Annotated in this window: 112 protein-coding genes, 2 pseudogenes and 1 riboswitch (1 of these 115 running past the window's edge); of the genes and pseudogenes, 75 read left to right on the top strand and 39 right to left on the bottom strand. The window is 32.2% G+C overall.

Going from position 1 to position 115,343, the window contains the following annotated elements; translation table 11 throughout:
- The 5 genes in view from C3729_RS08260 to arsB are tightly spaced (at most 21 nt apart) and all read left to right on the top strand, a layout consistent with a single transcriptional unit that may run on beyond the window.
- Positions 1-143 carry the final stretch of an arsenite methyltransferase gene (locus C3729_RS08260; RefSeq protein ID WP_104793731.1) on the top strand. It extends 697 nt beyond the left edge of the window, so only the last 143 of its 840 coding nucleotides appear in the window; its start codon lies off the left edge, out of view; its stop codon occupies positions 141-143.
- 11 nt (positions 144-154) lie between these two features.
- Positions 155-775: a class I SAM-dependent methyltransferase gene (locus C3729_RS13290; protein ID WP_185117736.1), complete on the top strand. Its 621-nt coding sequence runs from the start codon at positions 155-157 to the stop codon at positions 773-775.
- A 9-nt stretch (positions 776-784) separates the two neighbouring features.
- Entirely contained in the window at positions 785-1,573 is a 789-nt protein-coding gene (locus C3729_RS13285; RefSeq protein ID WP_185117737.1) for a cation transporter, read from the top strand.
- 4 nt (positions 1,574-1,577) lie between these two features.
- Positions 1,578-2,192: a low molecular weight phosphatase family protein gene (locus tag C3729_RS08250; protein WP_104793730.1), complete on the top strand. Its 615-nt coding sequence runs from the start codon at positions 1,578-1,580 to the stop codon at positions 2,190-2,192.
- A gap of 21 nt (positions 2,193-2,213) precedes the next feature.
- On the top strand, positions 2,214-3,245 hold the full coding sequence (gene arsB / locus C3729_RS08245) for an ACR3 family arsenite efflux transporter (protein WP_104793729.1): 1,032 nt from the start codon (positions 2,214-2,216) through the stop codon (positions 3,243-3,245).
- Between the two features lie 112 nt (positions 3,246-3,357).
- Here the strand turns inward: arsB and C3729_RS08240 are convergent, their stop codons facing one another.
- From C3729_RS08240 to C3729_RS08220, 5 genes are all read right to left on the bottom strand, one after another.
- Positions 3,358-4,047, bottom strand: a complete 690-nt coding sequence (locus C3729_RS08240; RefSeq protein WP_104793728.1) for an SIR2 family NAD-dependent protein deacylase — start codon at positions 4,045-4,047, stop codon at positions 3,358-3,360.
- Positions 4,047-4,370, bottom strand: a complete 324-nt coding sequence (locus C3729_RS08235) for a hypothetical protein (protein ID WP_104793727.1) — start codon at positions 4,368-4,370, stop codon at positions 4,047-4,049. Before C3729_RS08235 ends, C3729_RS08240 begins: the two co-directional genes overlap by 1 nt.
- A gap of 4 nt (positions 4,371-4,374) precedes the next feature.
- Positions 4,375-5,934 (bottom strand): amidase, encoded by a 1,560-nt coding sequence (locus tag C3729_RS08230; protein ID WP_104793726.1) that lies wholly within the window; start codon positions 5,932-5,934, stop codon positions 4,375-4,377.
- Between the two features lie 49 nt (positions 5,935-5,983).
- Positions 5,984-8,590, bottom strand: coding sequence for a heavy metal translocating P-type ATPase (locus C3729_RS08225; RefSeq protein ID WP_104793725.1), 2,607 nt, complete (start codon positions 8,588-8,590; stop codon positions 5,984-5,986).
- 107 nt (positions 8,591-8,697) lie between these two features.
- Positions 8,698-9,261, bottom strand: a complete 564-nt coding sequence (locus tag C3729_RS08220) for an AraC family transcriptional regulator (protein ID WP_260204503.1) — start codon at positions 9,259-9,261, stop codon at positions 8,698-8,700.
- 63 nt (positions 9,262-9,324) lie between these two features.
- Here C3729_RS08220 and C3729_RS08215 point away from each other — a divergent pair, with 63 nt between their 5' ends.
- Together C3729_RS08215 and C3729_RS08210 are read left to right on the top strand one after the other, a co-directional pair.
- Complete coding sequence (locus tag C3729_RS08215) at positions 9,325-10,191, top strand: aldo/keto reductase family oxidoreductase (protein WP_104793723.1); 867 nt, start codon at positions 9,325-9,327, stop codon at positions 10,189-10,191.
- A 340-nt stretch (positions 10,192-10,531) separates the two neighbouring features.
- On the top strand, positions 10,532-10,879 hold the full coding sequence (locus C3729_RS08210; protein WP_104793722.1) for an RNA recognition motif domain-containing protein: 348 nt from the start codon (positions 10,532-10,534) through the stop codon (positions 10,877-10,879).
- Between the two features lie 72 nt (positions 10,880-10,951).
- On the opposite strand, the gene C3729_RS08205 is transcribed toward C3729_RS08210, so the two are convergent.
- The 3 genes from C3729_RS08205 to C3729_RS08195 form a co-directional block, all read right to left on the bottom strand.
- The gene (locus C3729_RS08205; RefSeq protein ID WP_104793721.1) at positions 10,952-12,751 is read right to left on the bottom strand and encodes a DUF4153 domain-containing protein; all 1,800 of its coding nucleotides are present in this window, start codon (positions 12,749-12,751) and stop codon (positions 10,952-10,954) included.
- Between the two features lie 77 nt (positions 12,752-12,828).
- The gene (locus C3729_RS08200; protein ID WP_104793720.1) at positions 12,829-13,212 is read right to left on the bottom strand and encodes a BlaI/MecI/CopY family transcriptional regulator; all 384 of its coding nucleotides are present in this window, start codon (positions 13,210-13,212) and stop codon (positions 12,829-12,831) included.
- A gap of 41 nt (positions 13,213-13,253) precedes the next feature.
- A complete protein-coding gene (locus tag C3729_RS08195; RefSeq protein ID WP_104793719.1) occupies positions 13,254-13,862 on the bottom strand; it encodes a phosphatase PAP2 family protein in 609 nt (202 codons plus the stop codon).
- Positions 13,863-14,036: 174 nt separating this feature from the next.
- On the opposite strand from C3729_RS08195, the gene pdhA reads away from it, so the two are divergent.
- From pdhA to C3729_RS08110, 17 genes are all read left to right on the top strand, one after another.
- Positions 14,037-15,038, top strand: coding sequence for a pyruvate dehydrogenase (acetyl-transferring) E1 component subunit alpha (gene pdhA, locus C3729_RS08190; RefSeq protein ID WP_104793718.1), 1,002 nt, complete (start codon positions 14,037-14,039; stop codon positions 15,036-15,038).
- Between the two features lie 95 nt (positions 15,039-15,133).
- The gene (locus tag C3729_RS08185; protein WP_104793717.1) at positions 15,134-16,747 is read left to right on the top strand and encodes a pyruvate dehydrogenase complex dihydrolipoamide acetyltransferase; all 1,614 of its coding nucleotides are present in this window, start codon (positions 15,134-15,136) and stop codon (positions 16,745-16,747) included.
- A 386-nt stretch (positions 16,748-17,133) separates the two neighbouring features.
- The gene (locus C3729_RS08180; RefSeq protein WP_104793716.1) at positions 17,134-17,799 is read left to right on the top strand and encodes an ABC transporter ATP-binding protein; all 666 of its coding nucleotides are present in this window, start codon (positions 17,134-17,136) and stop codon (positions 17,797-17,799) included.
- Positions 17,800-17,849: 50 nt separating this feature from the next.
- Entirely contained in the window at positions 17,850-18,527 is a 678-nt protein-coding gene (gene radC / locus C3729_RS08175) for a RadC family protein (RefSeq protein ID WP_104793715.1), read from the top strand.
- Positions 18,524-19,420 carry a hypothetical protein gene (locus C3729_RS08170; protein WP_104793714.1) on the top strand — a complete coding sequence of 299 codons (897 nt, stop codon included), beginning with the start codon at positions 18,524-18,526 and terminating at the stop codon, positions 19,418-19,420. The genes radC and C3729_RS08170 overlap by 4 nt, the downstream gene beginning before the upstream one ends.
- Positions 19,421-19,455: 35 nt before the next feature.
- The gene (locus C3729_RS08165) at positions 19,456-19,965 is read left to right on the top strand and encodes a hypothetical protein (RefSeq protein ID WP_104793713.1); all 510 of its coding nucleotides are present in this window, start codon (positions 19,456-19,458) and stop codon (positions 19,963-19,965) included.
- A 29-nt stretch (positions 19,966-19,994) separates the two neighbouring features.
- Positions 19,995-20,612 carry an inorganic pyrophosphatase gene (locus C3729_RS08160; RefSeq protein ID WP_069798390.1) on the top strand — a complete coding sequence of 206 codons (618 nt, stop codon included), beginning with the start codon at positions 19,995-19,997 and terminating at the stop codon, positions 20,610-20,612.
- A 178-nt stretch (positions 20,613-20,790) separates the two neighbouring features.
- Positions 20,791-23,064 (top strand): sodium-translocating pyrophosphatase, encoded by a 2,274-nt coding sequence (locus tag C3729_RS08155; protein ID WP_104793712.1) that lies wholly within the window; start codon positions 20,791-20,793, stop codon positions 23,062-23,064.
- Between the two features lie 94 nt (positions 23,065-23,158).
- The gene (gene dnaX / locus C3729_RS08150) at positions 23,159-24,244 is read left to right on the top strand and encodes a DNA polymerase III subunit gamma/tau (RefSeq protein WP_069798392.1); all 1,086 of its coding nucleotides are present in this window, start codon (positions 23,159-23,161) and stop codon (positions 24,242-24,244) included.
- A gap of 371 nt (positions 24,245-24,615) precedes the next feature.
- Complete coding sequence (locus C3729_RS08145; RefSeq protein WP_104793711.1) at positions 24,616-24,849, top strand: hypothetical protein; 234 nt, start codon at positions 24,616-24,618, stop codon at positions 24,847-24,849.
- A gap of 12 nt (positions 24,850-24,861) precedes the next feature.
- Positions 24,862-26,136: a TIGR00341 family protein gene (locus tag C3729_RS08140; RefSeq protein ID WP_104793710.1), complete on the top strand. Its 1,275-nt coding sequence runs from the start codon at positions 24,862-24,864 to the stop codon at positions 26,134-26,136.
- A gap of 34 nt (positions 26,137-26,170) precedes the next feature.
- On the top strand, positions 26,171-27,580 hold the full coding sequence (locus tag C3729_RS08135) for a chloride channel protein (RefSeq protein ID WP_260204502.1): 1,410 nt from the start codon (positions 26,171-26,173) through the stop codon (positions 27,578-27,580).
- 110 nt (positions 27,581-27,690) lie between these two features.
- A complete protein-coding gene (locus tag C3729_RS08130) occupies positions 27,691-28,770 on the top strand; it encodes a chorismate mutase (protein ID WP_104793709.1) in 1,080 nt (359 codons plus the stop codon).
- A gap of 227 nt (positions 28,771-28,997) precedes the next feature.
- Positions 28,998-29,471: a hypothetical protein gene (locus C3729_RS08125; RefSeq protein WP_133159962.1), complete on the top strand. Its 474-nt coding sequence runs from the start codon at positions 28,998-29,000 to the stop codon at positions 29,469-29,471.
- Positions 29,472-29,546: 75 nt separating this feature from the next.
- Complete coding sequence (gene rsgA, locus C3729_RS08120; RefSeq protein ID WP_104793707.1) at positions 29,547-30,473, top strand: ribosome small subunit-dependent GTPase A; 927 nt, start codon at positions 29,547-29,549, stop codon at positions 30,471-30,473.
- A gap of 87 nt (positions 30,474-30,560) precedes the next feature.
- Entirely contained in the window at positions 30,561-31,487 is a 927-nt protein-coding gene (locus C3729_RS08115) for a mevalonate kinase (protein ID WP_104793706.1), read from the top strand.
- Between the two features lie 70 nt (positions 31,488-31,557).
- Positions 31,558-32,451: a UbiA family prenyltransferase gene (locus C3729_RS08110; protein ID WP_104793705.1), complete on the top strand. Its 894-nt coding sequence runs from the start codon at positions 31,558-31,560 to the stop codon at positions 32,449-32,451.
- Here the strand turns inward: C3729_RS08110 and C3729_RS08105 are convergent.
- A complete protein-coding gene (locus C3729_RS08105; protein ID WP_104793704.1) occupies positions 32,448-33,530 on the bottom strand; it encodes an arabinogalactan endo-beta-1,4-galactanase in 1,083 nt (360 codons plus the stop codon). The two genes, C3729_RS08110 and C3729_RS08105, sit on opposite strands and share 4 nt — an antisense overlap.
- A 3-nt stretch (positions 33,531-33,533) precedes the next feature.
- Positions 33,534-34,544 carry an aldose epimerase family protein gene (locus C3729_RS08100; protein ID WP_104793703.1) on the bottom strand — a complete coding sequence of 337 codons (1,011 nt, stop codon included), beginning with the start codon at positions 34,542-34,544 and terminating at the stop codon, positions 33,534-33,536.
- Positions 34,545-34,671: 127 nt separating this feature from the next.
- Between C3729_RS08100 and C3729_RS08095 the strand changes: the two genes are divergently transcribed.
- The 5 genes from C3729_RS08095 (at position 34,672) to C3729_RS08075 (ending at position 37,450) form a co-directional block, all read left to right on the top strand.
- Positions 34,672-35,664, top strand: a complete 993-nt coding sequence (locus tag C3729_RS08095; RefSeq protein ID WP_104793702.1) for a pseudouridine synthase — start codon at positions 34,672-34,674, stop codon at positions 35,662-35,664.
- 63 nt (positions 35,665-35,727) lie between these two features.
- Positions 35,728-36,186, top strand: a complete 459-nt coding sequence (locus C3729_RS08090; protein ID WP_104793701.1) for a DUF1569 domain-containing protein — start codon at positions 35,728-35,730, stop codon at positions 36,184-36,186.
- Positions 36,183-36,569: a bacillithiol system redox-active protein YtxJ gene (gene ytxJ, locus C3729_RS08085; RefSeq protein ID WP_104793700.1), complete on the top strand. Its 387-nt coding sequence runs from the start codon at positions 36,183-36,185 to the stop codon at positions 36,567-36,569. The genes C3729_RS08090 and ytxJ overlap by 4 nt, the downstream gene beginning before the upstream one ends.
- Before the next feature lie 11 nt (positions 36,570-36,580).
- The gene (locus C3729_RS08080; protein ID WP_104793699.1) at positions 36,581-37,159 is read left to right on the top strand and encodes a Crp/Fnr family transcriptional regulator; all 579 of its coding nucleotides are present in this window, start codon (positions 36,581-36,583) and stop codon (positions 37,157-37,159) included.
- Positions 37,160-37,186: 27 nt separating this feature from the next.
- Positions 37,187-37,450: a GNAT family N-acetyltransferase gene (locus tag C3729_RS08075; protein ID WP_104793698.1), complete on the top strand. Its 264-nt coding sequence runs from the start codon at positions 37,187-37,189 to the stop codon at positions 37,448-37,450.
- A 25-nt stretch (positions 37,451-37,475) separates the two neighbouring features.
- On the opposite strand, the gene C3729_RS08070 is transcribed toward C3729_RS08075, so the two are convergent.
- The 5 genes from C3729_RS08070 to C3729_RS08050 all read right to left on the bottom strand — a co-directional run bounded on the left by C3729_RS08070 (position 37,476) and on the right by C3729_RS08050 (position 41,418).
- Positions 37,476-38,075: a hypothetical protein gene (locus C3729_RS08070; protein ID WP_104793697.1), complete on the bottom strand. Its 600-nt coding sequence runs from the start codon at positions 38,073-38,075 to the stop codon at positions 37,476-37,478.
- A 2-nt stretch (positions 38,076-38,077) separates the two neighbouring features.
- Complete coding sequence (locus tag C3729_RS08065; RefSeq protein WP_104793696.1) at positions 38,078-38,734, bottom strand: 3-oxoacid CoA-transferase subunit B; 657 nt, start codon at positions 38,732-38,734, stop codon at positions 38,078-38,080.
- 154 nt (positions 38,735-38,888) lie between these two features.
- A complete protein-coding gene (locus C3729_RS08060; RefSeq protein ID WP_104793695.1) occupies positions 38,889-39,590 on the bottom strand; it encodes a CoA transferase subunit A in 702 nt (233 codons plus the stop codon).
- 8 nt (positions 39,591-39,598) lie between these two features.
- Positions 39,599-40,240, bottom strand: coding sequence for a hypothetical protein (locus tag C3729_RS08055; protein WP_104793694.1), 642 nt, complete (start codon positions 40,238-40,240; stop codon positions 39,599-39,601).
- 101 nt (positions 40,241-40,341) lie between these two features.
- Positions 40,342-41,418, bottom strand: coding sequence for a M42 family metallopeptidase (locus tag C3729_RS08050; RefSeq protein WP_104793693.1), 1,077 nt, complete (start codon positions 41,416-41,418; stop codon positions 40,342-40,344).
- 55 nt (positions 41,419-41,473) lie between these two features.
- Here C3729_RS08050 and C3729_RS08045 point away from each other — a divergent pair, with 55 nt between their 5' ends.
- Both C3729_RS08045 and C3729_RS08040 read left to right on the top strand, forming a co-directional pair.
- The gene (locus C3729_RS08045) at positions 41,474-42,184 is read left to right on the top strand and encodes a DUF4294 domain-containing protein (protein ID WP_104793692.1); all 711 of its coding nucleotides are present in this window, start codon (positions 41,474-41,476) and stop codon (positions 42,182-42,184) included.
- Between the two features lies 1 nt (position 42,185).
- Complete coding sequence (locus C3729_RS08040; RefSeq protein WP_104793826.1) at positions 42,186-42,977, top strand: S1/P1 nuclease; 792 nt, start codon at positions 42,186-42,188, stop codon at positions 42,975-42,977.
- Here the strand turns inward: C3729_RS08040 and C3729_RS08035 are convergent.
- Both C3729_RS08035 and mnmD read right to left on the bottom strand, forming a co-directional pair.
- Complete coding sequence (locus tag C3729_RS08035) at positions 42,969-43,385, bottom strand: NUDIX hydrolase (RefSeq protein ID WP_104793691.1); 417 nt, start codon at positions 43,383-43,385, stop codon at positions 42,969-42,971. The genes C3729_RS08040 and C3729_RS08035 overlap by 9 nt on opposite strands.
- A 35-nt stretch (positions 43,386-43,420) precedes the next feature.
- Positions 43,421-44,104 (bottom strand): tRNA (5-methylaminomethyl-2-thiouridine)(34)-methyltransferase MnmD, encoded by a 684-nt coding sequence (gene mnmD, locus C3729_RS08030; protein WP_104793825.1) that lies wholly within the window; start codon positions 44,102-44,104, stop codon positions 43,421-43,423.
- A gap of 84 nt (positions 44,105-44,188) precedes the next feature.
- Between mnmD and C3729_RS08025 the strand changes: the two genes are divergently transcribed.
- From C3729_RS08025 to C3729_RS08005, 5 genes are all read left to right on the top strand, one after another.
- Positions 44,189-45,262 carry a branched-chain amino acid aminotransferase gene (locus C3729_RS08025; RefSeq protein WP_104793690.1) on the top strand — a complete coding sequence of 358 codons (1,074 nt, stop codon included), beginning with the start codon at positions 44,189-44,191 and terminating at the stop codon, positions 45,260-45,262.
- Positions 45,263-45,352: 90 nt separating this feature from the next.
- Positions 45,353-45,862 carry an FKBP-type peptidyl-prolyl cis-trans isomerase gene (locus tag C3729_RS08020; RefSeq protein WP_104793689.1) on the top strand — a complete coding sequence of 170 codons (510 nt, stop codon included), beginning with the start codon at positions 45,353-45,355 and terminating at the stop codon, positions 45,860-45,862.
- A 78-nt stretch (positions 45,863-45,940) separates the two neighbouring features.
- Positions 45,941-46,948, top strand: a complete 1,008-nt coding sequence (locus C3729_RS08015; RefSeq protein ID WP_411266656.1) for a peptidylprolyl isomerase — start codon at positions 45,941-45,943, stop codon at positions 46,946-46,948.
- Between the two features lie 138 nt (positions 46,949-47,086).
- Complete coding sequence (locus C3729_RS08010) at positions 47,087-47,566, top strand: antitoxin Xre/MbcA/ParS toxin-binding domain-containing protein (protein ID WP_104793687.1); 480 nt, start codon at positions 47,087-47,089, stop codon at positions 47,564-47,566.
- Between the two features lie 13 nt (positions 47,567-47,579).
- Positions 47,580-48,032 (top strand): RES family NAD+ phosphorylase, encoded by a 453-nt coding sequence (locus tag C3729_RS08005; protein ID WP_104793686.1) that lies wholly within the window; start codon positions 47,580-47,582, stop codon positions 48,030-48,032.
- A 5-nt stretch (positions 48,033-48,037) separates the two neighbouring features.
- Here C3729_RS08005 and C3729_RS08000 read toward each other — a convergent pair whose 3' ends face one another.
- Positions 48,038-48,874, bottom strand: coding sequence for an ion transporter (locus C3729_RS08000; protein ID WP_104793685.1), 837 nt, complete (start codon positions 48,872-48,874; stop codon positions 48,038-48,040).
- A 151-nt stretch (positions 48,875-49,025) separates the two neighbouring features.
- Between C3729_RS08000 and C3729_RS07995 the strand changes: the two genes are divergently transcribed.
- The 5 genes from C3729_RS07995 (at position 49,026) to C3729_RS07975 (ending at position 54,810) form a co-directional block, all read left to right on the top strand.
- Positions 49,026-50,123 (top strand): Nif3-like dinuclear metal center hexameric protein, encoded by a 1,098-nt coding sequence (locus C3729_RS07995; protein WP_104793684.1) that lies wholly within the window; start codon positions 49,026-49,028, stop codon positions 50,121-50,123.
- Positions 50,124-50,126: 3 nt separating this feature from the next.
- Positions 50,127-50,906 (top strand): zinc ribbon domain-containing protein, encoded by a 780-nt coding sequence (locus C3729_RS07990; RefSeq protein ID WP_104793683.1) that lies wholly within the window; start codon positions 50,127-50,129, stop codon positions 50,904-50,906.
- Between the two features lie 69 nt (positions 50,907-50,975).
- Positions 50,976-51,455 (top strand): PH domain-containing protein, encoded by a 480-nt coding sequence (locus C3729_RS07985; RefSeq protein ID WP_104793682.1) that lies wholly within the window; start codon positions 50,976-50,978, stop codon positions 51,453-51,455.
- Positions 51,456-51,462: 7 nt separating this feature from the next.
- Positions 51,463-52,275, top strand: coding sequence for a 3-deoxy-8-phosphooctulonate synthase (kdsA, locus tag C3729_RS07980; RefSeq protein ID WP_104793681.1), 813 nt, complete (start codon positions 51,463-51,465; stop codon positions 52,273-52,275).
- 396 nt (positions 52,276-52,671) lie between these two features.
- The gene (locus tag C3729_RS07975; protein WP_104793824.1) at positions 52,672-54,810 is read left to right on the top strand and encodes a TonB-dependent receptor plug domain-containing protein; all 2,139 of its coding nucleotides are present in this window, start codon (positions 52,672-52,674) and stop codon (positions 54,808-54,810) included.
- A 43-nt stretch (positions 54,811-54,853) separates the two neighbouring features.
- On the opposite strand, the gene C3729_RS07970 is transcribed toward C3729_RS07975, so the two are convergent.
- The 3 genes from C3729_RS07970 to C3729_RS07960 all read right to left on the bottom strand — a co-directional run bounded on the left by C3729_RS07970 (position 54,854) and on the right by C3729_RS07960 (position 58,142).
- Entirely contained in the window at positions 54,854-56,206 is a 1,353-nt protein-coding gene (locus tag C3729_RS07970) for an MATE family efflux transporter (RefSeq protein ID WP_104793680.1), read from the bottom strand.
- Positions 56,207-56,222: 16 nt separating this feature from the next.
- Positions 56,223-57,053, bottom strand: a complete 831-nt coding sequence (gene tatC / locus C3729_RS07965) for a twin-arginine translocase subunit TatC (RefSeq protein WP_104793679.1) — start codon at positions 57,051-57,053, stop codon at positions 56,223-56,225.
- Positions 57,054-57,182: 129 nt separating this feature from the next.
- Positions 57,183-58,142, bottom strand: coding sequence for an SIS domain-containing protein (locus C3729_RS07960; protein ID WP_104793678.1), 960 nt, complete (start codon positions 58,140-58,142; stop codon positions 57,183-57,185).
- A 134-nt stretch (positions 58,143-58,276) separates the two neighbouring features.
- Between C3729_RS07960 and recQ the strand changes: the two genes are divergently transcribed.
- From recQ to C3729_RS07930, 6 genes are all read left to right on the top strand, one after another.
- A complete protein-coding gene (recQ, locus tag C3729_RS07955; RefSeq protein ID WP_104793677.1) occupies positions 58,277-60,478 on the top strand; it encodes a DNA helicase RecQ in 2,202 nt (733 codons plus the stop codon).
- A gap of 102 nt (positions 60,479-60,580) precedes the next feature.
- A complete protein-coding gene (locus tag C3729_RS13280; protein WP_104793676.1) occupies positions 60,581-60,784 on the top strand; it encodes a hypothetical protein in 204 nt (67 codons plus the stop codon).
- Between the two features lie 3 nt (positions 60,785-60,787).
- Positions 60,788-61,189: a DUF2251 domain-containing protein gene (locus tag C3729_RS07945; protein WP_104793675.1), complete on the top strand. Its 402-nt coding sequence runs from the start codon at positions 60,788-60,790 to the stop codon at positions 61,187-61,189.
- A gap of 107 nt (positions 61,190-61,296) precedes the next feature.
- Complete coding sequence (gene lpdA, locus C3729_RS07940) at positions 61,297-62,700, top strand: dihydrolipoyl dehydrogenase (RefSeq protein WP_104793674.1); 1,404 nt, start codon at positions 61,297-61,299, stop codon at positions 62,698-62,700.
- A 323-nt stretch (positions 62,701-63,023) separates the two neighbouring features.
- Entirely contained in the window at positions 63,024-63,458 is a 435-nt protein-coding gene (locus tag C3729_RS07935; protein ID WP_221404907.1) for a VOC family protein, read from the top strand.
- A 41-nt stretch (positions 63,459-63,499) separates the two neighbouring features.
- Positions 63,500-64,336 (top strand): S1 RNA-binding domain-containing protein, encoded by an 837-nt coding sequence (locus tag C3729_RS07930; RefSeq protein ID WP_104793673.1) that lies wholly within the window; start codon positions 63,500-63,502, stop codon positions 64,334-64,336.
- Positions 64,337-64,366: 30 nt separating this feature from the next.
- On the opposite strand, the gene C3729_RS07925 is transcribed toward C3729_RS07930, so the two are convergent.
- The 6 genes from C3729_RS07925 to C3729_RS07895 form a co-directional block, all read right to left on the bottom strand.
- On the bottom strand, positions 64,367-68,407 hold the full coding sequence (locus C3729_RS07925) for a T9SS type B sorting domain-containing protein (protein ID WP_104793672.1): 4,041 nt from the start codon (positions 68,405-68,407) through the stop codon (positions 64,367-64,369).
- 136 nt (positions 68,408-68,543) lie between these two features.
- Positions 68,544-70,079: a flotillin family protein gene (locus tag C3729_RS07920; RefSeq protein WP_104793671.1), complete on the bottom strand. Its 1,536-nt coding sequence runs from the start codon at positions 70,077-70,079 to the stop codon at positions 68,544-68,546.
- A 24-nt stretch (positions 70,080-70,103) separates the two neighbouring features.
- Entirely contained in the window at positions 70,104-70,664 is a 561-nt protein-coding gene (locus C3729_RS07915) for an NfeD family protein (protein ID WP_104793670.1), read from the bottom strand.
- 64 nt (positions 70,665-70,728) lie between these two features.
- The gene (locus tag C3729_RS07910; RefSeq protein ID WP_104793669.1) at positions 70,729-71,079 is read right to left on the bottom strand and encodes a DUF2116 family Zn-ribbon domain-containing protein; all 351 of its coding nucleotides are present in this window, start codon (positions 71,077-71,079) and stop codon (positions 70,729-70,731) included.
- A 504-nt stretch (positions 71,080-71,583) separates the two neighbouring features.
- Positions 71,584-72,081: a hypothetical protein gene (locus C3729_RS07900; RefSeq protein ID WP_104793667.1), complete on the bottom strand. Its 498-nt coding sequence runs from the start codon at positions 72,079-72,081 to the stop codon at positions 71,584-71,586.
- Between the two features lie 140 nt (positions 72,082-72,221).
- Positions 72,222-72,854 carry a hypothetical protein gene (locus tag C3729_RS07895; RefSeq protein WP_104793666.1) on the bottom strand — a complete coding sequence of 211 codons (633 nt, stop codon included), beginning with the start codon at positions 72,852-72,854 and terminating at the stop codon, positions 72,222-72,224.
- 217 nt (positions 72,855-73,071) lie between these two features.
- Here C3729_RS07895 and C3729_RS07890 point away from each other — a divergent pair, with 217 nt between their 5' ends.
- The 3 genes from C3729_RS07890 (at position 73,072) to hisS (ending at position 75,634) form a co-directional block, all read left to right on the top strand.
- A complete protein-coding gene (locus tag C3729_RS07890) occupies positions 73,072-73,401 on the top strand; it encodes a single-stranded DNA-binding protein (protein WP_104793665.1) in 330 nt (109 codons plus the stop codon).
- 294 nt (positions 73,402-73,695) lie between these two features.
- Positions 73,696-74,181: a GNAT family N-acetyltransferase gene (locus C3729_RS07885; RefSeq protein ID WP_104793664.1), complete on the top strand. Its 486-nt coding sequence runs from the start codon at positions 73,696-73,698 to the stop codon at positions 74,179-74,181.
- A 109-nt stretch (positions 74,182-74,290) separates the two neighbouring features.
- Entirely contained in the window at positions 74,291-75,634 is a 1,344-nt protein-coding gene (hisS, locus tag C3729_RS07880) for a histidine--tRNA ligase (protein WP_104793663.1), read from the top strand.
- Positions 75,635-75,664: 30 nt separating this feature from the next.
- On the opposite strand, the gene C3729_RS07875 is transcribed toward hisS, so the two are convergent.
- Positions 75,665-75,946 (bottom strand): YtxH domain-containing protein, encoded by a 282-nt coding sequence (locus tag C3729_RS07875; RefSeq protein WP_185117735.1) that lies wholly within the window; start codon positions 75,944-75,946, stop codon positions 75,665-75,667.
- Between the two features lie 144 nt (positions 75,947-76,090).
- Here C3729_RS07875 and C3729_RS07870 point away from each other — a divergent pair, with 144 nt between their 5' ends.
- Both C3729_RS07870 and C3729_RS07865 read left to right on the top strand, forming a co-directional pair.
- Positions 76,091-76,891, top strand: coding sequence for a class I SAM-dependent methyltransferase (locus C3729_RS07870; RefSeq protein ID WP_104793662.1), 801 nt, complete (start codon positions 76,091-76,093; stop codon positions 76,889-76,891).
- A 249-nt stretch (positions 76,892-77,140) separates the two neighbouring features.
- Positions 77,141-78,409 carry an OmpP1/FadL family transporter gene (locus C3729_RS07865; RefSeq protein ID WP_104793661.1) on the top strand — a complete coding sequence of 423 codons (1,269 nt, stop codon included), beginning with the start codon at positions 77,141-77,143 and terminating at the stop codon, positions 78,407-78,409.
- Between the two features lie 245 nt (positions 78,410-78,654).
- Here C3729_RS07865 and pruA read toward each other — a convergent pair whose 3' ends face one another.
- Positions 78,655-80,280: an L-glutamate gamma-semialdehyde dehydrogenase gene (gene pruA / locus C3729_RS07860; protein WP_104793660.1), complete on the bottom strand. Its 1,626-nt coding sequence runs from the start codon at positions 80,278-80,280 to the stop codon at positions 78,655-78,657.
- 225 nt (positions 80,281-80,505) lie between these two features.
- Here pruA and C3729_RS07855 point away from each other — a divergent pair, with 225 nt between their 5' ends.
- Positions 80,506-81,036, top strand: coding sequence for a lipocalin family protein (locus C3729_RS07855; RefSeq protein ID WP_185117734.1), 531 nt, complete (start codon positions 80,506-80,508; stop codon positions 81,034-81,036).
- Between the two features lie 29 nt (positions 81,037-81,065).
- On the opposite strand, the gene C3729_RS13220 is transcribed toward C3729_RS07855, so the two are convergent.
- Genes C3729_RS13220 through C3729_RS07840 form a run of 4 tightly spaced genes read right to left on the bottom strand, consistent with a single transcriptional unit; the run spans position 81,066 to position 83,142 of the window.
- A complete protein-coding gene (locus tag C3729_RS13220; protein ID WP_165785746.1) occupies positions 81,066-81,212 on the bottom strand; it encodes a hypothetical protein in 147 nt (48 codons plus the stop codon).
- A 40-nt stretch (positions 81,213-81,252) separates the two neighbouring features.
- Positions 81,253-82,455: an NAD(P)/FAD-dependent oxidoreductase gene (locus tag C3729_RS07850; protein ID WP_104793659.1), complete on the bottom strand. Its 1,203-nt coding sequence runs from the start codon at positions 82,453-82,455 to the stop codon at positions 81,253-81,255.
- A gap of 32 nt (positions 82,456-82,487) precedes the next feature.
- Positions 82,488-82,652, bottom strand: a complete 165-nt coding sequence (locus C3729_RS07845; protein WP_104793821.1) for a phosphatidate cytidylyltransferase — start codon at positions 82,650-82,652, stop codon at positions 82,488-82,490.
- 16 nt (positions 82,653-82,668) lie between these two features.
- Positions 82,669-83,142, bottom strand: coding sequence for a Dps family protein (locus C3729_RS07840; protein WP_104793658.1), 474 nt, complete (start codon positions 83,140-83,142; stop codon positions 82,669-82,671).
- 901 nt (positions 83,143-84,043) lie between these two features.
- A riboswitch (SAM-I-IV-variant riboswitch) is annotated at positions 84,044-84,140 on the top strand.
- Between the two features lie 36 nt (positions 84,141-84,176).
- On the opposite strand from C3729_RS07840, the gene C3729_RS07835 reads away from it, so the two are divergent.
- Complete coding sequence (locus C3729_RS07835) at positions 84,177-85,496, top strand: Na+/H+ antiporter NhaC family protein (RefSeq protein WP_104793657.1); 1,320 nt, start codon at positions 84,177-84,179, stop codon at positions 85,494-85,496.
- Between the two features lie 277 nt (positions 85,497-85,773).
- On the opposite strand, the pseudogene C3729_RS07830 reads toward C3729_RS07835, so the two are convergent.
- Positions 85,774-85,887: pseudogene (locus tag C3729_RS07830) on the bottom strand (hydroxyisourate hydrolase); the annotation flags it as partial.
- 303 nt (positions 85,888-86,190) lie between these two features.
- Here C3729_RS07830 and C3729_RS13455 point away from each other — a divergent pair.
- The 18 genes and pseudogenes from C3729_RS13455 (at position 86,191) to C3729_RS07750 (ending at position 104,508) form a co-directional block, all read left to right on the top strand.
- On the top strand, positions 86,191-86,397 hold the full coding sequence (locus C3729_RS13455; protein WP_411266654.1) for a helix-turn-helix domain-containing protein: 207 nt from the start codon (positions 86,191-86,193) through the stop codon (positions 86,395-86,397).
- A 782-nt stretch (positions 86,398-87,179) separates the two neighbouring features.
- Positions 87,180-87,821 (top strand): DUF6266 family protein, encoded by a 642-nt coding sequence (locus C3729_RS07820; RefSeq protein ID WP_104793656.1) that lies wholly within the window; start codon positions 87,180-87,182, stop codon positions 87,819-87,821.
- A gap of 100 nt (positions 87,822-87,921) precedes the next feature.
- A complete protein-coding gene (locus tag C3729_RS07815; RefSeq protein WP_104793655.1) occupies positions 87,922-88,701 on the top strand; it encodes a DpnI domain-containing protein in 780 nt (259 codons plus the stop codon).
- Entirely contained in the window at positions 88,688-88,888 is a 201-nt protein-coding gene (locus C3729_RS07810) for a DpnD/PcfM family protein (protein WP_104793654.1), read from the top strand. Before C3729_RS07815 ends, C3729_RS07810 begins: the two co-directional genes overlap by 14 nt.
- 208 nt (positions 88,889-89,096) lie before the next feature.
- A pseudogene (locus C3729_RS13385) lies at positions 89,097-89,171 on the top strand (hypothetical protein); the annotation flags it as partial.
- A gap of 21 nt (positions 89,172-89,192) precedes the next feature.
- Entirely contained in the window at positions 89,193-89,720 is a 528-nt protein-coding gene (locus tag C3729_RS07805) for a hypothetical protein (protein WP_260204501.1), read from the top strand.
- Positions 89,721-89,790: 70 nt separating this feature from the next.
- Complete coding sequence (locus C3729_RS07800; protein ID WP_104793652.1) at positions 89,791-90,690, top strand: Mrr restriction system protein; 900 nt, start codon at positions 89,791-89,793, stop codon at positions 90,688-90,690.
- Positions 90,691-90,884: 194 nt separating this feature from the next.
- A complete protein-coding gene (locus C3729_RS07795) occupies positions 90,885-91,793 on the top strand; it encodes a L,D-transpeptidase (RefSeq protein WP_104793651.1) in 909 nt (302 codons plus the stop codon).
- Positions 91,794-91,946: 153 nt separating this feature from the next.
- Positions 91,947-94,133 carry an alpha-N-acetylglucosaminidase gene (locus C3729_RS07790; RefSeq protein WP_104793650.1) on the top strand — a complete coding sequence of 729 codons (2,187 nt, stop codon included), beginning with the start codon at positions 91,947-91,949 and terminating at the stop codon, positions 94,131-94,133.
- 141 nt (positions 94,134-94,274) lie between these two features.
- Positions 94,275-95,384 (top strand): acyltransferase family protein, encoded by a 1,110-nt coding sequence (locus tag C3729_RS07785; RefSeq protein WP_104793649.1) that lies wholly within the window; start codon positions 94,275-94,277, stop codon positions 95,382-95,384.
- Between the two features lie 76 nt (positions 95,385-95,460).
- A complete protein-coding gene (gene mnmE / locus C3729_RS07780) occupies positions 95,461-96,846 on the top strand; it encodes a tRNA uridine-5-carboxymethylaminomethyl(34) synthesis GTPase MnmE (protein ID WP_104793648.1) in 1,386 nt (461 codons plus the stop codon).
- A gap of 200 nt (positions 96,847-97,046) precedes the next feature.
- Positions 97,047-98,186 (top strand): site-specific integrase, encoded by a 1,140-nt coding sequence (locus C3729_RS07775; RefSeq protein WP_104793647.1) that lies wholly within the window; start codon positions 97,047-97,049, stop codon positions 98,184-98,186.
- Positions 98,187-98,249: 63 nt separating this feature from the next.
- A complete protein-coding gene (locus C3729_RS07770; RefSeq protein WP_133159960.1) occupies positions 98,250-99,050 on the top strand; it encodes a hypothetical protein in 801 nt (266 codons plus the stop codon).
- A gap of 103 nt (positions 99,051-99,153) precedes the next feature.
- Positions 99,154-99,435 (top strand): helix-turn-helix transcriptional regulator, encoded by a 282-nt coding sequence (locus tag C3729_RS07765; protein ID WP_104793645.1) that lies wholly within the window; start codon positions 99,154-99,156, stop codon positions 99,433-99,435.
- A gap of 17 nt (positions 99,436-99,452) precedes the next feature.
- The gene (locus C3729_RS07760; RefSeq protein ID WP_260204500.1) at positions 99,453-100,193 is read left to right on the top strand and encodes a hypothetical protein; all 741 of its coding nucleotides are present in this window, start codon (positions 99,453-99,455) and stop codon (positions 100,191-100,193) included.
- Between the two features lie 93 nt (positions 100,194-100,286).
- Positions 100,287-100,538 (top strand): hypothetical protein, encoded by a 252-nt coding sequence (locus C3729_RS13380; RefSeq protein WP_260204499.1) that lies wholly within the window; start codon positions 100,287-100,289, stop codon positions 100,536-100,538.
- A gap of 802 nt (positions 100,539-101,340) precedes the next feature.
- Positions 101,341-102,447: a site-specific integrase gene (locus C3729_RS07755; protein WP_260204498.1), complete on the top strand. Its 1,107-nt coding sequence runs from the start codon at positions 101,341-101,343 to the stop codon at positions 102,445-102,447.
- Positions 102,448-103,503: 1,056 nt separating this feature from the next.
- The gene (locus C3729_RS07750; RefSeq protein ID WP_104793644.1) at positions 103,504-104,508 is read left to right on the top strand and encodes an IS110 family transposase; all 1,005 of its coding nucleotides are present in this window, start codon (positions 103,504-103,506) and stop codon (positions 104,506-104,508) included.
- A gap of 65 nt (positions 104,509-104,573) precedes the next feature.
- Here C3729_RS07750 and C3729_RS07745 read toward each other — a convergent pair whose 3' ends face one another.
- The 4 genes from C3729_RS07745 to C3729_RS07730 form a co-directional block, all read right to left on the bottom strand.
- Complete coding sequence (locus C3729_RS07745) at positions 104,574-106,391, bottom strand: ATP-dependent helicase (RefSeq protein ID WP_104793643.1); 1,818 nt, start codon at positions 106,389-106,391, stop codon at positions 104,574-104,576.
- Positions 106,391-108,322 carry an ATP-dependent nuclease gene (locus C3729_RS07740; protein WP_104793642.1) on the bottom strand — a complete coding sequence of 644 codons (1,932 nt, stop codon included), beginning with the start codon at positions 108,320-108,322 and terminating at the stop codon, positions 106,391-106,393. The genes C3729_RS07745 and C3729_RS07740 overlap by 1 nt, the downstream gene beginning before the upstream one ends.
- 278 nt (positions 108,323-108,600) lie before the next feature.
- Positions 108,601-108,813, bottom strand: a complete 213-nt coding sequence (locus tag C3729_RS07735) for a hypothetical protein (protein ID WP_104793641.1) — start codon at positions 108,811-108,813, stop codon at positions 108,601-108,603.
- 18 nt (positions 108,814-108,831) lie between these two features.
- Complete coding sequence (locus tag C3729_RS07730) at positions 108,832-110,472, bottom strand: phospholipase D-like domain-containing protein (RefSeq protein WP_104793640.1); 1,641 nt, start codon at positions 110,470-110,472, stop codon at positions 108,832-108,834.
- 90 nt (positions 110,473-110,562) lie between these two features.
- On the opposite strand from C3729_RS07730, the gene C3729_RS07725 reads away from it, so the two are divergent.
- The 3 genes from C3729_RS07725 to C3729_RS13300 all read left to right on the top strand — a co-directional run bounded on the left by C3729_RS07725 (position 110,563) and on the right by C3729_RS13300 (position 113,961).
- Positions 110,563-110,772, top strand: coding sequence for a helix-turn-helix transcriptional regulator (locus C3729_RS07725; RefSeq protein WP_104793639.1), 210 nt, complete (start codon positions 110,563-110,565; stop codon positions 110,770-110,772).
- 360 nt (positions 110,773-111,132) lie between these two features.
- Positions 111,133-112,701 (top strand): type I restriction-modification system subunit M, encoded by a 1,569-nt coding sequence (locus C3729_RS07720; RefSeq protein ID WP_104793638.1) that lies wholly within the window; start codon positions 111,133-111,135, stop codon positions 112,699-112,701.
- Positions 112,702-112,758: 57 nt separating this feature from the next.
- Positions 112,759-113,961: a restriction endonuclease subunit S gene (locus C3729_RS13300; protein ID WP_104793637.1), complete on the top strand. Its 1,203-nt coding sequence runs from the start codon at positions 112,759-112,761 to the stop codon at positions 113,959-113,961.
- 26 nt (positions 113,962-113,987) lie between these two features.
- Here C3729_RS13300 and C3729_RS07710 read toward each other — a convergent pair whose 3' ends face one another.
- Complete coding sequence (locus C3729_RS07710; protein WP_104793636.1) at positions 113,988-115,286, bottom strand: restriction endonuclease subunit S; 1,299 nt, start codon at positions 115,284-115,286, stop codon at positions 113,988-113,990.
- Positions 115,287-115,343: the final 57 nt, after the last annotated feature.

The raw sequence follows: 115,343 nt of genomic DNA, 5'->3' as shown, positions 1-115,343 counted from the left end.
TCGTTCCAGATGATATTCTAAAAAATTACCTGAACGAAGAAGAAATTCAGCAGTATAAAGATTCTACCACTAGAATTTACAGCATCACGGTTTATGCAGAAAAAGTAGTGGGTTGTTGTACTCCAAATACTGGATGTTGTTAAAAAATAAAAACATGGAGTTTGACAAAAAGCAACATTGGGAAAATGTTTTCGCCACCAAAAAAGAAACAGAAGTAAGCTGGTATCAAGAAAAACCTGAAACTTCTCTGCAATTTTTTGGAAGAAATAAAATTCCAAAAACTGCCAAGATTTTAGAAATTGGTGGTGGAGATAGTTATTTGATTGACAATCTATTAGAGCAAGATTATGAAAGTCTTACTTTACTTGATATTTCAGAAAATGCAATAGAAAGAATCAAGAAAAGACTAGGCGAAAAAGCAGAAAAAGTCAACTTTGTAGTGTCTGATATTTTAGATTTTTCTTCAATAGAAAAGTTTGACGTGATACATGATAGAGCGAGTTTTCATTTTTTGACCAAAGAAGAAGATATTCAAAAATATGCTGCTTTGATGAGCGATATTTTAGGAGAAAACGGACTGTATTTCGTGGGAACCTTTTCAGAATCAGGGCCTCTAAAATGTAGCGGTTTAGAAATTATGCAATACAGCAAAGAAAAATTCTTGAAAATTTTCGGAACTCATTTTTCGCTGCTCTCTAGTTTTGAAGAAGTACATAAAACACCTTTTGAAACTACTCAAAACTTTATTTTCTGCGAATTCCAAAAGAAAATGTAATTTTATATGATGAAAAAGTCCAAATTCAAAATCCATAAAATGGATTGCCCTTCAGAAGAGCAAATCATCAGAATGAAGCTTCAGAATTTCACATCGATTGAAGCTTTGGATTTTGATATTCCCAATCGAGAATTATTGGTTTTTCATCATGAAAATGAAGAAGAAATTTTCAAACAATTAGAAACACTAAATTTTGATACACAGCATGTTTCTACAGAATTTACGCAAGAAAAACTCCAAGAACACAAAAATCAAACACAATTGCTTTGGAGTGTTTTAGGAATCAATTTTTTCTTTTTTTTGTTAGAAATTTTCTATGGTTTTTGGTCTAATTCTATGGGATTAGTTGCCGATAGTCTAGATATGTTGGCAGATAGTTTTGTGTATTTATTGGCTTTATTTGCAGTTGGAAAAGCCATTGAAAGAAAGAAAAATGTTGCCAAAATCAGCGGATATTTTCAGTTGATTTTGGCAATTTTAGGTTTAACAGAAGTTTTGCGAAGATTTTTTGTAAAAACAGAAGTTCCAGAATTTCAAATGATGATGCTTATTTCGTTTTTAGCATTATTAGGAAACGCAGCTTGTCTTTATCTTTTGCAAAAAAGTAAAAGCAAAGAAGCACATATTCAGGCGAGTGTAATCTTTACCAATAATGATGTGATGATCAATCTAGGTGTGATAATTGCAGGGATTTTAGTCTATTTTACACATAGCAAAATGCCAGATTTAGCCATTGGTATTCTTATTTTTATCTTGGTGACAAGAGGCGCTTTTTCGATTTTAAAACTATCAAAATAAACACATGAACATAAAAATTAGAGAAATAATTGCTCAACTTTCCACAGAAAGAATTTCTGAGGAACGAAAAAGAATACTTCAACCTTTAATTCAGTTTATATCTTCTAAATTATCTAAAAATGAAGAAGTTAGATTAAATTTTATTTGTACTCACAATTCTAGGAGAAGTCATCTTTCGCAGATTTGGGCACAAACAATGGCTCACCATTTTGGAGTGAAGAATGTATTTTGTTATTCTGGTGGAACAGAAGCAACAGCCATGTTTTCGAAAGTAGCAGAAACGCTTACAAATCAAGGTTTTGAAATTTTAAAATTATCAGAAACTGAAAATCCTGTTTATGCGGTAAAATTTGCCGAAAATGAACATGCGGTGATTTGTTTTTCTAAAAAATATGACGACGATTTTAATCCGAAGTCAGCATTTGCGACCATTCTAACGTGTGATTCTGCTGATGAAAATTGCCCGATTGTTTACGGTGCAGAAGCAAGAATTCCAATAAAATACGAAGATCCTAAAAAATCTGATGGAACTGCTGAAATGAACGAAACGTATTTCAACAGAAGTTTAGAAATCGCTACAGAAATGAAATTTGTCTTTGAAAATTTAAGAAAATCATAAAACAGACTCATAAAAATTAACATGAAACCCAAACTGAAATTTCTCGACAGATATTTAACATTATGGATTTTTTCAGCAATGATTTTTGGAGTTTTGCTCGGGAAATTTATTCCATCAATTCCAGAAACCATCAATCAATTTTCTAGTGGAACCACTAATATTCCATTAGCGATTGGTTTGATTCTGATGATGTTTCCACCGCTAGCTAAAGTAGATTATAGTCTTTTGCCTATGGCTTTTAAAGACCGTAAAACGATGGGAGTTTCTTTGTTGCTCAATTGGATTATTGGTCCGATTTTGATGTTCGTTTTAGCAATTATTTTCCTAAAAGACGAACCCAATTACATGGTTGGATTGATTTTGATTGGTTTGGCAAGATGTATCGCAATGGTGATTGTGTGGAATGATTTGGCTTCTGGAAATCGTGAATATGCTGCAATGTTGGTGGCGTTGAACAGCATTTTTCAAGTGTTTACGTACAGTTTTTACGCTTGGTTGTTTATTAATTTTTTACCGCAATATTTAGGTCTTGGAAATTTTGAAATCTCAGTTCCCATGAAAGATGTAGCAATAAGTGTTGCCATTTATTTGGGAATTCCTTTTGTTGCAGGTTTTTTGACAAGATATTTCTTGATTCAGCAAAAAGGAAAAGAGTGGTACAATAGAGTTTTCGTTCCGAAAATTTCGCCCATTACTTTATATGCATTGTTATTTACAATAGTGGTAATGTTCAGTTTAAAAGGCGATAAAATTGTAGAATTGCCTTTTGATGTGCTTAAAATAGCAGTTCCATTGGTGATTTATTTTGTTTTGATGTTTTTCACCAGTTTCTTTATCAATCGTAAATTAGGAATAGATTATGATAAAAACGCTTCAGTTTCTTTCACCGCCACTGGAAATAACTTTGAACTTGCGATTGCTGTTGCCATTGCTGTTTTTGGAATTCATTCCAAAGAAGCTTTTGCAGGAGTAATTGGTCCACTCATAGAAGTTCCTGTGCTTATTTTATTGGTGAAAGCAAGTCTTTGGTTAAAGAAAAAGTGGTATAAATAACAATAAATTTTAGTCAAATTAATAATGGAAATTCAAATAAAATTTTAAAATCAAATGGAACGGGCTTTAGCCCGTTTTCAAATTTTAAAAATCAATTGGCTTTAGCCAAAATTTAAATAATTTGTTTTAACAATCTCTCCTTCAAAATTTTCATTCCTTCTGTAGCAGATGTTTTCAAGAAATTTTCGTGTTTGGTGAACTGGTTTTCTAAATGTGGATCAATCACAAAAATTTCACAATTCTTAGGGACGTAATGTATCAATCCAGCAGCTGGATACACTTGCATAGAAGTTCCTATCACGATGAAAATATCCCCTTCTGAAGCGATTTCGGTAGCATTTTCCATTTCAGGAACCATTTCGCCAAACCAAACAATATGCGGACGAAGTTGGTTTCCCAATTCATCACAATCGCCTAAATTACAATCTTTTTCCCAGTCGAAAATTTGGGTTTCATCTTTCACAGAACGTACTTTTTTTAATTCTCCGTGTAGATGTATCACTTTTTTAGAACCCGCTCTTTCGTGCAAATCATCTACATTTTGAGTAATAATATGTACGTCAAAATGTTGTTCTAAATCTGCGAGAATTTCATGAGCGAGATTGGGTTTTACATCTTTCAGTTGTTTTCGTCTCAAATTATAAAAATCTAAAACCAACTGAGGATTTCTAGCAAAACCTTCTGGCGAAGCCACATCTTCTATTCTGTGATTTTCCCAAAGTCCGTTAGAATCTCTAAACGTAGAAATTCCACTTTCCGCAGAAATTCCTGCTCCTGATAAAACGACGAGTTTCTTTTTCATCACTCAATTTTTTTCTTACTGAATTTCTTTCTAAATTCTAGTTTTTGAAGTTGTCTTTCGATAATTAATTTGGCAATGGTTTTACTAGAACTGATGGTTTTGTCTTCATTTTGAAGGGCAATTTTCAGTTTTTGTTCGCTGATATCAATTCGGTATAATAAGTTGACTAATTTATTGAAATCTTTGTCTATCAATTCATTAATATAAACGGCGAGATGATTTTCTAAATCATTTTCGGAATATTTTTCCAAAACTTCAGGAAACTCATGAGAGATGAGTTTGTTCATTAATTGCTCAGGATTATATTTTTGAATATCAGACATTTTTCTAATTTTTAAACTGTGGAACTAATCTCTGTGGATTTTTTTGTTCAAAAGTATACGCCATGTTGATGAGTTTTCCTTCGCTCCAAGCTTCTGCGTAAAACAAAATTCCAACAGGCAAACCATCAATATTTCCCATAGGAACGGTAATGCTAGGATAACCAGCAATCGCAGCAGCTCCAGAACCTTCAAAAATATAATTGTCGCCATTTACCATATCCGTTTTCCAAGCTGGACTGGTAGAAGCAGCGATGAGTGCGTCTAATTTGTACTTTTTCAGCGTGGCATCAATTCCATTTTTTCGACTTCCTTCTTGAATTTCTTTTAATAATTTGGCGTAATTTTCATCTTGCATTCCTTTTGTAGCCTGCGTCATTTCTAGAAATTCTTGTTTGAAATATTTCATTTCTTCAGGATTGTTTTTGTTGAAAACTATCAATTCTTCTACAGATTTTATTTTAGCATTTGGTCCTAAAGATTTGAAATAATTGTTCAATCCATCTTTGTATTCCAAAATCATTAAATCAAAAGATTTTCCCTGAATTTCATTTGAAACAGGCTCTTCTGAAATTTCCACTAAAATGGCACCTTCTTTCTCCAAAAATTTCAAATTTTCTTGAAAAAGTGCATCTACTTTTACATTTCCACTTGATTTTTTAGAATAACCAATTCGTTTTCCTTTTAGACCGTCTAGTTTTAAGAAAGAAGTATAATCTGTTTTTGCGATATTTTTGGAAGCTAAAGTATGCGCATCTTTTTCGTCAACACCTGTCAAAACGCCAAGAGCAATCGCTGCGTCTTTCACCGTTCTCGTCATTGGTCCTGCTGTATCTTGCGAAACAGAAATCGGGATAATTCCGCATCTGCTCACTAATCCAACCGTAGGTTTTAAACCCACAATTCCATTTACGCTACTCGGACAAATAATAGAGCCATTGGTTTCGGTTCCAATCGCGAAAATTCCCAAATTTGCAGAAATTGCAGCACCAGAACCTGCACTAGAACCACAAGTATTTCTCGTTAGATCATAAGGGTTTTTAGTTAAACCACCATTTCCACTCCAGCCAGAAACAGACATCATTCCACGGAAATTTGCCCATTCCGAAAGATTGGTTTTCCCGATGATAATAGCGCCAGATTTTCTTAATTTTTCAACCAAAAATGCATCATGCAGCGGAAAAGAATCTTTCATTGCCAAAGAACCTGCTGTATTTGGCATTTTATCTTTGGTGTCAATATTATCTTTCAGCAAAACGGGAACGCCAAAAAGTGCTCCTTTCCTTAATTGTAAAGGAACTTGATCTAAGCTGTCTGCAATTTTCATCGCATCAGGATTTACCGTAATTACAGAATTGAGTTTTGCTCCGTTTTTGTCGACTTTTTCTATTCTTTCTAAGTAAGATTTTACAACTTCTGAAATTTTATATTCTTTATTTTGATAGCCTTTTTGAAGCTTTTCGATATCGTATTCTAAGAATTTAAAATCTTTGTTATAATCTGTATTTTGAGCATTCATTAAGAAAAATGAAGCCATAGAAAGCATTGATAAAAGTTTTCTTTTCATTCGAGATATTATTTATCTCAAAGATACATTTTTCGTCTAAAAAATCAACTTAAATTTTCAATTTTACATTGTTCAATCTCAAAGAATTTGCAATTACCGAAACTGATGAAAAACTCATTGCAGCAGCAGCAAACATTGGTGATAATAAAACTCCGAAAATTGGGTAGAGTAAACCTGCTGCAATCGGAATTCCGAGCGTGTTGTAAGCAAAAGCAAAAAACAAGTTTTCTTTTACATTTTTCATCATTTTTTCACTCAAAATTTTAGATTTTGCCACGCCAGAAATATCGCCTTTCAATAAAGTAATTTCTGCAGAATTCATCGCGATGTCGGTTCCTGTTCCCATTGCAATTCCTACGTTGGCTTGTGCAAGAGCAGGAGCGTCATTGATTCCATCGCCAGTCATGGCTACAATTTTTCCGTGATTTTGGAGGTTTTTAACCTCGTTTATTTTGTCTTGAGGAAGACAATTCGCAAAATATTTTTTGATGCCAAGACTTTCTGCAACGTGTTTTGCAGTCGCTTCATTATCGCCTGTCATCATGATAACTTCAATGCCTTTATTTTGTAAAGATTTGATGGCGGATTTTGCATTTTCTTTGATTTTATCTTTAAAGCCAAAAACAGCAACTGCTTTTCCATCAATCGTTAAATATGAAACGGTATTGGCTTCGTTTTCTAAAATTTGGGCTTTTTGAAGTAAATTTTCAGAAATTTCAAAGTTATTTTCTTTGAGAAAATGAATATTTCCAAGGAACAATTTTTTACCATCAATTTCTCCTAAAATTCCTCTACCTGAAATATTTTCAAAGTTTTTCACATTGTCATTTTGAGCGAAAGAATTTAGCGAAAAATCTTTATTAACAGATTCTTCATTTCGCTTTTGAACTACGTTCGCAGACTTATAGTCTGTATTCAGAATGACAGCATTTAAAACCGCTTGTGAAAGTGGATGTTCTGAATTTTTATTAAGAGAAGCAGCCAATTGTAATGCTTCATTTTCCGGAATATTTTCTGAGAAAATTTGAGTTAAAGAAGGCTTTCCTTCGGTTAAAGTTCCGGTTTTATCGGTAATTATTACGTTTACTTTCTCCATTTCTTCCAAAGCTTCTGCATTTTTAATTAAAATTCCGTTTCTCGCACCTTTTCCAATTCCTACCATTACAGACATTGGTGTCGCTAAACCAAGAGCACAAGGACAAGCTACAATTAAAACCGCTAAAGCATTCACCAAAGCGAAAATAGCTCGATTTTCTCCACCGAAAAAGTACCAAAATACGAAAGTCAAAACTGAAATAGCAATTACAACAGGAACAAAAATTTTAGAAACTTTGTCCGTTAGTTTTTGGATTGGCGCTTTACTTCGGCTTGCAGCATTTACCATTTCTATAATTTGAGAAAGGAGCGTGTCTTTGCCAATTTTCTCTGTTTTCATGAGGAAAACTTGGTTTCCATTGATGGTTCCAGAAGTGACCTTGTCGCCTATTTTTTTCTCTGCAGGAATAGGTTCTCCAGTAATCATGCTTTCGTCTATAGTGGTGTTTCCTTCAATGATTTCTCCGTCAACTGGAATTTTTTCTCCTGGCTTTACTTTAAGAATATCTCCAATTTTCACTTCTGAAATCGGAATATTTTTTTCTGAATTATTTTGAATGAGATGTGCTTCTTTTGGAGACAAATTCATGAGTTCTTTGATGGCGTTTCCTGTTTTTTGATGGGCTTTTGCTTCGAGCATTTGTCCAAAAATCACCAAAGTTAAAATAACCGCAACTGCTTCGAAATATAGCGGAACTTCGTGATGATTTTGCATAAATTCATGCGGAATTATACTCGGAAAAGTGAGTGCAAAAATGCTGTACACAAAAGCTGCGCTTGCTCCTAAACCAATCAGTGAAAACATATTAAGATTCCAAGATTTAAAAGAAATCCAAGCTCTTTTGAACAAAAACCAGCCCGTGAAAAATACGACTGGAAGCGTGAAAATCAATTGTAAAATCCCAGAAACTCTTGAACTAAAAGGAAACTCAAAAAACATTCCTCCCATCGATAAAATAAAAACGGGAAGGGTAAAAGCAACAGAAATCCAGAACTTTTTTTTCAGATTTTTGTATGTTTCATCTTCAGATTCATCGTCATTTCCTGTGATTTTTACCAAATCCATTCCACAAACTGGGCAACCTACATTTTCGGGATAGGTTTTATCTCCTTCACAAAACATAGGGCAATAGTAGCCGCTTTCTGCACTCGGCTTTCTGCTTTCAGCTGATGGCTGATTGCCGAATGCCGATTGCTTTTCCTCTATCGGAACACAGTACATATTACAAACAGGGCAACGTTTTCCTTGCATGAAATAGACTTTATCGCCTTCACATTCCATTGGGCAATAATAAACCGAACTCGGGGAAACTCTATCTTGAGGTGGAATAAATTCTGTAGATTTTGGTTTTTCTGGGTCTTCTAAAACGTAGTTTCCTGCATTTTTGAGTTCAGAATTGAGCTTTTCGATGTCAATTTCTTGTTCAGAAGTGATTTCAACGAAATTTCCTGCGAGATTTACATCTGCTTTTATTCCTTCTAAATCATTTAAAGTAGAAGAAATTTTTTTCTGACAGCCTTCGCAAGACATTCCTAGAACATTATATTTTTTGGTATTCATCTTTCTTAATTTTGATACAAATTTCAAAATTAATCAAATAAAAACCATTATCAAATCTTGGCAGAATGTTATGAAATTTAGATTTTTAGGATTTAAGGAAATAAATTTTAAATCAAATCAATAGGAAGTCTCTTTTTTTCTTTGAGTTCCTGAAATTGTGATGGCGAAAATCCTGTGATTTTTTTGAATTGTTGAGAAAGATGTTGAACCGTTTTATAACCTAATTTATCGGCAATCTGAGAAAGGGTAAGTTCGCGATATATCAAAAGTTCCTTTACTTTTTCAATTTTTTGAAGGATAAAATATTGTTCTAAAGTGATGTTTTCTGTTTGCGAAAAAACCTTAGAAATACTGCTGTATTCTTTGTGGAGTTGCTCGGAAAGGTATTTAGAAAGCAAGAAATCTTCATTAATATCAAGATTTTGAACTTTTTCCAAAATCAGTTTTTTGATGGTTTCGATTTGTTTTTGTGATGCATCTTCTAGAATTTCAAAACCTATTTTTTTTAGATTTTCGTTGAGTTTTTCAAGCTGTTTTTTTGAAATTTCTGTAGAAATATCCACCCAACCCAAATTCACCGAAACCACATCAATTTCAGAATTTCGGAAAACGTCTTCCACTGCAGTAATGCAGCGGTTACAAACCATGTTTTTAATGTGAATAGTCATCATTTATTCACAAAAATACAACTTTTAGAACTTGTAGTTTTCTTATCTTTGATAAAAATTAAAATTATGGATTTTTCAAAAATTATTATTGGGATAATGCGATGGGGAATTTGGGGAGCCAATCATTCTGAAAGAGGTGTGCAAAAATTAATAGAAACGTCTTTAGAAGAAGGTTTGTATACTTTTGACCATGCAGATATTTATGGTGGTTATACCACAGAAGAGTTGTTTGGGAAGGCTTTTTCGGGAATGAAAATTGAACGTGAAAAAATTCAGTTGATTACCAAATGTGGAATTTGTATGCCTTCTGAAAAGAAAAATTTTCCGCTGAAATACTATAATTATTCTAAAGAATATATTCTAAATCAGGTAGATGAGAGTTTGAAAAATCTAAAAACAGATTATATCGATTTGTTATTGTTACACAGACCTTCTCCACTCATGAATCCTGAAGAAATAGCTGCTGCATTTGGGATTTTAAGAAGTTCTGGAAAAGTAAGAGATTTCGGGGTGAGCAATTTTTCGGTGACTCAGTTTGATTTAATTTCTAAATATTTTCCGCAATTAGTGACTAATCAAGTAGAAGTTTCTTTGACGGAAACCAAAGCTTTTTACGATGGAACGATTGACCAAATGATGATGAAAAAGTTGCAACCTATGGCTTGGAGTGTGATGGGAAGTTATTTCGCAGAAGATTCTGAAAGAACCGCGAGAATAAAGTCGGTTTTGGGCGATTTGTCAAAAAAATATAATGCAGACGAAGCGCAAATTTTACTTGCGTTTCTCCTAAAACATCCTGCCAAAATTTTACCCATTATAGGAACATCTAAATCCGAAAGTATAAAATCTCTGAAAAAATCTTTAGAAATAGATTTAACTGTAGAAGATTGGTTTACGCTTTTAGAAGCTAGTTTGGGACATAAAGTGCCTTAGAATTAGGTAAAGTTAAAGTTAAAGTTAAAGGTAAAGGTAGAGTAGTTTTTTTGAGGTTGAGTGGTGTTTTATAACGTAAGATTGCGTGAGTGCGAAGCCATTTGTCTGAGCTCTCCCGAAAATTTATTTTCGGGAAGCGAGTGAGCGTAGAACGACCTATTTTACAGGGATTTAGGCTTTGGGAAATAGGGCACGCCAAAATAAAAATTGTTTATGTCATTTATTGTTGTATCTTGCGAAAGATTTCTTATAAATGTTTTTCAAAATAATGTTCATTCGTTTTTTGTCATCTTTTATAATTCAATCATTTAGGACAATTTTAATTTAATTTTTTTTAACAATGAACATTTTTGTTTCAAACATCAATTACGTAACTAAAGATTATCAGTTACAAGATTTATTTTCAGAATTTGGCGAAGTATCTTCGTGCAAAATTATTACAGACAAAGAAACAGGTAGAAGTAGAGGATTCGGATTCGTAGAAATGAGTGATGAAGAAGGTCAACAAGCAGTTGAAGCTCTTAACGGTAAAGAATTTAACGGAAAAGAACTTAACGTTTCTGAAGCGAAACCAAGAGAAGAAAAACCAAGAAGAAGTTTCGATAACAACAGAGGTGGTGGTTACGGAAACAGAGGTGGTTACGGAAATAACAGAGGTGGAAACGATAGAGGTGGAAGCCGTTGGTAAACAATCTTTTTTCAAAGAAAAAAATGAAGCGACTCAGGAATGAGTCGCTTTTTTTATTGGTCTATTTCGAAATTATTTTTTCTTGACTAAAATGACCATGTCTCTCACAGAAATATTATCTTTTTTGTTGACTTTATTGTTGATGATTTCTGAAAAATATACTTTGAAATGATACTGGTGCAAATCAAATTCTGTAGAGATTTCTTCCAATGGAGTACTGAGTTGGTCTGCATTATCTTTTTCTAATTGTTTTTTGAGAAATGGAGTTAAATCATAAGATTGAGTAACTTTTGTAGGTGATTCTAAATTAATGATATATCCTGAGAAAATATAACCATCTTTAATTGGTTTTGTCTTTAGCTTATAATCGTTTAATTGTTCTTCATTTTGAATATCAATATTGCTAAAAACAAAAAGTTTTTCGTAGTTCTGAATGTCATAATTTCTTTTGCTAGAAAACACTCCTTGATAATTATATTGATAATCTTTATTTTCTTTAGATTTAAGGGTGTTTTTGAAAGAAATTCTTATTTCTGAGTTCACCATATATCTTTCTTTTTCTAATATTTTTTTGAATTTAGAAAGATGAGTTTTTGGGATAAAATTCAGTAGAAATGCTTGTTGTTTTCTTTCGTTCAGAAATTGAAATTTATTGGCAATTTCAATAGCTACTGAATCTTGAATCGCTTTTTCAAAATTAATTTTTCCTTTTTCTAAAAGTTGGTTTTTGGTTAGAATCTGTTGTAATTCTGTTTTTTGACTTCTTTTAGCGGTAGAAAAAGCATTAACATAAGGAAAAATCAATGCAAATACACCGAAGATAAACAGTGAAATAGGTACAAATTTAATGGTCGCTTTTTTGTAAAAAATAAAATAAAAAACTACTGTGGTAAGCCAAATTGCCAATAACAAAACGAAATATCTCGGTTCTGTATAACCATATTCTAAAATTCTGGTAAAAATCGCTACAAAAAGTAAAACCAATAATGGAATAAGCGTGTAATAGAAAATTTTGGAGAAAACTTTTACCCAAGATTTTGCAGATTCTTCTTTCAGTGGATGAACCAAAAGCAAGGCTAAAATTCCGACCACTGAATAAATTAAAATAAGATAAGAAACCCAACCTCGCGGTAATTCCCAGTTAATCAATATTTTACCTGCGTAAAAATATAAAATAGTTACATAAATTAATAATAGCGGAATAAGAACAAACTGTGTGAAAAATTTCAGAATTTGAGGGTAACTTCCATCTTTTTCGAGTTGGAAAATTCCTTTGTCGTTAAAAATTAGAAAAATGAAAGTGCTTCCTGAAATGGCTAAAAATAGTATGGTTTTAGGATAAAGATTGTTGTTAAAATTGAAGTCAAATAATTTATCAACCGCCAAAATCGCCAAAACAACTCCCAAAACCAAAACGCCTGTGAAAACGCCGGTTAAGAAAATATTGATGAATAAATTTTTATTAAATTGCCAAAAATTAAGTTCTGGTTTTTTATTCAAAAATCCTGAAAATGAAACGAATAAGTGAGATAAAATGACCAGCGCAAAAATCACGAAGCCATTTACTTCTGTAAATTGCTTTTCGGAGTTTGGCAAATAAAAATAAAACCAAACGAGAAATGCAGCTCCCAAAATTTCTAAAAGAAAACTTTTGCCAATTCTTTGAGAGAGCATTTTGATACCAAACATCAGCGAAATTCCCAAACATCCAGCAAAAGCTAATTTGGTTACTAAAAATTGATTGTCTTGATGGTCAATTTCTATTGCAACTACTGAAGAAATAGCTGCAATAAGCGCTGTAGTAAGAACCATAGGATATCTTAAAATAATATCATCGGTTTTTCCCCAGATTTCTTTAAATTTTGTAATCATGATGTATGCTTTGAAGTTGGAAAAAGGGTGTTCTATTTCATAAACTTTTCACCTATAACATCCATTATCCAACAGAATTATTTTTTCTTCTTCTTTTTCTTCCTTTTGTCTTTGTCCTTTTCTTTTTCAGGTACGGAAAGCTGAACCATTCCTTCATTCATTAAGTCCACTAACAAAGCATTAGGGTTATTATCGTAAAAATTCAGAATGAAGTTTTTTAACAGTGTTTTTTTATAGTTTTCCTGAGTTACAGAGATTTCATATTTATGAATTCTTCCTTCAGAAACAGGTTTTAGATAGTTTTTGATAACCAAATTTTTCAAAAAAGTAGAAACGGTGTTTTGGTGTGGTTTTGGCTCGGGAAAAGCAAGCATAATGTCTTTAAGATAAGTAGGGCCAAGTTTCCAAATGATTTTCATGACTTGTTCTTCGCCAGAAGTCAAGGATTTAAGATTTTCCATATTCTTGAAATTGAATTATAAATGTAGTAAAAATTTTAAGATTATAGAAATGTCTGAATATTAAAATATAAGTAAGCTAAAGAAACCACCGTTCCGATAAATGCTCCCATTATCACTTCTTTCGGCGTGTGCCTTTTCAGAATAATTCTAGAAATGGCAACAAATGATGTAAGAACGAACCAAATAATGCCTAAAATAGGATTCAAAGAAAAGAATAGCGCTGTTACAAAAACATTAAAAGCAGTGTGCATAGAACTTTTGATGAAAAAATTACTGATGTGCATAATCAGCATGAGAATAAACAAGAAAACTATGATGAAAAGCAAATCTGTTCTTTGGTTTGTAAAATACAAAACCCCAGTATAAATGGCAATGATGATGAAATTAAAAAGATAAAGACTGTTTCTCTGTTTTCGGTCAGAAACATCCATATTGGTGTAGTTTCCTTTCTTTACATTCCAGCCAATCCATGAAAAAATAGGAATAACCACTAACGCAATCATCAATAAAATATTGATTAAAGATTCTTCCCAATTCATTTTTACATAAGCAAAACAAATAAAGAAGATGAGTAGCGAAAAAAGTGGATTGAGTAGGTTAGAAATTACTTTAGAAAGGAATACAACAGCAGAAAAATTTTTCTTAGACATGGATTTATAAATGTTTTTTCAAAAATATAATATTTAAAGAAACAAATATCATCATTATTTGTGACATAAGTTTTCTTATAAACAAAAGAATTTTACTATTTTTGCATATTATTCAGAAAAATGTTCTTTAAAGGCATTTTAAATTTTGAAAAATCAACAAATTAAAACTTATCAATGAAAGAGTTTTCTAAAGAAGTTTATTTGCAATGGTATGCAGATATGACAATGTGGAGAAGGTTTGAAGACAAATGCCGTTCTCTTTATCTAAAACAAAAAATTAGAGGTTTTTTACACTTATACAATGGCCAAGAAGCTATTCCTGCAGGATTTGTACATGCGATGGATCTTACTAAAGATGCGATGATTACAGCATACAGATGTCACGTTCATCCTATGGCAATGGGAGTAGATCCTAAAAGAATTATGGCAGAATTGTGTGGTAAAGCTACAGGAACTTCTAACGGATTAGGTGGTTCTATGCACATTTTCTCAAAAGAGCATAGATTTTACGGAGGTCACGGAATTGTAGGTGGTCAGATTCCATTAGGAGCAGGTATTGCATTTGCAGATAAGTATTTTGAAAGAGGTGGAGTTACCATTTGTTATTTTGGTGATGGAGCTGTAAGACAAGGTGCTTTACACGAAACCTTTAACATGGCAATGAACTGGAAACTTCCAGTAGTTTTCGTGGTAGAAAATAACCAATACGCTATGGGAACATCAGTTTCTAGAACTGCAAACCACGAAGATATCTACAAATTAGGTTTAGGTTACGAAATGCCTTGTATGCCTGTAGATGCTATGGATCCAGAAAAAGTAGCAGAAGTAGCTTACGAAGCTGTGGAAAGAGCAAGAAGAGGAGACGGACCTACTTTCATAGAAGCTAGAACTTACAGATTCAGAGGTCACTCTATGTCAGATGCTGAACCATATAGAACTAAAGAAGAAGTAGCTCTTAAAAAAGAAGAAGACCCAATCGTTTTAGTTAAAAACAGAATTTTAGAAAACAAATGGGCTACTGAAGAAGAATTAGAAGCTATCGAAGAAAAATCTAAAATGTTTGTAGAAGAATGTGAAGCTTTTGCAGAAGAATCTCCATATCCAAGTGCAGAAAAAGTATACGAATATGTTTATTCTGAACCAAACTATCCATTCTTAGATAAATTAGAAAATTAATTTTAAATTCATTTGAAATTTGAAATTTGAGTTTGAAATTCTTTGAGTTTTAATCTCGAATCTCGAATCTCAAATCTCAAATCAATATAAAAATTATGGCTGAAGTAATTACAATGCCCAGACTTTCTGATACAATGACCGAGGGAAAAGTATCAAAATGGCATAAAAAAGTAGGTGATACAGTAAAAGAAGGCGATGTTTTAGCCGAAATCGAAACAGATAAAGCCGTTCAAGATTTTGAATCAGAATTTAACGGTACTCTTTTATACATTGGTACAGAAGAAGGAAGTAATTCTCCTGTAGATAGCGTTTTAGCAATTATAGGAAATGCCGGAGAAGATATTTCTGGTTTAGTTTCAGGAGGTAATTCTGCTCCTCAAACAGAAGAAAAGAAAGAAGAAGTTGCAGTTTCTGCACCAGAAGTTTCGGCTGTTTCAGCAGAGATTCCTGCAGGTGTAGAAGTAATTACTATGCCTAGACTTTCTGATACCATGACTGAAGGAAAAGTGGCTAAATGGCACAAAAATGTAGGTGATGATGTAAAAGAAGGTGATATTCTTGCAGAAATTGAAACAGATAAAGCGGTTCAAGATTTTGAATCAGAATTTAAAGGAACTCTTCTTTACCAAGGTGTTTCAGAAGGAAACGCAACAAATGTTGATGAAATTTTAGCCATTATTGGTCCTGCTGGAACAGATGTATCTGCAATTGTTGCAGGTGGTGGAAAAGTTTCTGCTCCAGTTGCTACAGAAGCTCCAAAAACTGAAACAGCACCAGCGGTAAATGCTACAGTTTCTACTACAACTTCTACTGGTGGAAGAATTAATATCTCTCCTTTAGCTAAAAAAATGGCTTCAGAAAAAGGAATTGATATTTCAACCGTTAAAGGAAGTGGCGACAACGGAAGAATCGTTAAAAAAGATATTGAAAATTATCAACCAAGTTCAGCTCCAGTTCAACAAACTGCTGCAGTTTCTACAAGTGTAGCTTCTGCTCCTGCTGCTCAAGTGGCTATGAATTTCGTAGCAGGTGAAACTACAGAAACCGTAAACTCTCAAGTAAGAAATGTTATTGCAAAAAGACTTTCTGAAAGTAAATTTACTGCACCGCACTACTATTTAATGGTAGAAATCAATATGGACAAAGCTATCGAAGCAAGAAAAGAGCTGAATAGTTTACCAGACACTAAGGTTTCTTTCAATGATATGGTGATTAAAGCTACTGCTTTAGCATTGAGAAAACACCCACAAGTAAATTCTTCTTGGGCAGGTGATAAAATTATTCACCACGGAAATATCAACGTAGGTGTAGCAGTTGCAATTCCAGATGGTTTAGTAGTTCCAGTTCTTAAAAATGCAGATTATATGAATTATAATCAAATTTCTGCATCTGTAAAAGATATGGCTTCTAGAGCGAAATCAAAAGGTCTTAAAGCTAATGAAATGGAAGGTTCTACTTTCTCTATCTCTAACCTTGGTATGTTTGGAATCGAAACCTTTACTTCGATTATTAACCAACCGAATTCTTGTATCCTTTCAGTAGGTGCAATTATTGAAAAACCAGTGGTTAAAAACGGTCAAATCGTGGTAGGAAATACTATGAAACTTTCTTTAGCTTGTGACCATAGAGTAGTAGATGGCGCTACAGGTGCACAATTCTTACAGACTCTTAAAACTTATTTAGAAAGTCCGTTGACTATGTTATTGTAAAATTTTACAATTTTATATATTAAAAATCCTTTCATTTTTTGAAAGGATTTTTTTATTTTGGTGTATCTTGTTGTAAAATCCATTGCAATTCCCAAGTTATTTTATAACTAGACCGTGCTTTTCGCTGCAAATTAAGGAACGAAATTCGCCAATTCCTTTCAAAACATTAAAAATATTATTGGCAATTCCTCATTCATTTACGCTCGCTTCGCTCGCGCCATTTCATTGCGGGATTTACGCTACAATCACTTACGCGAAAGTATTTTTTTATTAAATCTTTCATTTTCATTTCTCTTTGAAATTATAAAAGCATCCTTATTTTAAAAATTTTAAAAAATCTAAAATCTAAAATCTAAAATCTAAAATCAATTTACTATTTTTGAACTATGATTAAAGCGAAAAATATTCACAAATCTTACGGTGATTTAGAAGTTCTAAAAGGAGTAGATTTAGAAATAAAAACAGGCGAAATTGTTTCCATTGTTGGGGAATCAGGAGCTGGTAAATCTACTTTGCTACACATTCTGGGAACTTTAGATTTGCCTTCTCATATAGATAAATACGGAACAGAATTAACGATTGGTGATCAATCATTTCTAAAAATGAATGACAGAGAGATTTCTAAATTTAGAAATGAAAACATAGGATTCGTATTTCAGCATCACCAGTTATTGCCAGAATTTACAGCTTTAGAAAATGTACTGATGCCTACGAGAATTTCTGGGAAAAACGAAAAAGAATCTATGGATAAAGCATTTCTGTTGTTCGAAGAATTACATATTGCGCATAGAATTCAGCATAAACCAAAAGAACTTTCTGGTGGTGAAGCGCAACGTGTAGCCGTAGCCAGAGCTTTAATCAATTCTCCGAAAATTATTTTTGCAGACGAACCCACTGGAAATTTAGATTCCAAAAATGCAGATTCGCTACATCAACTTTTTTTTGATTTAAGAGACAGATACAATCAGACTTTTGTGATTGTAACGCACAATAAAGAACTGGCAGAAAGTACCGATAGAAAATTAGTCATGAAAGACGGACTTATTTTATAAAAGAGCCAAGTAAAAAGTAAAAAGAGTCAAGTTTATCTAAAGCTAAAAAAATGTCCATAAAATTCCTTTCAGAAGATGACAGACCAAGAGAAAAGTTTCTTTTGAAGGGTAAATCTGCGCTTTCAGATTCAGAATTACTGGCGATTATTTTAGGAAGTGGAAATACAGAAGAATCTGCTGTAGAACTCGCTCAGAAAATTTTGAAAAGTGTAGATAATAATTGGCAGAATCTGAGTTTACTTTCCATAAAAGATTTGATGAAATTCAAAGGAATTGGCGAAGCAAAAGCCATTTCTATTGCTACAGCGTTAGAAATTGGCAGAAGAAAAGCATCGCAAGAAATTCCAGAAAAATTAGTCATCAAAAGTTCTGAACAGGCTTATAAAATACTTTTGCCACATCTTTCCGACCTCAGAACTGAAGAGTTTTGGGTAATTTTCTTGAACCAGAAAAATCAACTGATTAAAAAAACTCAAATTTCAAAAGGCGGAATTTCTGCAACTCATGTAGATGTGAGAGTGCTCTTTAAAGAAGCTTTAGAAAATTTTTCCACCAATATTATCGTGGCGCATAATCATCCAACTGGTGTTCTAAAACCGAGCGAAGCAGACATTAGAATGACTAAAAATATTCAAAATGCTGGCGAAATTTTAGATATTAAATTGCTTGACCATATCATCATTGGCGAAAATTCATTTTACAGTTTCGCAGAAGCAGGTTTATTATGATAAAGCGACTGAAATATGAAGAAGTAGATTGGCAGAAATATCAAAATTGTTTAGAGCAGTCTGAACAATACATTTTCTTTGCCGAAAAAAAATATTTAGACCTTTTGCTTCATCAAAATTGGGAAATTCTTGTTGATAATGATTACGAAGCAGTAATGCCCATTCCTTTAGCGAAAAAATGGGGATTTACCTTTGTAGTAATGCCTTTGCAAACTCAACAATTAGGGGTTTTTTCAGAAAAAGATACTCAAGAATTAAATGAATCTTTTTTAAAGTTTTTTCAACAACATTATAAGGTGTTTTACTATGCTTTTAATGCCAAAAATGAGTTTACAATTCTTTTAAAAACTAGAAAAAACTATAAATTATTTGCTGAAGATTACGAAAGTATCAAAAAGAAATATTCTATTCACAGAAGAAGAAACGTGAGGATTACAAATGCTTTGCGGGATAAAATAAAATTTACGGAAGCCGAAAATCTGAATCATTGTGAATCATTTTTTACTGAAAATGTGATTGGTTTTTCAAATTTTTCTTTGAAAAAGCGAGCTTTTGAAAATATGAAAAACTTTTTGAGTCAAAATCTTTTGAAAGTATATGAACTGTATTTTGAAGGAGAATTGGCTTCACAAGCGTATCTAATAGAATCTGAAAATGAAGATTTTTTGGTTAATTTTATTAATGATAAGAAATTTTCTAAGTATAATTTGTCGTCTATTATTCTTGACCAAATTTTCAGAAAAAACATTGAGAAAAAGGATTTTAACTTTCATGGAAGTAATATTTCTGAAATTGCAGAATTTTATAGGCGTTTTGGCGCGACAGAAGAAAATTACTCTTTCGTAGAAAACTCTAAGATTCAGTTACTTAAATCGTATTTTATTAGACAATAATTATTCCTATCTTTGCACCCTCAATTTTTCGTAAAATGAATTTTGAAAACATGCTTCCTTATGCTTTTGCATTAATCATTGCGCTCCCAATAATTTTTTTATTGAGACAATTTGTTTTTACTTATATTAATCTGAAAAACAAAGAGTTAAAGCTTTTAGTGGTAAAGGCAAATGGAGATTTAAAAATGCAAGCCTACGAAAGAATGACGCTTTTTTTAGAAAGAATAAAACCATCGAATTTGGTCAATAAGTTTGATAAAGACTTAGCGATTCATGAGTTTATTTATCTTTTAGAAAAGAATATTACAGAAGAATTTGAGTATAACAGTTCTCAGCAATTGTATATTTCTAGAAATTCTTGGGAGAATGTTGTTGCATCTAAGAATAATGTAATTCAGTTGATGAGAAAAACTTACGAAAGTCTTAGTAATACTGCAAGTTTACAAGATTTCAAAACCATATTTTTAATGAATTATGTAAATGGCGAAGATTTTATAGCAAACACTATAGAAGATTTAAGAAAAGATGCCATTTTATTATCTTAACTTTGTAAAAATTAGAAACAAGTATAATTATGATTCCAAATTTTAAAGCACATCCATGGCATGGAGTTTCTGCAGGAGATGATGCTCCAAATGTGGTAACTACTTTCATAGAAATAGTTCCAGCAGATACAATTAAGTATGAAGTAGACAAAAAAAGTGGATATTTAAAAGTAGACAGACCACAGAAATTTTCGAATATTATTCCAGCATTGTACGGTTTTATTCCTAGAACGTATTGCCACGAAGAAGTTAAAAAATTAGCGATTAGAGAAGGAGCAGTAGATGTTTCAGAAGGAGACCACGATCCATTGGATATTTTAGTGTTAAGTTCACACAATATTCACTCTGGAGGTTTATTGATGGATGCGATTCCTGTAGGCGGTTTTAAAATGATTGACAAAGGTGAAGCAGATGATAAAATCGTAGCGGTAATGGTGGGAGATCAAGTGTATGGTCATATCAGAGATATTTCTGAATTGCCACAAGCTGAAGTTTTCAGACTAAAACATTACTTCTTAACTTACAAAAATCTTCCTTACGAAGAAGCAACTTGTAGAATAGAAGAAATATACGGAGCTGAACATGCAAAAGAAGTAATTGTAGCTTCACAAAAAGATTATTCTGATAAATTCGGGGGAATTATGTAAAAGCCGAAATTTGAGTAAATTTACAAAATCTAGCGAATATTCGCTAGATTTTTTTGTTTTATTTTCAGTACTTTACGATATAAATCATAACTTAAAAAATCTTAAATCTAAATTTGTTTTTTGTGTTATTGTTTTTACTATATTAGTCCCATCAATTGTTAACAAAAATTAATATTCTATGAATTTACTATTTTATTTAGTACCTCTTTTTGGTGTCATAGCCTTACTTTACACCTTCGTTCAAAGTTCTTGGGTAAGTAAGCAACCTGCAGGTAATGACAGAATGAAAACCATTAGTGGTCATATTGCAGATGGAGCGATGGCTTTTCTAAAAGCTGAATATCGTATCCTTACTTATTTTGTAATTGTGGTAGGTATATTATTGGGAATTATGGGATTTAGCAATGCTAATTCTCATTGGAGTATAGGAATAGCATTTGCTGTAGGAGCAGTTTTTTCGGCTACAGCAGGTTATATAGGAATGAAAATCGCAACTAAATCAAATGTAAGAACTGCAGAAGCTGCTAAAACTTCATTAGCTCAAGCACTTAAAGTTTCTTTTACTGGAGGTTCTGTAATGGGAATGGGAGTGGCAGGTCTAGCTGTTTTAGGTTTAGGTTCTTTATTCTTAATTATTAAACAAATTTTCGCGCCAGAAGCCAGTGTAGATTCCCACGAAATGGAAAGAGCCATCGAAATATTGACTGGTTTTTCTTTGGGAGCGGAATCTATTGCTTTATTTGCAAGAGTTGGCGGTGGTATTTATACCAAAGCAGCAGATGTAGGAGCAGATTTAGTAGGAAAAGTAGAAGCAGGTATTCCTGAAGACGATCCTAGAAATCCAGCTACGATTGCGGATAATGTAGGAGATAATGTGGGAGATGTTGCAGGAATGGGAGCAGATTTATTTGGCTCTTATGTGGCTACAGTTTTAGCAACTATGGTTTTGGGTAGAGAAACTTTATCGGTAGATAATTATGGAGGTTTTGCTCCAATCCTTTTACCAATGCTTATTGCAGGAACTGGAATTGTATTTTCAATTATAGGAACTTTCTTTGTTAAAATTTCTGACAAAACAGAAGATACCACTGCTAAAGTTCAAAAAGCATTAAATATGGGGAACTGGGGAAGTATTATTCTAACAGCGGTTGCTTCATATTTTTTAGTGAATTTCATTCTTCCTGAAAATATGACATTAAGAGGTTTTGAGTTTACCAGAATGGGTGTTTTTGGAGCGATTATGGTAGGTTTAGTAGTAGGAACATTGATGTCTATCATTACTGAATATTACACAGCAATGGGAAAAAGACCTGTGACAAGTATTGTGAAACAATCTTCTACGGGACACGCTACTAATATTATTGGTGGACTTTCTGTAGGAATGGAATCTACTTTATTACCTATGATTGTACTTTCTGCGGGAATTTGGGGTTCTTATCTTTGTGCAGGTTTATATGGAGTAGCTATTGCTGCTGCTGGAATGATGGCAACTACTGCTATGCAATTAGCGATTGATGCTTTTGGACCGATTGCAGATAATGCAGGTGGAATTGCAGAAATGAGTGAATTGCCAAAAAGTGTAAGAGAAAAAACAGATATTTTAGATGCTGTAGGAAACACTACTGCAGCTACTGGAAAAGGATTTGCAATTGCTTCAGCGGCACTTACTGCGTTAGCATTATTTGCAGCATTTGTTGGAATTGCAGGAATTGATGGTATTGATATTTATAAAGCAGATGTTTTATCTGGGCTTTTTATTGGAGCAATGATTCCATTTATTTTCTCATCATTAGCAATTAATGCAGTAGGAAAAGCGGCTATGGCAATGGTAGAAGAAGTAAGAAGACAGTTCAGAGAAATTCCAGGAATTTTAGAAGGAACTGGGCAACCAGAATATGACAAATGTGTTGCTATTTCTACGGATGCTTCTATCAAAAAAATGTTATTACCTGGTTCTATTGCTATTGTTACGCCATTATTAGTTGGTTTTATTTGGGGGCCTGAAGTTTTAGGAGGCTTTTTAGCAGGAGCTACTGCAAGTGGTGTCTTACTGGGAATGTTTCAAAATAACGCTGGTGGAGCTTGGGATAATGCGAAAAAATCTTTTGAAAAAGGAGTTGAAGTGAATGGAGAAACTTATTATAAAGGTTCTGAAATGCACAAAGCTTCGGTAACGGGTGATACAGTAGGTGATCCATTTAAAGATACTTCTGGACCTTCTATGAATATTTTGATTAAGTTAATGTCAATTGTTTCATTGGTAATCGCACCTACATTAGCTTCTATGTTTGCCGAAAAAATTGAAAAAGATAGACAGCATAAAATAGAAACCATGATTTCTGCCTCTCAAAAGAAATCTGTTTCTATGAACAATTGCACTACAGAATGTATGGAAGAATGTTCCGCTCAAGGAAAAAATTGTGAAACCGAACATTTTCAATGTTGTAAATAAAAATCTAACCGTCGTATTTTTTACGGCGGTTTTTTTTTGAAAAACTTTGTCATTATAATTTTTAAAATTTCATTTATTTCCCTATTTTTGACCAATGGAAAATTTTATCGTATCCGCAAGAAAATATCGTCCGCAAGAGTTTGATACTGTTGTAGGACAATCTCACGTTACAGATACCTTAGAACACGCCATAGAAAATAGTCAGTTGGCTCAAGCGTTGCTTTTCTGCGGACCGAGAGGTGTAGGAAAGACTACTTGTGCTAGAATTTTGGCTAGAAAAATCAACGAAAAAGATGGTTCTACCTCAGAAGACGGATTTGCGTATAATATCTTTGAATTAGATGCTGCTTCTAATAACTCAGTTGATGATATTAGAGATTTAACAGACCAAGTTCGTTTTGCTCCACAAGTTGGGAAATATAAAATTTACATTATAGACGAGGTTCATATGCTGTCTACAGCGGCATTTAATGCTTTTCTTAAAACATTAGAAGAACCTCCAGCTCACGCTATTTTTATTTTAGCAACTACCGAAAAACATAAGATTATTCCTACCATTTTGTCAAGATGTCAGATTTATGATTTCAAAAGAATCACCATCGAAGATATACAGGAACATCTTAGAAAAATTGCAGAAAAAGAAGGCGTAAATTATGAAGATGATGCATTGTTTTTAATTGCTCAAAAAGCTGATGGAGCACTGAGAGATGCACTTTCTATCTTTGATAGACTTACCACTTTTACTCAAAAAAATATTACACTTGCTAAAGCTGCAGAAGTTCTCAATATTCTAGATTACGATCAATATTTGAAAATTGTAGATTTAGCAAAAGAAAATAACATTCCGGGAATTCTTACCGCTTTCAATGATATTGTTAAAAAAGGTTTTGACCCACATTTATTTATTGGTGGATTGGGAAGTCATTTCCGTGATTTAATGATGGCACAGAATGCTTCTACACTTGCTTTAATAGAAGTAGGTGAGAACACGAAACAGAAGTTTTCTGAACAGAGCAAAAATTGGAGTGCACAGCAACTCATAGATGCTATAGAAATCTGTAATCATGCAGACATTAATTACAAAAATTCTAAAAATCCAAGATTAACGGTAGAAATCGCTTTGATGCAGTTGGCCAGTCTTACTGCTGCAAAAAGTGATGATAAAAAAAAAAGTTCTTAATTCTAGCGCCACTATTTCGTAAAAAGGAAAGCGAAAAGCAAAAAGTAGTTCCAGAAAAACCACAAGAAACTTTACCGTCAACTAAAAAAACAGAAGAATCTGTTCCAAAAACTGTTCAAAAAATTACTGAACCAATTGTTAAGAAAACCATTGTTTCAGAATTTAGTATTCTTGCTACGCTCAATAAAAAAGAGGAAGAAGAAGTAGTTGTCACTCTTCAGAAAAAAGAAGAAGATTTACCAGATCATCATTTCACCGAGAAAGATTTACAAACAGAATGGCAAATTTTTCTAAATGATTTATTTATAAAAGACCAAGTCACTTATTTTGCCGTAAATACAGCAAAACTTCATAAAAAGGAAGAAAATGTAGTGGAGATTTTATATCCTTCAGATTTGGTAAAAACTGAGTTTGAGAAAATTCAAGCGCAATTTTTTAATCATTTCAAGAGAAAAGTCAACAACTACAAAATAGAAGTTTCTTACCGAGAAGACAAAAAACTCATCAAAAAACAAGAAACGAAAAGAGATATTTTCCAAAAATTTGTAGAAATTAATCCCGTTTTAAAAGATTTAGATGAATTGATGAGATTAGATTTAAGTTAAAAATTCCATTTCATGTTTAGATTATTAGATTTACATAAAGGAGAAGAAAACAAACAAAAAGTTTTAGAAAACGTAAAAGATAATATTTCTTTTTCTGGTTCTAATTTATGGATTCTAATGGCTGCGATTCTTGTAGCATCTGTAGGTCTTAATGTAAATTCTACAGCAGTGGTGATTGGAGCCATGCTTATTTCTCCTTTGATGGGGCCTATTGTAGGCGCTGGTTTTGCACTTGGTGTTTTTGATTTTGAATTACTGAAAAAATCATTAAAAAATTTGCTTATTGCTACCATTGCGAGTTTATTAGTTTCTACCATCTATTTTTATATTAGTCCTTTCAAAGAAGCTCAATCAGAATTATTAGCCAGAACATCTCCCAATATTTATGATGTGCTTATTGCATTTTTTGGTGGTTTAGCTGGTGTTATTGCAATAACTAGAGTGGAAAAAGGAAATCCTATTCCTGGTGTTGCCATTGCTACAGCTCTTATGCCACCATTATGTACAGCAGGTTTTGGTTTGGCAACAGGTAATTTTAAGTTCTTTTTTGGAGCATTATTTCTTTATACTATTAATTGTGTTTTTATAGGGATTTCTACATTTTTGATTGTTAAATTTCTTAAATATCCATCGGTTAAATTTGTAGATTTAAAGGAGAGAAAAAGAGTGCAAAATTTGATAACTCTACTTTCTTTACTTGTTCTTTTGCCAAGTATTTATTTTGCCTATTCATTATATAAAGAACAGGAATTTAGGATTAAAGCAGACCAGTTTATTGAAAAAGAATTTATAGAAAAAGGAAATACTTTGGTTTACAAAAAAATAAATTTTTTAAGTAATCCTAGGAAAATAGAATTAGCTTTCTTAAAGAGAAATTTTACTCAAGATGAAATAAAAAAAATGAACCAAAGTCTTTCAGAAATTGGTCTAAACAATACAGAACTTATTATTAAAGCTAATAATTATCAAAATTTAGAAGTTTTAAAAGACGATATTCTCAATGAAATCAATAAAAATTCTGAAAGAGATAAAGAATTATTGGCTTTAAAAAGTCAAACTTTATCTTTAGAAGATAATATGCAGTTGCTTAAAGAAGCTCAAGTTTTGTTTCCAAATATTAATGCGATAAATGTTTCTGAACTCAGTTTTGCACAAGGTGATTCATTGGTTGAAAAACCTGTACTTATTTATCAATCATCAGAAAATCTTACAGATGAAGACCAAATAAAACTGAAAAACTGGATTGAGAAAAGACTTAATAAATCAAATGTAGAAGTGTATAAATAAATTTTAAAGCTTCAAATCATGTAAAAAATATTCAATGAATTTTCATTACAAAAGATTGCTGGTTCCCATTCGGAAAAATTTTATTGTAAGAAATCTACTTTCTTATTTTAAAAACGTATACCAAAGAACCACTTATGCCAATTCTACCCTCAAAAAGCAGTTTCTACAGTTTTTACCCTTTTTATTGGCTTCATTCATTACTGGTTTTGTGGCTTTCTTGTACAGTAAAATATTCACCTTTTCAGAAAAATGGTCTCACGAAATTTTTCATCAGAATAAATTATATATTTTCATCATCACGCCTTTGAGTTTTTTCATTTCTTGGTTTTTGGTAAGAACTTTTGCTAAATATTCTGCAGGAAGCGGAATTCCGCAAGTCATGGCTTCAGTAGAATTGTCAAAACCAAATACACATTATCTTGTTAAAAGATTTTTGAGTTTAAGAATAATCATCATCAAAATTTTAGCAAGTGCTGTAAAAGTTTTTGGTGGAGGAATTGCAGGAAGAGAAGGGCCAACGATACAAATTGCAGGTTCTATTTTTGTGGAAATTCATAAAAGATTGCCAAAATGGTGGGTTCCAATTTCCGAGAAAAATGTAATGATTGCAGGAGCTGCTTCTGGTTTAGCTGCTGCTTTTAACACACCACTTGGCGGAATTATTTTTGCGATTGAAGAATTAGCCAAAACACATATTAAGTATATTAAATCTCCACTTTTTGTAGCAGTTATCATCGCCGGTCTCACTGCGCAAGGTTTTGGTGGCAGTTACTTGTATCTAGGTTATCCTAAAACCAATTACTCTGGTTGGCTGGTTTTTGTAGGAATTTTTATTACGGCTATTGTTGCTGGATATTTTGGAAGTAAAATGTGTAGCATTATCATTGCAGTGATGAGTTTTTTTGAGAAATTCAAGAAAAACTATCAACAAGTTTTTATCGTTTTTTTCTGTGGATTTTTTGTGGCAACTTTCATCTATTTTTTCGGAACCGAAGTTATGGGCTCTGGTAAAGAATTAATGGAAAGATTGCTTTTTACCTCAGATAAATCGGTAGAATGGTATTTACCTTTTTTGAGAATGAATGGTTTAATTGCTACTTTCAGTTTTGGTGGAGCAGGAGGCGTTTTTGCCCCTTCATTAAGTTCTGGAGCAAGTTTTGGAGCGTTAATTGCTCAATTGCTACAATTAACAGGAGATAATGCTAATTTATTGATTTTAATTGGGATGACTGCTTTTCTTACAGGAGTTACCAGAGCGCCATTTACCTCTGCAATTATTATATTTGAAATGACAGACAGACATAGTATTATCTTTTTTCTATTATTGGGAGCAGTTCTCGCTTCTTTGGTTTGTAATTTTGTAACCAAGAGAGCTTTTTATGATGTTCTGAAAGAAAAATATATCGAAAAGGCTCTGAATCAAGAAAATATTGAAAAAAAATAAAAACAAATAGTCGTAATTTTCTATATTTGAAAAATATTTCAAAAAAGAACATAATTGAACACGCTTTTTGCGTGTTCTGTATTTTATAAAAGTTGTAAGAATCACGAAGTATGAATTTAAAAGATTTACAAAACGATTGGATTAATGAGTTCCCGAAACCATTAATTATAGCAGGACCTTGTAGTGCAGAATCAGAAGCACAAATGATGGAAACTGCACAAAGATTGAAAGATAGTGGTGCAGAAGTTCCCGTTTTTAGAGCAGGAATTTGGAAGCCAAGAACCAAACCAAATGGTTTCGAAGGAGTAGGAGTTATCGGTCTTAATTGGCTTAAAAAAGTAAAAGACGAGTTTGGTTTTAAAACAGCAACCGAAGTTGCCAATGCACATCACGTTTATGCAGCTCTAGAAGCAGATGTAGATATTCTTTGGATTGGAGCGCGTTCTACCGTAAATCCTTTTACCGTTCAAGAAATTGCTGTGGCATTAAAAGGAACCAATAAACCTGTTTTGGTGAAAAATCCGGTAAATCCAGATTTAGCACTTTGGATTGGTGCTTTAGAAAGACTTTTAGGTCAAGATGTGAAAAACTTAGGCGTTATTCACAGAGGATTTTCATCTTATCAAAAAACAAAATATAGAAATTTACCCAATTGGCAAATCGCATTAGATTTTAAACACCAATATCCAAATATTCCAATGTTTGTAGACCCTTCTCACATTTGTGGTAGAAGAGATTTGCTTTCAGATGTTACTCAGGAAGCATTTAACGTAGGTTACGAAGGAGCGATGATAGAATCTCACTGCAATCCTGATGCAGCTTGGAGTGATGCAGCTCAACAAATTACGCCAGAAGTTTTGGCTGAAATGTTAGGAAATCTACAAATCAGAAACTCTGATATTTCAGGATTTGATGAAGAAATGGGCAAACACAGAGCTTTAATTTCTGATATCGACTTCCAATTAATAGAATTATTATCAAACAGAATGAAAATTTCTGAAAAAATTGGAGCGTTGAAGAAAGAGAATAACATCGCGATTTTCCAGCCAGACCGTTGGAAAGTGATTGCAGAATATGCCTCTGCAAGAGCCGAAGAATCTGGAATGGGCAAAGATTTTATAGAAAAAGTTTTCAAAGCGATTCATGAAGAATCCATTGAAGTTCAAAATAATATCATGATTGATAAATAACAACAAAACACGCTGAAAAGCGTGTTTTTTTTATTGTGAGAAGATTTCGTAAATTTCCAAAAACATTTATTCCAAAAACTTCTAAAATGAAGCATAAAAAATTAAAAATTCTAATTATAGTTTGGATTTTTCTAATCTTAATAAACTATTATTACATGCCATATTTTATTCTTCCACTTGTTTGGTTATTAAATGTTTTAGTCTTACTTGTAATTGTTTTAATTCAAATGATTAAAATTTTTAAAGAGCGAAAGAATATTTCAAGACAAAGAATTGTAATTTTTATTTCAGTTTCATTAATCACATTTTTCTCTTTTTATAAATTTTATGGTATTCCAAATTTATTTATAGAAAAACTAGATTGGATTATTTTAAAAGAGAAACGTAAAGATATTGTTTCTGATGTAAAAAAGGGAATTTTAAAATCTAATGTTAGTTGGAATAATGTAGTTTGTGAACTTCCTTTTGAGTTTCCAGTTGTTTCTAACGGAGGAAATGATATATGGATTTCTAAAAATAAAACCAATCAAAAATACACTGTAAAATTTTGGGTTTTTAGAAATTTCTTTGATTCACCTTCTACATACTTAATTTATACTGAAGATGACCAAAATATAAAATATTATAATGAAAAAATAAAAAATGACCCAGAAAGAAACTGGAAAATTGATAATAATTGGTATAGGATTTTTGGAGATTAAAATTTATTGAACACGCTGAAAAGCGTGTTTTTTTATTGTAAGAAGATTTCGTAAATTGCACAAAAGAAATTAGTTTTGAAAGGACTCATCACAAAATCTACAGGAAGTTGGTATCAAGTTTTAGATTTGGAAACTAGGCAAGTTTTCGAGGCGAGAATTCGTGGGAAATTTAAATTGATCAAAACTAGACTCACCAATCCTTTGGCTGTGGGTGATTTTGTAGAATTTCAATTGGAGCAAGATGATATTGCGTGGATTACCAAAATAGAACCTCGCAAAAATTATCTTATCAGGAAATCCGTGAATTTATCTAAAGAAGCGCACATTATTGCGAGTAATCTCGATTTGGCGTGTATTATTTTCACCTTGCAATCTCCAGAAACGTCTTTAGGATTTTTAGACCGATTTTTAGCGTGTTGCGAAGCGTATAATATTCCCGTTCTCATTCTTTTTAACAAAATAGATTTATTGAATTTCGAAGAAGTAGAATTGGTTGAGGAATTGCAAGCCATGTACGAAAATTTAGGTTATCAAACGTTGCAAGTTTCTTCTGCTGAAAAACTCAATTTAGATAAACTTCAAGAAATTTTAAAAGATAAAACTTGCGTTTTCTTTGGTCATTCTGGTGCTGGAAAATCTACTTTGGCAAATGCACTTCAACCTGATTTGAAATTGAAAACCAACGAAATTTCTGAAACGCACAACAAAGGAAAGCACACCACTACTTTTGCTCAAATGCATTTTTGGCATTTTGGTGGTGCAGTAATAGACACACCTGGAGTTCGTGAATTTGCAATGATAGATGTAGAAAAAGAAGAAATTCAACATTATTTCCCGGAAATTTTTGAAAAAGGAAGAGAGTGTAAGTTTCATAATTGTAAACACATCAACGAGCCAAAATGTGCCGTTTTAGAAGCCTTAGAAACCGGCGAAATTCTAGAAAGCAGATATATTACTTATCTTAAATTGATGGAAGAAGCAGATGAGCAAAATCAGTTGTAATTTCTGATTGATTTTATTGATAATCAGTATCTTTACATAGAAAAAGATTTTTTATTATCTTTGCATTATCAAACATAGAATAGATTAATGACGAACCCGTTATTTTACGCTAAAATATTGCTTTTCGGAGAGTACGGAATCATAGAAGATTCTCAAGGTTTAACCTTACCGTACAGTTTCTACAAAGGCACGCTTAAATTTTCTGAAAATCAATCTGATTTCGAGAAAAAATCAAACGAATCTCTATCTAAATACGCTCAATATTTATCTAAATTAAGTCTTCCTGAAGCTTTTAAAATTAATGTAGAAGCCTTCAAAAAAGATATCGAAAAAGGATTGTTTTTTGATTCTAATATTCCACAAGGTTATGGCGTAGGAAGTTCTGGAGCTTTGGTAGCAGCAATTTTCGAAAAATATTCTTTCATTAAATATAATCCCGAAGAGATTTCTAAAAATCAATTAAAAGATTTGAAAAAAGTTTTCGGAGAATTAGAGTCTTATTTTCATGGTAAATCTTCTGGAATTGACCCATTGATTTGCTACATGAACCTTCCGATTTTAATTGAAAACAAAGAAAGTGTAGACAAAGTTTCTATTCCAAAAGAAGAAGCTGGAAAAGGTGCAATTTTCTTGATAGATTCTGGTTCTGTAGGCGAAACTGGACCAATGGTCCAAATTTTCTTCGAAAAATTAAAAAATGAAGGTTTCAGAAAGACGTTGAAAGAAGAATTCATTAAGTACAATAATGCTTGTATTGATACTTTCTTGAACAAAGAAATGACTCCGTTTTTCAAACACTTGAAAGACCTTTCTAAATGGGCTTATGTTCATTTTAAACCGATGATTCCTACCAATCTTTACAACGCTTGGAAAAAAGGTCTTGATACCAATGCTTATTACTTAAAACTCTGCGGAAGTGGAGGCGGCGGTTATATTCTTGGTTTCGCTAAAGATTATGAAAAAGCCGACAAAATGCTAGAAGGCTTCAACAAAGAAGTGATTTATAGATTTTAAGATTTTTGTAAAGAAGTCTGAAATTTTCAAATTTTTTCTCTGAAATCTGACATCTAAAATCTCAAATCTAATGAGTAACAATCCCATTCTTCATCGTTTATCTCAATTGGTGAGTTTGCTTTTAGGAGCAAGGATTTTTGTATTGGCATTGTTCACATTTACGCTGTATGTTTCTACTTTTTTTCTTTTTAACCAAGAAGAAAGTCTCAGAAAATTTGTTTTCGATTATAAAGTTCATGGAATCATTCTCTGTGCGATGCTGAGTATTGCAGCAGGCGGAATTATCAACCGTTTTTATGACAAGGAAAAAGACGAAGTAGAAAAGCCATTTAGAAGCAGATTACAAAGTTTCTTAAAGGAAAAATATTTCTTGTACAGTTATATAATTCTCAATATTTTTTCATTGGGAATTTCTGCAATGCTTTCTTGGAGAATTCTTATTTTTTTCTTGATTTATCAATTTATTATTTGGTTTTACAGTCATAAATTGAGCAAAATGCTCATTATTAATAATCTTACTTTTGTTAGCTTGACACTATATCCATTTTTTGGATTATTAGTTTACTATAAGCATTTTTCGTATAAATTATTTTTAATGGCAGCATTTTTATTTTTAATTATGTTGACCATTGATTTGATTAAAGATGTATTGACCAGAAATGTAGATAGAGTTTTTGGCTATAATACAATTGCCAATTTTTTCGAAAAAAAAGTGAGTTATATTGTCATCGGATTTGTGATTTTTGCAAATGTTTTGGTATCTATTCTGTTGCTTTTCTTCATCCCGAAAACCAATTATATGTTAGGTTACTTTTCATTAAGTATTCTTTTTTTCGTAATGATGAGTTTTCCTATTCTTACTTATCAAAAATCTAAATTATTTTGGGTAATCAATTTCTTTAGAATTTGGGTTTTTGTTGGCGTAATTTTCATGTTGATCAATGGCATTTTTGAAAGGTTTTAATCTTTATTAAATGCTTGAATAGCTTCTAAAGCGTTATGATTAAAATCCCAAAGTGCTTGATTTTCCCAAGTAGAGCCATTGGTTGCTTGATTTCCTTTGAAGGCAATCCATTCTCCTCCCCAATAACAGAATCCAGTACCATTCGGAACTGATTTTACCAATGATTTGATGGCGAGAATATAATTTTTTTGACCAGAAGCAGTAGCGTCATAACCTGCAACCAATTGATTGCTTTGTCCCACCACATTATTGGTCCAATCATTCCAACTTAGTGTAAAAGGATAAGAGGTTTCTGCTAAAATGATTTTTTTGTTATACGTTTGGCTTAGTGTAGTGAGCTTGGTTTTTAAATCAGTTAAAGACGTTCCATGATAAACGGGATAATAAGAAATGCCAATGTAATCATAATTTAGGTTTTTCACTTTATTAAAATACCAATCTGCTGAACTAGAATTTCCCGCAAAATGCAACATAATTTTAGTAGCACTATTGGCGGTTTTCACGCTTGAAATAGCAGTATTTGTTAATTCTAAATATTGAGTTTCATTGGTAGAAAGTTTTCCTTCTGGCCATAGAAATCCATCATTGGTTTCATTTCCTATTTGTATGATTTCGGGTTTTATTTCGGTGACTACTTGTTTAGTATAAAAGCTTACAGCAGATTTTAAATCAGAAAAATTTAAATTTTGCCAAGCTACAGGCTTCGTTTGATTGCCTGGATCTGCCCAAGTATCAGAATAATGAACGGTGAGCCAAACTTTCATTCCGTGGGTTCTAACTTTAGTTGCCAGTTGTTTTACTTCAGATAAATTAGAATGTCCGTTACTAGGATTGTTCCAAAGACGAATTCTAATGTAATTTACTCCAGCATTTTTTAAAGTAAGTAATGGGTCTTGCACAGTATTATTGTACTTAAAAGAAACTCCTGCTGCTTCTATTTCTGGTAAAAATGATAAATCTGCAGCTCTAATAAAACTATCTTCTGTAGGAATTGGAGTAGGAGTAGGTTCTGGATTATCGCCGCCAGAACTACAAGAAATGAGTGCTAATGTTAAAAAACAGAAAATTAACTTTTTCATTTTCTAAGAAATTATAAATTGGAAGGTTGTATTTTGTTGGTATGTTTCGCCTTTTCTTAAAATAGCATTCGGGAAATCTTCGTGATTAGGAGCATCTGGAAAGACTTGAGTTTCAAAACAAATTCCGCTTTCTGTGTGATATTCTACAGATTCTTTATTTTGAAGTTCATCAGAAGTTTTTCCGCCTACGTAAATCTGTACCGCAGGTTGGTCTGTGTAAACCTTCATGGTTAAACCATTTTTCACACTTTCTAAAATAGCTGCAGGTTCTTTATTGTTCTTTAAAACAAAACAATGGTCTATTCCAGCCACTACATTTTTAGAACTTCTGAAATCAAATGCGTGGTTTTCCATAGGAATAAAATTTCCTGTAGGAATGTTTTCATCGTCTAATTCTAAGAATTTTTCAGCATTGATTTGTAATTTTTGGTCAAGAGTATTTCCAGAAATTCCATCAAGGTTAAAATAAGCGTGATTGGTAAGGTTTAGAAGAGTGTCTTCTGTAGTAGTTGCTTTATATTTTATATTTAATTCGTTTTCATCTGTTAAAGTATAAACTACTTCTATGGTAACATCTCCAGGATAAAATTCGTTGGCTTTACTGAAATAAGAAAAAGTTAGTGTATTGGTTTCTTCGTTGTAGTTTTCAAAATTCCAAGCGACGTTACTTAATTGGTGTTTCCCGCCGTGTAAATGGTGTTTCCCGTGATTTTGGTCTAATTGAATGGTTTTTCCGTTCAGTTGAAATTGAGCGTTTTTAATTCTTCCAGCAAATCTTCCTACCACTGCATTAAAATAAGGAGAAGCACCTATTTCGAAAGCTTTAATATACTCATCAACCGAATGAAACCCTAAAACGACGTCTATTTTACCATTTTTGGTAGGAACATAGAGCGAAAGTAGTGTTGCACCATAATTAGTGATATTTATTTCTATACCATTTTTATTGGTAATTTTGTATAGTGATACATTATTTTTGACTGGTGTAATAATTACATTATTTTTAGAATGCATAGATATTTTTAAGATTTCAAAATTAAGTATTAGTTTGATTAAATTCTTTTTTTGGGTGAAAAATCATAATGATTTATGACAAAAATGTTAAAACTTATTTTTGTACCTTTGCAAAAATTTATTATTTATGAGCAGAGAAAGAAATTCAGGCAAAAGTAACAATAGAAATTCTGAGAGGAGACCTTCCTCACCTAAAAGCTCAAAACCTTCATTTGATAAACCAAAGAGAACAAGAGGAACTGACACTCCAAAAAGAGGGGGCGAGAAAACTTTTGATTCTAGAGAGAAATATGTAAAAGGTGATCTGAAGTTAAGCAAAAAGCCTTTCAAAAAATTCGAAAAAGACGAAGACAAAGCAAAATCTTTCGTTCAAAAAAGACGTCTAGAAAAACTAGCAAAATCTGAGAACAAAGAAACCATTCGTTTAAATAAATATATTGCCAATTCTGGAATTTGTAGCAGAAGAGAAGCAGATGAATTGATTACTCAAGGTTTGGTAGAAGTTAATGGTAAAGTAATTTCAGAATTAGGTTACCAAGTACAAAAAACTGATAGAGTAGTTTTTGACGGACAAGGAATTACACCAGAAAAACCAGTGTATGTTTTGTTAAATAAACCAAAAGGTTATATTTCTACAACTAAGGACGAAAAAATGCGCAAAACCGTAATGGATTTAGTGGCAAATGCTTCGCCATATCGTTTATTTCCTGTTGGTAGATTAGACAGAAGTACTACTGGAGTTATTCTATTGACGAATGATGGACACATGACTAAAAAATTGACGCATCCATCTTTTAACATGAAAAAAATCTATCACGTAACGCTTGATAGAAAAATCTCTAAAGAGGATATGCAAGTTATTGCAGACGGAATTAGATTAGAAGAAGGTGTAGCAGAAGTAGATGCGATTTCTTACATCGATGGAAAACCTAAAAATGAGGTGGGAATAGAAATCCACATTGGTTGGAATAGAGTAGTTCGTAGAATTTTCCAGAAAATGGGCTACGAAGTAGAAGCACTAGACAGAGTAATGTTTGCAGGACTTACCAAGAAAAATGTAAAACGAGGCTACTGGCGAATTCTTACAGATTTAGAAGTCAACAACCTGAAAATGTTGTAAGAAAATAAAGAAATTGTAGAGCGTTTTATAACGCTCTTTTTTATTGTTTTGCGTTAAAAAAAAGTGAGAAAATCTTTACACAATCTTTCAGACGTAAACGAAATCATCAATAGAATACATCTTCTACATGAGAATTCTCCTAGAAAATGGGGAAGCATGAATGTCTCACAAATGATGGTTCATTGTGCTAAAATTCTAGAAGTTCCCAATAAAAATTTACAACTAAGACATCCTCATTTTCTAATTCGGCTTATTGGAGTAGCAACCAAGTACGAGCTCAGAATTTTCAATAATGGAATTCCACATAATATGCCTACTTTCAAAGAAGTGATAGTAAACGAAACCTGCGATTTTCTAGAAAGTAAAAAATATTTATTGACAACTTTAGATGAATATGTTTGGAATGCTTCACAAAATAATTTACCCAAAACTCACCAATTATTCGGGAAAATGACGAAATTTGACTGGGGATTTTTAGAGTATAAACATCTTCATCATCATTTAAAACAATTTAATGTATGAGTATTTTTGACAATTTATTTGGCGGAAATTCTAATGGTTCTTCTCTGAAAGAGTTTTGGAACGAAATAGAGTCTTCAGAAGATTTAGAAACTGCAATAGAAGCATCAAAACTAGGAAAAGTAGTGATTTTCAAACATTCTACCAGATGCATGATTAGCAAAACAGTTCTTAGAAATTTTGAAAGACAAATAGAGTTAGAATCTGTTGACTTGCCAAAATTTTATTATTTAGATTTATTAAACCATCGCGGTATTTCTAATGAAATTGCCCAAAAATTTTCGGTGGTTCATCAGAGTCCACAAATTGTAGTGATAGAAAATGGTCAAGTTATTCATCATGCTTCACATGATAATATTGATTTAAGTCTTATCTTAGCATTATAAAAACAAAACAATTGGAAAATTTTCAATTTCAAATTTCTAGATTACTTGATGCTCCTATAGAAATCGTACAGTTTTGTAGTGAGAAAATCAAAGTTAAAAATGTGCAAAAAGGCGAGTTTTTCTTACAACCCGGCGAAGTATGTAATGATACATTTTTTGTGAATAAAGGCTTACTAAGAATGTATAGCATTGATAAAAATGGTAAAGAACACATCTTGCATTTTGCTCCAGAAAACTGGATTTTAGTAGACCGAAGTAGTCTTTATCTTAATCAACCTTCAGATTATTACATAGATGCGGTAGAACCTTCAGAAGTTTTGGTGCTTTCGCCAGAATATTTTGATTTTTTAGCGGAAAATCAACCTTCAGTTATTGCGAAACAGAATGTTCTTTTGCACAAACATGTAAGCAGTCTGCAGAGAAGGATTACCCAATTATTGGGAGCCACTGCAGAAGAAAGATATGTGGATTTTTTGAAAACTTATCCTAATATTTTTGAAAGAGTTCCACAATGGATGGTGGCGTCTTATTTAGGAATTACACCAGAAAGTTTAAGTAGAGTGAGAAAAGAATTGGTGCGGAAAAAATAATTTTCTATATTTAGCAAAAAAACATAAATGGAATTTAGTAAATTGGTCAAAGGATTCGAAGTATCTGAAGAAGGGCATAAAATCGGGCATATCGATTTTAATATTGTAAATGGAGTAATGAAAATTACTCATACTGAAGTAGATAAAAAACATTCTGGTAAGGGAATTGCCACAGAATTGGTAAAAACTGCTGTAGAATATGCAAGGCATAAAAACCTAAAAGTGAAACCACTTTGTTCGCTTGCTTCGCATGTATTGAAAAAGGATAATTACTCAGATATTTTAGAATAAAAAAGGAACTTCAATTGAAGTTCCTTTAGTTTTTTAAGGATTTTAATTGCTGAATTAATTTTTCTTGCTCATTTATAATGCTGTCGATTTTTTTATTATTTGGAATTGTTTTTTGAAAATCTTCTATTGCTGGTAAAGTTTTCCTTATTTTATAAATACTATAAAGTTCGTTTATAGAAATTGTGTTAAGGTTAGTTTGTTTCATTTTCCCCTTAAGAACAGATGTATTCTTTGTAAAATTCTTTTCACTAGATTCTATTAATTTAAGGATTTCTTTTTTTAATAAAGAATCTTTTAAAAATTTAGTTCTATATTTCGCATCTTTATAATAATCATCAGGCTTTTGCAAGATATCGTCTAAACTTCTTTTATATTCTCTGCTCTCATCATTTAATTTACTTATTTCTTCATCTAATTTGGTGAGATTTTGATCATTTTCTATTATTTTATAATAAATTTTCTCAATCAAGGAATTGTTGTCATTTGAGTATCTAGAAAAAGATTTTATATCATTATCTTTTAAAATAACTTTATCTGTTTCATTTTTTGGTATAGCTTCAGTTCTAGCTTCTTTGTTGCAAGAAATTAAACTAACTATAGAAATTATGGTGATTAGTTTTTTCATATTTAAAATTTCATTTCAGGTACATTATCATCAATGATTAATTTTCCAGCAGTTGCTTTTTTGATATCGTCTATAGAAACTCCAGGAGCTCTTTCTAAGCAATGAAATGCGCCATCTTTAACTTCGTAAACGCCTAATTCTGTTACAATTTTTTTAATACATTTCACTCCAGTTAAAGGCAAAGTACATTCTGGTAAAAGTTTGCTTTCGCCATGTTTATTGACTTGTTGCATGGCTACGATGATATTCTTCGCCGAAGCAACTAAATCCATTGCGCCGCCCATTCCTTTCACCATTTTTCCAGGAATTTTCCAATTGGCAATGTCTCCATTTTCAGAAACTTCCATTGCGCCAAGAATCGTTAAGTCTACTTTTTGAGCTCTAATCATCCCAAAACTTGTTGCGCCATCAAAAATAGATGCACCTTTTAATAAAGTAACGGTTTGTTTTCCTGCATTAATAAGATCTGCATCTTCTTCACCTTCATAAGGAAAAGGACCCATTCCTAGAATTCCGTTTTCAGATTGTAGCACTACATTAAAACCTTCTGGAATGTAATTCGCTACCAATGTAGGAATACCAATTCCTAAATTTACATACGTGTTGTTTTTTATTTCTCTTGCAATTCTCATTGCAATTTGTTCTTTTGTTAAAGCCATATTTTAATATTTTAACACATGAGTCACATTAGATTATAGATAAAATTGATGAAAACTAGAACATATAAGGTTTTGAAAATTAAAGATTTTCAACTGATGTGTTCTTTAAAAATTCTTATTTGTTTTCAACTTTTTTTAAAATCTAATGTGTTTATTATTTTTTTGGTCTTACAGTTCTCTGTTCAATACGCTTTTCATAATTTTCACCTTGGAAAATTCTATGAACATAAATTCCTGGAGTGTGAATTTGGTCTGGGTCTAGTTCTCCAGCTTCTACCAATTCTTCAACTTCTGCTATGGTAATTTTACCAGCCATTGCCATCATTGGATTAAAATTTCTAGCGGTAGAACGATAAATGAGATTTCCTGCAGTATCGCCTTTCCAAGCTTTTACAATCGCGAAATCTGCGTCAAAAGCATATTCTAACAAATAATCTTTTCCATTAAAATTTCTCACTTCTTTTCCTTCTGCAACTTCGGTTCCTACACCAGCTGGAGTGAAAATTGCGGGCATTCCGTAACCTGCAGCCATACAGCGAGTTGCTAAAGTGCCTTGAGGAATCAGTTCAACTTCTAATTCTCCAGAAAGCAATTGACGCTCAAATTCAGCGTTTTCGCCCACGTAAGAAGAAATCATTTTCTTGATTTGCTTTTTTTGCAATAATAAACCCAATCCGAAATCATCTACACCAGCATTATTAGAAATACAAATAAGGTTTTTAACTCCCTTTTTTACGAGTTCGGCGATAGAATTTTCAGGAATTCCGCATAAACCGAAACCTCCGAGCATAATGGTAGCGCCGTCTTGAATATCAGCACAAGCTTCTGTTACGTTTTTTACTGTTTTGTTTATCATAGTTTTTTTTAAGTTTCTTTTAATCCAAATTCAACTAATTTTTTTCCTAAATCAGTAATTTTTGCTTTTACTTTATCTTGATATTCTCTTTCTTCATTGGAAGTTTCTCCCCATTCTCCAATACCTAATCCTTCACATAGTCCAAAGTTATAAATCTCAATCTCTTGTTCAACAAAAAGAGAATTTCTTTCATCGTAATCAATCAATTTTATTACATCAAAATAAAAAAGTTGTTCAATTAAATAACAAAACTTTAAAAATTCAATATATGTTATTTTCTTCAATATAAAATTCTTAAAAAGTCTTCCAATAATTTTTGGTTTTTCTTCAGAATCAATTCTATTTATTATTTCCAATATTTTTTCTCCAACTTTATGTTTGTATTCATTACTATCATCAATATATTGAATTTCTCTCTGAATAATGTTTGGATTAATATCTTCAATTTTTTTCAAAAAATGAATTAATTTATTTGCAAAAATTTTATCACTTATTGTAGAACTTAAATTATATAAATTTACAATAGTTCCAAAAAAAGGTACCTTTTTTAGAGTTTCATTATCAATAAAAGAATCTAAAGGCATTTCTAAAACATCTTTGGATATTTTACCAAAATCTGAATTTATTAATTTTTTAAATTTGTCTGACATTATTTTTTTAATTTTCTAAAATACAAATTTTTTGAAATCTAAAATAAAAAACGCTTCCAAGTTCTAATCCCTTGAAAGCGTGATGTTATCATGAATTTTGGTTAAAAATATTTTAAACTCATGTTTGGTTTTATTTGAAGCAGTGTTTCATAAATGAGTTTAATAACATTGGCTACATCTTCTTTGGCAACCATTTCTACCGTAGTGTGCATGTATCTTAATGGTAGAGAAATCAGTGCAGAAGGAACGCCTCCGTTAGAAAATGCGAAAGAATCTGTATCGGTTCCTGTTGCTCTGCTCAAAGCATTTCTCTGGAATGGAATTTTCTTTTTCTTAGCGGTATCTGTGATTAAATCTCTGATGATGTGATGAACAGATGGCGCATAAGCAATTACAGGTCCGTCTCCACATTTCATGTGACCTTCTTTTTTCTTCTCGATGTGTGGAGTAGTGGTGTCATGAGTAACGTCTGTAACGATAGCGATGTTTGGTTTTATAGTTTGTGCAATCATGGTTGCTCCATATAAACCAACTTCTTCTTGTACAGAATTGGTAATATATAACCCGAAAGGTAATTTCTTTTTGTTTTCTTTTAAAAGTCTCGCTACTTCGGCAATCATAAATCCGCCCATTCTGTTGTCTAGCGCTCTACAAACGAAATAACGGTCGTTGAGTTCAAAAAATTCATCGGGATAAGTAATCATGCAACCTACATAAATTCCTAAATTTTCTACTTCTTCTTTAGATGTACAACCGCAATCGATGAAAATATTTTCAATTTTTGGAATTGGTTCATGAGGATTTGCGCTTCTGGTATGAATGGCTGGCCAACCGAAAACACCTTTTACAATGCCTTTTTCTCCGTGAATGTGTACCATTTTAGAAGGAGCAATCATTTGGTCAGAACCTCCGTTTCTGATTACGTAAATCATTCCATCATCCGAAATGTAATTTACGTACCAAGAAATTTCGTCTGCATGTGCTTCTATCACTACTTTGAATTCCGCTTCTGGATTGATGATTCCGTAACAAGTTCCATAGTGGTCTACTCTTATTTCGTCTACATAAGGCTTAATATAATCAGCCCAAATTTTCTGTCCGTTCTGCTCAAAACCAGTTGGCGAAGCAGTGTTCAAATATTTTTCTAAAAATTTTAAAGATTTATTTTCAAATTTCATATAAAGGAACGATTTTTGTGATACTTAAAATTAAATTTTAACTCAGGTAAAAATAATGAAATTTCAGAACATTTTCACCATATTTCTTTTGTTGTTTAGCTTATCATTTCAGGCTCAACAAGATACTATAAAAATAGAATTGAAGGCACTAAAAGATATTCCAAAAGAAAAACTTCAAAAAGATGATTTTGGGAATGTTTTTTATTATGATGAAAAGCAGAAAGCTAGAATTTACGAAATCAACGGAGAAAAAGTAGTAGTGATGGATGAGTTACTTCTCATGCAAAGACCACATTTTAATAATCAACTTGACCGTAATTTCTATTATTTTCTCAATAAAAAATTGAATAGAGTTTATCCTTATTTCATTACAGCTTTAGAGCAATACAGAGATATTCAAGATGAACTTTCTAAAATAGATGATGAGAAAAAAAGAGCTTACATCAGGAAAAGACAAGAAGGACTCGCCAATCAATATGAAACCCAATTAAGGGATTTAACAACTACAGAAGGTAGAATTTTTGCAAAATTAATGCACCGAGCTACTGGAAAAACAGTGTACGAAATCATTAAAGAATTGCGTGGAAACTGGAGTGCTTTTTGGTGGAATGTAAAAGGAAATATTGCAGATGTAGACATTAAAGAACCTTATGATCCGCATGCAAATAGACAAGACGCTTTTGTAGAATCTCTTTTGTACTCTAACTGGAATTTAGGATATTTGCAGCCTTATGAAGGTTACAGAGATTTTAAAACAAAAAAATAACATGAAATTTTTATTCAAACTATTATTTACGGTAAGCATTTTATATTCTGCAGAAGCTTACTCATGGGGAATTATTGGGCATAGAACCATTGCAGAAATTGCAGAAAATCACATTTCAAATAAATCTAAGCGTAAGCTTAAAAAGATTATAGGAAAACAAAATCTAGCTTATATTGCCAACTGGCCAGATTTCGTGAAATCTGATACGCTGAATACCTATAAAGAAACAGAAGTTTGGCATTATGTGAATGTAAAACCAAACCAGAATTTTATAGAATTTGAGAAGTCTTTAAAAGAACTTAGTACTCCCAACCTTTACAATCAAATTATTAAGCAAAAAGAAATTATCGCTAATAAAAATTCATCAAAAGACGAAAAAGTTGTAGCGCTTAAGTTTTTGGTTCATTTAATGGGAGATTTGCACCAACCAATGCATGTGGGAAGAGCTGAAGATTTAGGAGGAAATTTAATCCAGTTAACTTTCAATAGAGACCAAACGAATTTACACAGTTTATGGGATACTAAATTGGTAGATTATCAAAGATATTCATATAAAGAGTTTGCTAAAGTGCTAGATTATAAATCTAAAGAGGAAATCCAAAAAATACAAAGCGGAAGTCTTGAAAATTGGTTGTATGAAAGTTACACGAAAGCCAATAGAATCTACACGCAGACCAAACCAAATGGCGTTTACAGTTATGATTATAATTATAAATTTTCAGGATTGTTAGAAGAGCAATTATTAACTGGTGGATTAAGACTGGCTAAAGTTTTAGACGAAATACTACAATAATTTTTCTTTCAGTTTCTGAAATACAATTTGATCAATAGGCAATTCTAATGGGTTTTCTTCATGTAAGGAAATCCATTTTATTTTTTCTATGCTTTCATCTAAAATCTGCAATTCGTCTAGATTTAAAATATCTACCTTATAATATATAGTTAGCAATTGCTCGTTTTCTCTAAATCTAGAAACCAAGAAATCTTCTTGAGTGTAAAAATGTTCTAGAACATTTATTTTTAGGTTAAGTTCTTCTGCAAATTCTCTGTGAAGGCATTCTAAGGTTCCTTCGCCAAATTCTAAACCGCCACCAGGTAATTTGATTAGTTTTTGTCCGGCATAACCTTCATCTAGAGCCATTATTTCTTGATTTTCATTAATGTAAATGGCGTAAACTCTTATGTTAATTTTATCTATCATGTTTTGTTTTTTTTATTTATTGGCTCTTTTTACTTTTAACTTGTTTCTTTTAAAACCGCATTAATCATTTCGCGTTTTCCTTTTGGACCTTCTAATTTAGTAACTTCGAAATTAAGTTCCTTCAGAATTCTTCTTACGCTTCCTTTTGAAGAATAAGTAGTGAGTAGTCCACCATCTTTCATTTTGCTTTTTACGATTTCAAATAGCGGTTTTTCCCATAAATCTGGTTGAACTTTTGCACCAAAACAATCGTAATATACTAAGTTAATCGCAGGTAAATTTATCTCTTTTATCTTAAAAAAGTCCAAATTGTATTTAGTAAAGAAGAAGTTTGGCAAAATTTCATGTGTTTTATTCCATTCTAATTCATGAATTTTTTGATAAATTTCTTGCGCATTTTCGAATGTAAAATGCTTTGCATAGTTCAATTCTACGATTTCTTGATTATTTACGGGATATTTTTCGAATGTGAAATAGTGAAAAACATGATTTTTATCATTTTTCAAATATTCATTAATTGTGACTAAAGCATTAAGACCTGTGCCAAATCCCATCTCTAAAATGTTGATTTCGTAATCATAAACATTTTTTAATCCATTTTTTATAAATACATGTTCTGCTTCTTGGATGGCTCCATTGTGAGAATGGTAGTTTTCGTCTAAATCATTGATATACAATGTCTTGCTTCCGTCTAACGTGGTTTTTATTTCTCTTTTCAAAGTATTTTTTGTCAAAAATAAATTAAAATTTTGATATTTAAAAAATTATATTAAATTTGTAGAAACTCAATTAAAATTTTTAAAATGATAATTCAAAAAACTTCAAACTCAAGAATTGGGGAATTTGACCCAGAAAACATTGGATTTGGTACAGCATTTATAGATCATATGATTGTATGTGAGTACGAAAATGGAAAATGGGGTGAAGTCAGGCTTATGCCATATGGTCCACTTCCTTTTACACCAGCAATGATGGGCGTAAATTATGGGCAAGCTTGTTTTGAAGGAATGAAGGCTTATAAAGATAAAGATGGAGAAGTGTATCTTTTCCGTCCTGAGAAAAATTTCGAAAGAATTAATAAGTCAGCAAAGCGTCTTGCAATGCCGGAAATCACTGAAGAAATGTTTATCGGTGGTCTTAAAGCATTAGTAGATATGGATAGAAATTGGATTCCTTATGGAGAAGGTAAAGCTCTTTATATAAGACCTTTAATTTTTGCAACAGAAGAAGCTCTAAAAGCAAGAATTGCTAATAAATATATGTTTGCGATTGTTGCAACTCCCGTGCAAAGTTATTACACGGAGCCAGTTTCTGTAAAAATTTCAGATTTTTATTCTAGAGCTGCAAGTGGTGGAGTAGGTTCTGCTAAAGCTGCAGGAAATTACGCTGCTTCATTTTATCCAACAAAATTAGCTGCAGAAGAAGGTTATGAGCAAATCATCTGGACAGATGATGCTACTCATAAATATTTCGAAGAAAGTGGTACAATGAATGTTTTTGTAAGAATAAACGATACTATTTATACACCGCCAACTTCTGAAAAAATTCTAGATGGAGTTACTAGAGATAGTTTCCTTCAATTAGCAAAACACAAAGGAATTGACGTAAAAGTAGAGCCAGTAGAAGTTCCTAAAGTTCTAGAAGCACATTCAAAAGGTCAGTTAATTGAAGTTTGGGGAGTAGGAACTGCTGTAGTAACTAGCGTTTTCAAAGCGATAGGTTATAAAGACCAAAAATTAACTTTACCAGAACTTTCAGAAGAAGAAAGTTTCGCGTTAACTCTTAAAAAAGCATTGGTAGATATTCAAACCAATAAAGCTGAAGATCCTTTTGGATGGAGAGTAAAAGTAGAAAAGCATATTTTAGAAACTGCTTAGAAATAAGACTTTAAATATTTTAAACCGAGGAAATCTTTTCTCGGTTTTTTCGTTGTTATTTATTGAGTAATTAGTATTTTCGCAGTCAATATGAAAAAGGTAGTTTTCATTTCATTATTATCACTTTTGTCTTGTGTTAAAAATTCGCCAGCCCATCCTCCAGTTGGTGGTGTTTTGTCACAAGAAGACTTAAATTTATCTAAAAATAGAGCAAAAAATCTCAATTTATTAGAAAGAAAACAAATTCAAGATTGGATAGACCAGCAAGACAAAAAATTCTATTCTACAGGACTAAATTATTGGACGGATATTAGTGATTCTGAATCTAGAAGTAAGAAAAAAGATGGTGAATTGGTTTCGTATGAATATGATTTATATGATTTTAACCAAGAAAAATTATACGAGAAGCCTAATCAAAATATAGATGCTCCATTAGGAAAATTTGAAGAGTTGAAAGCAGTAGAAGATGCGGTACGTTATATGGAAAAGGGGGAACAAGCTACACTTTTAGTACCTTCAGTTTTGGCTTTTGGAACGTATGGAGATGATGAAAAAATCCCAAATGACATGCCTTTAATTATTAAAATTAAAATTTTGTAAATCCATAAAATGAAAAAAATAATTTTATTAACTATTGCAATTATTACCTTAATTAATTGTACTCCAATTTATAAAAAAATGAATATAGACAAAGATTTTTACAACGGTCTTCAAGACGGTGTTTACGCTAAAATGGAAACTTCTAAAGGTGAATTGATTATCCAATTTTTTGATCAAGATGCACCTGTTACAGTAGCTAATTTTGTAGGTCTTGCACAAGGAACTATTGAAAATAAAGCAAAAGCAAAAGGAGTTCCTTATTATGATGGAATTGTTTTTCACAGAGTGATTAAAAACTTTATGATTCAAGGAGGTGATCCTCAAGGAACAGGAATGGGAGATCCTGGTTATAAGTTTGATGATGAGAAAAACGACCTAAAACACGAAGGAAAAGGATATCTTTCTATGGCAAATTCTGGACCTAATACGAATGGTTCTCAGTTTTTCATTACAGAAGTTCCTACACCTTGGTTAGACGGAAGACACACTATTTTTGGTAAAGTAATTAAAGGAGAAGATGTAATTGACGCAATTGCTAATTCTGAAACTAGTGCTCAAGATAGACCAAAAGAAGAGATTAAAATTGTAAAAGTGACTGTTTTCACTAAAGGTGATGATTACGAAAAATATGATGCTGCTAAAATCTTCAACGAAGGGAAGGCAAAAATCCAAGAAAACAATAAAGCTTACATCGCTAAACAAGAAGCAGAAGCTGCTAAAAAATTAGAAGATTTAAAAGCTGGAATGACTGCAACAGCTTCTGGTTTAATGTATAAAATCACAAAATCTAATCCAGAAGGTAAAGCTCCAAAAGCTGGAGACATGGTTTCTGTACACTACGCTGGTAAATTAACAAACGGACAAGAGTTTGATAATTCTTTCAAAAGAGGTGAGCCTATCGAAATTCCAATCGGAGTTGGTCAAGTAATCAAAGGTTGGGATGAAGGAATCCAACTTCTCAAAGAAGGAGAAGCGGCTACTTTGTTAATTCCATCTGAATTAGGTTACGGAACAAGAGGAGCAGGAGGTGTAATTCCACCAAATGCTTGGTTAATCTTCGATGTAGAATTGGTGAAAGTAAAATAATATTACTCCCAATATATTTAAGAAAAACGCGCTAAATAGCGCGTTTTTTATTTTATTTATTAACTATTATTGAAAAAAAATAGACAAAAGTCTTTTTATTTTAGACAAAAGTCTTATATTTGTGTAAATATTTATGAGATGAAAAAGAATAAATTTTATACGCAAGAAGAAAAAGAAGTGCAACTTGTACAAGAAACTACTGCTTTCTATGGTACTTCCGTAGATTTTACTTCTATTGATGATAGAAGCGTCTTTGCTATTATAGATTCTATTAATAAAGGGATTTCTTTTACTGCTTTCGAAAATATTATAAAAAAATACAGTTTTACGCTCCAAAATTGGGCGGATTTTTTACATATTTCTAATAAAACCTTATCACGCTACCAAAAAGAATCAAAAACGTTTGATGCTTTACAGTCAGAACGTATTATGCAAATAGAAATTTTACACAGTAAAGGCGAAGAAGTTTTCGGCAGTAGAGAGAATTTTTCTACTTGGCTAGAAACAGAAAACCTTGCTCTAGGAAACATTATACCAAGGGATTTACTTAAAAATTCTTTTGGAATTAATTTATTAATGGATGAATTAGTTAGAATTGAGCACGGTGTTTTAGCATAAGATAGATTCAGAAATGATTGTTTTTAGACTTTCAAAAGCACAATTTGCCAATGATTTATCTGGAAAAGGAGCTGAATTGGTTGGTGGAAGATGGAATAGTAGAGGAAATGCTATGCTTTATACTTCACAAAGTATTGCGCTTTGCGTTACAGAAATTGCAGTTCACGTTCCGCTTGGGATTTTACCAAAAGATTATCAATTGGTACATATTGAAGTTCCTGATGAAGATTTTTTAGAATTGAAAAGATTACCAAAAGATTGGCAAACATTTCCGCACTCTAATTCTACTCAAATGTTAGGAGATAAATTTCTGAAAGAGCAGAAATTTTTGGTGCTGAAAATTCCTTCTGCTACAGTTCAAGGTGAATTTAATTATTTAGTGAATCCGAGACATAAAAATTTTAATCAAATTAAAATTTTGAAAATAGAAAGTTTTAGTTTTGATGAAAGGCTATTTAGAAGATGATAAGTTTATTTTAATTCCATAAGTTTTTCGCCACAAGTCTTGCAATATCTTGCATCTTCATCATTTTCACTATTTCCACATCTGTCGCAAAGTCTAGTTTTGGCCATTTTTTTTCTCATTTCAGAGGTTACAATTCCTGTAGGAACAGCAATGATGCTATAACCGCATAACATTAAAATGACGGATAAAAATTTTCCTAAAGGAGTAACTGGAGAAATATCACCATAACCCACTGTAGTAATCGTTACAACTGCCCAATAAATAGACGTAGGAATGTCTATAAATCCGTTATTTCCGTTTTCTATAACAAACATCAGTGAACCAATTATAGTCACTAGAATCATTATGAAAAGAAGGAAAATATAAATTTTTCTAGAGCTGTTTTTTAGTGCTTGAACAATGTATTGGCCGTCATTCATGTAATCTAATAAATTGAGAACTCTAAAAATTCTTAGCATTCTCAAGAGTCTAATCATAGAAAGAAACTTGGTGAATGGGAAAAATAAGCTCAAGAAAAACGGAAGAAGTGATAAAAAATCTATAATACCTAAAAAACTGAAAATATAATCTTTCTTGTTTTTAACCACAGAAATCCTCAGAATATATTCTATCGTAAATGCAATGGTAATGAGCCATTCTAAGCTTACCAAAAGAGAATGATAATATTCATCTACTTTTTGAACACTTTCCATCATAACAATGAAAGTACTCAGGATAATCATCAAAAGAAGCAATAAGTCGAAAATCTTTCCTGAAGGAGTGTCAGAAAAATAGATAATCCTGAAAATTTTCTTTTTCCAAGGAGTATCTTCAGCAATTAAATTATGTTCTCTTTTTTGCATTTTTAGAAAATTAAGTGTTTTTGTGCCATTTTAATCAAATGACAGCTTCTTCTTGTCAAAAATAAGAGAAATATTTAAATTTCAAGAAGATAAAACTAAGAATGAAATTGTATTTTTGTAAAACTTAATTTTTCAGAAATATTATTTGAAAATGATTTTAAAAGAATTTACTTCAGAATTAGATAAACTATTTTCGCTGAAACAAGCTGAAGATTTTGATAATGTAGGTTTGCTTTGTGGAAATCCTGCCAGAGAAGTTTCTGGAGTTTTGGTTTGTCATGATGCGCTAGAAAACGTTGTAGATGAGGCTATTGCAAAGAATTGTAATGTGATTGTAACGTTTCACCCAATTATTTTTTCTGGGTTAAAATCCATCACTGGCAAAAACTATGTAGAACGCGCAGTTCTAAAAGCCATCGAAAATAAAATTGCGATTTATGCGATTCACACAGCTTTTGATAATGATTATTTTGGAGTGAATTATAGAATCTGCAATGAATTAGGCTTGAAAAATCAAAAAATTCTGATTCCAAAGTCAGAAAATCTTCTGCAATTGGTAGTTTATGTTCCGTCTGATTATTCAGAGAAGGTGAAAAATGCTTTATTTGAAGCAGGTGCAGGAAATATTGGTTTCTATGATGAATGCAGTTTTTCGGTGAAAGGAAATGGAACTTTCAGACCGATTGAAGGTTCTAATCCATTTTTGGGAACTTATAATGTGAGAGAAAATGCTGATGAAGAAATGATTTCTGTGATTTTTGAAGGTTTCAAAAAGAATCAGATTTTATCTGCGATGAAATCTACGCATCCTTATGAAGAAGTGGCGTATCAACTTTATGCTTTAGAGAATGATAATCAATACGTTGGCTTAGGAAGATACGGAGAATTAGAACAAGAAATGGCAGAAAAAGATTTCTTAAAATTTGTGAAAGAAAAATTCAATTTAGAAGTGATTCGTCATTCTGAGTTTTTGAATAAAAAAATCAAGAAAGTAGGCGTTTTAGGTGGAAGTGGAGCCAGTGGAATTTCGGCAGCAAAAGCTTCTGGATGTGATGCTTACTTAACGGGAGATGTAAAATACCACGATTTTTTCCAAAGCGAAAACCAAATGCTCATCTGTGATATAGGACATTTCGAGTCAGAACAATTTGTTACTGAGCAATTAGTTGAGATTTTGTCGGAAAAATTTCCTACATTTGCATTCTCAAAATCCACAGAAAAAACCAACCCTGTAAATTATTTCTTTTAAGATATGGCAAAAAAAACTGTAGAAATTTCAGTAGAAGAAAAATTAAGAGCCCTTTATGATTTACAAATCATAGACTCTAGATTAGACGAAATCCGCAATACAAGAGGTGAATTACCAATTGAGGTAGAAGATTTAGAAATCGAAATCGAAGGTCTTAACAAGAGAGCACAAAAATTCGAAAACGAAATTAAAGACTTAAATGATGACATTAATAACAAAAAAGAAGTTATTAATCATTCTAAATCTTTGATGGAGAAATATAAATCTCAACAAGACAACGTAAGAAATAATAAAGAATTCGAAGCGCTTGCTAAAGAAATAGAATTTCAGGATTTAGAAGTTCAGTTGGCTGAAAAGAAAATCAAAGAATTTACTGCAAAAATCGCTCACAAAAATGAACTTTTAGATGAGTTGAAAGGTAAAATCGGAGAGTTAGAAAGTCACTTAAACTTCAAGAAAAACGAACTTGATGCTTTAATTTCTGAAACTCAAAAAGAAGAAGATTATCTTTTAGAAAAATCTAAAGAATTTGCAGAAAAAATAGACGAAAGACTATTGGCTTCTTACAAAAGAATTAGAAATAATTCTGGAAACGGATTAGCAGTAGTAGGTCTGGAAAGAGGTGCGCCAAAAGGTTCATTCTTTACCATTCCGCCACAGAAACAAATGGAAATCGCTCAGCGTAAGAAAATTATCATCGATGAGCATTCTGGTAAAATCTTGGTAGACGATGAGTTGGTAATGGAAGAGAACGAAAAAATGGCTTCTATCATTAAATTCTAAAAATGTTAAATCAATATAAATTCCGTTCTTTTTGAGCGGAATTTTTTATTTTTGCCTAAAACTAATGATATGAAAGAATTTGCGAATGCTAAAATGGATAAATGGACGTTATTTTACACCATTTTATACATTTTTTTCTCTATTGGAATGGTTATTTTCATGTTCAATACAGATGCACCTAAATTCGCATTAATTACTTTGGGCAGTATTCTTTCAGGAGCTTTTATTTTTGCTTATTTCATGATTCCCAAAATCAGTTTGAGTGAAAATGCAATCCATGTAAAAAATGCTTTTGTTAATTTTAAAATTTCAATTCAAGATATTTCTTATGTTGAAAAAGTAGAAAAGTTAGGATTAAACATCAGAACATTTGGAGCAGGAGGCGTTTTTGGATATTTTGGCTATTTTAACGGAAATGATGTTTGGTACGTTACCAATATTTATAAAAAAGTAAAAATCACCATGAAATCTGGGAAAATCTACATGCTTTCACCAGAAAATACAGAAGATTTTATTCAACAAATCACAAACCTAAAATCTAAAATTTAAAGTTATAATGATACAATTACTTGATAAAATTCATCACAAAGATTCTAAAAATTTCTTTTTAATTGCTGGTCCTTGTGCTATTGAAGGCGAAGAAATGGCATTTGAAATTGCCGAAAAAATTGTAAAACTTTCAGATAAATATAAGATTCCTTACATTTTCAAAGGAAGTTTTAAAAAAGCCAACAGAAGCAGAGTAGACAGTTTTACAGGAATTGGCGACGAAAAAGCTTTAGAAATTATCAAAAAAGTAGGAGAGCATTTTAATATTCCTACTACTACAGATATTCACGAAAACGCTCATGCAGAACTCGCAGCTTCTTACGGAGTAGATGTTTTGCAAATTCCTGCGTTTTTGGTTCGTCAGACAGATTTAGTAGTGGCTGCAGCAAAAACAGGGAAAGCTGTAACTTTAAAAAAAGGACAGTTTCTTTCGCCAGAATCTATGAAATTTGCGGTGCAAAAAGTATTAGATTCCGGAAATGACAAAGTGGCGATTATTGAGAGAGGGAATTCTTTCGGATATACAGATTTGGTGGTAGATTTTAGAGGAATTCCTACCATGCAACATTATGCACCTGTCATTTTAGACGTTACACATTCTCTTCAACAGCCTAATCAAAATTCAGGAGTAACAGGAGGAAGACCAGAATTGATAGAAACCATTGCCAAAGCTGGAATTGCAGTAGGAACAGACGGAATTTTCATTGAAACACATCCAGATCCTTCTTGTGCAAAATCAGACGGAGCGAATATGCTAAAACTTGATTTGCTCGATGATTTATTAGGAAAACTAACTCGAGTAAGAGAAGCAATCTTATAATATTGAACCAAGCATTTTTGCTTGGTTTTTTCTTTTGAAAAACACAAAAAATTACTAAAATTTACCATTGAAATAATTCTTTATCAATTTGATTAAATTTTATAAATTTATCCTTTAAAATATAACCTTTTGAAAAAGCTCATATTATTCTTAGTTCTTACATTTCCAGTCTTTATTTTTTCACAAATTAATTTGAAAATTTTAGACGATAACGGAAGTCCAGTTTCTGATGTAAAAGTCAATTATAACAATCAAAACTTTACCACAAATGCGCAAGGTTTTGCTAAAATTCCTGTAGCTGAAACAGAACAAGTATTGACGGCAGAAAAGGAATCTTATGTTTCTTTTACCAAGAAAATCAATCCTGAATTAAAATACCAAAACTTAAATGTTTTGATGGTGCTTTCCATTAAAACTAAAGATATTCAAGAAATTACCTTCCGTGGAAGAGGAAAACCAAAGAATACCGACCTTACTTCTCTTGAAATTTCTGCAAAACAAGCTCAGATTGTAGCTTCGCTTTCTGGTGGTGTAGAAGGTTTGATTAAGTCTTTGCCTTCGGTAAATTCTAATGCAGAATTGTCATCGCAATACATGGTGAGAGGTGGTAATTATGATGAAAATTTAATTTACATCAATGATATTGAGATTTACAGACCGTTTCTTGTGAGAAATTCTTTGCAAGAAGGAATGAGCATCATTAATCCAGATATGGTTTCTATGATTAACTTTTCTGCAGGTGGTTTCGAAGCGAAATATGGCGATAAAATGAGTTCTGCGCTTAATATTTATTACAGACAACCTTCAAAAACTGAAATCTCTGGCGAAGCAAGTCTTATTGGCGGAAGACTGTCTTTAGGTTTAGCTTCTAAGAATAAGAAATTATCAGCTTTATTCTCAGGAAGATACAGAAACACCAATTTGGTTCTGAATACGTTAAATGAAGATACAGATTTTAATCCTCAATATTTTGATTTTCAATCGTATATCAATTATTATATCAATGGTAAATGGTCGGTTTCATTTTTAGGATATTGGTCAAAAAATGACTATGAAATGATTCCAAATTACAAAGAAGTAGATTTTGGAACTGTACAACAGCCGATAAAATTATTGGTAGGTTATGAAGGGAAAGAAGATGATTCTTATAAAAACATGATGGGAACTGCTTCTATCATGTATAAACCAAGCAAAAAATTAAGTGTAACGCTAGATAATTTTGCCTATCAAAACAGAGAAAGAGAATATTATACCATTGCTTCAGGTTATTTATTGCAAACCTTTGATCCTGTGACTGGAGACCCGAATTCTAGTTATGATGCAGGCGGACAAATAGATCATGCAAGAAATGATTTATTAGCAAGAACTTATGGAAGTCAATTGAGAGTAAAATTTTCTCCAAATGCCAATACTGATATAGAAGTAGGTGCAAAATTCGAGAAAGAAATGCTTAAAGATCTTACGAATGAATGGCAGTTGGTAGATTCTTTGGGTTACAGCACACCGAGAACTTATTTGAATCCAGGAGTTTTAGACGCGTCTGATTTAAAATTGAAATACAATATTTCTGGAAATAATGAAATCAATCCTAGGAGAATTTCTGGTTACGCACAATTTTCTAAAAAATTATATTGGGGAGAAAACAGAGTGTTTATCAATGGTGGAGTAAGAGCGCAACAATGGAGTTTTAACAAAGAAACTTTAATTTCACCAAGAGCACAATTCGCGATAAAACCAGATTGGGATGCAGATATGCTTTTCAGAATTTCGGGAGGAGTTTATTATCAAGCGCCTTATTACAAAGAAATCAAAGATTTAGACGGAACATTTAATGAAAATATTAAAGCTCAAAAATCAATTCAACTTATTTTAGCAAATGATTATGAGTTCAAAATGGTTGACAGACCATTTAAATTGACCACAGAATTGTATTACAAAAAAATGAATGATTTAATTCCGTATTATATTGATAATGTTAGAATTAGATATTCAGGAAAAAATAATTCCGAAGGTTATGCTTATGGAGTTGATACCAGATTGTTCGGTGAATTTGTTCCCGGTGTAGATTCTTGGATTTCTGTAAGTTATGCCAGAGCAAAAGAAAATATTGATGGAAGAGGCTACATTGCAAGACCTACTGACCAAAGATTTAGATTTTCGATGTTTTATCAGGATTACATGCCGAAATTCCCAAGCATGAAAGTTAATCTTACGTTATTATTTGCAAGCGGTTTACCAAATGGAGCTTCATTATTTGCAGATCCTTATGAATACACCAAAACTTTACCTTCTTACAAACGTGTTGACATTGGTTTAGAAAAAGTTTTCATTGACCAAAAAGACAACAAAGAAACAGGTGATTTCTGGAGAAAATGTAAAGAATTATCATTAGGTGTTCAGATTTTCAATGCTTTCAATATTAATAACACCATTGCTAATCAATGGATTACCGATGTTAATTCAAGTTATATTTATCCAGTTCCTGTAAGATTAACAGGTAGATTTTTTAATGTTAGATTAAACTTTAAGTTTTAATAAAAAGAAAGTCTTGAATGTTCTCTTCAAGACTTTTTTATTTTTAGTTGGACTGAGCTTTAATTCTTTTCTCCGAAAGATTTCTAAATCTTATTACCAAAAGCACCGCAGAAATGGTAAGTCCAATTCCCAGAGCAATCCACATTCCGAAAGCGCCCATCTTCATAGGAACCGTAAGATAATAACCCAATGGAATGGTGATTACCCAATAAGCAATAAAGGTAAGAATAGAAGGAATTTTCACGTCTTGTATTCCTCTAAGACAACCAAGTGCAGTCACCTGAATTCCGTCTGATAATTGAAATAATGCTGCAATAATCATCAATTGAGATGCCAATTCTACTACAGCAATGTCTTCTTTTTTGGTGAAAAATGTTGGTAAAACATCTTTTCCAAGAATAAAAACCAATCCACACATTAACATAAAGATAAAAGCGATTTTCAGGTTGTTAAAACCTACTTTTTCTAGATTTACAAAGTCTTTTTCGCCTAATTTTCTTCCAATCATTACCGTAGAAGCTACACTGAATCCTACACAAAGATTAAACGTAAAACTCGCCATAGAAAGTGCAATTTGATGCGCTGCAATGTCTTTTGCAGAAATCAATCCGCAGATAAAAGCAGCACCAGCAAAAGCCGTTACTTCAAAAAACAATTGCAATGCAGTAGGAAAGCCTAATCTGATTAGTTTTTCGAACATTTCTTTGGTGAAATCCTTTATTTTTAATGAAAAATCTTTGATGTATCTTCTCGTTTTTTCTTCTTTAATCAACACATAATACAAGAAAACCATCATGGCAACTCTTGCAATAAATGTAGCCCAAGCTGAACCAGCAACTCCCATTTTAAAATGCTCTATAAACACATAATTGAGAATAACATTAATAACATTTGCAAAAATGGTCGCTTTGGTTACCCCAATCGTAAAAGAAAGTCCTTCTGAAACTTCTCTCATCGTTTGAAAAATCATAAATGGAATGATACTTAAGGTTACGATGGAAAGAAAGGTAATAGTATCGGGTAAAATTTCTTTTGGTTGATTCAAATATGGCATAAGTGGAATGATTCCAAATATCAAAAGCATTAAAACAAAAGCCAAAATGATATTTACCACAAATCCGTGTCGGAAAATGCTGTTAATTCTGTTGTGATCATGTTGAGAATGCGCTTCAGAAACCAATGGCGGAATCGCCAATGAAAAACCTAATCCAAAGATAAAAATAGAGAAAAACATAGCGTTTCCAAGAGAAACAGCTGCCAATGCTTTTGCGCCAAGAAGTTTTCCTACAATAATGTTATCAAACAAGTTTACAGAAACTTGCCCTACTTGTGTAAGCATTACTGGGAGCGCAAGTTTTAAGGTTTCTTGCGTAAACTGTTTATTGAGAAATTTCATTTTTTAAGTTTAAAAGTTAAGCGTTTCTTTTGGCCAATTCTTTTTGTTCTGCTTTTTGAATTTTTTTGTAAACATAAATGCTCATCAAAACACTGAATTCATACAAAACCAAAAGCGGAAATGCTGCAGCCAACATACTGAAAACATCTGCCGGAGTTACAATTGCGGCAACTACCATAATGACTACAATCGCGTGTCTTCTGTACGTTTTTAAAAATACAGGCGTCAAAATTCCTATCGTTGTCAAAAAATAAACGACTACTGGAAATAAGAAAACCAATCCCATTCCTAAAACCACTTGCAAAAATAGAGTAGTGTAATCTGATAAATCAAATAATTGCGTGATAGAATCTGAAATGGTAAATAATAATCCGAAATTAATTGCTAATGGAAGGATAAGGAAATATCCTACTAATGCACCAATAATAAAAAGAATCCACACAAAATTAATCACAAAAGATGAATTTTTTCTTTCTTTAGGATGAAGTGCTGGACTAATGAATCTCCACAATTCCCAAATAATATAAGGAAGTGCCAAAACCATTCCTCCGAAAATAGAAACAGACATCATTACATCAAACTGTTGCAATAATTTTTTCTGTTGAACTTGAAACGTATCTGGCAAAACGAAACTTTCGTGACCAAAAAATTCCTGAGAATAATGATTGATCACTCTAAAAGTAATAAAATCATTTTTAGTAGGTGCAAAAAACACATGATCCATAATCCAGTTAATATTGAAACCTACAATTAAAGCTCCAATAATAATTGCGATAATACAACGAATTAGATGCGATCTTAGTTCACCTATGTGTCCTAAAAAGGACATTTCTTTCTCTTCTGCCATATATTTTAGTTCCGAATTTTCGGGTTTAATTTTTTATTATTTAAACTTACAGTTTAATTCTTTCTTGTACGAAATGTTTTAGTTCTTGACTCTTGGCTCTTGATTCTAGATTCTAGATTCTTGTCTCTTCTAATTTATCCCTTCATCCAACAATCTATGTAAATCGATAATTCCGAAATAATTTCCATTATCTGTTACAATCAATTGACCGATATTGTTTTGCTTTAAAACAGTCATCGCTTCTTTTGCAAGCGCATTTTTGTCAACCGTTTTGGGATTTGCAGACATTAAATCTTTTGCTAAAATTCCGGTAAGATTTTCGGTTTTTAGAAGCATTCTTCTTAAGTCTCCATCGGTAATTACACCAACTATTTTGTCTTGGTCTGTTACCACCGTAATTCCATGCTTAGAGCTTGAAATAGAAAAAATTACATCTTTTATACTAGAATTTACTTCAACTAAAGGTCTCTGCTCAGAAACGAATTGTTCTACTCTTGCCGTTAAGTTTTTTCCTAAACTTCCACCTGGGTGAAACTTTGCAAAATCTTGGTCTTTGAAATTATTCAGTTCCATTAAACAAACTGCTAAAGCATCACCAATGGCCATTTGAACCGTAGTAGAACTTGTTGGCGCCAATTTATTAGGACAAGCTTCCACTTTTACCGAAGAATCTAAAACCACATCAGAAGCTTCTGCCAATTTAGATTTTAGATTTCCTGTCATACCAATTAAAGCAGCAGAATAATCTTTCAAAAAAGGCAATAAATACACTACTTCTGGCGAATTTCCAGAGTTAGAGATGCAAAGCACCACGTCATTTTTTTGTATCACGCCTAAATCTCCGTGAATTGCTTCCGCAGCGTGTAAAAACTGCGAAGGAGTTCCTGTAGAATTTAAAGTTGCTACAATTTTATTTCCTACGTGTGCAGATTTACCGATGCCTACTACAATCAGTTTTCCTGTGGAATTATTGATGATGTTTACCGCTTTTTCGAACTGTTCATCAATTCTATTTTTAAGCGATTCTAGCTCAGTAACTTCTACTGCAATAGCGTTTTTGGCAAGGCTAATAATGTCTATTTTTTCCAAAATACAATTTCTTAGATTTATTTATTTTTCAAAAGACAAAAATTAAGATTTTTTAAATTTTTAAAAATTTTCAAATCTCATTAAAAAGTTTTATCTTTGGTAAGATGCAAATTTAGTAAAACTTACTTGAACAGATGAAGACTAAACATGAAGATTTAACAAGTGCACTAAAAAAATATTTCGGATTTTCTACTTTTAAAGGAAGACAAGAAGAAATTATTTCCACCTTATTGAGTGGTAATGATGTTTTCGTATTAATGCCAACTGGTGGTGGTAAATCGTTGTGTTATCAACTTCCTGCACTTCTTTCAGAAGGAACTGCAATTGTAGTTTCTCCGCTGATTGCTTTAATGAAAAACCAAGTAGATGCCATTAATGGTATTTCTGCCGAGGAAGGAGTAGGTCATGTCCTGAATTCTTCTCTCAATAAAACCCAAACAAAACAAGTTTTTGATGACATCAAAAGCGGCAAAACCAAGTTGCTCTACGTAGCTCCAGAAAGTTTAGTAAAAGAAGAATACCTTAATTTTTTAAAAGAAATAAAAATTTCTTTCGTAGCGATAGACGAAGCGCACTGTATTTCGGAATGGGGACATGATTTCCGTCCAGAATACAGAAATCTCAAATTAATAATTGATAAAATTGCAAAAGTTCCTGTAATTGCATTAACTGCAACTGCTACACCTAAAGTTCAGGATGATATTCAGAAAACTCTAGGAATGAACAATGCATTGGTTTTTAAAGATAGTTTTAATAGACCTAATCTTTACTACGAAATTCGTCCTAAAGTAAATGTAGACAGAGAAATCGTAAAATTTATCAATCAACATAAAGGCAAATCAGGAATTGTTTATTGTCTCAGCCGAAGAAAAGTAGAGGAATTTTCTCAGTTATTGCAGGTAAATGGAATCAATGCATTGCCATATCACGCTGGTCTTGACCAAAAAACCAGAGTAGCAAATCAAGATAAATTCTTGATGGAAGAAGCAGATGTAATTGTTGCTACCATTGCTTTCGGAATGGGAATTGACAAGCCAGATGTAAGATTCGTCATTCATTATGATATTCCAAAATCGCTAGAAAGTTATTACCAAGAAACGGGTAGAGCTGGTAGAGATGGAGGAGAAGGTCATTGCCTTGCTTTTTATGACCCAAAAGACATTGAAAAATTAGAAAAATTCTTAGCTCAAAAACCAGTTTCTGAACGTGAAATCGGACTTCAACTTTTGAATGAAGTAGTAGGTTACGCCGAAACTTCTATGAGCAGAAGACAATATTTATTGTATTATTTCGGAGAAGAATTTGACCCAATCAATGGTGATGGTGCTAAAATGGATGATAATTCTGTAAACCCGCCAAAACTGAAAGATGCTTCTAAAGATTTGAAAAAAGTCTTAGAAATCGTAAAAGATTTGGAAGAAAAATTCAGAACCAAAGATTTAATTTCGATTATTTCGGGTAAAGAATCTGCAACTACCAAAGCTTACAAATTAGAGAATTCTAAACATTTCGGAATTGGGAAATCAGAAAATGATAATTATTGGAAATCCATCATCAGACAAGCTACTGTACAAGGTTATTTGACTAAAGATATAGAAACTTACGGCGTTCTGAAACTTTCAGACAAAGCTAAAAATTTCCTTTCAGGAAAAGAAACACCAGAATTTATGATTGCCGAAGATAGAGAATATGATTTGGCAGCGATTGCAGACGCAGAACAAGTTCAGGTACAAGCTGGAGGTGGTCTTGACCAAAATCTTTTCGCTCAGTTAAAAGAGTTGAGAAAAAAAGTAGCCAAAAAACATGGCATTCCACCTTACACGGTTTTCATGGATCCAAGTTTGGAAGATATGACTGTACAATATCCAATTTCGGTAGACGAAATTGCAAAAGTTTACGGAGTTGGTGAAGGAAAAGCTAAAAAATACGGAAAAGAATTTGCAGAATTCATCGCGAAATATGTAGAAGATAACAATATTGAGAGAACTCAAGACATGGTGCTGAAAACAGTTGCCAATAAGTCTTCGCACAAAGTTTTTATCATTCAAAATACCGACAAAAAAATAGATTTAGAAGACATTGCCAAAGCGAAACATCTGAGCATGGACGATTTGCTTTCTGAAATGGAATCTATTGTTTATCAAGGAACTAAACTCAATATAGATTATTACATAGAAGAAAATTTTGACGAAGATATTGTAGATGATTTTATGGATTTTATGAAAGAATCCGAAAGTGATTCTATGAAAGTTCTTTTGGCGGAATTTGGTGATGATTTAACGGATGAAGAAGTAAGAATGCTGAGAATTAAGTTTATTTCAGACGTAGCAAATTAAAAAAATATAACTCTTACATGTCATTCTGAATGAAGCGAAGCGTAATGAAGAATCTTTTTAGATTTTCGCTTCTTTTATTCAGAATGATTTTTTTGAAAATGAATGAAAAAATCTATCCTTTTTATCCTTCCATATCTTAATGCAGGTGGTGCAGATCGCATTGTGACTACCATTGCCAATCATTTATCCGGATCAGAAATTTTAGAACAAAATCACGATTCAGAAGCGATTAAAAACTCTATAAAATCTAGATTTTCTAAAGAAATGATTTTAGAGAAATATTTTGAGGTTTTTAAAGTGATTTAAAGGATGAAAAGAGAATTATACATTTATAATGAAGAAGAATTTTATGTTGGAAAAGAAACTGTAGTTGATAGTTTTTTTGATAATTTAGATTATGGTGTTGTTTTTGAAGATGATGAAAATACAGGTTATTTTTATGCTGTGAATATTGTTGATGATAATTTTGAAATTATAAATGCTGTTCATATTTATGATGTGGAAAATATTGTAGATAAAAATATCATATCTAATATCAAGATTTTATGGTCTGAAGATTTCAATAAAGCATATTTAAAGATTAATAATTATTTTCATGCGGTAATTGATTTTGAGAATAGAAAAGCATATTCTAGAAACAACTTTCCTCCTGCTAATAATGATGAATGGGAAAATCTAGAACTGACAGACAATTTATTGTTAGAATTGTAAAATTAGATGTTATTTCAATATTTTAGAACTTTCGGAAAAGCCTTTGTCTCTTTGTCTTAAAATACGTATTTTAGCAAAAATTAAATTTTAATAAAAAATAATATAAAATGTCACAATTTGATGTTACTGTAATTGGTTCTGGACCTGGTGGTTACGTAGCTGCATTAAGATGCGCACAATTAGGTTTCAAAACTGCTCTTATTGAGAAATATTCTACTTTGGGAGGAACTTGCTTAAATGTAGGTTGTATTCCGTCAAAAGCGCTTTTAGACAGCTCAGAACATTTCGAAAATGCAAAGCATAATTTTGCAAATCACGGAATTATTATCAACGAACCTCAAGCTGATTTGGCAAGAATGGTGGCTCGTAAAAACGAAGTAGTAGACCAAACTACTAAAGGAATTAATTTCTTGATGGACAAAAATAAAGTAACTGTCTTTGAAGGTTTGGGTAGTTTCGAATCTGCTACTCAAGTAAAAGTAACGAAAAATGATGGTTCTTCTGAAATTTTAGAAACCAAATATGCAATTGTTGCTACAGGTTCTAAACCATCTACTTTGCCTTTCATCACTATAGATAAAGAAAGAATTATCACTTCTACGGAAGCGTTGAATTTAAAAGAAATTCCAAAACATTTAGTAGTTATTGGTGGTGGTGTAATTGGTCTAGAATTAGGCTCTGTTTATTTGAGATTAGGTTCTCAAGTAACCGTAGTAGAATATATGGACAAAATTATCCCAACAATGGATGGCGCTTTGTCTAAAGAATTGACTAAAGTTCTTAAAAAACAAGGTATGAAATTCATGCTTTCAACAGGAGTTCAATCTGTAGAAAGAAACGGAGATTCTGTAAAAATTACTGCGAAAGACAAAAAAGGAGAAGAAGTAAGTGTAGAAGGAGATTATGTTTTAGTTTCTGTAGGCAGAAAACCATTCACAGAAGGTCTTGGCTTAGAAAAAGCAGGAGTAGAATTAGACGAAAGAGGAAGAGTAAAAGTAAACGACCATTTACAGACCAATGTTGCAAATATTTATGCAATTGGTGACGTAGTAATAGGAGCTATGTTGGCTCACAAAGCGGAAGAAGAAGGCGTTTTCGTAGCTGAAACTTTAGCAGGTCAAAAACCACATATCAATTATAACTTAATTCCAGGAGTTGTTTACACTTGGCCAGAAGTTGCAGGAGTGGGTAAAACTGAAGAGCAATTAAAAGAAGAAGGAGCAGCTTATAAAGTAGGTTCTTTCCCAATGAGAGCTTTAGGAAGAAGCCGTGCTTCTGGAGATATTGACGGATTAATTAAAATTTTGGCTGATGAAAAAACAGACGAAGTTTTAGGCGTTCACATGATTGGTGCAAGAGCTGCAGATTTAATTGCAGAAGCTGTAACTGCTATGGAATTCCGTGCAAGTGCAGAAGATATTTCTAGAATGTCTCATGCGCATCCTACTTATGCAGAAGCGATTAAAGAAGCTGCATTAGACGCTACAGGAAAACGTGCGATTCACATGTAATTTTTGATTAAAAAATTTAAAAATATTTAAAGATAAAAGAGAAGTTTCGGCTTCTCTTTTTTATTTGGGCAGCAATTTCCTCGTTCCGCTCCCGCTTTTTTGTTTCGCTTCGCTACACAAAAAGAGCTCCGCTCAACTCGGGCTGCAATTCAGTTATCATTTAGAAAATTTCTGCAACTTTTTTTTGTACATTTGGTTATATAAGTTTCTCGCAGATTGCGCAGATTTTGCCGATGATTGAAATTAAAATCTGCTTAATCAACTGAATCAGCGAGAGAAATTGAAAAATTCTAAAATATCACCATTTCAAAAAAATTAAAAATATGATTACAAAACCTATATTTCCATGTCTTTGGTACGATGGAAAAGCCAGAGAAGCTGCAGATTTTTATTGCCAAATTTTCCCTAATTCTAAAGTCCTTTCGGATAATGGAATGGTCGTAAAATTTGAACTGAACGGAAGAGAATTCATGGGATTAAATGGCGGCCCGAATTTCAAATTTGATGAAGCCGTTTCTTTTTGTATAGAATGCGAAACACAAGAAGAAATAGATTACTATTGGGAAAATCTACTGAATAATGGAGGACAGGAAAAAGTTTGCGGTTGGCTTACAGACCAGTTCGGAATGTGTTGGCAAGTCTATCCAAAGATTTTAGTTGATATGATGAATGACGCCGAAAAAGCACCAAAAGCAGTAGAAGCATTTCAGAAAATGGTGAAATTTGATATACAAGCTTTACTTGATGCTGTGAAATAAAACCTTACCTTTGCAAAACTTACCAATTATCAATTATAAAAATGCAGTTAGGAAAAACTCAAACTTTAAAAATCGCAGAAAAAAACACCTCTGGACTTTTCTTAGAATCTCAAACTGGTGAAAGAGCTTTTTTGCCTAAAATTTTTGCAGACGAAAATGCTGAAATAGGTGATGAAATATCAGTTTTCGTGTATCAAGATGATTCTACTTTGAAAGCTACTACAGAAATTCCGCTTTGCGAAGTAGGAGAGTTTGCAGTGATGACTTGCGTGCAATCTTTGCCAAGTGGCGCTTTTATGGACTGGGGAATTATCAAAGATTTATTTATTCCTTACAAGCAACAAAAAGGTAAAATCCTAGAAGGAAAACGTTATTTGGTTTACGTTTATGTAGATGATGTTTCTGACAGAATTACAGGAACCACTAAGTTTAAGAGAAATCAGTCTTACGGAAATGTTCCTTTCAAAAAAGGGGAAGAAGTAAATCTTATCATTGCAGGAGAATCAGAAATTGGTTTCAATGTAGTGGTGAATAAAAAATATTTGGGCTTAATTTATACTTCGGATGTTTTCAAAAAATTATATCCGCTGTCTGAAGAAACAGGCTACATCAAAACCATCAGAGAAGACGGTAAAATAGATGTTACGCTTCAGAAACAAGGTTATGAAAACAATCATGATGAGTTTCAACAAAAAATTCTTCAGAAATTAGAAGAAAATTACGGAATTCTTTATCTCTCAGACAAATCAGAACCCGAAGAAATAAAGCAAGAACTCCAAATGAGCAAAAAGAATTTCAAAAAGGCAATTGGCGGTTTATATAAAGACCAAGTCATAGAAATTTTGGAAGATAAAATCAGACTCATCAACGAAGAATAAAACAAAAAGAGCAGAATTTTCTGCTCTTTTTTAGTTTCTATTTTTAATTAAAACATAACCTTGTAAAATTCGTCCGTCTGAAACTTTCAGAACATACCAATACGTTCCAGTTGGTAAAATTCTACCATTAATTTGTCCGTTCCATTCAAAAGTTCCATTGATGATTTTTTTCAAAACAGCAGTGCCAAATCTGTCTAAAATGGTGATTTCTGAGTTAGGATAATTTTCCATTCCTGTAATTTTCCAAGTGTCATTTATGCCATCAGAATTAGGAGTAAAAGTATTTGGAATATCAAAAATGGTAAAGTTCATTTCACCAATAATACAGCCCAATTTTGTTTTTACATAAACGGTATAACTTCCATTGTTTAAATTCGGAAACTCTGGATTGTTTTGCCAATTTGAATTGTCTAAAGAATAAACAAAATCACCATTTGCCGAAAGTAAAACTTTCGCATCATTATTCGTGATTTCCACTTTTAAAATATTGGCTAAAATAGATTGATTGACTAGAGTAGAACTTGTATTTTTACAATCAGAACTATTGGTAACTTCTACAGTATATTTTCCTGCTTCTGAAATGGTAATTATTCTCTTATCCCAAATAACAGTAGGCGAAGAATCTTTTGTCCATTCATATTTTTTGAAACCTGCACCTGCATCTATATCTACGGATAAACCTCTACAAAATTCTGCATTAACAGGAAGATTAACCACAGGTTTTGGATTGAGTTGAAGTTTTAATTGAGCCATTTTCCAACACCCATCTGCGCTTTTTACTTTTACATTAAAAATATTAAAACCAATGATGAGATTTCTATTGGCAAAATCAGAAATAGGATTGTTATTTTGGTCATAATATTCAAAACTGTAAGCGTTAGAACCAGAAATGATATTTTCTTGATATTTTCTTAAATCTTCGGTTTTAGAATTGGCGGTAGTATCATTGCAAAAGGTGAGTTGATAATCATTTGCAGGAAGTGAATTGGCAGTTAAAGTGACTTTAATTTCTAGTTTTGGACTTTCGCAATTATTTAAAGTTTGCGTAACAAAATACGAAGTGTTGTTTTGAAGAACAGTTGTATTAGGCAAAACATTTCCTAGATTATCATAAAACTTCAAAGAAGTTCCTGTTACAGCCAAATCTTTAATTTGAGCATTTCTGGAAGTACAAAAATCTTGATTTGCATTTCCTGTAGCAAGTGGAGTAGCATTTACTTTCACTTGAATGGCAATTTTATCACTTTCGCAACCATTTATGGTTTGAGAAGCGTAATAAGTAGTTCCATCAATCAATGGAGTTGCAGTATTTAAAACATTTCCAGAGTTATCGTACCAAATAATATTTTGACCAGTAATGCTGATGTTAGAAATTTTTGGAGCATCAATCGCACAAAAAGTTTGTGGTGAAGTAGCAGTTGGTAAAGCAGGGGAAGTAATAATGACTTTTTGAGTTTGCGAGAAAGTATTTCCGTTTCCATCATCGTATTTCCAAGTGATGGTGTAAGTTCCGGGAATAGAATATTGCAAAGCATCTGTAGTAGTAGCTGTAATTTTACCAGAACAATTATCTGTTGCAGTAGGAGTCGTAGAAACTACAGTGTGACAATCGCCAGTAATATCTGGTAAATTTATAATATCTGGATCTGGTGGTGTTTTGTCTTCCACTTTTACTTCTACAGTAAATGTACCATCACAACTTCCTGCTCCAGAAATAACACAAGAATAAGTACCAGAATTTGCTGAAGTAGCGTTAGGAATGATAGGATTTTGGTCTATAGAAGTGAAACCATTCGGACCAGTCCATGAGTAAGAAGTTCCACCAGAAGCTTGAAGTTTTATATCTGTGTTTGGGCAAACTGGGGAATTGGAAAATATATTTATTGATGCGTTACAGTCATAAAATTTTGCAACATTTGTGCTTCCAAAAGTGTAAATAAAGTTTTTATTGGCAAAAATAGCATCAATTGGGTCTTCATAATAAGAGCCCCAAATCAATTTCCCTTCTGTAGAGAATTTAGAAAAGAAACCTTCGTTATATATGTCATAATAATCTAAATAAGAGTTTGGTGTACTAATGTTTTTTTTACTTCCAGTATAGCCACCGATAAAAATATTGTCATTTTCATCAACACTTAAGCAATATAAATTGTCGTCATTACTTATACCACTTTGGGAATCATCACCATAATAAGTACCCCAGATTTGTTTGCCATTAGCATTGAATTTAGTGATAAACATATCTTGGGTGTAATTTCCACTAATTTTGTTTTGATGAGTACCCAAAGTTGCTATTTTTTCAATAGCATTCGTTACTCCTGCTATTATAATTTCATTATTGGTGTTTACCTCTAATCCTCTCAAACTGGTATATCCTTCTCTTATATTATGGAAATCACCATAATAATTTAATCCTCCATAAAAAGTTCCCCATTCATATTTAAAATCTTTATTAAACTTCATTAAACAGGTATTCCCATTACCTATTATATCTATCTGATGTGTTCCTGGTGTAGCTTGCCATATATCTGTAAAGGTGTATCCTACATTTGTTCCTAAGTATAAATTATCATGTGTATCAATAGCTAAAAAAGTTCTACCATCGTAAGAATTATATAGTGACATTTTTTTTGCGCTAATAAACTTACCACTTTTCTCAAAATGAGCAATGTAAAAATTTTTAGGACCTTTTAGAACAGGAGCATTAATGATACTTTCAGAAATATAGTTAGTATTATTTACTGCTCCAGTAAATATGACTTCATTTTTACTATTAATCACCACATTTATTATTGTATCATAACTTTCATCACCAAAATATGTTCCCCATATTTTTATTCCTTGATTTGAAAGTTTCAGTATAAATCCGTCACAATTTTCCGTAGTTGCGTATTGATAGGGATATTTAGAAGAATGTTCTTTATAAGCACCGGGAGTTGTAATGGTATTATTTCCATTTTCATCATCTGCTGCTGAGCCTACTATATATATGTTATTTTCTTGATCTATTGCAAAATCATTTACATCATTAGTACCATTACTGCTATCATATTTAACATGGTTACCAATATAAATTCCATAAATTTTATTACCATTTGCATCAAATTTTGCGAAATATCCATAATTTATTGAGTACCAATCGTTTTCATTATAATCATTAGTTGCTATATTGTATTGAGCTAGTCTGATATCTAGAGTGTAAATAGAATTGTCTTTTTCTACAATTTTATTGATTCTTCTGTGATGAGAACCATTACTATTTCTTACTTTCCAAATCCTTGTAGGAACAGGGTCTATCACTACCGTTTTTTCAAAAGAATCTTGTGGAGCAGCAAACCCGAAAACTCCGTTTTCTATTTCTTTGAACTGAACAGATAAATCTGTTTTTTTAGAAGGTTCTTCTATCCAAGAATGCGGTATGTTTTCTTGCATCTCTCCAAATCTTAGATTCATAGAGAGTTTCCCATCTTTGAGTTTGGTTTTTGCTCCTTTAAATTTGAGTTTAATGTCAGAAATTTTTCCTTTTGGATGGATGATGAAGTTGTATTCTATGGTTTTAGCGGTATCTTTTGGCTTAAAGAAAACCAAATCTACATTGGGATAGATATTTTTATAAGTAATTTTTTGGTAACGATGAACTTGTGTAATTCCTTCTGGTTTATGGGGAATGTTGTAGTAGTTTTCATAATCCGTAGATTTTCCTTCTGCTATGATTTCTGGGTTTTTATTGGCATTTAGAAAGTCTATGTCAACTCTATGAAACTTAAATTTATAGTCAAACTCATCTTTTGGTTTTCTATCAAGAGCAGTTAAAGAACTTTCGACTTTAGATTTTTTCTTTTTCGTTTTTTCAACTTCGTAAACGTCGTAAGAAAAGCCTTCTTTTTTGATTTGAACATTTAAACCACCAGAATTGAATAAATATTTAACTTTAGAATTGGCATTTCCCTTTTGGTCAATGATTTGACCTTTGTTTTCATAAAAATAAAAATCAGATTGCGATTGCAATTTTTGCTGAGAAAACACAGAAATAAAAAACGAAAATATAAATAGAAAATAGAGTTTTTTCATGGTTATTTTTAGACCTTCAAATCTACTAATTCCATTAATGATGACAAAAATTTTAACTCAAAAAATAGATGAAATTTCCAGAAAGGCTAGGGTTAAGATAAACAAAAAGAGCAGAAATTTCTGCTCTTTTTTTGGGTTATGCTTTTGGAGATTTACCTTCAGGTTTAGAAGGTTTTTCTTCTATTATTTTAGCATCCTCTTCTTTAGGATTTTCGCCTTTTAAGTAAGACGGAAGATTAAGGCCTGCCATATTGAATAAATCATTCAATGGAGGAACGGTTTTCATCATTCCTGAAACAAAATTAGCAGTAGAAGTGCTTCCTTCAGGATTGTTTCCGCCATCCCAAACAGTAATTTTATCAATTTTAATATTTTTAACTGCTTCCACTTGAGTTTTTACTAATTCTGGTAATTTTTCAATCAATAATAATTGGAAAGCACTATTGGTATCACCACCTGCAGCTTTTACAATTTGGTCATAACCTTCTGCTTGTTTGGTTAAGATTTCATAAAGACCTTTTGCTTCTGCTTCCATTTTTGCAAAAATCGCGTCTGCTTCACCTTTTGCCTGAAGTCTTATTTTTTCTGCTTCTGCTTCTGCATCAATAATGGCTTTTTGTCTTGCTATTTCAGCTGGAACTACAATATTGGCATTCTGTGTAGAACGTTCTCTTTCAGCTCTTGCTGTTTCAGCTTTTTGTTCGGCCAAGTAAGATTCCTCTAAAGCTTTTGCCGATTGTACTTTTTCAGCGGCCATTGCTATTTTTAGCGCTTCTGCTTCTTTTTCACGTCTTTGTGCATCAGAATTGGCAATCGTAATTTTTGCTTCGTTTTCTCCTTTTACAGCGATAGAGTTGGCTAGAGAAGTTGCGATTCTCGCTTCTTTTTCAGCTTCAGCTTTACCGATGCTTTCATCTTTTTTAGCTGAGGCAATGCTTACTTCTCTATCTTTTTGAGTCACGGCAATTTTTACATCTCTATCTCTTTGTGTTTCCGCAATGACTACATCTTTTTCTCGGTCTGCACTTGCTTTACCTGTTTCCCCGATTTTTTCTTGCTCCGCTACAGAAATTTTAGCTTCGTTAATCGCTTTTGCAGCTGCTTCTTTACCAAGAGCTTCTATATAGCCAGATTCATCTTTAATATCGGTTACGTTTACGTTAATAAGTTTTAAACCAATTTTTTTAAGTTCTGTATCTACGTTTTTAGAAATATTATCAAGGAATTTATCTCTATCTGAGTTAATTTCTTCAATAGTCATGGTAGCAATCACCAAACGCAATTGACCAAAAAGAATATCTTTAGAAAGTTCTTGAATTTGTTCTGGAGCAAGTCCTAATAATCTTTCTGCAGCATTTCCCATAGAATCTGGTTCGGTAGAAATAGCGATGGTAAATCTACAAGGCACGTCTACTCTGATGTTTTGTCTAGAAAGGGCATTGGTAAGATTGGCTTCAATAGAAATGGGTTTAAGGTCTAGATAAGCAAAATCTTGAATAACAGGCCAAATAAAAGCACCACCTCCGTGAATACATTTAGCAGATTGACCGCCAGTTCTTCCGTAGATGACTAAGATTTTGTCAGAAGGACATCTTTTGTACCTAGAAATAAGGGCTAGAATAGTTACAAATATTACAATTGCAACAATAACGATAATAATAAAAGGTTCCATTGGTTTTAATCAGTTTATATTAATTTAAATTTTTTCTACAATTAAAATTTTGTTTTCTGTATTGATGATTTTCACGCTTTCGCCAGAAAGAATTTCTTCTCCTTCTGTTACTGCATTGAGTTCATGAAAACTACCATTAATGCTTACCTGAATTTTTCCAGTTCCCGATTTATGAGCGGGAATTTTAAGATAAACTTCAGCGGTTTTTCCGATAGTTTTTTCCATTTGAAAGGTGTTGTCTTCTTGTAATTTTAGAAATTGCTTGATGATGATAAAGAATATCGCCACAAAAATTAATCCTACTAAAGTTGCTAAAGCTACCAGAAGATAATCATTCATTTCGCCAAAAAAAGCCACACCAGTCCACCCAAAACCAAGAAGAAAATTAATAAGATTTCGGAAGGTAAACCATTCAAAAGGTGCATCTACATGATGAAAATCTCCATCTAAATCTGCATCTAAATCAGAAGACTCTACTCCTACAAAAGTGAGGATGGTTTGCAATAAAAAAATAATGCTAGATAGGAGAGCAGAATACCAAAATGCTTGCTGAAGCACGCTCATCCCAGTAAAGAAATCGGTCATAGCTAATAAAATAGTTTTTCAAATATAGCGAAAATCTGTTTCTTTATCAAGAAAAAGGAGACTTTTAAGCTTCTTTTTTTACCACCAGAATAAAATCTTCTTCTAAAAATTTATACCCAAAATCATACACAAAATAATATTGAGCTCCGTTTTTATAGGTTTTAATATTGGTGAAATATTCGAAATCAAAACCTGCAACCGAAAGTTTATTTCTAGTGGTTTTGGCTTTGTTTTCTACAAAATTTTGTTCAGAGAGAATTTTGAAATTTTTGCGCAGTTTATTATTAATATTGCGCATAAGGTTGGTTTGGTCTTTGTTCTGTTTATTGTTATAGGCGTTTCTACAAGCATCACTGCAGAATTTCTTATCTATTCTGCCCATGATTTTTTCGCCACATTCTAGACAGTTTTGCATGGTTTTAGTTTTTAGTAAAGATAAAAAAATCCGTTTGTAAACGGATTAAGATTTTATAGAATTTTATTTTTTAAATAATAGAATAATAAATGGAAGAAATAAGATGAAGAAAATTGAAAAATAGGAAATAAACTTATCTAGACTTTTTGCATTAGATTTTTTGGGGTTCAAATAATCAATTTCATCAGAATATCTAAGATATAATATAAAATCTCGATGATTAAAATATTTGCTTAATAAACTGGAAAGCGATAGATATATTGTAAAAATAAAAGGTGTAAAAAATGCCCAAATTTCAATTGTTCTTTCTGTACCATTAGAATCCGGAGCTAAAATCACATATAACAATCCTAAAAGAATGCATAAAAATGGAAAAAGCCATTTTCTATAAACTTTGAATATCTTAGATTTTCGATTAAAAAGATATATATAATTATAAATAAATGGAATTATGATAATAAAAAATTTCATTACTTATTTTAAAACAACAATTAAAAAACTAAATCACTTTTTATTCATTTCGAATAAATTTTCAAGGAATTTTATTTTTTGTTCTTCAGTCCAGTTATTGGTATAAACCAAAAGATTGAGAAAGTCTTTTTGACTAGAGCCAAATAAAAATACATTATCTGCTTTGCCGTCATTGTATTTCCAAATAATATATTCTGTTTTAGGATTTTCTTTTAATTTTTGAGTTTTAGAATTTAAAGATTCTCTATAATCAGCATCCCATTTATAAAATGCGATTACGTTTTCAAAATCAGATTTTTCTTTTGCATAAAAAGGATAAGCTCTTTTAGGATTTTTTGCAATAGCAATAATTACGTTATCACTGTTTTTAAGATATGTCTGCCCAGAATCTTCTGCTGTATTCAGTTGTTGCCATTTTCCAGGAATTTTTACTTCTCCAGAATTGGTTTGTAATGAAGTATAAGATTCTTGACTGAAAATTACTTCCGGAAGTAGTAGTAATAAAAAGAATAGAAAATTTAGCTTTTTCATAGCAATTAGTTTTATGTAAAGATAAAAAAAATCCGTTTGTAAAGGGAAAATGTTTTTTGATTTTTAATATTCGATATAAATTAGAATGTTTCAGAGTTTGTTTTTAACCCAAAATTTTTAAAAGCTTATATTATCTTAAGTTATATAACATAAGTCTGTCTTAAAGTTTCAATTAATTCTCCAGTTTCTGTAATATTTTCGAAATGAAGATTTATATTTTCTCGAACTTTTGGATATTCATCAATAAATTCAAGATTCTCAATCTCACTTAAATTAAATTGATTCATTATATTTCTGAATTTCTCTTCATTATTTCCCCAATATTTTAGATATTTACTTTCATCTACATATATTTCTGTTAAATTCTCATTATCATGATAAATTAATCCCCAAATTAACAAAGTGTCATGAATTAACTCCGTTTTATAGTCTTCTAAATATTTTAAAATTTCAAATTTATTTTCATAAAATCCGTAATTGATTTCAGAATCAATATATCCAAAAATTAAAGCACAGTTTTCTGGAAGAGTTTCTTCAGACAAAGTAATTATTAAACTCCAAAGCTGCGGATTATCAATATTTATTTCAGCATAAAATTCAAATGGTAAATCAATGTTGTCAGGATTGTCATCTTTAAGCTTAAAAACATAACCTGGAACAATATTCGCATTTTTGCTTTCTCTTAATCTTTCCAGTACAGATGAATTCATAGGAACTTCATTTTCTTCTGGGAATCTTATTGTTTTTGGTAATACTAGCGTTGGTTTTGTCATAATTACTGATGAAAATCAAATATACACAATAATCACAAAAATTTAAAATACTTATAAGTGTTTGATTTTCAATTCTAAAAACTCATACAAACGACTACAAACGGATATAAATGACTAAATACCGACTAATATTTCGCTTTCGTCACAACTTTGCCACAGAGATTCGAGGGAAATTAAGAACGACTCGTTTCTAACGTTTAATTTAAAATTTATTATTATGTCTTTAAGAAACAAAGTGACGCTTATTGGTCACACCGGAAAAGAAGTAGAAATCGTAAATTTCGAAAAAGGAATGAAAGCTACAGTTTCATTAGCAACCAACGATTATTACACCAATTCTCTTGGCGAAAAAGTAGAAGAAACTCAATGGCACAATTTGGTTGCTTTTGGTAAAACGGCAGAGATTTTTCAAAAATACGTGCAAAAAGGAAAAGAAATTGCCATCGAAGGAAAACTTACCTACAGAACGTATGACGATAAAGACGGACAAAAACGCTACATCACAGAAATTAGAGTAGAAGAACTCTTGCTTCTAGGAACTAAATAAAGGAAAAAACACAAATGATTAAAAGTCTTGCTCTTTTTTGGGCAGGGCTTTTTTTGAAAATCGAAGATTTTCCATCGGACATCAGTATCGAAGGCGTATAAAAATTAAATTTAAAATTCGTTAAAAAATTCCTGCTGTTTGAACTCATCAGAATGATGAGTGAGTTTCAGGGATTTTAGAATTTTGAATTTAATTTTAGCCGAAGAAAGTGAAGTCTTGATTTTTGGTTCTTTTTATCAAGAAAAAGAACTTTGGTTTAAATTTTATTATGTTTCTTTTCACTATTTTTGAAATATGAAAATCAATATCAGAACAATTCAACCATCAGATAACGCTATTTTAGCCAAAATCATCAGAAGTTGTTTCCATGATTTCGAAGTAAAATGTACTGCAGGAACTGTTTACACAGATCCTACAACAGATGATTTGTATTCACTTTTTCAAACGCCTAAATCTCAACTTTGGGTAGCAGAAGCAGAAGATAAAATCGTAGGTTGTTGCGGAATTTTCCCCACCGAAAATTTACCAGAAGGTTGTACAGAACTCGTAAAATTCTATATTTCTAATGAGGGAAGAGGAAAAGGAATTGGCAGATTACTGTTAGAAAAAACCATAGAAACCGCTCAAGAATTGGGATATTCACAGATTTATTTAGAAAGCATTCCAGAATTTTCTACTGCAGTTTCCATTTACGAAAAACAAGGTTTCCAATACCTGAATCAACCACTCGGAAATACAGGTCATGATGGTTGTAATCTTTGGATGCTGAAAGAAATGTGATGATTTGCTGATGTGACGAAGCGTTGATGCGATGATTATTGATAATTTCCGTATTTTTGCACAGAATTTATTAACCAATTAGCAAATCGACTAATTAACACATCAAGGAATGAAGCCAAGTTTAGCGAAAGGAACCAGAGATTTCACCGCGCAGGAAGTTTACCGTAGAAAATACATTATCAATACTTTACAGAAGAATTTTGAATTATTTGGATTCCAACCTTTGGAAACACCAAGTTTTGAAAATTTATCTACTTTGACGGGTAAATACGGAGAAGAAGGAGACCGATTGATTTTTAAAATCCTCAATTCTGGAGATTACGCTGCCAAAACAAAAGAGGAAGATTGGAATGCTAAAAATTCTCAAAAGCTCATCGCTCAGATTTCAGAGAAAGCTTTAAGATATGATTTAACCGTTCCTTTTGCACGTTTTGTTGCCATGAATCAAGGAACGCTTACATTTCCTTTTAAACGTTATCAAATTCAACCAGTTTGGAGAGCAGATAGACCTCAAAAAGGACGTTTCAGAGAGTTTTATCAGTGCGATGCAGATGTAGTTGGGAGTGAAAGTCTTTGGCAAGAAGTAGAATTGGTTCAATTGTATTTGAAGTCTTTCAAAGAATTACAAATTCCTGTAAAAATCCATATCAACAATCGTAAAATCCTTTCTGGATTAGCAGAATTTGCCAACATTTCTGAGCAGTTGATTGATTTTACCGTGGCGCTTGACAAATTAGACAAAATCGGAAAAGAAGGTGTAATAAAAGAATTGAAAGAAAAAAACATTTCTGACGAAGCGATAGAAAAACTGTCTTTCCTTTTTGATAATAAACCTCAAGCAGAAGTTTTAGAAATCCTTAAAACCAATTTTGCCAATATAGAAATCGGGAAAAATGGAGTAGAAGAACTAGAATTTGTTTTAGAAAATTGTAAAAACCTAGGCATAGAAGATGAGTTGGTGTTCAACATCACTTTAGCTCGTGGTTTAGATTATTATACAGGAGCTATTTTCGAAGTAAAAGCACAAGGTGTAGAAATGGGTTCCATTGGTGGCGGTGGTAGATACAACAATCTTACCGAAGTTTTCGGGGTGAAAAATATTCCAGGAATTGGGATTTCTTTTGGCTTGGATAGAATTTATCTCGTAATAGAAGAACTGAATCTTTTCCCACAAAATTCTGAAAGAAAAATAGAATATCTTTTTGCCAATTATGGTGAAAAAGAAGCTGCACATGCCATGAAGGTTTTAGCAAAACTTCGTGAAAAAAGAATCGCTGCAGAAATGTATCCTGAAAGTGCCAAACTGAAAAAACAATTTACCTACGCCGAAAAGAAAGGCATAGAAAACCTTATTTTCCTTGGTGAACAAGAAATTGCTGAAGGAAATATCACCATCAAAAATTTAACTTCAGGTGAACAAAAAACAATAAAAATAGAAGAGTTCTTATCATAAAAAAAGCCATCGTAAAGATGGCTTTTTTGTTTATGCTTGTTGAGCGTTTTCTACATTTTCTTCAACTACTTCTTTTGCTTCTTCCATTTTGGTTTCCGCTTGAGATTTTAAATCATTGAATTTTTCTTCCGCTTTTCCTTTTAATTCTTCGGCTTTAGATTTTAAATCATTACCGTATTTGGTAAGGTTGTCTTTTGCGTTATTCAATAGGTCGTTAACTTTTTGTTTTTCTTCAGGAGTTGCTTTTTTATATCTCCAAAAAGCTAGTGCTCCAAGACCTAAAAGTGCTAATAATTTAGAACTGTTTTTCATAATTTTTGTATTTAGTGATTAAAATTGTTTGGTTGTTCTTCTGATGACAAAATTATTGTATTATCACCCTTTAAAGTTACAAAATTTATTTAAAACATTATAGTATTTGTGTATTTAATTTATCTTTGAACAAATTAAAAAACAATGGATTATATCAATATCAATAAAAATTCTTGGAATGCCAAAGTAGATTATCACTTAAAATCTGATTTCTATTTTGTAGATGAATTTATTGCGGGAAGAACTTCTCTTAATGAGCCAGAATTAGAACTTTTGGGAAATGTTCAAGGAAAGAAAATTCTGCATTTGCAATGTCATTTTGGTCAAGATTCTATTTCTTTAGCAAGAATGGGAGCCGAAGTTACTGCAGTAGATTTATCAGACAAAGCCATTGTTGAAGCCAGAATATTGGCCGAAAAATGTGGAGTTGATGTCAACTTTATAGAATCGAATGTGTATGATTTACCAAATGTTTTAAATGAGAAATTTGACATCGTTTTTACCAGTTATGGCGTGATTGGTTGGCTTCCAGATTTAGAAAAATGGGCAAAAATAATTCAGCGTTTTCTTAAACCGAATGGAGAATTCATCATGGTAGAGTTTCACCCTGTCATTTGGATGTTTGATGATGATTTTACCAAAGTTGCTTATGATTACCAATCTACAGAACCCATTGTAGAAACCTACGAAGGAACTTATGCAGATAGAGAAGCCAATATTTCCCAAGAATATGTGATGTGGAATCATGCACTTTCTGATGTATTTCAAAGTTTAATCAACCAAAATTTAGAGATTAAATACTTTCTAGAATACGATTGGTCACCGTATGCATGTTTTAAACACACCGTAGAAGCAGAAAAAGGGAAGTATAGAATCAGTAAATTTGATAAAAAAGTGCCTTTAGTCTTCTCTATAAAGGCGATGAATAAAGAATTTTCAAATTAATGATTATTTTGTTTTGATTTTTACAAATATTTTCTATATTTGTTTCATAATCGATATGATTAATGAAAAACCTATGAAAAAATGTGCCTCTCGTGAAAGCGAGAGGTTTTTTTGTGTTTTTATGCATCCTTATAAATGGTAATAATTATTCAGCAAGTGGCAGTTTTTACTGAACATGATAAATGACAGTAAGTATTTTAAAATCAGTAATATAGCCCGTCGTAACTTTATGAGACAAAAAATAGCTTTATGAAAAGAATTATTATTACTCTTGGTGTATTATGTTCAGGAGTTATGATGGCTCAAGTAGGTCATCTCATGCAAGGTATAGGTTCAGTAAATATGAGTATGGGTGGTGCAGCAACGGGTCAACCTATTGACATTAGTGGTGCGTTACAGTGGAATCCTGCTGGAATTACAGATTTTAATGGAAATACCGTTTCTGTAAATGCTGGTTTATTTATGTCTAACCCAGAATTATCTTCTTCTTACGGACCAATGTCTGGAGTAACTAAAGACGAAAAAGCCAACTCTATCATGCCTGCTGTTGCAGTAACTTTTGGTAAAAATCCTCATCATAAATTTGGTATTTCTGTTTTCGGAGTGAGTGGTTTTGGAGTAGAATATCCAGAAAGTACCACTAATCCTATTCTCATGTCTCAACAATATGGTGGTTTTGGTAAAGTAGAATCTAATTATATGTTGATGCAAGTTGGTTTTGCTTATGCTTATAAATTCAATGAAAATTTCTCTATGGCAATACAGCCTAATGTGAATTATTCAGCTCTAAAAATTCATCCAAATCCATTGGCTAATCCTAGTATGACTGCAGGTTATCCTAATTCTGATAATGCTTCTGCAATTGGTTTTGGAGCACAAGTTGGGATGTATTTTAAAACCAACAATGGTTTTAAACTCGGTTTATCTTATAAATCACCAGTATATTTTAATGAATTTAAATTTGAGAACACATATCTAGACAATACTAAAGGAGAAAATGAATTTAGAATGGACTTTCCTGCGATTTATTCAGTAGGTGCTGGTTATTCTCATCGTTTATTTGATTTGGCTTTAGATTACAGATATGTAGACTATGCTAATACAGAAGGTTTCTTAGCCAACGGATGGAGCAATTATGGTGCTGTAAAAGGTTTCGGTTGGGAAAGTATCGATGTGATTTCTGCAGGGATCCAAATCAAAGCCATTGAAAAAATGCCAATTAGATTAGGATATACTTACAGTTCTAATCCTATTAATCCAGAATTAACGATGTTCTCTGTTCCAGCTTCTGCGATCATTAGAGATGCATACGAAATAGGAGTAGGATATAAATTAAACGACAAATTCACTATCAATGCCAATTACCATTATGGAGCGAGTGATGGCAAAACTTCTGGAGCATTATTAAACCCTATGATGGCATCACCATCTAATCCTTATGGTGCAATTCCAGGAAGCACTGTAGCGTATGAAATGACCACTTCTATGGCTCAAATAGGAGTAGATTTCAAATTTTAAAAATATATTAATTTGACTTGAACTCTCCACTATAAAAGGTGGAGAGTTTTTTGTACTTTTTATTCAATTAGTGGTAATATTTAGAGAAGTACATGTATTTCATTTTGAAATCTAATTAACAAATGATAACTTTGTCCTCAGAAAATGAACTTATTTTCTCTCCGAAAGGAGAAAACACAAATGATGAAAAGGAAACGCCTCTCAAAGTATTTTGAGAGGCGTTTTTTATGATATTGAAATAATTCTTAACCTAAGAATGGATACTTGTAATCAGTAGGAGATAAGAAATTTTCTTTGATGCTTCTTGCAGAAACCCAACGAAGAAGATTCATTTTAGAACCTGCTTTGTCATTGGTTCCAGAAGCTCTCGCTCCACCAAAAGGTTGTTGACCAACTACAGCACCAGTCGGTTTATCATTGATGTAGAAGTTTCCAGCTGCGTTTTCTAAGGCTTTAGTCGCCTCGTTAATCGCATATCTGTCTTGTGCAAATACAGCGCCTGTTAAGGCATAAGGAGAAGTTTCATCTACTAATTTTAAAGTAGCTTTCCAATCTTGGTCTTCATATACATAAATCGTAAGAATTGGACCAAAGATTTCTTCTTCCATACTTTCGTAGTGAGGATTTTTTGCTTGAATAACGGTAGGTTGTACAAACCAACCTTTGCTGTCATCACAACCACCACCAAAGATTACTTCTGCATCGTTGGCATTTTGAGCTCTTTCGATGTAGCCTTTGCATTTTTCAAATGAAGCTTTATCAATTACCGCATTTACGAAATTAGAAGGATCTTCTGGACTTCCCATTTTAATTTCAGCCAATTGTTCTCCAATAATTCTTTTTACTTCTCCCCAAAGTGATTGCGGTACGTAAGCTCTAGAAGCAGCAGAACATTTTTGACCTTGATATTCGAAAGCACCTCTTACCAAAGCAGTAGCAACCTGACTTGGTACAGCAGAAGGATGGGCAACTACAAAGTCTTTACCACCAGTTTCTCCTACAATTCTAGGGTAAGTTTTATATTTATGAATATTTTCGCCAATTTGTCTCCATAACGATTGGAAAACTTCTGTAGAACCAGTGAAGTGGATTCCAGAGAAATCTGGGTGTTCTAGAATTTGCTTAGAAGTTTCTGCACCACCAGAGAAAACCATATTGATAACACCTGCTGGTAAACCTGCTTCTATCAATACATCCATAATGACTTTAGCTGAATAAATCTGTGTTGCAGATGGTTTCCAAACCACTACATTTCCCATCATCGCCATAGAAGTTGGCAAGTTTAGAGAAATTGCGGTAAAGTTAAATGGCGTAATGGCATACGTAAAACCTTCTAATGGTCTGTATTCTGCTCTGTTCCAGATTCCTGCATCAGAAACCGGTTGTTCAGAATACAATTCCGTCATAAACTGCACGTTAAAACGTAAGAAATCTATCGCTTCACAAGCTGAATCTATTTCTGCCTGCATTGCATTTTTACTTTGACCAATCATCGTCGCAGCGTTGATTTTATCTCTGTAAGGACCAGCCAATAAATCAGCCGCTTTTAAGAAAATAGAAGCACGTTGCTCCCAAGGTAAATTAGCCCATTCTGCTCTTGCTTTCAGACAAGAATTGATGGCATCATCTACATGTTGTTTATTTCCTTTATGGTAATAACCTAACGTGTGTTGATAATCTTGAGGAGAGTGTAGTGATACTTTTTCACCAGTTTTCACTTCTTTTCCGTCAATAACCATAGGGATTTCTACTTCTTCTGACCACATTTTTTGGTAAGTAGCAATCAGGGATTTAATCTCTGCAGAACCAGGAGCATAGCTTCTTACAGGTTCGTTTTTAGGAGTAGGAACTTGCGAAATTGCGAATGACATATACTTTTAAATTTTAGATTTTAATTTGTTGATGAAGATAAGAAACTGTTCTTATTCATATCCTACAAAAATACAATATAAACCCTCTCCAACCAAAACACTTCGGTTACATTTTATGGAACTACTAGAAAATAAGTCTAATAGACAAATAAAATAAAAACATTTCCCACAATTCTATAATTTTGCTTCACTAATTTAACCGAAATTTGTAGAAAAATAAAGACAATGAAAATCATAAAAGGATTTGCCATCATGGCAGTAGTAGCCACCATTTTTACTTCATGCGTAGGAATTCCAGATGGAGTAACGGCGGTACAAAACTTTAATAAAGACAAATATCTAGGCAAATGGTATGAAATCGCAAGGTTTGACTTCCGTTTCGAAAGAAATTTAGACAATACTACAGCGCAATATTCCATCAATCCAGATGGAAGCATCAAAGTGCTGAACCAAGGCTACAACTATGTAAAAAAAGAATGGGATTCTGCTGAAGGAAAAGCTAAATTTGTAGGCTCTGAATCTGAAGCGAGACTCAAAGTTTCTTTCTTTGGGCCATTTTACGGCGGATATAACGTAGTAGACATTGACGAAAATTATCACAATGCGCTTATTTATGGGAATTCTACAGAATACATGTGGATTCTATCAAGAACGAAGACCATAGACGAAGCCACCAAAAAAAGATTCATCGAGAAAGCCAAAAAAGACGGTTTCGATGTTTCAAAACTCATTTGGGTAAATCACAACAAGGAATAAAATTCATTTCAATAACAAAAAACTCGAGACTAGAACTCGAGTTTTTTTACTTTAATATTTACCTCAACCTCAACCTCAACCTCAACCTCAACCTCAACCTCAACCTTTACCTTTACCTCAACCTTTACCTTTACCTCAACCTTTACCTTTACCTTTACCTTTACCTCATCCTTCATCCTTCATCCTTCATCCATCATCCATCATCCTTACCTATACCTATCTCCCAAATCGATAATATTGGGCTAAAGTATTTTCTTTTTTTTGTAAAAGGTCGATAATAATTTTTCTTCCTTGTGTAGAAAAGGTAATGCCGTTTCCACCAAAACCTAAGCAAAACAAACAATTTTTGTATTCTGGAGATTCCCCAATATAAGGCAAACCATCTTTGGTGGTTCCGAAAATTCCACCCCAAGAAATATCTTCGATAAAGTCTAAATCTGGCAGGGTTTTCTTGAGTTTTTTAATAAGCGTTTTGCTTTTTTCTTCTTTAATGTTTTGTTGAAGTATGGTGTCTTTATACACAGAATCTTCGCCGCCAACTAAAAATCTACCATCATCCGTAGTTCTCATATACAGATAAGGATCTTGTGTGTCCCAAATCAAAATCTTTTCTAGATTTTTATTATAGGTTTGTGTCGGTTCACTCACAGTTGCGTAAGTATAAATCAAATCGGCAACTTTTTCTTTAAGTAAATTCAAAGATTCAAAACCTGTGCAGAAAACTATTTTTTGAGCACGAATGGTATGATTTTCTTGCGTAATGACTTTCGGAGTTTTGTCTTGGTCTTGAATGCTTTTAATTTCGGTTTGGTCAAAGACTTTCATCCCTCTTTTTACATTAAAAGCGATAAGTTCATGCGCCATTTGATACGCATCTACACTAGCTGCGGTATCACTTAAAATGCCACCATGAGAAACAATGCCATAAGTTTTTTTAATCGCATCTGCTTCTAACCATTTTACGCCCAGTTGATGTTTTTTTCTAATTTCAAACTCCTGATAAAGTTCTTTTGCAGCGGTTTTATTGTGCGCAATATAAAGTGATTTCTTCTTTTGGAAGCCACAATTTAATTTTTTGGTTCTCACCAATTGCTCTGAATCTTGAATCGCAGTGATGCCTTCTTGATAACAAAGTGCTGCAGCTTCTTCACCGATTTTCTTTGCCAAATCTTTTAGCGGTTCATCTATTTCGTATTGCAACATGCTGGTAGTAGCACTCGTACTTCCTTGTCCGATGTCTCGTCTGTCGATGAGAGTTACCTCATAACCTGCATCCATTAACGCATCAGAAATCAGAGCGCCAGTAATGCCACCACCAATCACCAAAATTTCTGTTTTTATATTTTTTTGTAAACTGGGATAGGTGTAGAGTAAGCCGTTTTTGAGCAGCCAAAAAGATTCAAAGGTTCTTAGTCTCATATCATTTGTGTTTTAAAGTGTTTGCAATGAGTTTATTTCTTTCCTCGTGAGAATAGCCAAAATATCACGACTACCACTAAGGCAATTAAGAAAAATCCCCAATACATTCCTGCTTTGAAAACGGTTTCTACCGCTTCACAACTCGTCAATAAAGTCAATAAAAATAAAGTTACGGTGGATAAGATATACTTTTTCATAAGGTTAAATTTTAGGTTAAACGAAATATTGTCTGAGTTGCCAAGCCATTTTTTCATGGTCTTGCATCAACCCGGTTAAAAAATCTGCGGTTCCTTTGTCTTCATACTTCTCTTCACAGTCGTCTATTGCGGTTCTGAGGGATTTTACAATACTCTCATGGTCTTGCAAAAGTTCTTTTGCCATTTCCAGAGGAGCTGGGCATGTTCCAGGACTTTCTTTTAGCTGTGAAAGTTCTGCAAACTCTATAATGGTTCCTATTGCCATTCCGCCAAGCGTAGAGATGCGTTCGGCTACTTCATCAATGGCTTTTTCTAATGCCTCATACTGTTCTTCGAAGAGGTGGTGAAATTGCATGAAGTCTGGTCCTTTCAGATTCCAATGAAACTTTCTTAATTTGAGGTATAACACATTGCCATCTGCTAAGACAGCGTTTAGGTTATCACATACTTTCTTAAGGTTTGCGGCACTGATGCCGATGTCTACTTTCATAATGATTATATTTTGTGTGGGTATTGATACAAAAGTAAAATACAATCAAGCAGTTGGACTTATATAATCCTGATGATTTGTTATAAGATTTTGAGGAAATGTATAGGGTATTGTTCCCCGACATCAAATACCTCTCACCGACATTTTTCATACACTATCTATGCTTCATCTATGCTTTATCTTGGGAGAAGCGGGGGATAGGTGATAAGGGTATATGGTGATGTAGTGATGAGGTTACGAAGTAAAGGGATTGTCTTTTATAAATTTTTTATAACACAAAGTTCCCGGAGATTTTGTGAAATGATACCGTTTTTGAGCTCCCAAAGGAACATCAGAGATGTTCTATAAAGTGCACGAATTTTAATGCAATAGAAATAATGTGCCTTCGACTACGCTCAGGCACCGTGGGTGGAATTTTTCTGCTTATTTTTTGGAGTTATTTAACACAAAGTCCACGGAGATTTTGTGAAATGATACCGTTTTTGAGTTCTCAAAGGAACATCAGAGATGTTCTATAGAGTGTACAGATTTTAATGCAAAAAATGTTTAGAAAATTGAATGGTGGCTGAGCACAAACTGAAAGTCTGCGAACGAAGTTCACGAAGCCACAGATTCAAAGATAAACTTTGCCTTAGCCTGTCGAAGGCAACGAGCAATAAAAAATGTTGTGCCTGAGCTTGTATAAGGCAGAAAGTAGATGAATTCTATTTCCTAATTTTTGAGATATTTTTAGAGAAAGAGGAGAGGAGAAATTGCTTTAAGGACATCAAAAAGGAAATGGAAAGGAAATTTTTATTCTTTAATTTTTAGAAATCAGGGAGTTAAAAGGCTGCGTTAATGGTCTATGAGGGCGATTGATAGATTGTATTTGGTTCGTTGGGAGATAATGATTACTTTTGCCGCCTATTATCAGGAACCTCTACGGGAGGTAGCAACCTGCAACAACAAGCAAGGTGCTAAAGCGATAAGCCAAACTTTTTGGAAAAAATGTTGTCTATCTTTTGTAAAGTTCCTGTGTTAAATTTTTAAATTTTATGAACCATACAAAAGCAAATTTTCTCAGTTTACTTCCTTTTTTAATTTTCGTAGGTACATTTTTAGGTGCCGGAATCGTTTTGCAAGATTTTTATGCCTTGCCATCGCCTATTGCCGTGAGTATCGGTATTATTGCCGCCTTTGCCATGTCTAGGTTGCCTCATCAAGAAAAAATCAAAACTTTCTTACACGGTTGTGGAGAATCCAGTGTACTCACCATGTGTATTATTTATCTTTTGGCAGGGGCTTTTTCTACCGTAGCACAAGTTTCGGGGAGTGTAGATGCGGTGGTGAATATCGGTTTAACCTATATCTCTGCAGATTATTATGCTCTAGGGATTTTCCTTTTGGCCTCATTTCTTTCCTTGTCTTCTGGAACCTCGGTTGGCGCTATTGTCGCATTAGGGCCTATCGCGATACAGTTGGCTCAAAAAAGTGGAGCAGACCTTAACCTGATTGGGGCAAGTCTTTTGGGTGGTGCCATGTTTGGCGACAATCTTTCGGTGATTTCTGATACTACCATTGCAGCAGCTCAAACGTTGGGCAGCAGCATGAAAGATAAGTTCAGAACCAATTTTTATTTGGCTGCCCCTGCAGTAGTATTGACGGTGGTGATCTTACTTTTTATAGGTTTCAGCAATCCTGTGGCGCCTATTACTTACACTCCAACTCCAATTTCTTGGGAACTTATTTTCCCCTATTTGGTGGTTTTGGTTTTAGCCTTTTTAGGGTTAGATGTATTTCTTGTTTTGGTGATTGGGATATTTTTAGCGGGAGCCATTGGTTTGTGGCAAGGCAACCTTACGTGGTTGAGTTTTGCCAAAGCCAGTTATGAAGGCTTCACGTCTATGACCGAAATTTTCCTATTGTCTTTGCTTACAGGTGGTTTAGCTGCCTTAGTAGAAAAAGCAGGGGGAATTCAATATTTATTGAACAAAATAGAAGCTAAGATTAGCTCAGCCAAATCTGCGCAATTGGGAGCAGGATTAATTACAGGTTTGGTAAATCTCTGTATTGCCAATAATACGGTGTCGATTTTAATCTCTGGGAAAGTGTTGAGACCTATTTCTGAACGTTTTGAAGTCCCTGCCCGAAAGATGGCTTCTGTCATTGATATTTTTGCGTGTATCGTTCAAGGGTTGCTTCCTTATGGCGCACAGGTTTTATTGATTATCGGTTACAGTAAAAATAAAATCAATTATGTGGATATGCTCTCACATTCTTATTATTTAGGACTTCTGTTCTTAATGGTGGTGGGTTCTATGTTTTGGGGAAGGTCTAGGAATTTGGTGCCTTCTATAGGCTCAGGTATTTGTTGAGAAAAATTCTTTTCCCCGACCCTGCCTTCGACTACGCTCAGGCACCGTGGGTGAAATTTTTCTGTTTGGTTTTGGAGTTTTTATAACACAAAGTTCACGGAGATTTTGTAAAATCATGTCGTTTTTGAGTTCTCAAAGGAACATCAGAGATGCTCTATAGAGTGCACGGATTTTAATACAATAGAAATAATGTGCCTTCGACTACGCTCAGGCGCCGAGTGTAGTAATAAATAATACGGTGGCTGAGCTTGTCGAAGCCACCAATTCTTTTTTATTTTTAATTTCCTCTGTAAGTAGAGTAGCCGTAAGGCGATAGGGTGATGGGAACGTGGTAATGCTCTTGGTCTGCCAACTCAAAAACCACTTCTATAAAGGGATAAAACGATTTTTCTAGTTTTTTTTAAATACTCATTATAAAATATGAGTTTTAAATTCTTGTATTGTAATTCTGATTCTTGTTGGCAATGAGAAATTTTGAGTTGTTCTAAGGAATAGACTGGTTATTCTTTAAAAATCTAACCAAGGATAAAGTTTTACCAGTATTTTAGCCATTTTTTGCACCCTTACTTGTTAATAACTTTTATCGATGTTTTTTGCAAGTTTTTTTCATATTACCTATTATTGTACTATTAATTAATTAAAAAACTAATAATTATGCCTTATCAAATTAACATTAAATCGTTTTTATATTGTTATGTTGAACCACCAAAAACACACCAAAAGCTTAAGCGAGCCGTTATTTTATGATAATGCGGACATGAAAAGGCTTTTTAATTTTAGCGACAAAACTTTGCAACGCATGAGAAGCAATAAAAGTATTCCCTTTGTTAGAATAGGGAAGAAATACTTTTATCCTGTACAGTATTTTAAAAATCTTGCAGACCAAAGCTGCCAAGATTAGTCGCTCATTTACATTATCAGTTTTTCTATATCTGCAAAAAAGCATTTTTGCTTTAATATTTCTATTACTTATTTGCAGGAACTGGTGATTCACTCATTATTATCTTTCCCAGTTAATTTTTTTACTCTCGGTCACTCAACTGATTCTTGATCTGATGCCTAAAACTGTCGATGGTGTCTGAGCCTGTCGAAGCCACAATATTTCACTTAGACTGGCTCAATGAGCCAAAAATTTCTGAACCGATGCCTGACTAGTCGAATGCAGAAGGCAAAATTCATGGTATAAGAAAATGATTTTTTCCACTCCACTTCTTATTCCGTAGGAATCTAAATTATTTAAAAACCAACATGAAAATTTTTCACCCGCGGTGATTTCGACAGGCTCTATCACCGACTTAGAAATATAATCGATGCCTTAACTCATAACTGAACCCATGCCTGAGCACAGACTGAAGGTCTGCGAACGAAGTTCACGAAGGCAGAAGGCAGTTTTCTTTTACTCTTCTTTTGGTCTTGTTCGGAAAAAGTACCTTTTTTCCGAAGGAGTATGGGAGGATTCTCGAAGAACACTCGAAGGAGTGTAAAACTTAGGTGGTCAAAACTGGACATTTCTGGACAAAAAAAGACAAACAGAGACGAATTAGGATATACTGAGTCATTGGCAGACTTTTATAGACAAAAAAGGTCAAAAATAGTCAAATAAAGACATGTAACTATAAGTATATCAATGCTTTAAAAAATTGTTTCTACTTTTGACCTGTATAACAAATAAATAAAAATGCCATGGCAGAAATTAAAAAAGGAATCCTTGGTGGATTTTCTGGAAAAGTAGGCCCCGTAGTTGGAGCCAATTGGCGCGGTAAAGACATTATCCGCAGTACCCCAAAATCTTCTTCGAGACCGAAGACGGATAAGCAAATTTTGCAACAACTGAAGTTTAAAACTACTATCACGTTTTTGCACCCTTTGCGCAATATCCAAAATCGGTTTTTTGGAACAGATGCGGGAGCAAAATCTAAGGTAAACTTAGCTGCTTCTTATTTCATTAACAATGCAATAGAAATAGTAGATGGTTTACCCGCAGTAATCTATAATAAAGTACTCATTACTAGAGGAGACCTTACAGGTTTTCAAAATGTGGAAGCACAAGCTGCAACAGGTGGCGTGATAAATCTCACTTGGGAAGATAATGGATTACAAGGCAACGCTTTAGCCACCGACAAAGTAAGTGTTGTATGTTATTTTGAGGCGGTCTCTGCTTTTGAGATTTTTGAAGGTGTGGCGTTCCGCAGTGATGCAGAAGCCAGCATTACGCTCCACAGTTCCTATCAAGGTATGGAAGCGCAAGTCTACGCTTTTATCGCTAACGAAGCCGAAACACAAGCCTGTAACAGTGTCTATCTGGGCGCAGTAAACTTAGGGTAACAGAATCCACTCGCATGAGTGGATTTTTTAGTTGTTATATTCTTGAATAAAATGAAGTTTTGTTTATATTTGATGAAAACTAATTAGTATAAATTAAACTATGAATTTATATTTCAATATTAATTTGGCAGAAGGTTATAAAAGTAATACTCAAATAGCAAGAAGGTTAACGGAAGATTGGGTTTTGAATAATTCATATTGTCCTAGTTGCGGAGAAATTTCTTTAAATGAATTTGAAAACAATCGTCCCGTTGCGGATTTTTATTGTAAAAAATGTAATGAAGAATTTGAGTTAAAGAGTAAGGGAGGAAAGCTTTCAAGTACTATAACAGATGGTGCATATAATACTATGATTGAAAGAATTAATTCTAATAATAATCCAAATTTCTTTTTTTTAACATATACCAAAGAATTGAAAGTAAATGATTTTCTTATTATTCCAAAACAGTTTTTCACACCAGAAATTATAATAAAAAGAAAACCATTATCAGAAAATGCAAAACTTGCCGGTTGGATAGGCTGTAATATTGATATTAAAAGAATTGCGGATACTGGAAAAGTTTTTTTGGTAAAGAATAGCAAAATAATAGAGCAAGATTTAGTCAAAGAACAATTTAATAAAACTTTATTTTTAAGAGAAAAATCAGATAATGCAAAAGGCTGGGTGTTAGATGTAATGAATTGTGTAGATTTAGTTAGAAATGAAACTTTTACACTTGATGAAATTTATAAGTTTGAAAAAAAGCTAAAATTAAAGTATCCAAATAATAATCATATTAAAGATAAAATTAGACAACAATTACAACTTTTGAGAGATAAGAACATTATAGAATTTGTTGGACGTGGAATTTATAAGAAAATTAAGTATGAAAAAATTTAAAATTGAAGTTCAAGAAATTTTGTCTAAAATAATAGAAATTGAAGCAACTGACATAGATCAAGCTATTTATGAAGTAAAAAAAATGTATGAAAGTGAAGAAATTATTTTGAATGAAAATGATTACATAACAACTGAATTTACAAATTATGAAAGACCCACGAATATTCCTGAAAGAGAAACTAATTAAAGTTGGTATTAAGGATAATGAAGCAACTATTATTGCAAAGGATGCTGGAAGTTCCCAAATTATAATAAGTAAGGTTTATTTAAATAATTTTAAGTTAAATAATATTACAAAAATAAAGATTTTAAGATTAGTTAAAAGATGGTATAGATATAATAAATTCTTATATTATAAGTTGAAAAGCAAATGATAATTAAATCCATTTGCAGGAAGTTCAACTACTGGCATTGCTGCCAATTTAGCCAATAGAAGATATTTAGGAATAGATTTAGAAAAAGAGTTCCTAGAAATCAGTAAAAATAGAAAATTGGAAATTCTAGATTCACAAGTTGCAGAAAATTACAGAAAAAAGATAAGCGGATTTGAGACTAAAAACCAATTAAAAGAATATTTATCAGCAGAGCCTCAACCAAAAGAAAAAGTATCTTTAGGATACGTAAGAAGCAAAGATTTAAGTAAACTCAAAAAGACAAATACTTTTTATTTTCATGCAACAGATAAACAAGGAAATTTTATAGATTTCCCTTACGAAATAAATAATGCTAGAAAGCTCATCATCTATTCAGGAGGAAGAACTAAACCTTTTTATCTTACAAGTTATTGTGCAGAAATTGAAAGTATAAAAATTAAGCATAAATCTAAAATAGAAGGTAAAGAAAACTCAAAAACGGAATATTACTTTGAGGTGCAATTAAAAGAACAGTTTGTAGAAAATAATAACGTTAATTTAGATATTGATCTTAAAAAACTTATTAAACAATATTGCAAAGAAAATCAAATAAAGTCAGCAGACTATAAACCTATTTTATTAGATGAAGTTTTTGTATACAAGTAATTTCCTGTACATAAAAAAACTCTGACGGTATAATAAATAAAAATAATAACTAAAAACTATATAAATAAAAATGTCCAAATCAAAATCTCAACAAATAGCAGAAAAAACAATTTATGCAGCTTTCAAAATACTAAAAGAAGCAGGTGGTGAAATGCGAGGTAAAGATGTAGTAGATAAAATTAGAGAAACTACTGTTTTTGATGAGTATGAAAGTCATCGTTATGAAAAAACGGGTTATATACGATGGGAATCTATCATGCATTTTTATACTATTGATTGCATGAAGGCAGGTTTTCTAAGAAAAAATAAAGGAATCTGGATTTTAACAGAAGAAGGCGAAAAAGCTATAAAATTAGGTCCAGAAAAATTACTTACTACTGCAACAAAATTATATAGAGAATGGGAAGGTAAACGAAAAAAAGAAACAGTTGAAGCTGATATAGAGGATTTTAATGAAGAAGACAGTAGTCAAGTACAGAAATCAATTATTAGCCAATATGAAGATGAGGCTTTTAATGGAATTAGAAATTATATTATTAGTAAAAATGCATATGAGTTTCAAGATTTAGTAGCGGCACTTTTAAGAGCAATGGGTTATTATATTTCTGAAATAGCCCAACGTGGTCCTGACGGAGGAATAGATATTATAGCATACACAGATCCATTAGGAACCAGACAACCTCGTATAATAGTACAAGTAAAGCATCGACCAAATGATTCTGTTTCTTCAGATGAAGTTCAAAAGTTAGCCGGAACATTAAAACGTAACACTGATGTTGGAATCTTTGTTACTTCTGGTAATTTTTCTAAACCTGCTATAAAAGAAGCCAGGGAATCTAGAGAGCACATTGAGTTAATAGATTTTAATAGATTTACATCCCTTTGGCAAGAATATTATATAAAAATGGATGATGAGCAAAAGAATTTATTACCATTGCATCCCATTTATTTTTTGGGTAGTAATGATTAAAAAATAAATTTTTCAATTAATTTGCTTCACAAAGTCTCTGACCTTGATAATAATATAAAAAAGCACGGAACTACACTCCGTGCTTTTTCATTCGTTATATTTCTTCCACAAAATATTGAAAATCTGCCATTTCTTTCGTAAATTTAGGGTATTCAATAAAAACAAAGGTAAATAGGACTTAATTCCTTAATGATATGAATTGTTTTAGAAACTATATCTTTCTCATCGGTTTATTCTTGGTGTTTCAGTGCAATAAAAGCGCTGGAGCAGAGGAGGTGCATTATGATACGATTCAGCAGCAACGGAAAGCAGATACCGTCCAAAAAGATACGGTGGTGAAAAAAGAAATAAAGTATCATGCTTTTGTGGTTAAAAATAAAAATAAAGACTTTAAAACTTTAGAGAAAAAGTATTCTCAAGAAGAACTGCATGCTATTTTAGCCATCAATCGATTGGATTATAAAAACAAATGGAGAGCCGATACCTTAGTGGTTCCAGACGTAATAGAAAAAGATTTTACAGTGTACAGTCCGTTTCCTAAAAACGTTTCTGCGGCTAGAAACATTCAGAAGTTGGCGATGTTCAGTTATGCCATTCATGCCTATGCCTTGTATGAAAACGGGAATCTCATCAATTGGGGACCTACCAGTATGGGTAAAAAAGCAACGCCTACCAAAATGGGGCTCACCTTTACCAATTGGAAAAAGGAAGTCGCCATCAGTACCGTGAATTCTGATTGGAAACTAAGATGGAACTTTAATCTGTATAATTATTTAGGGATTGGTTGGCATCAGTATGATTTGCCGGGACATCATGCTTCACACTCTTGTGTTCGTTTGTTGGAAGAAGATGCCTACTTTATGTACAATTGGGCAGATGAATGGATTCTGAACAAAAAAGGGACTGTAGCTTTGGCTAAAGGTACACCTGTTATTATTTTTGGAACCCCAGAATTTAAGAAAAAACCTTGGTTACAGCTTTTAAAATCTCCTCATGCCAATGATTATACCGAAGATCAAATCAACCACGAAATACAACCGTTCTTACCAGAAATTCTGAAACAACAAAACATTAAAAGGCAATATCTAGAACATGCTCAATAGTCATTTGCTTTTTCAATGTTAAGCATTTAAAGCATTTCATGTAGCATCAGAAAAGTGTAGTAAGTGGTTGAAATCGGGATGATAAAAATCTTCTTTTATAAATTATCTTTTTGAGACAATAATTTTTTATCTTTATCCTCCTAATTGTAGACTATGGCAAAACTGAACGCACTATTCTTTACGTTTTTCTCTCTGTTTGTACTGGCTCAATCTTCTGATGTTGCTGCGGCTAAAGGTTTGGTGCAGAGAATTGCTCCTGCTTATGCCGAAAAAATCGTCTTTCATCAAGAAAAAAGTAAGACTTCCCCAGATTATTACGAGCTGGAATTCAAGAAAGGGAAACTGCATATTTCTGCCAATAATGCCAATGCAATGGCGGTAGGTTTTAATGAATACCTCAGAACGTATGGTCATGTTTCCGTGTCTTGGTATGCAGATAATGTGGTGAAAGTTCCAGCAAAAATGCCTGTTTTTAAAGGACAAATACGAAACGAGGCAAGAGTTCCGCATCGTTTTTTCTTGAATTATTGTACTTTCGGGTATACCATGCCTTGGTGGAAATGGCACGATTGGGAGCGTTTTATCGATTGGATGGCGCTGAATGGCGTGAATCTTCCTTTGGCGATTACGGGGCAAGAAAAAATTTGGCTCAACGTGTGGAAACAATTTGGCTTAAGCGATGAAGAAATTAGAGGTTTCTTTACTGGGCCTGCTTATTTACCTTGGCACAGAATGGCGAATATCGACCATTGGGAAGGTCCTCTTCCGATGTCTTGGATTGATGGTCAAGCCGAACTGCAAAAGAAAATTTTAGCAAGAGCGAGAGCTTTTAACATGAAACCTGTATTGCCTGCTTTTGCGGGACATGTTCCTAAAGCATTTTTAAAAAAATATCCTCATGCCAAAATCACTTCCCTTGGAGAATGGGGAAACTTCAGTGAAGAATACCAGAGTTACTTTTTAGATTCTTTTGACCCTTTATTTCTACAAATTCAAGAAGCCTTTTTGAAAGAACAAACCAAGGAATTTGGCACCGACCATATTTACGGAATAGACCCTTTTAATGAAGTTACCCCTCCAAGTTGGGAACCTGAATATTTGGCGAAAGTTTCTCAACATATTTATGAATCTCTCACACATGTAGACCCGAAAGCGAAATGGTTGCAGATGGGTTGGATTTTCTATTACATGCAAAATAAATGGACGAATGAACGCATTAAAGCTTATTTGCAAGCCGTACCACAAGATCAATTGATGATGCTGGATTATTTCTGTGACCATACCGAAGTTTGGAAACGCACCGATTCTTTTTTCGGTCAGCCTTACATTTGGTCTTATCTAGGAAATTTCGGGGGAAATACCACTTTGCATGGAAATCTAAAAGATGCAGATGAAAAAATAGAACATGTATTGCAGAATGGAGGCAAAAACCTCTGGGGAATAGGGGCTACGCTGGAAGGATTCGGAGATAATCCCGTGATGTATGAATTTATCTTGGATAAAGTTTGGAAAAAAGGTCATCGCATGAAAGATTTTGTAAAAACCTATGCCAAAAGCATAGTAGGCAAAGAAAATCCCGATGCTGAAAAAGCTTGGGAAATCCTTTCGGAGAAAGTATATGTCCAAAATTCTGATGTGGGAAAAGGTGATTTAACGCACTCTAAACCTGTCTTTGAAAAATCATACAACTGGACGGTAAATCCAGAGATTGCCTACGATAACCGTGATCTTGCTACCGCATGGAAGCATTTGATTGCCACAGAAGCCAATACTGATGAATACAGAGACGATTTGACTGCAGTTGGAAAACAGGTGTTGGGAAATTACTTTTATCAAGTTAGAGACCAATTTACACAAGCTTATCGCCAACAAGACGTCTCTAAAATGAAAAAAACAGGAGCCGAAATGGTTCAAATTATTGATGATATTGATGAACTTCTCGCTTCTAATCCTAATTATTTGGTTGGCAAATGGATTTCCGATGCAAGAGCCATGACCGATATAGAACAAGAAAAAGCCTACTATGAAAGAGATGCCCGTAAAATCATCAGCGTTTGGGGAGAAAAAGGTAGAGATCTTAATGATTATGCCAATCGTTCCATCGCTGGACTCATGAAAGATTATTATGGCGGTCGCTGGAAAATCTTTATAGACGAGGCAATTCTTGCTGTAGAACAGGGCAGAAATGCAGATGAGCAATTGATTTTAGAAAGAGTGAATCAGTTTTCATGGGATTGGTCGGAAGCACAAAATACTTATCTATCCACACCAAAAGGAAATACGCTGGAGATTTCTAAGAGATTGTGGGGGAAATATGGAGAGAGCGTTTTGAAATTGTAGAGTTGTAGAGTTGTAGAGTTGTAGAGGGGGAGAATGGGAGAGTGATGGAGTTGTGGTAATGTAAAAAACTCATCATTCATAACTTATAACTTATCACTTTTCATTTTGTTTATAAATAAAATTCATAAAAGATTAAAAATTATGCAGTTGAGTAATCGTTCTTTAGCCTTAGATGTCTTCCGTGGGATGACGGTGTGTTTTATGATTATCGTGAATACTTCAGGGAACTGGGGAACTACTTTTGCGCCATTGCTTCATGCGCAGTGGAATGGTTTTACGCCTACAGATTTGGTTTTCCCTGCCTTTCTTTTTGCCGTAGGAAACTCTATGAGTTTTGTAATGGATAAATGGAAAAAGATGTCTCAACCGCAAGTCTTGACGAAGATTTTCAAAAGAACATTTATTATATTTCTGTTAGGTTATCTCATGTATTGGTTTCCGTTTTACAATGTAGATGCAGATTTTAACATCAAAAGTTTCCCTTTTGTAGAGACTCGATTTCTAGGGGTATTGCAGAGAATTGCGCTTTGTTATGGTATGGCTTCTTTGGTCTTGTATTATTTCAAACCAAAGTTTTCTTTGTATCTCAGTGCATTTATTTTATTGGCGTATTGGTTTATTTTTATAGGATATGGACCTTACGACATGCAACACAATCCTGTTCTGGACTTGGATTTGCAACTGTTTGGCGAAAGTCATCTCTATCATGGCGAAGGTTTTGCCTTTGATCCAGAAGGATTTTTGAGCACTTTCCCAGGTTTGGTAAATGTATTTGCAGGTTATTTTGCAGGGAAATTTATTCAAGAAAAAGGCAGAAATTATGAAGGTATTGCCCAATTGCTTTTGGTAGGATTTATCTTGATTGCAGGTGGTTTTCTATGGAATTATGGCTTCGCTATAAACAAAAAACTATGGACGAGTTCTTACGTTTTACTCACCATCGGTTTGTCGATTTCCATTTTGGCTTTGATTGTTTATTACACCGATTTTCTTCAACAGAAAAAAGGCATTTATTTCTTTGAAGTCTTTGGCAAAAATACCTTGGCGATTTATTTGCTTTCCGAGCTCATCGTTCCGCTCATGTGGAGAATTCCGATTGCAGGACAAGCTTCATATACTTGGATTTATGAGAACTTATTTACCCCTTTTGGTGCTTATTTTGGAGCGTTTTTATTCTCTTTTGTGTACATGCTTTTGTGTTGGAGTGTAGGTTATATTCTAGACCGAAAGAAAATTTATATTAAGATTTAAAATGTCTTTTTAATAGATATAAAGAAGCTTTTTAGGCTTTTTTTGAAAGCATTTTAAGTTTTACTACCTTTGCAGCATGAATCAAGACACTATTTGTGCACTCGCGACTGCCAATGGAATTGGAGCGATAGGAATTATTAGAGTTTCTGGAGAACAAGCCATAGAAATCTGTGAAAAATGCTTTGATGGAAAAGCACTTACCCAACAGAAATCTCATACGGTACATTATGGTTTCATTAAAGATGGAGATGAAGTCATCGATGAAGTAATGGTTTCTATCTTTTTGGCTCCCAAATCTTTCACTACCGAAAATTCTGTGGAAATTTCTTTCCATGGTTCTCTGCATATTGGCAAAAGAATTTTAGAAGTCTTGATTAAAAATGGTGCAAGAATGGCAAAAGCAGGGGAGTTTACCATGCGCGCATTTATGAACGGTAGAATAGACCTCAGTCAAGCCGAATCTATTGCCGACCTTATTGCTTCAGAGAATGAAGCTTCCAGAAAAGTGGCACTTCAACAGCTTAAAGGTGGTATTTCTCAGGAGATTTCTGTGTTGAGAAATGATTTGCTCAATTTTGTTTCACTTATTGAATTAGAATTAGATTTTGCAGAAGAAGATGTAGAATTTGCAGACAGAACTGCATTGGTACAGTTGCTTCAAAAAATAGAGACCAAACTGAAATCTTTGATTGACAGTTTCCAATACGGAAACGCAATTAAAAGTGGAGTTGCAGTAGCCATCATAGGAAAACCAAATGCTGGAAAATCTACTTTACTCAATGCTCTTTTAAAAGAAGAAAGAGCCATCGTTTCTGATATTGCAGGAACTACGCGTGATACGATAGAAGAAGTGTTGCACATCAAAGGAAATGCTTTTCGACTTATTGATACCGCTGGTTTGCGTGAAACAGAAGATGCCATAGAAGCAATAGGCGTGGTAAAAGCCAAAGAAAAAGTGGCTCAAGCTGATGTTTTGGTGTATTTGATTGATGTTGCAACTACCGATTTAAAAGACGACCTTGCCATGCTACAGGAATTGGCAAGAGAAGATTTGAAAATCATTATTTGTCTTACTAAAATTGATGAAGTAGAACAGGCCGAGCAAAAAGCAGAAGCTATTGCCAAAACCCTTCAATCTGAAATTCCTTCACATGAGTTGTTACAAATTTCAGCTAAGGAAAATATTCATCTTCAGGATTTAAAAGATGAACTTTCTACTTATGTAGAACACCTAAAATCTGAAAGCAACGTAGTCATAACCAACCAAAGACACTACGAATCTCTTCAAAAATCTATTGACGCAGTTTATAAAGTAAAAGAAGCCATTACTCATCAAATTTCTACTGAATTATTAGCGTACGAGCTTAGAAATGCTCTGGAACATCTGGGCGAAATCTCTGGGGAATTTACCAATGATGAAGTATTGGGGAATATTTTTTCTAAGTTCTGTATCGGGAAATAAATATGCTTTTCTTTAGTTTCTTTTTCTTTCTTTTATTTGATTTACAGTATTTTATGTAAATTTTATTTTCTTTTGTTAAACTTTAATTTATATATTTGTACATCTTTTGTACACCTCAAAGCAAATAAGGTGTACAAAAGAGCAAAAGGTGTACAATTTTATATAAACAAGCTAATAGCAGGAATTCATAAGATTAAAAAATGAAAATAACATTAAAAGAAAAAATTCTTAATACAGGAAAAATAAGTCTCTATTTAGAATATTACAAAGGTTCAACTATTGATGCTAATGGAAAAAGAAAGCATTTAAGAACGCAAGAATATTTAAAAATTTACTTGCATCAAAATCCTAAATCAACAACGGAAAAAAACGAGAATAAGGAAAATTTAAAACTTGCTGAGAATATTTTGGCTATAAGAAAGACAGATTACATTCAAGGCAAATTTGAAATGAAAAGCACTACAAAAGCAAAGAGATCTTTTCTCAGTTTCTTTTCAGAAATGGTAGATGATAGAGAAATTAATTATTCTGCAGATAATTATGGCAATTGGAAATCTGCGTTTGCTCATTTAAAGAAAATTGTTCCACCTAGTCTAACATTTGATGACATCGATGAAAATTTTGTAAAGAAGGTAAAGGAATATTTTGATAGTAAGGCGCTAACAAAAAGCAATTTACCTTTATCTCAAAATTCTAAAGTTTCTTATTTTAATAAATTTAAAGCCTGCTTAAGAAAAGCTTTTGAAGATGGATATCTATCAGTAAATTATTCAGTAAAAGTAAAATCTTTTGAACAAGCAGAAAGCCAGAGAGAATATCTCACGTTTAATGAATTACAATCTTTGGCAAAAGCAGAATGTAAATATCAAAACTTGAAGAAAGCCTTTCTGTTTTCAGCTTTATCTGGGCTAAGGTGGTCAGATATTCAAACCTTGACTTGGTCTAAAGTTAGAGACGAGGGCGAATTTACCAAAGTGAATTTCAGACAAGAGAAAACAGATGGTGTAGAATATTTGTACATTTCTGAACAGGCAAGACAATTGTTAGGAGAAAGAAAACATCCACAAGAAAGAGTTTTTGTAGGTTTAAAATACGGGATGACATATAATACAGAATTAGTTAGATGGTGCAACAGAGCAGGTATCCCTAAACATATTACATTTCACTGCGCAAGACATACCAATGCAGTTTTATTATTAGAGAATGGAGCTGATATTTATACGGTTTCCAAAAGGTTAGGACATAGAGAACTCCGAACCACTGCTATTTATGCTAGAATTGTTGATAAAAAAAACAAAGAAGCTGCTGGTTTAATCCCTGAATTAAAAATTGAATTCTAAGTTTTATATTTCATTAGTAAATAAATACCAAAAATTAAAATTTCATTAAATAATCTATTAATTATGTCAAAAACAAAATATATTTTTCCTATTACTTTTTTATTTGCTTGTTTCTTGACTTTTATCATTTACTTAATACCAAACGAATTTAATAGTCAAATTTTAAAACTTATAGCTTTAATTTCTATTTTATATATACTTTTTCCATTTTTAAAAACTAATGTTAAGTGGGTTTTGTATTACTTTTTTTGTATTGATAATTATTGGTGGGATAAGAGAGTGCAAAGGCCTAGAATATTAATATATATATCATATTTTGGTATATTTTATTTATCCTTTGCTGAGCTAAAATATGGCGAAAAAGATGTTTTAGGAATGATTACAAATTTTTTATTTTTTTTATACTTAAGTTTTGGTGTTTTATTATTAGGAAATTTTATTTGGAAAAGTGATTTTGAAACATCTTTACTTCGTGAAATTAAAGTATTTATATCAGATGAAATTTCTTTAAAACTTTATTCAAAAAATGAAATTGAAGACTTTATAAAAGATAATATTGAAAATATTCACAGTTCATCAATAGATGATTTTAGGGATTTTTTATCAGGTAATCCTATTAGTAATAAAATAAAATGGATAGGTACTTCTGGAAAGAATGTTGTTACTTATACAGGTTTATTTTACTTGACCCATACTCTTGTTAATGAAGGAAAGGAACTTTTTACTAAAAAACAGAGAAGGAAATTTCTAGAATTTATATGTGAAAAATTTGAAAAGTATGAAAATGATTTAAGTATTGCCATTAAATATGAAAATTTAAATAGTGCTTATTCATCTTTTAATCTTAAGAAATATTCAAAATAAATAGTCTTAAAGCCTTTATTAATAGTAATTTTGACTATAGTACTATTTCAAAATCATTACGTTATAATTTCCTTTGCTTTATAAAATCAAAAAAAATATAGCAATGGAAAATGAAATTATCCTCCACAAACTTAACCGAATTGAGAAACATATTTTCGGTCTTAAAACTATTTTAAATGTTGAAGAACTAGCAGATTATACAGGATTTAAAAAATCCTATATCTATAAATTAGTTCACACAAATTCAATTCCATTTTCAAAGCCTAATGGAAAAGTACTATTTTTTGAGAGAAAAAAAGTAGATGAATGGCTATTGCAAAATAAAGAAAAATCAAATGATGAAATTTCTCAAGAAGCATTAGAGTATTCTTTTAGAAAGAAATAATATTAGAGATGTCTATTTTGGATAAAAAGAGAATAATCATCAAAAAGTCTTTTAATAAAGACAGTATTTCTTCTAATTGGATAAGGTTTCCTAATGAATTTTTTAATGATTTCTTAATTGAGGATGACTCATTTATTGATGTTCCTATAAATGCTTTGAGAGTTATTTTTAATATTATTTCAATTGTCGGTAATGAACAATTTAGACCCGAAGATAGACCAAGACAGCTATCTCTTTTTGAAGAAGAATTTGAAACAGATAATAATATTTTTGCTCAATTAACCATTAAAAACGATAAAATATCTCCTTCAAGAAGTACGCATCAAATTATTCAAGCTTTTGAGTTTTTAGTAAGATACAAAATGAATTGGCATGTATCAGAAAATTCAAAAGGAGAAAAAAATAAAACTTTTGGTGGATTAATTTCTCATCCTTCATATAGTGAAAGGGGAAAAACAAGTTTTTTGATAAATAGTTTTTGGCTAAAGAAAATTATTGTTATTTCTAAATACAATAATGTGCTTTATAATTTGGTCTATAATGTTAAAAATAACAAGCATATTCTTTTTGCACTTTGGTTGTATAAATTGCCAAAAGAAGGCACAGAACTTAAATTAGAAACTTTAAACAAAAAATTCAGACTAAATTATAAAAATACAGGAGATTTTTGTTCAAAATTTTTGAGAAATGCTAGAATTATCTTGGATAAGTACTCTAATATTTCATTCAACTATTCTTACAAGTTGAATAAAATTTAAATTATCCCATATTATGTAAAGAAAATTAATGACGAATCAATTTCACTAGATTCTAAATTGTCAATTTCTAAAAATCAAAGAATTAGGTATTTTATGACAAGGCATAAATTAGATGTAAATATAGCATCTCTTTTTATATCAGAATATAAAAATCAACCAAGAAGTAGATTTTTAATAGAAGAAGCCTACAATAATTTCATCAAATTTTGCCGAAAAAATAAAGTTAAAGCAACGGTTTATGAAAATAAAGATTTTTTAGAACAAATTCTAAAATTTCTTATTTCATCTTATGAAAAAACGCCAACAGGAAAAATGTTTCCAAATGCTCATCCAAAAATTTTGTGATAGAAAACAACATTTACGGATTTGAACTCCCTAGAAATGCGGAATTGCGCTCCTTAATAATAAAATATCATCATTTTTGAGATGATGAATTGTCTAATTTGCGGATTTGAACTCCTTTGATTTAAATTAATCATAAGATTGTGGATAACTTTTAACAATTTGAAATTAGTTTGCGGATTTTGACTCCTTTGAAATATATCATATTTGCGGATTACCGCTCGGATGTTTGCGGATTAGTACTCCTGAGGAATGCGGAATTGCACTCCTTTTAAAATTGTATTAAACCTTTTATTTAAAGTGCTTTAAAGCAATAACTAAAAGTTTATATTAAAAGTATTTAATATTATAAATAAAAAGGTTTTTGCTTTAGAAAAGAAAAAATATTTTGAAAATGAATATTAATCAGACCAAAAATATTCCACTTGTTGAAATATTAGAAAATTCAAATATATTTCCTGGAGAAACCACGTTGAAATGTTCAATTTCAAGCAATTGCCCTTAAATCGTAAGATTTAGGGGCTTTTTGTTTTTATTAGATATCAAATAATATCAATTTTTCTCAATTCGTAAGGTGACCTATTCGGTTACCTCTAAATTTTTTAAGCATATTGGTAACCGAATTCTCTGGAAAAGCCCATGTATAAGCTTGTTTCATTTTTGAACATCTTGTGAAAAAGGGCACTTTAAATTTATTTTAACTTTTAAAGTCACCAGTATGAATGCAAAAATTTCGGTATTATTCTATGCGAAAAAATCCAAAACAAAATCTAATTTACGCGTTCCTATTTAATTGCGGATTACCGTGAATGGAAAGCGAGCAGAATTTTCTACTGGAAAAGATGTTGAAATTTCCAAATGGAGTTCCGCTCAAAATCGTTTAAAGGGTAATTCTGAAGAAGCGAGAGCTATAAATAAGTATTTAGACATCTTGCAATCCAATGTTCTAATCTTGGAAAACAAATTAGCGATGTCAAGGGAAAGTTTCGCTGCATTAGACATTAAAAACTTATTAACAGGTGCTAATACTACTGAAAGATACCTCATTCCAATTTTTGAAGAACACAATTCTAAAATTGAAAAACTTTTGGGTAAGGAATACGCACCAGCTACACTTAAGAATTTTAAAACTTGCTTGGCTCATTTAAAAGAATTTTTGTGGAAGGTTCATAAAAAATCTGATATTGATATTCAGAAATTGGAACCGTCATTTCTAAACGATTTTGATTTTTTCTTGCGATCCAAACCCAATATAAATAATAATTCAGCAGTAAAACACACTAAAAATTTAAGTAAAATATTAAAATTGTGTTATCAGAATAATTGGATTGAAAAAGATTTGGTAATTTTTTACAAAGGTAAATTACAGGAAGTAAATGTTAATTTTCTTTCAGAGAAAGAAATAAAAACAATTAAAAATAAAGATTTTATTGGTAGTGGATTGAATATAGTTAGAGATATTTTTATCTTCAGTTGTTACACTGGATTGGCTTACATAGATATTTTTAACCTTACTAAAGAACAAATAACTATAGATGTTGACAGAAACTTTTGGATAATGACAAATCGCCAAAAAACTGGAACGAATTCAAATATTCCTTTGTTGCCAATAGCAGAAGAAATTATTAGAAAATATGAAAATCATCAATTAGTTTCCAATTCTGGAAAATTGCTTCCAGTCTATTCAAACCAAAAAGTAAATGAATATTTAAAAACAATAGCTGATAATTGTAATATCAATAAAAAACTTACTTTTCATTGTGCAAGACACACATTTGCTACTACTGTTACTTTATCTAATAATGTATCAATGGAGAGCGTAAGTAAAATGCTTGGGCATAAAAGCATTAAAACTACTCAACATTATGCTAAAATTTTAGATAAAAAAGTAAGTGAAGACATGAGTAATTAAAAAAAAATGCTTAATCAGAAAGAAGTAATTTTATGAATAAAAAAAGATTTTATTAAATTAAAAGTAAACATTTAATTGTTCTAGTTATTGTAAAGGCTATGCTTATTTTATACAGAATTAACAAGTGCTAAAGTTTAACTTAAAAAATCTATTTCTATCTATAATGATAAGTTTAAAAAAAGTTCCAATATTAATAATTAGTTATAGAAATTATTAGATATTATGATTAAGACTCTAATTACATTAATTATGATAGATTATTGCCTTTTTAAGTATTTAGAAATTGATTTTTTTAATTATAGTTATGCGAGTTGTAGTATTAAATAAATCCAACTTGACAATAGAAATAAAAAGCTACCTTCTACTCCAAAAGACAATAAAATAGAATTTTAATGGATATGAATTTTAGTATATCTGAAATATTTTATATAAAACTATATTTTGGATACCGTGTTGAGTTTACTAATATACTCAGACATAACAGGCTTTGAAGATCGAGTATGTAGGGAGATTTAGAGATCACTTTTGGTTTCTGTATTTATTTTGACCTAATGAGCGATTGGAAGGTGTAGCGCATAAAGGCTTTGCCTGTTGCTAGGAAGGCATTTAACATAATGCCACATTATAGGGACTATGCAGGGATGATGGCGGAACCCTTCGGCAGGCTCAGGGCTGGCTGGGTGGAGACAGCTCTCTGTAGCTAGGTAGTGCGTATAATGTTCATTATGTTACTTGCTGCGGACAGCGGTGGTTTTGGAACCTTGCGATGTTATTAAGAAGTGAACGTTTTAGTGTGTTTTAAGGGAACGGCTTTGTTTTAAGGGCACGGATTAAAAATCCGCCTTTACTTTGTATTCTATAAAAAGAGCTAAATTTATTCAAAGAAAAGCAGAGGTGAACTATCAAATCCGCAAAGCTAATAGGCTTATATGGCGCATTAGTCCTCTGCATTCTCTTTGATAACCGTTGAATGACTTTAGATAGAATGATAGATTTTTAGGTCTAATAAAGGCTTTAGAGACATTCAACACTTTTTATTTCACTAAATACAAAGTTATGAAAAAATTCAATGTTTTTACAGGAATTGATGTGTCTAAGTCTACTCTAGATTTTTGCATTATTGACGCAAAAGCTAATGTTCTAATACAGGGAAAAACAGAGAATAATTCTCATGGGATTAAATTGTTACTGAATCATTTTAAAAAGCTAAAAGTATCTCTCAATGAGGTGTTGTTTTCTTTTGAAAACACGGGGGTATATTCTATGCCTTTAAATATTTTTCTTTCTGAAAGAAAATGTGATTTTGCTGAAATTCCTGCTTTGGAAATTAAAAAATCAAAAGGGATTACTCGTGGTAAATCTGATAAAACTGATGCAAAAGATATTGCATTATATGGCTTAAGAAATCTGGACAAAATCACCTTGTCATCAGTTCCACAAATTGAAATCCTTCAACTTAAATTCTTATTTGCTGAAAGAGAAAAAGTGATAGAAGCCATCAAAACTTTTGATTCTACTAATGAGGCAGAAGGCTTTCTTCCCAACTCGGTATTTAAGATCGTGAATCCTATAAACAGAAAAATTCTTACTCATTTAAAGAAAGCTCTTAAATCTATTGAAGAAAAAATCAATAAAATAATAGAGCAAAATGAAAAGCTAAAACAACAAAAAGCTTTGCTCAAAAGTATACCAGGAATAGGTGATGTTACTGCTTTGTATTTTTTATTAGCAACTAAAGGATTTAGTGTTTTTAAGGATTGGAGAAAGTTTGCTTGTTATTCTGGCATTGCTCCTTTTGAGTATAGTTCTGGCTCAAGTGTAAGAGCGAGAACCAAAGTAAATCATTTTGCTGATAAGAAAATAAAATCTCTTCTACATCTCGTAGCATTAAATGCTATAAAATACGATGCAGAACTAAAGGAATATTACCAACGAAAAAGAGATGAAGGCAAACATACGCTCTTGGTATTAAATAATATAAAATGCAAAATTGTAAGCAGAGCTTTTGCTGTCATTAGCAGAGAATCTCCTTTTGTCAATACTTACAAATTTGCATCTTAAAATTTTTATATTTTTATTTGGTTTTTGCCATAGAATGCGCCATCGGGTTATTTATGGTATAGTTTTTATAATTCATCTTCTTCTATAATTCTTATTTTTTCACCAAATTTTTTTATAAGGTCTTCGTTTGTTATTGATTCAGGAAATGCCATTGCCAATAAATATTTTGGTCTCGATAAAGCTACATAGATTAATCTTTTTGTTTCATCTGGAAATATATTTTCAGTATTTGAAATATTTTCAAAAGTTATATTGTCTTTGTGTTTCTTTTCATTAAAGAAAACAAGTATTGAGTCTAAAGTCTGACCTTTTACTTGGTGTATTGTTGTTATTGGAATATTAAACGCTGAATGTGATTTCTTGAAATGAATTTCAACACTTTCGTCCAATGTAGCCTTTTCTAAATATGTTGATTTTCTATTCCTTAAGTTGAAGTCGAGGTTGTAATTTAAATTTAGTTTTTCTTTTAAAAATTGTTGCGTTTTTGTTGTCCAATTACTTATGGATAAAGTAAAGTCAGGTAATTCCGCAAGAATAGTTATTATTAAAGAATTGAAAGAAGGGTCTATGCTTTTTTCTTTTTCAATTTCTTTTAAACTATGGTAGTCTGTAATATCTGAATGAATTAGATGAATGCATATTGTTCGAATTTCTTTAATAGAATTTTTTATATCACCACTCAAATAGAGATTCTTAGCATAAATTATACTTTTCGGTAAATCAATTCCCCAAGGTCTTTGTTCTGATTTTTTTCCTAAGAGCGAATCTTTTAATGAATTCCCTCTTACAACAATACAACTTTTAGTGTACTTGTATTTCGAACAACAATCATCAAAATGTTTAATTATCTTTTGATGATTGTTATTGTTGTATTTGTAAATAACAATTGAATCATCTAATTCTGGACAATCAACACTATTGATTTTCGAATCATTTTGCCTTCTGACTTTAGAAAAAACGTCAACTATATTTTGAGGAGAGCGTCTATTGTCAGTTAGGTCAAATGATTGCCAAGTATCATCTTCTTCATACTTTCTAAGAAATTCAGTTGGTTTTGCGTCGCGCCATTCATACAAACTTTGATAAGGGTCTCCAATTAGTTCAATATTGTTTAATCCTTGTTTGGTAAGTTCTTCGAAAATAGCGTGTTGCATTATTGAATTGTCTTGTGCTTCATCAATAATGATAAATGGAAATCTTAAACTTAGCCATTCGCTAATCTTCGGATTTTTCTTTAGTAAATAAAGTGCTATATATGCAGAGTCTCCAGTTGATATTAGACCTTTAGTAAATTGTTTACTTTTAATAAGTTGGCAATATTTGTTAAAATTCTCTCTTTCAACTTTTTCAGGAGATGGTTGATTCCCATTTATAGAAAATGTACCATCAGGCTCAATTCTTATCTCACTTGGGGGGTATAAGTGAAATATACTTCTATTATTTTTCGCTTTATACTCGGCATTATTTAAAGGTCTTAACAAACCATCTAATGTTTTCCCGTTTTTTACATATGTGGTTTTCCACATATCATCTAGGATTGTTGTATGGTCAAGAATTTTTGGTCGGTTAAAATCACGATTTAGTAAATTGTAAAAGGGTAGTGTTATAAATTTATTTATAAAACTATCAATAGTTGATACATGGTTAGGAAATTGAAGTGATTTTCCACTCAGTTTTCTATATGCTTCATTGATTTCGTCTTTGGCAGAATTTGTAAAAGACAAACAGGCAACACCTGAATGACCGCCAATTTCTTTTGAGTTTTCTAATTCTAAAATCTTTTTTGCGATAGTCGTTGTTTTTCCACTACCAGGGCAAGCATTTAAAATTACTTTCCCTCTTGCTCTTAAATAAGCTAACCTTTCATCATTTTCAAAATACATTACAATCCGTTTTTTAAATGTGTAAGAGCATTTAATATGTATGTTGGAACTTTAAAAGTTGATTTAGCATCGGCTAAATTTTCAATAATATGAATTGAAAAATCCTGAGCAAATTCTGCCTTAGTTGGAAAACATTTCCATAATAAGATTGCAACCTTTCTTTTTTCTTCATTTGACATAATATCATTTGGTAATGTCGCCATATAGGCAATTATTTTGTTCATTTTATCATTGTCAATTGTGTCAATATATTTTACTAAAAAGTTGTCTTTAAAATTTCTTCTGTCATCAATAACATTGTGTAATGCTATTTCGTACTCGAGTGTTTTAAATGATTCAAATATCTTAATGTTGTCTGCACTATTTTTTACAGAATTTAAATTCTTTATTCTCGAAACCGCATTGCCATTTTGTATGGAATCATCTAATGAGTCAAGAATTGCAGTGTTATCTATTAATTTATCAAAGCTGTAATCTGCTTTTTTAGAATCTGTAAATCTATCGTCATCAGTAATTACAGAGATTGGTTTATTTATTCTTTCTATGGGATTTAAATGATTGAAAAGATATAAAAAAGGATAAAATGATGTTCCACTTACATTTACAATTTCAGTCCTATAATCTTCTAGGCTATAATCTTCCAATTGTGTAAAAGCTGACACTAATAACTCTTCTGAAATACCTTCAATAAAAAGTATTGATTTAGCATATAAAAGTTGAGATTTTGTGACATCAATATATCTTTGAAGTTTTTTCATCCTATTTTCAAAATCAGCATCTAATAAGACTTTACTTTTTGTTGTGTCTTCAATGATTTTTTCAATTTCTCTATTTTGAAATTGTTTATCAAGTTTTGTGGCTTTGCCTGATTCTAATAAAATAAGATTTTTAAGAGGAACTTTAGATGTTAAAGTAGGTGAGTGAGTGGTTATAAATAATTGGCTGTTTTCTGTTGCATTAGCGTTGTTCAGGAAGTTGTATAAGCTTAATTGTAATTGCGGATGAAGATGAGATTCTGGTTCCTCAATAAGTAAGGCAAAATGCGGTAGCCCATTATCTTTAATTTGTTCCTTAATATCGCCCAAAACAACAGCTATATAAATGAGGTTATTTAATCCTAAGCTATTTTGCCAAAGATGAAACCCCTCATCAATTAATGTTGTTCTATTGTGTGGAAGATATGGTTTAATAGCATTGACGATATATTCTGTTTTTGCTTCTTCTATTCTAAGTCCAATTTTATTATCAATAACCTTTTTGAAAATATTCTCAAGATTGGTATTAACCCCATCCCTTGTATTTTTAACTTCATTACGAGCTAATAATTGAGAATTTGCATTTTTTATTATTTGTTCAATATCTGCTTCTGAACCTTCTCTCTTTACGAATCTTTTAATTACTTTACCAAGGATATTGTTTCTAGTGCTCAATAAATCTCTAGTACTATCTCTTAACGCGCCTAAATAATAATGTTGAAATAATTCAAAGGTTTTATAATCAGCTTTTTGACCATCTATATTACCAGTGTTATATGAAAAATAAGGATATTTCCCATCCCCTTTGTCTTCATAAGAAATAGAAATTTTCGCATAATCATCCTCAATCTTACTAGGGTCAATAACCATATATTCATAGAAAGCTCCTTTTTGATGAGTCGATAAACCTTTAAAAATATATGTTATTGTAACTATAGTAGATTTTTGAATTGTTTTTTTGCCTGAAACCTCCACTATTTTTTGATGAAAATCATCGAATGACACTGATATTTCTCTTATTGGTTCTCCAATGTTATATAATAGTCTGATTGCATCAATAATTGCAGATTTACCACATCCATTTTCTCCGATAATTATATTTAATTTAGGATCAAACTCTGTTTCAATTAGTTCAATTCCTTTGTAATTTTCAACTTTTATATAGGCTAGATACATTCTTGATTTTGGGATTTGGTTGCATTACAGATAACTCAAAAATAGGCGAAATATAAATCTAAAGTAATTACAATCTGAAAGTTATTTATAAGTGATTGTAACTAATTGTTTATGTTTGGATTTTGACTTTCAGCTTATTAGTTTCCAACAAATTTATACAAAATAAATTAAGTTAAAAAACTGAAAATGTATATTTTGTGTTAAATGTGGAAAATTCATAAAAAAATCTATCTCGAAGGAGATAGATTTTTTAGTTATTAAAAACGGAAATTGTAATATTAATTTTTGTTTCGTTTACTTATTGGGGCTAATAGTAGGTAAAATAACCAAGCAAACCATGATATAAATAAAACCGCTATTATCCATGCAAGTTTTTCTGATTTAGATGCACGGCTTGAAAGCATGATGCTTAGTATTGGTAAAAACCATATCAAAAATACTATGCCAAGTATGAATAATCCTACAATAGCTGATGAAGCTTCTGAATTCATGGTTAAGATAAGTTTTGGTTATTTTTTTAGGAGTTTTGTCTGGTAGGTTTTGTCTCCGATTTTTAGATTGATGAAGTATAGGCCTTTTGGATATGTTGTAAGGTCTATTGGGGTGTCTTTTAGTTGAGTAAAGTTTTTCTCTAGGATTTTGTTCCCTGCAACGTTAAAGATGGTATAAGAACCACTTTGGTTGGCTGTACGGCTATCTGATTTGATGTAAGCGATATCAGTAGTTGGGTTTGGATATGCAATAAGCTGATGATTCTGCTGTGCAAATTCTGTAGCATTGAGAACGCCTCCTGCGAAATTGTAGAGGTATGCGAATGCTTGGAAATATTGGTCGGTTACAATTTTATCGTGAATGATGAGAGTGTTTTCGTCATTTCTAGTTTCTGCGGAAGTAGACCAGTTGTGAGAACCGGTTAAGACTTGAGGGTCAGAACCTGCATTGTAATTGTCTACCAACATGAATTTATGATGGAGGATTCCAGAGCCTGAATATTTAACCACTTTGGTAGTGCCAATGGCCGATTGCAGCGCTGCAAAATCATTGCCCGTTGGGTTTTGGCTGTCGAAAACTGCATTGATGGTTGATAAGCCTGTGTTGTATTTATTGATTAGTGCATCGCGGATATCGTCTCTAGTGATGAGCATATCTGCAATTTCTATGTCTGTATTGGCTGAGTTGATTACGTTTATGATTTTTGCTGTTACTCCATCAGAAGGGCTGAAATAGGCATTGACTACTTTTCCCCCAATGACGAAATTGTGAGGGGTATTGTCGGTTTTATAAGGTCCGAATTTTGATATGGTGGTATTTGGTGTGAGGGTATTGGAACCCCACATTTCTTCGAACTCTGTTTTGTAGGCTTGGGCTAATGCTTGGTCTTGAATGGCAATAGCATTGTTTTTATCGGGTCCATCAATCTGAACGGCTGTCCAGTTGGTAGAACCCGTCCACACCCAAGGGGTGTTCGGGTCTGAGCTGTCGGCATCGAAAATGACAAATTTATTGTGCATAATACCATAGTCAGAAGTTGTAGGACTTGGTAATCTTGGGATAGCAGGATTGAGTAATGGTATCATTACACTGGAAGTGCTGCCGTCATAGATTACTCTTACTTTCACCCCACGAGCATAGGCATTGTTGATTGCCCCTGCAATACCTGTAGAACTATCTGGAGAGTAGCTGTTGTAAATGGCAATGTCTAAGGTGCTTTGACAAGCGTTTATGTAATCAATTAATTTATTATCTAGTTGATCTGCCAAGTTTACTGCGTTTTGATACTGTGCTAGTGTATTGTTTACGGTGTGGTTAAAATAGACATTCATTACTCCTGTAGAAGCTGATTTTGCCACGATGTAATTGGCTTTAGCTGTTCTGGAAGTATCGTCATTAAAGGTATATTCTAGTTTGATGACCTGTGCAGGATTTAGGCTATCTAAAATAAAAGTGTTTTGGTTGAGGTCTCTGGCAACTCTTTTTGTAGTTTGGGTTTTATTGTCAAAAGCTTTGAGAGAAACGCCTTTATTGAAGGTAACTTCTATTTTATTGTCCTTATAGTTTAAGGTATAGTCGGATTCTTGAATGGTCTGAGCTTGGGAGTTTACCGCGAATAAAACTGTGGTAAAAAATAAGTTGGTAAATGTTTTAATCATAAAGTGGTATTTCTACAAATTTAATCATTATTTCGATTGGCTGAGATATGAAATAAAATGGTTATTTTTACTTTGAAATACAAACGAAAGATGGAACTCACCACAACAGAAAAGAAAATCATTGCCTTGTTGAAAAAGGGGCAACAACAGACTGAAATAGCGGAATATTTTAGAAATAATGAGAGCTTTAATATTAATTCACAATCTGCGGTAGAGAAAATAATTATGGGGCTAAAAAAGAAGTATGGCGTAAAAACCATGTTTCAGTTGGGTGTGGTTATTGGGAAGATGGAGAAATGATTTATCAATAAATTTTAGTAAATTTGGACTTCTTTATTTTAATATGGGATAAAATAATGGGCTTAGGCTCATGTTTGCCACTCAATTTTTTGGGTTGAATTTACCTTAAGAATTAGAAATATTATTAACAAGTTAAATGAAAAGTATTTCGGTTTTATTCTTTGCATAATAATTGAAGTTTTTTTTATGTATACCAAATGGTTACTGTTTCTTTGGTTATCATGGTTATTAGTTTTCCGATAAATGTTATAATTTTATATGAAAAAATCGTGTAATTAAATAAAAACTCTAAATAATATGATTTTCCATATTGGATTAAATGTGTTTTTCTTTAAATTTGATATTTTATATCCTTAATGTATGTCAGAAGAACAAAAACGTCAATTAGAACAACAACTTTGGAATATTGCTAATACCTTAAGAGGTAAAATGAATGCCGACGAATTTCGTGATTATATCTTAGGCTTTATTTTTTATAAATATCTTTCAGAAAAAATACATTTTACTGCTAATAAAATTCTTGAAGACTCTGGTGAAAAAATTGATTATCAAGAGATTGATGAAAATTCTAATGAAGGAAAAGAAATTGTAGAGGCTATTTATGAAGAAATAGTAGAAGATTTAGGCTATTTTCTTAAACCTTCTGAACTATTTAGCAATGTTGCTCAAAAGGGATACAATAAAGAAGAAGGTAAATCTAATTTCATTCTTCCTGAATTAACTAGAATACTAAATAATATAGAGCAGTCTACTTTAGGAACAGCTAGTGAAGAAGATTTTGATAAACTTTTTGAAGATTTAGATTTAACATCCTCTAAATTAGGTAAAACAGAAGAAGAAAAAAATAAATTAATATCTAAAGTACTTTTTCATTTAGATGAAATTGACTTTAATTTATCTGATACTAATGCTGATGTTTTAGGTGACGCTTATGAGTATTTAATTGCTCAATTCGCTAGTGGTGCAGGTAAGAAAGCGGGAGAGTTTTACACGCCTCAAGAAGTTTCTACCATTTTAGCTAAAATTGTAACAAGTAGAAAGACTCAATTAAAATCTGTTTATGATCCCACATGTGGAAGTGGTTCTTTACTTTTAAGAGTAGCTAGAGAAGCTAAAGTAGCAGATTTTTATGGACAGGAAATGAATAGAACTACCTATAATCTTGCAAGGATGAACATGATTTTGCATGGGGTAAATTATGTTAATTTCGATATTAAACAAGAAGATACTTTAGAGAAGCCACAACACATTCATAAGACTTTTGATGCCATTGTTGCTAATCCTCCTTTTTCAGCAAAATGGAGTAGTAATGAGCTTTTTCTATTAGATGAAAGATTTTCTCAATATGGAAGGTTAGCTCCTGCTTCTAAAGCGGATTTTGCATTTATTCAGCATATGGTTCATCATTTGGATGAAAACGGGATAATGGCAGTAGTAATGCCACACGGTGTTTTATTTCGTGGAGCAGCAGAATTAGAAATTCGAAAGTATTTAATCAAAGAAAAAAATTATTTAGATGCAGTCATTGGTTTACCAGCTAACATCTTCTATGGAACTAGTATTCCGACTTGTATTTTAGTATTTAAAAAGTGTAGAGAACAAGATGAAGATGTTTTGTTTATAGATGCTAGCAAAGAGTTTGAAAAACAAAAAAATCAAAATATACTTCGAGTTCAGCATATTGAAAAAATTGTTGAAACCTACAGAGAACGCACTGTACTTGAAAAATTTAGTCATAAAGCAAGTTTAAAAGAAATCGCAGAAAATGATTATAATCTAAATATTCCAAGATATGTAGATACTTTTGAGGAGGAAGAGGAAATAGATATTTTTGCTGTTATGCGTGAAATAAAAGAATTGGAAGCGAAACGTTCAGAATTGGATCTTGAAATTAATAAGTATTTAAAAGAATTGGGATTAGTAAGTTAAATTTTTTTGACTTTTTATAATCCTTAATGTTGACAGCTAAAACTATAAATTATCAAGATGGCAAAAGAAAATAAAAGTGTAAAGAATTTTCCTAATTTACGATTTCCAGGGTTTGAAGGTGAGTGGAGGTTTACAAATTTAGGAAATTGCGCATACTCATTTGAATATGGGATGAATGCTTCCGCAATCAAATTTGACGGAGAAAATAGATACATAAGAATTACTGATATTGATGAAGCTTCTTCAAAATATAAACCTGAATTTCCAGTATCACCCAATGGGCAACTTTTAGATAAATACTTAGTTTCTGAAAATGATATTTTATTTGCAAGAACTGGTGCCAGTACTGGAAAATCTTATTTATATCATAAAGATGATGGTAAGCTCTACTTTGCAGGTTTTTTGATCAGAGCAAAAATAAAAGAAGAGTTCAATTCATATTTTGTTTTTACACAAACAAAAACAATCCATTATTATAAATGGGTACAGTTGATGTCTATGAGATCTGGACAACCTGGAATTAATTTACAAGAGTATGCATGCTATTCATTTCATATTCCTTCAAAAAAGGAACAAGATAAAATTGCTTCATTCTTATTATTTGTCGATGAAAGAATCCAAACCCAAAAGAAAATAATTGAGGATACTCGGAAGATGAAATTAAATCTTTTACATAACCTTTTTACTCAAAACTTTAGAATAAGTAAGCAATATATAAGCAAATGGGAAGAAAAGACATTAGGGGATATATCTGCAATCTTAATGGGACAATCTCCAGATTCATCTGCTTATAATACTGATGAAAAAGGATTACCATTGATACAGGGTAATGCAGATATTGTTCATAGATTTTCAGAACCAAGACAATTTACAAATCAAATTACAAAGACATGTGATATAGGGGATATAATATTAACTGTACGTGCTCCTGTTGGTTATGTTGCAAAATCAAAACATTTTGCTTGCATAGGACGTGGAGTCTGTGCTATCAAAAGCAATGAAAAATCAGATTCTGAATTTATTTACCAGTTTTTACTATACTTTGAAAATAAATGGTCTTCTTTTGAACAAGGTAGTACTTTTACCTCAGTGAATTCATCTGATATAAAAACTATTAAAATAAATGTTCCAGCAATAGAAGAGCAAAGAGAAATAGCACAATTTTTAAAGACTTTTGACGAAAAAATCAATTTAGAAACAGAATTACTCGCTCAATACGAAAATCAAAAAAAGTATTTATTACAAAATCTTTTTGTTTAAGATATTAGAATTTTGAGAGAGTTTTTTCAAACAAACAAATTAGCCATAAGAAACTTTTTTTGTTGCTCTAGCTTTTCTAAAATTTGCTTTTCTGTTTCTATCTTTTCTTGAATGGAAGAAAGGAAATTGGCAATTTTAGTTTGCTCTTCAATACAAGGAATTTTTAATAGACACTCCCCAATTTCTCCTAAGTTTATTTTTTTTGGGAATGCTACGTGTATTGTTCTATTCCATAATTCATTTTGAAATTTATCTGAAGATATGTATTGAGCTAAATATTTTGAGTTATTATCGTTGTTGCTTTTAATCAATGCTAAACTCACGTAAAATGAAGCATTTACATTCCAATCAATATATTTTACTGTTCCTATATCACCAATTCTAGTCATTAAAATATCTCCTTTCTCGATTTTAACTCTATTATTTTCTTTTATAAAAACTTCTTCTGAGATATATTTTGTAACTGAAAAATTATTTGCGGTTAAATTCTCTACACTATAAAAAGGAACTCCCTTTTTGACGTATTTTGGAGTTTGATGAGTACCATCAAAAATTTGACTGATATTTTTTAATTTAGTGCTTTTCCATTCTGAATAAAAATCATTATTTTCGTTTTTAAATCTTAGTTTCTTAGAAAATATCTTTTCACGACTCGCTTTCATTAAGGTTTTTAATTGCTCAATTATTTTCATTGAACATAATATCCTCTTATCTAAAAGAGATAGAAATTCAGAAATCTTTTGTTGTTCTGAAATTGAGGGAAAGGATAAGTGAATATTAGAAATCCTACCCACATTAATGCTTAATACCTTAGAGCCTTGTGATTCTTTTTTTATTTGATTTCTTACAAAATCAGATTTTAATAAATATCCAAGAAAACCTTTAGAAAAATTATTTTTTTGCGGTCTTGCTAAAAGAGTATGCAAACCAGAAAGCAATTTTTCACCATTAAGATTTGTAATTTCAATACTTTTCCCAACATCGTTTAAATCTTCAGAAGCATCTGCAAAAATTACATCTCCTTCTTGACAATAAAAATCTTCTGAAATCCTATTTAGAGAAATATCTTCATTTACATAAGGAACATTTTCTTTTTCTAAGTCAAAAAGGGTTTGAAATTTAGTATGGATATCTCCATAGTGAATATTTTTTACAGTTCCTGATTCATAATTAAGATTATCTCTTGAATAAGAATTAGTTACTTTGAAAGTCATTAGGTCTCCAAGCTTCTTATTTTCCCATTCATCATTGAATTCCGGAAACCTCAATTTGGGTATACTTCTCGAATTAGGAAAATTCTTTACACTTTTATTTTCTTTTGCCATCTTGATAATTTATAGTTTTAGCTGTCAACATTAAGGATTATAAAAAGTCAAAAAAAT

The sequence above is a fragment of the Cloacibacterium normanense genome (genome assembly GCF_002943105.1).
Taxonomy (GTDB): Bacteria; Bacteroidota; Bacteroidia; order Flavobacteriales; family Weeksellaceae; genus Cloacibacterium.
The sequence above is the reverse complement of the archived record's forward strand: the minus strand, read 5'-3'. Positions and strand labels throughout refer to the sequence as shown.

Coding starts and splice junctions, on each gene's coding strand:
- C3729_RS13290 (WP_185117736.1), top strand. CDS start 155: ATGGAGTTTGACAAAAAGCAACATTGGGAAAATGTTTTCGCCACCAAA.
- C3729_RS13285 (WP_185117737.1), top strand. CDS start 785: ATGAAAAAGTCCAAATTCAAAATCCATAAAATGGATTGCCCTTCAGAA.
- C3729_RS08250 (WP_104793730.1), top strand. CDS start 1,578: ATGAACATAAAAATTAGAGAAATAATTGCTCAACTTTCCACAGAAAGA.
- arsB (WP_104793729.1), top strand. CDS start 2,214: ATGAAACCCAAACTGAAATTTCTCGACAGATATTTAACATTATGGATT.
- C3729_RS08240 (WP_104793728.1), bottom strand. CDS start 4,047: ATGAAAAAGAAACTCGTCGTTTTATCAGGAGCAGGAATTTCTGCGGAA.
- C3729_RS08235 (WP_104793727.1), bottom strand. CDS start 4,370: ATGTCTGATATTCAAAAATATAATCCTGAGCAATTAATGAACAAACTC.
- C3729_RS08230 (WP_104793726.1), bottom strand. CDS start 5,934: ATGAAAAGAAAACTTTTATCAATGCTTTCTATGGCTTCATTTTTCTTA.
- C3729_RS08225 (WP_104793725.1), bottom strand. CDS start 8,590: ATGAATACCAAAAAATATAATGTTCTAGGAATGTCTTGCGAAGGCTGT.
- C3729_RS08220 (WP_260204503.1), bottom strand. CDS start 9,261: ATGATGACTATTCACATTAAAAACATGGTTTGTAACCGCTGCATTACT.
- C3729_RS08215 (WP_104793723.1), top strand. CDS start 9,325: ATGGATTTTTCAAAAATTATTATTGGGATAATGCGATGGGGAATTTGG.
- C3729_RS08210 (WP_104793722.1), top strand. CDS start 10,532: ATGAACATTTTTGTTTCAAACATCAATTACGTAACTAAAGATTATCAG.
- C3729_RS08205 (WP_104793721.1), bottom strand. CDS start 12,751: ATGATTACAAAATTTAAAGAAATCTGGGGAAAAACCGATGATATTATT.
- C3729_RS08200 (WP_104793720.1), bottom strand. CDS start 13,212: ATGGAAAATCTTAAATCCTTGACTTCTGGCGAAGAACAAGTCATGAAA.
- C3729_RS08195 (WP_104793719.1), bottom strand. CDS start 13,862: ATGTCTAAGAAAAATTTTTCTGCTGTTGTATTCCTTTCTAAAGTAATT.
- pdhA (WP_104793718.1), top strand. CDS start 14,037: ATGAAAGAGTTTTCTAAAGAAGTTTATTTGCAATGGTATGCAGATATG.
- C3729_RS08185 (WP_104793717.1), top strand. CDS start 15,134: ATGGCTGAAGTAATTACAATGCCCAGACTTTCTGATACAATGACCGAG.
- C3729_RS08180 (WP_104793716.1), top strand. CDS start 17,134: ATGATTAAAGCGAAAAATATTCACAAATCTTACGGTGATTTAGAAGTT.
- radC (WP_104793715.1), top strand. CDS start 17,850: ATGTCCATAAAATTCCTTTCAGAAGATGACAGACCAAGAGAAAAGTTT.
- C3729_RS08170 (WP_104793714.1), top strand. CDS start 18,524: ATGATAAAGCGACTGAAATATGAAGAAGTAGATTGGCAGAAATATCAA.
- C3729_RS08165 (WP_104793713.1), top strand. CDS start 19,456: ATGAATTTTGAAAACATGCTTCCTTATGCTTTTGCATTAATCATTGCG.
- C3729_RS08160 (WP_069798390.1), top strand. CDS start 19,995: ATGATTCCAAATTTTAAAGCACATCCATGGCATGGAGTTTCTGCAGGA.
- C3729_RS08155 (WP_104793712.1), top strand. CDS start 20,791: ATGAATTTACTATTTTATTTAGTACCTCTTTTTGGTGTCATAGCCTTA.
- dnaX (WP_069798392.1), top strand. CDS start 23,159: ATGGAAAATTTTATCGTATCCGCAAGAAAATATCGTCCGCAAGAGTTT.
- C3729_RS08140 (WP_104793710.1), top strand. CDS start 24,862: ATGTTTAGATTATTAGATTTACATAAAGGAGAAGAAAACAAACAAAAA.
- C3729_RS08135 (WP_260204502.1), top strand. CDS start 26,171: ATGAATTTTCATTACAAAAGATTGCTGGTTCCCATTCGGAAAAATTTT.
- C3729_RS08130 (WP_104793709.1), top strand. CDS start 27,691: ATGAATTTAAAAGATTTACAAAACGATTGGATTAATGAGTTCCCGAAA.
- C3729_RS08125 (WP_133159962.1), top strand. CDS start 28,998: ATGATTAAAATTTTTAAAGAGCGAAAGAATATTTCAAGACAAAGAATT.
- C3729_RS08115 (WP_104793706.1), top strand. CDS start 30,561: ATGACGAACCCGTTATTTTACGCTAAAATATTGCTTTTCGGAGAGTAC.
- C3729_RS08110 (WP_104793705.1), top strand. CDS start 31,558: ATGAGTAACAATCCCATTCTTCATCGTTTATCTCAATTGGTGAGTTTG.
- C3729_RS08105 (WP_104793704.1), bottom strand. CDS start 33,530: ATGAAAAAGTTAATTTTCTGTTTTTTAACATTAGCACTCATTTCTTGT.
- C3729_RS08100 (WP_104793703.1), bottom strand. CDS start 34,544: ATGCATTCTAAAAATAATGTAATTATTACACCAGTCAAAAATAATGTA.
- C3729_RS08095 (WP_104793702.1), top strand. CDS start 34,672: ATGAGCAGAGAAAGAAATTCAGGCAAAAGTAACAATAGAAATTCTGAG.
- ytxJ (WP_104793700.1), top strand. CDS start 36,183: ATGAGTATTTTTGACAATTTATTTGGCGGAAATTCTAATGGTTCTTCT.
- C3729_RS08075 (WP_104793698.1), top strand. CDS start 37,187: ATGGAATTTAGTAAATTGGTCAAAGGATTCGAAGTATCTGAAGAAGGG.
- C3729_RS08070 (WP_104793697.1), bottom strand. CDS start 38,075: ATGAAAAAACTAATCACCATAATTTCTATAGTTAGTTTAATTTCTTGC.
- C3729_RS08065 (WP_104793696.1), bottom strand. CDS start 38,734: ATGGCTTTAACAAAAGAACAAATTGCAATGAGAATTGCAAGAGAAATA.
- C3729_RS08060 (WP_104793695.1), bottom strand. CDS start 39,590: ATGATAAACAAAACAGTAAAAAACGTAACAGAAGCTTGTGCTGATATT.
- C3729_RS08055 (WP_104793694.1), bottom strand. CDS start 40,240: ATGTCAGACAAATTTAAAAAATTAATAAATTCAGATTTTGGTAAAATA.
- C3729_RS08050 (WP_104793693.1), bottom strand. CDS start 41,418: ATGAAATTTGAAAATAAATCTTTAAAATTTTTAGAAAAATATTTGAAC.
- C3729_RS08045 (WP_104793692.1), top strand. CDS start 41,474: ATGAAATTTCAGAACATTTTCACCATATTTCTTTTGTTGTTTAGCTTA.
- C3729_RS08040 (WP_104793826.1), top strand. CDS start 42,186: ATGAAATTTTTATTCAAACTATTATTTACGGTAAGCATTTTATATTCT.
- C3729_RS08035 (WP_104793691.1), bottom strand. CDS start 43,385: ATGATAGATAAAATTAACATAAGAGTTTACGCCATTTACATTAATGAA.
- C3729_RS08025 (WP_104793690.1), top strand. CDS start 44,189: ATGATAATTCAAAAAACTTCAAACTCAAGAATTGGGGAATTTGACCCA.
- C3729_RS08020 (WP_104793689.1), top strand. CDS start 45,353: ATGAAAAAGGTAGTTTTCATTTCATTATTATCACTTTTGTCTTGTGTT.
- C3729_RS08015 (WP_411266656.1), top strand. CDS start 45,941: ATGAATATAGACAAAGATTTTTACAACGGTCTTCAAGACGGTGTTTAC.
- C3729_RS08010 (WP_104793687.1), top strand. CDS start 47,087: ATGAAAAAGAATAAATTTTATACGCAAGAAGAAAAAGAAGTGCAACTT.
- C3729_RS08005 (WP_104793686.1), top strand. CDS start 47,580: ATGATTGTTTTTAGACTTTCAAAAGCACAATTTGCCAATGATTTATCT.
- C3729_RS08000 (WP_104793685.1), bottom strand. CDS start 48,874: ATGCAAAAAAGAGAACATAATTTAATTGCTGAAGATACTCCTTGGAAA.
- C3729_RS07995 (WP_104793684.1), top strand. CDS start 49,026: ATGATTTTAAAAGAATTTACTTCAGAATTAGATAAACTATTTTCGCTG.
- C3729_RS07990 (WP_104793683.1), top strand. CDS start 50,127: ATGGCAAAAAAAACTGTAGAAATTTCAGTAGAAGAAAAATTAAGAGCC.
- C3729_RS07985 (WP_104793682.1), top strand. CDS start 50,976: ATGAAAGAATTTGCGAATGCTAAAATGGATAAATGGACGTTATTTTAC.
- kdsA (WP_104793681.1), top strand. CDS start 51,463: ATGATACAATTACTTGATAAAATTCATCACAAAGATTCTAAAAATTTC.
- C3729_RS07975 (WP_104793824.1), top strand. CDS start 52,672: ATGGTGCTTTCCATTAAAACTAAAGATATTCAAGAAATTACCTTCCGT.
- C3729_RS07970 (WP_104793680.1), bottom strand. CDS start 56,206: ATGAAATTTCTCAATAAACAGTTTACGCAAGAAACCTTAAAACTTGCG.
- tatC (WP_104793679.1), bottom strand. CDS start 57,053: ATGGCAGAAGAGAAAGAAATGTCCTTTTTAGGACACATAGGTGAACTA.
- recQ (WP_104793677.1), top strand. CDS start 58,277: ATGAAGACTAAACATGAAGATTTAACAAGTGCACTAAAAAAATATTTC.
- C3729_RS13280 (WP_104793676.1), top strand. CDS start 60,581: ATGAAAAAATCTATCCTTTTTATCCTTCCATATCTTAATGCAGGTGGT.
- C3729_RS07945 (WP_104793675.1), top strand. CDS start 60,788: ATGAAAAGAGAATTATACATTTATAATGAAGAAGAATTTTATGTTGGA.
- lpdA (WP_104793674.1), top strand. CDS start 61,297: ATGTCACAATTTGATGTTACTGTAATTGGTTCTGGACCTGGTGGTTAC.
- C3729_RS07935 (WP_221404907.1), top strand. CDS start 63,024: ATGATTACAAAACCTATATTTCCATGTCTTTGGTACGATGGAAAAGCC.
- C3729_RS07930 (WP_104793673.1), top strand. CDS start 63,500: ATGCAGTTAGGAAAAACTCAAACTTTAAAAATCGCAGAAAAAAACACC.
- C3729_RS07925 (WP_104793672.1), bottom strand. CDS start 68,407: ATGAAAAAACTCTATTTTCTATTTATATTTTCGTTTTTTATTTCTGTG.
- C3729_RS07920 (WP_104793671.1), bottom strand. CDS start 70,079: ATGGAACCTTTTATTATTATCGTTATTGTTGCAATTGTAATATTTGTA.
- C3729_RS07915 (WP_104793670.1), bottom strand. CDS start 70,664: ATGACCGATTTCTTTACTGGGATGAGCGTGCTTCAGCAAGCATTTTGG.
- C3729_RS07910 (WP_104793669.1), bottom strand. CDS start 71,079: ATGCAAAACTGTCTAGAATGTGGCGAAAAAATCATGGGCAGAATAGAT.
- C3729_RS07900 (WP_104793667.1), bottom strand. CDS start 72,081: ATGAAAAAGCTAAATTTTCTATTCTTTTTATTACTACTACTTCCGGAA.
- C3729_RS07895 (WP_104793666.1), bottom strand. CDS start 72,854: ATGACAAAACCAACGCTAGTATTACCAAAAACAATAAGATTCCCAGAA.
- C3729_RS07890 (WP_104793665.1), top strand. CDS start 73,072: ATGTCTTTAAGAAACAAAGTGACGCTTATTGGTCACACCGGAAAAGAA.
- C3729_RS07885 (WP_104793664.1), top strand. CDS start 73,696: ATGAAAATCAATATCAGAACAATTCAACCATCAGATAACGCTATTTTA.
- hisS (WP_104793663.1), top strand. CDS start 74,291: ATGAAGCCAAGTTTAGCGAAAGGAACCAGAGATTTCACCGCGCAGGAA.
- C3729_RS07875 (WP_185117735.1), bottom strand. CDS start 75,946: ATGAAAAACAGTTCTAAATTATTAGCACTTTTAGGTCTTGGAGCACTA.
- C3729_RS07870 (WP_104793662.1), top strand. CDS start 76,091: ATGGATTATATCAATATCAATAAAAATTCTTGGAATGCCAAAGTAGAT.
- C3729_RS07865 (WP_104793661.1), top strand. CDS start 77,141: ATGAAAAGAATTATTATTACTCTTGGTGTATTATGTTCAGGAGTTATG.
- pruA (WP_104793660.1), bottom strand. CDS start 80,280: ATGTCATTCGCAATTTCGCAAGTTCCTACTCCTAAAAACGAACCTGTA.
- C3729_RS07855 (WP_185117734.1), top strand. CDS start 80,506: ATGAAAATCATAAAAGGATTTGCCATCATGGCAGTAGTAGCCACCATT.
- C3729_RS13220 (WP_165785746.1), bottom strand. CDS start 81,212: ATGAAGGATGAGGTAAAGGTAAAGGTAAAGGTAAAGGTTGAGGTAAAG.
- C3729_RS07850 (WP_104793659.1), bottom strand. CDS start 82,455: ATGAGACTAAGAACCTTTGAATCTTTTTGGCTGCTCAAAAACGGCTTA.
- C3729_RS07845 (WP_104793821.1), bottom strand. CDS start 82,652: ATGAAAAAGTATATCTTATCCACCGTAACTTTATTTTTATTGACTTTA.
- C3729_RS07840 (WP_104793658.1), bottom strand. CDS start 83,142: ATGAAAGTAGACATCGGCATCAGTGCCGCAAACCTTAAGAAAGTATGT.
- C3729_RS07835 (WP_104793657.1), top strand. CDS start 84,177: ATGAACCATACAAAAGCAAATTTTCTCAGTTTACTTCCTTTTTTAATT.
- C3729_RS13455 (WP_411266654.1), top strand. CDS start 86,191: ATGTTGAACCACCAAAAACACACCAAAAGCTTAAGCGAGCCGTTATTT.
- C3729_RS07820 (WP_104793656.1), top strand. CDS start 87,180: ATGGCAGAAATTAAAAAAGGAATCCTTGGTGGATTTTCTGGAAAAGTA.
- C3729_RS07815 (WP_104793655.1), top strand. CDS start 87,922: ATGAATTTATATTTCAATATTAATTTGGCAGAAGGTTATAAAAGTAAT.
- C3729_RS07810 (WP_104793654.1), top strand. CDS start 88,688: ATGAAAAAATTTAAAATTGAAGTTCAAGAAATTTTGTCTAAAATAATA.
- C3729_RS07800 (WP_104793652.1), top strand. CDS start 89,791: ATGTCCAAATCAAAATCTCAACAAATAGCAGAAAAAACAATTTATGCA.
- C3729_RS07795 (WP_104793651.1), top strand. CDS start 90,885: ATGAATTGTTTTAGAAACTATATCTTTCTCATCGGTTTATTCTTGGTG.
- C3729_RS07790 (WP_104793650.1), top strand. CDS start 91,947: ATGGCAAAACTGAACGCACTATTCTTTACGTTTTTCTCTCTGTTTGTA.
- C3729_RS07785 (WP_104793649.1), top strand. CDS start 94,275: ATGCAGTTGAGTAATCGTTCTTTAGCCTTAGATGTCTTCCGTGGGATG.
- mnmE (WP_104793648.1), top strand. CDS start 95,461: ATGAATCAAGACACTATTTGTGCACTCGCGACTGCCAATGGAATTGGA.
- C3729_RS07775 (WP_104793647.1), top strand. CDS start 97,047: ATGAAAATAACATTAAAAGAAAAAATTCTTAATACAGGAAAAATAAGT.
- C3729_RS07770 (WP_133159960.1), top strand. CDS start 98,250: ATGTCAAAAACAAAATATATTTTTCCTATTACTTTTTTATTTGCTTGT.
- C3729_RS07765 (WP_104793645.1), top strand. CDS start 99,154: ATGGAAAATGAAATTATCCTCCACAAACTTAACCGAATTGAGAAACAT.
- C3729_RS13380 (WP_260204499.1), top strand. CDS start 100,287: ATGACAAGGCATAAATTAGATGTAAATATAGCATCTCTTTTTATATCA.
- C3729_RS07750 (WP_104793644.1), top strand. CDS start 103,504: ATGAAAAAATTCAATGTTTTTACAGGAATTGATGTGTCTAAGTCTACT.
- C3729_RS07745 (WP_104793643.1), bottom strand. CDS start 106,391: ATGTATTTTGAAAATGATGAAAGGTTAGCTTATTTAAGAGCAAGAGGG.
- C3729_RS07740 (WP_104793642.1), bottom strand. CDS start 108,322: ATGTATCTAGCCTATATAAAAGTTGAAAATTACAAAGGAATTGAACTA.
- C3729_RS07735 (WP_104793641.1), bottom strand. CDS start 108,813: ATGAATTCAGAAGCTTCATCAGCTATTGTAGGATTATTCATACTTGGC.
- C3729_RS07730 (WP_104793640.1), bottom strand. CDS start 110,472: ATGATTAAAACATTTACCAACTTATTTTTTACCACAGTTTTATTCGCG.
- C3729_RS07725 (WP_104793639.1), top strand. CDS start 110,563: ATGGAACTCACCACAACAGAAAAGAAAATCATTGCCTTGTTGAAAAAG.
- C3729_RS07720 (WP_104793638.1), top strand. CDS start 111,133: ATGTCAGAAGAACAAAAACGTCAATTAGAACAACAACTTTGGAATATT.
- C3729_RS13300 (WP_104793637.1), top strand. CDS start 112,759: ATGGCAAAAGAAAATAAAAGTGTAAAGAATTTTCCTAATTTACGATTT.
- C3729_RS07710 (WP_104793636.1), bottom strand. CDS start 115,286: ATGGCAAAAGAAAATAAAAGTGTAAAGAATTTTCCTAATTCGAGAAGT.